The organism is Sporosarcina sp. OR05 (assembly GCF_041414805.1).
Classification (GTDB): domain Bacteria; phylum Bacillota; class Bacilli; order Bacillales_A; family Planococcaceae; genus Sporosarcina; species Sporosarcina saromensis.
In genome coordinates this window covers 1-115,343 of the sequence record NZ_JANKJL010000008.1, presented here as the reverse complement: position 1 = coordinate 115,343, position 115,343 = coordinate 1, and the positions used below count along the sequence as shown (strand labels likewise).

The 115,343-nt window shown below is 41.7% G+C and carries 119 protein-coding genes, 3 riboswitches and 2 other annotated features; of the genes, 43 read left to right on the top strand and 76 right to left on the bottom strand.

Annotated features, from left to right (window positions below):
• Window positions 1-167: 167 nt before the first annotated feature.
• From NRI27_RS12720 to NRI27_RS12710, 3 genes are read right to left on the bottom strand one after another with little or no spacing between them, the layout of a single operon-like run.
• Complete coding sequence (locus tag NRI27_RS12720) at window positions 168-1,205, bottom strand: ribonucleotide-diphosphate reductase subunit beta (RefSeq protein WP_371391022.1); 1,038 nt, start codon at window positions 1,203-1,205, stop codon at window positions 168-170.
• Window positions 1,175-1,624 (bottom strand): flavodoxin, encoded by a 450-nt coding sequence (locus tag NRI27_RS12715; protein ID WP_371391021.1) that lies wholly within the window; start codon window positions 1,622-1,624, stop codon window positions 1,175-1,177. The genes NRI27_RS12720 and NRI27_RS12715 overlap by 31 nt, the downstream gene beginning before the upstream one ends.
• Window positions 1,609-3,822, bottom strand: coding sequence for a ribonucleoside-diphosphate reductase subunit alpha (locus NRI27_RS12710; protein ID WP_371391051.1), 2,214 nt, complete (start codon window positions 3,820-3,822; stop codon window positions 1,609-1,611). The genes NRI27_RS12715 and NRI27_RS12710 overlap by 16 nt, the downstream gene beginning before the upstream one ends.
• A gap of 210 nt (window positions 3,823-4,032) precedes the next feature.
• Window positions 4,033-4,212: riboswitch (cobalamin riboswitch) on the bottom strand.
• A gap of 472 nt (window positions 4,213-4,684) precedes the next feature.
• Between NRI27_RS12710 and NRI27_RS12705 the strand changes: the two genes are divergently transcribed.
• Window positions 4,685-4,975: a hypothetical protein gene (locus NRI27_RS12705; protein WP_371391020.1), complete on the top strand. Its 291-nt coding sequence runs from the start codon at window positions 4,685-4,687 to the stop codon at window positions 4,973-4,975.
• A gap of 67 nt (window positions 4,976-5,042) precedes the next feature.
• Window positions 5,043-5,249, top strand: a binding site (T-box leader).
• 46 nt (window positions 5,250-5,295) lie between these two features.
• Window positions 5,296-6,960 (top strand): arginine--tRNA ligase, encoded by a 1,665-nt coding sequence (gene argS, locus NRI27_RS12700; RefSeq protein WP_371391019.1) that lies wholly within the window; start codon window positions 5,296-5,298, stop codon window positions 6,958-6,960.
• Window positions 6,961-7,016: 56 nt separating this feature from the next.
• Here argS and NRI27_RS12695 read toward each other — a convergent pair whose 3' ends face one another.
• The 6 genes from NRI27_RS12695 to NRI27_RS12670 form a co-directional block, all read right to left on the bottom strand.
• A complete protein-coding gene (locus NRI27_RS12695; RefSeq protein WP_371391018.1) occupies window positions 7,017-8,417 on the bottom strand; it encodes an alanine/glycine:cation symporter family protein in 1,401 nt (466 codons plus the stop codon).
• An 805-nt stretch (window positions 8,418-9,222) separates the two neighbouring features.
• Window positions 9,223-11,166, bottom strand: coding sequence for an ABC transporter permease (locus NRI27_RS12690; protein WP_371391017.1), 1,944 nt, complete (start codon window positions 11,164-11,166; stop codon window positions 9,223-9,225).
• On the bottom strand, window positions 11,144-11,920 hold the full coding sequence (locus NRI27_RS12685; RefSeq protein WP_371391016.1) for an ABC transporter ATP-binding protein: 777 nt from the start codon (window positions 11,918-11,920) through the stop codon (window positions 11,144-11,146). The genes NRI27_RS12690 and NRI27_RS12685 overlap by 23 nt, the downstream gene beginning before the upstream one ends.
• Before the next feature lie 101 nt (window positions 11,921-12,021).
• Window positions 12,022-13,050, bottom strand: coding sequence for a sensor histidine kinase (locus NRI27_RS12680; protein ID WP_371391015.1), 1,029 nt, complete (start codon window positions 13,048-13,050; stop codon window positions 12,022-12,024).
• Entirely contained in the window at window positions 13,047-13,730 is a 684-nt protein-coding gene (locus NRI27_RS12675) for a response regulator (protein WP_483316079.1), read from the bottom strand. The genes NRI27_RS12680 and NRI27_RS12675 overlap by 4 nt, the downstream gene beginning before the upstream one ends.
• 390 nt (window positions 13,731-14,120) lie before the next feature.
• Window positions 14,121-15,056, bottom strand: a complete 936-nt coding sequence (locus tag NRI27_RS12670) for a nuclease-related domain-containing protein (RefSeq protein WP_371391014.1) — start codon at window positions 15,054-15,056, stop codon at window positions 14,121-14,123.
• A gap of 398 nt (window positions 15,057-15,454) precedes the next feature.
• On the opposite strand from NRI27_RS12670, the gene NRI27_RS12665 reads away from it, so the two are divergent.
• Together NRI27_RS12665 and NRI27_RS12660 are read left to right on the top strand one after the other, a co-directional pair.
• On the top strand, window positions 15,455-16,129 hold the full coding sequence (locus NRI27_RS12665) for a response regulator transcription factor (RefSeq protein WP_371391013.1): 675 nt from the start codon (window positions 15,455-15,457) through the stop codon (window positions 16,127-16,129).
• A complete protein-coding gene (locus NRI27_RS12660) occupies window positions 16,126-17,151 on the top strand; it encodes a sensor histidine kinase (RefSeq protein ID WP_371391011.1) in 1,026 nt (341 codons plus the stop codon). Before NRI27_RS12665 ends, NRI27_RS12660 begins: the two co-directional genes overlap by 4 nt.
• Before the next feature lie 94 nt (window positions 17,152-17,245).
• Here the strand turns inward: NRI27_RS12660 and NRI27_RS12655 are convergent, their stop codons facing one another.
• The 5 genes from NRI27_RS12655 to ccsB all read right to left on the bottom strand — a co-directional run bounded on the left by NRI27_RS12655 (window position 17,246) and on the right by ccsB (window position 23,018).
• Window positions 17,246-19,201 carry an FtsX-like permease family protein gene (locus NRI27_RS12655; RefSeq protein WP_371391009.1) on the bottom strand — a complete coding sequence of 652 codons (1,956 nt, stop codon included), beginning with the start codon at window positions 19,199-19,201 and terminating at the stop codon, window positions 17,246-17,248.
• A complete protein-coding gene (locus NRI27_RS12650) occupies window positions 19,188-19,955 on the bottom strand; it encodes an ABC transporter ATP-binding protein (protein ID WP_371391008.1) in 768 nt (255 codons plus the stop codon). Before NRI27_RS12650 ends, NRI27_RS12655 begins: the two co-directional genes overlap by 14 nt.
• Before the next feature lie 379 nt (window positions 19,956-20,334).
• The gene (locus NRI27_RS12645) at window positions 20,335-21,117 is read right to left on the bottom strand and encodes a nucleotidyltransferase domain-containing protein (RefSeq protein WP_371391006.1); all 783 of its coding nucleotides are present in this window, start codon (window positions 21,115-21,117) and stop codon (window positions 20,335-20,337) included.
• Window positions 21,118-21,129: 12 nt separating this feature from the next.
• Window positions 21,130-21,657, bottom strand: coding sequence for an isochorismatase family protein (locus NRI27_RS12640; protein ID WP_371391005.1), 528 nt, complete (start codon window positions 21,655-21,657; stop codon window positions 21,130-21,132).
• Window positions 21,658-21,848: 191 nt separating this feature from the next.
• Window positions 21,849-23,018, bottom strand: a complete 1,170-nt coding sequence (gene ccsB / locus NRI27_RS12635; RefSeq protein ID WP_371391004.1) for a c-type cytochrome biogenesis protein CcsB — start codon at window positions 23,016-23,018, stop codon at window positions 21,849-21,851.
• A gap of 155 nt (window positions 23,019-23,173) precedes the next feature.
• Here ccsB and NRI27_RS12630 point away from each other — a divergent pair, with 155 nt between their 5' ends.
• The 4 genes from NRI27_RS12630 (at window position 23,174) to NRI27_RS12615 (ending at window position 26,125) form a co-directional block, all read left to right on the top strand.
• The gene (locus NRI27_RS12630) at window positions 23,174-24,472 is read left to right on the top strand and encodes a sensor histidine kinase (protein ID WP_371391003.1); all 1,299 of its coding nucleotides are present in this window, start codon (window positions 23,174-23,176) and stop codon (window positions 24,470-24,472) included.
• Window positions 24,453-25,190, top strand: a complete 738-nt coding sequence (locus tag NRI27_RS12625) for a LytR/AlgR family response regulator transcription factor (RefSeq protein ID WP_371391001.1) — start codon at window positions 24,453-24,455, stop codon at window positions 25,188-25,190. The genes NRI27_RS12630 and NRI27_RS12625 overlap by 20 nt, the downstream gene beginning before the upstream one ends.
• Window positions 25,191-25,447: 257 nt before the next feature.
• Window positions 25,448-25,648 carry a cold-shock protein gene (locus NRI27_RS12620; protein WP_317946839.1) on the top strand — a complete coding sequence of 67 codons (201 nt, stop codon included), beginning with the start codon at window positions 25,448-25,450 and terminating at the stop codon, window positions 25,646-25,648.
• A gap of 315 nt (window positions 25,649-25,963) precedes the next feature.
• Window positions 25,964-26,125, top strand: coding sequence for a hypothetical protein (locus tag NRI27_RS12615; protein WP_317946838.1), 162 nt, complete (start codon window positions 25,964-25,966; stop codon window positions 26,123-26,125).
• 88 nt (window positions 26,126-26,213) lie between these two features.
• Here the strand turns inward: NRI27_RS12615 and NRI27_RS12610 are convergent, their stop codons facing one another.
• The gene (locus NRI27_RS12610) at window positions 26,214-27,836 is read right to left on the bottom strand and encodes an S-layer homology domain-containing protein (protein ID WP_371391000.1); all 1,623 of its coding nucleotides are present in this window, start codon (window positions 27,834-27,836) and stop codon (window positions 26,214-26,216) included.
• A 179-nt stretch (window positions 27,837-28,015) separates the two neighbouring features.
• Entirely contained in the window at window positions 28,016-29,656 is a 1,641-nt protein-coding gene (locus NRI27_RS12605) for an S-layer homology domain-containing protein (RefSeq protein WP_371390999.1), read from the bottom strand.
• A 219-nt stretch (window positions 29,657-29,875) separates the two neighbouring features.
• Between NRI27_RS12605 and NRI27_RS12600 the strand changes: the two genes are divergently transcribed.
• Entirely contained in the window at window positions 29,876-31,108 is a 1,233-nt protein-coding gene (locus tag NRI27_RS12600) for an MFS transporter (RefSeq protein WP_371390998.1), read from the top strand.
• Between the two features lie 5 nt (window positions 31,109-31,113).
• Here NRI27_RS12600 and NRI27_RS12595 read toward each other — a convergent pair whose 3' ends face one another.
• From NRI27_RS12595 to NRI27_RS12580, 4 genes are all read right to left on the bottom strand, one after another.
• Window positions 31,114-32,034 carry an AraC family transcriptional regulator gene (locus NRI27_RS12595; protein ID WP_317946834.1) on the bottom strand — a complete coding sequence of 307 codons (921 nt, stop codon included), beginning with the start codon at window positions 32,032-32,034 and terminating at the stop codon, window positions 31,114-31,116.
• A 285-nt stretch (window positions 32,035-32,319) separates the two neighbouring features.
• On the bottom strand, window positions 32,320-33,438 hold the full coding sequence (locus tag NRI27_RS12590) for an ABC transporter permease (RefSeq protein WP_371390997.1): 1,119 nt from the start codon (window positions 33,436-33,438) through the stop codon (window positions 32,320-32,322).
• A complete protein-coding gene (locus NRI27_RS12585) occupies window positions 33,419-34,315 on the bottom strand; it encodes an ATP-binding cassette domain-containing protein (RefSeq protein ID WP_371390996.1) in 897 nt (298 codons plus the stop codon). Before NRI27_RS12585 ends, NRI27_RS12590 begins: the two co-directional genes overlap by 20 nt.
• Window positions 34,316-34,339: 24 nt before the next feature.
• Complete coding sequence (locus NRI27_RS12580; RefSeq protein WP_371390995.1) at window positions 34,340-35,581, bottom strand: ABC transporter permease; 1,242 nt, start codon at window positions 35,579-35,581, stop codon at window positions 34,340-34,342.
• 201 nt (window positions 35,582-35,782) lie between these two features.
• Here NRI27_RS12580 and NRI27_RS12575 point away from each other — a divergent pair, with 201 nt between their 5' ends.
• On the top strand, window positions 35,783-36,310 hold the full coding sequence (locus NRI27_RS12575; protein ID WP_371390994.1) for a hypothetical protein: 528 nt from the start codon (window positions 35,783-35,785) through the stop codon (window positions 36,308-36,310).
• 221 nt (window positions 36,311-36,531) lie between these two features.
• Here the strand turns inward: NRI27_RS12575 and NRI27_RS12570 are convergent, their stop codons facing one another.
• The 9 genes from NRI27_RS12570 to NRI27_RS12530 all read right to left on the bottom strand — a co-directional run bounded on the left by NRI27_RS12570 (window position 36,532) and on the right by NRI27_RS12530 (window position 41,576).
• Entirely contained in the window at window positions 36,532-37,293 is a 762-nt protein-coding gene (locus NRI27_RS12570) for a class I SAM-dependent methyltransferase (protein ID WP_371390993.1), read from the bottom strand.
• Window positions 37,294-37,445: 152 nt separating this feature from the next.
• A complete protein-coding gene (locus NRI27_RS12565; protein WP_371390992.1) occupies window positions 37,446-37,979 on the bottom strand; it encodes a P-loop NTPase family protein in 534 nt (177 codons plus the stop codon).
• Entirely contained in the window at window positions 37,976-38,491 is a 516-nt protein-coding gene (locus tag NRI27_RS12560) for a GrpB family protein (RefSeq protein ID WP_371391049.1), read from the bottom strand. Before NRI27_RS12560 ends, NRI27_RS12565 begins: the two co-directional genes overlap by 4 nt.
• A gap of 13 nt (window positions 38,492-38,504) precedes the next feature.
• Complete coding sequence (locus tag NRI27_RS12555) at window positions 38,505-38,975, bottom strand: peptide-methionine (S)-S-oxide reductase (RefSeq protein ID WP_371390991.1); 471 nt, start codon at window positions 38,973-38,975, stop codon at window positions 38,505-38,507.
• A gap of 189 nt (window positions 38,976-39,164) precedes the next feature.
• A complete protein-coding gene (locus tag NRI27_RS12550; RefSeq protein ID WP_371390990.1) occupies window positions 39,165-39,446 on the bottom strand; it encodes a hypothetical protein in 282 nt (93 codons plus the stop codon).
• A complete protein-coding gene (locus NRI27_RS12545) occupies window positions 39,446-39,712 on the bottom strand; it encodes a hypothetical protein (protein WP_317946897.1) in 267 nt (88 codons plus the stop codon). The genes NRI27_RS12550 and NRI27_RS12545 overlap by 1 nt, the downstream gene beginning before the upstream one ends.
• A gap of 138 nt (window positions 39,713-39,850) precedes the next feature.
• Entirely contained in the window at window positions 39,851-40,138 is a 288-nt protein-coding gene (locus NRI27_RS12540; protein ID WP_317945053.1) for an RNA polymerase alpha subunit C-terminal domain-containing protein, read from the bottom strand.
• Window positions 40,139-40,216: 78 nt separating this feature from the next.
• Window positions 40,217-41,122: a hypothetical protein gene (locus NRI27_RS12535; RefSeq protein WP_371390989.1), complete on the bottom strand. Its 906-nt coding sequence runs from the start codon at window positions 41,120-41,122 to the stop codon at window positions 40,217-40,219.
• A complete protein-coding gene (locus tag NRI27_RS12530; protein WP_371390988.1) occupies window positions 41,094-41,576 on the bottom strand; it encodes a GNAT family N-acetyltransferase in 483 nt (160 codons plus the stop codon). Before NRI27_RS12530 ends, NRI27_RS12535 begins: the two co-directional genes overlap by 29 nt.
• Window positions 41,577-41,707: 131 nt before the next feature.
• Between NRI27_RS12530 and NRI27_RS12525 the strand changes: the two genes are divergently transcribed.
• A complete protein-coding gene (locus NRI27_RS12525; protein ID WP_371390987.1) occupies window positions 41,708-42,454 on the top strand; it encodes a class I SAM-dependent methyltransferase in 747 nt (248 codons plus the stop codon).
• 154 nt (window positions 42,455-42,608) lie between these two features.
• On the opposite strand, the gene NRI27_RS12520 is transcribed toward NRI27_RS12525, so the two are convergent.
• The 3 genes from NRI27_RS12520 to NRI27_RS12510 form a co-directional block, all read right to left on the bottom strand.
• A complete protein-coding gene (locus NRI27_RS12520) occupies window positions 42,609-42,806 on the bottom strand; it encodes a YciI family protein (RefSeq protein WP_371390986.1) in 198 nt (65 codons plus the stop codon).
• Between the two features lie 415 nt (window positions 42,807-43,221).
• Entirely contained in the window at window positions 43,222-43,386 is a 165-nt protein-coding gene (locus NRI27_RS12515) for a hypothetical protein (RefSeq protein WP_371390985.1), read from the bottom strand.
• Between the two features lie 98 nt (window positions 43,387-43,484).
• A complete protein-coding gene (locus tag NRI27_RS12510) occupies window positions 43,485-44,165 on the bottom strand; it encodes a hypothetical protein (RefSeq protein ID WP_371390984.1) in 681 nt (226 codons plus the stop codon).
• Between the two features lie 190 nt (window positions 44,166-44,355).
• Between NRI27_RS12510 and NRI27_RS12505 the strand changes: the two genes are divergently transcribed.
• The 4 genes from NRI27_RS12505 (at window position 44,356) to NRI27_RS12490 (ending at window position 47,206) form a co-directional block, all read left to right on the top strand.
• Window positions 44,356-45,015 (top strand): BMQ_0737 family morphogenetic spore coat protein, encoded by a 660-nt coding sequence (locus NRI27_RS12505; protein ID WP_317945043.1) that lies wholly within the window; start codon window positions 44,356-44,358, stop codon window positions 45,013-45,015.
• 93 nt (window positions 45,016-45,108) lie between these two features.
• A complete protein-coding gene (locus NRI27_RS12500) occupies window positions 45,109-45,666 on the top strand; it encodes a hypothetical protein (protein WP_371390983.1) in 558 nt (185 codons plus the stop codon).
• Window position 45,667: 1 nt separating this feature from the next.
• On the top strand, window positions 45,668-45,967 hold the full coding sequence (locus tag NRI27_RS12495) for a hypothetical protein (protein ID WP_371390982.1): 300 nt from the start codon (window positions 45,668-45,670) through the stop codon (window positions 45,965-45,967).
• Window positions 45,968-45,979: 12 nt separating this feature from the next.
• Window positions 45,980-47,206: a hypothetical protein gene (locus tag NRI27_RS12490; RefSeq protein ID WP_371390981.1), complete on the top strand. Its 1,227-nt coding sequence runs from the start codon at window positions 45,980-45,982 to the stop codon at window positions 47,204-47,206.
• A gap of 953 nt (window positions 47,207-48,159) precedes the next feature.
• Here the strand turns inward: NRI27_RS12490 and NRI27_RS12485 are convergent.
• The 10 genes from NRI27_RS12485 to NRI27_RS12440 all read right to left on the bottom strand — a co-directional run bounded on the left by NRI27_RS12485 (window position 48,160) and on the right by NRI27_RS12440 (window position 58,280).
• Window positions 48,160-48,951, bottom strand: a complete 792-nt coding sequence (locus tag NRI27_RS12485; protein WP_371390980.1) for a dioxygenase family protein — start codon at window positions 48,949-48,951, stop codon at window positions 48,160-48,162.
• Window positions 48,952-48,955: 4 nt separating this feature from the next.
• Entirely contained in the window at window positions 48,956-50,155 is a 1,200-nt protein-coding gene (locus NRI27_RS12480) for a thiolase family protein (RefSeq protein WP_371390979.1), read from the bottom strand.
• A gap of 15 nt (window positions 50,156-50,170) precedes the next feature.
• On the bottom strand, window positions 50,171-51,286 hold the full coding sequence (locus NRI27_RS12475; RefSeq protein ID WP_371390978.1) for a muconate/chloromuconate family cycloisomerase: 1,116 nt from the start codon (window positions 51,284-51,286) through the stop codon (window positions 50,171-50,173).
• Window positions 51,283-51,924: a 3-oxoacid CoA-transferase subunit B gene (locus tag NRI27_RS12470; RefSeq protein ID WP_371390977.1), complete on the bottom strand. Its 642-nt coding sequence runs from the start codon at window positions 51,922-51,924 to the stop codon at window positions 51,283-51,285. Before NRI27_RS12470 ends, NRI27_RS12475 begins: the two co-directional genes overlap by 4 nt.
• On the bottom strand, window positions 51,887-52,594 hold the full coding sequence (locus NRI27_RS12465) for a CoA transferase subunit A (RefSeq protein WP_371390976.1): 708 nt from the start codon (window positions 52,592-52,594) through the stop codon (window positions 51,887-51,889). Before NRI27_RS12465 ends, NRI27_RS12470 begins: the two co-directional genes overlap by 38 nt.
• Window positions 52,595-52,598: 4 nt before the next feature.
• Entirely contained in the window at window positions 52,599-53,303 is a 705-nt protein-coding gene (locus tag NRI27_RS12460; RefSeq protein WP_371390975.1) for a carboxymuconolactone decarboxylase family protein, read from the bottom strand.
• A gap of 4 nt (window positions 53,304-53,307) precedes the next feature.
• Window positions 53,308-54,147: an alpha/beta hydrolase gene (locus tag NRI27_RS12455; RefSeq protein WP_371390973.1), complete on the bottom strand. Its 840-nt coding sequence runs from the start codon at window positions 54,145-54,147 to the stop codon at window positions 53,308-53,310.
• A complete protein-coding gene (locus NRI27_RS12450) occupies window positions 54,144-55,685 on the bottom strand; it encodes a 4-hydroxyphenylacetate 3-hydroxylase family protein (RefSeq protein WP_371391048.1) in 1,542 nt (513 codons plus the stop codon). The genes NRI27_RS12455 and NRI27_RS12450 overlap by 4 nt, the downstream gene beginning before the upstream one ends.
• A 173-nt stretch (window positions 55,686-55,858) precedes the next feature.
• Window positions 55,859-56,323, bottom strand: coding sequence for a flavin reductase family protein (locus tag NRI27_RS12445; protein ID WP_371390972.1), 465 nt, complete (start codon window positions 56,321-56,323; stop codon window positions 55,859-55,861).
• Between the two features lie 832 nt (window positions 56,324-57,155).
• The gene (locus tag NRI27_RS12440) at window positions 57,156-58,280 is read right to left on the bottom strand and encodes a glycerate kinase (RefSeq protein ID WP_371390971.1); all 1,125 of its coding nucleotides are present in this window, start codon (window positions 58,278-58,280) and stop codon (window positions 57,156-57,158) included.
• 140 nt (window positions 58,281-58,420) lie between these two features.
• On the opposite strand from NRI27_RS12440, the gene NRI27_RS12435 reads away from it, so the two are divergent.
• The gene (locus NRI27_RS12435; protein WP_371390970.1) at window positions 58,421-59,500 is read left to right on the top strand and encodes a CdaR family transcriptional regulator; all 1,080 of its coding nucleotides are present in this window, start codon (window positions 58,421-58,423) and stop codon (window positions 59,498-59,500) included.
• Window positions 59,501-60,057: 557 nt separating this feature from the next.
• Here the strand turns inward: NRI27_RS12435 and NRI27_RS12430 are convergent.
• From NRI27_RS12430 to NRI27_RS12415, 4 genes are all read right to left on the bottom strand, one after another.
• The gene (locus NRI27_RS12430) at window positions 60,058-60,348 is read right to left on the bottom strand and encodes a hypothetical protein (protein ID WP_371390969.1); all 291 of its coding nucleotides are present in this window, start codon (window positions 60,346-60,348) and stop codon (window positions 60,058-60,060) included.
• 59 nt (window positions 60,349-60,407) lie between these two features.
• Window positions 60,408-60,698 (bottom strand): hypothetical protein, encoded by a 291-nt coding sequence (locus NRI27_RS12425; RefSeq protein WP_371390967.1) that lies wholly within the window; start codon window positions 60,696-60,698, stop codon window positions 60,408-60,410.
• A gap of 223 nt (window positions 60,699-60,921) precedes the next feature.
• The gene (locus NRI27_RS12420) at window positions 60,922-61,212 is read right to left on the bottom strand and encodes a hypothetical protein (protein ID WP_371390966.1); all 291 of its coding nucleotides are present in this window, start codon (window positions 61,210-61,212) and stop codon (window positions 60,922-60,924) included.
• A gap of 756 nt (window positions 61,213-61,968) precedes the next feature.
• Window positions 61,969-62,205 (bottom strand): glutaredoxin family protein, encoded by a 237-nt coding sequence (locus tag NRI27_RS12415; RefSeq protein ID WP_371390965.1) that lies wholly within the window; start codon window positions 62,203-62,205, stop codon window positions 61,969-61,971.
• A gap of 90 nt (window positions 62,206-62,295) precedes the next feature.
• Here NRI27_RS12415 and NRI27_RS12410 point away from each other — a divergent pair, with 90 nt between their 5' ends.
• Window positions 62,296-63,036, top strand: a complete 741-nt coding sequence (locus NRI27_RS12410; protein WP_371390964.1) for an MBL fold metallo-hydrolase — start codon at window positions 62,296-62,298, stop codon at window positions 63,034-63,036.
• A gap of 129 nt (window positions 63,037-63,165) precedes the next feature.
• Here NRI27_RS12410 and NRI27_RS12405 read toward each other — a convergent pair whose 3' ends face one another.
• The 13 genes from NRI27_RS12405 to NRI27_RS12345 all read right to left on the bottom strand — a co-directional run bounded on the left by NRI27_RS12405 (window position 63,166) and on the right by NRI27_RS12345 (window position 76,827).
• Window positions 63,166-64,209 carry a PepSY domain-containing protein gene (locus NRI27_RS12405; RefSeq protein WP_371390963.1) on the bottom strand — a complete coding sequence of 348 codons (1,044 nt, stop codon included), beginning with the start codon at window positions 64,207-64,209 and terminating at the stop codon, window positions 63,166-63,168.
• 253 nt (window positions 64,210-64,462) lie between these two features.
• On the bottom strand, window positions 64,463-65,203 hold the full coding sequence (locus NRI27_RS12400) for a PepSY domain-containing protein (RefSeq protein WP_371390962.1): 741 nt from the start codon (window positions 65,201-65,203) through the stop codon (window positions 64,463-64,465).
• 45 nt (window positions 65,204-65,248) lie between these two features.
• Window positions 65,249-66,607 (bottom strand): sensor histidine kinase, encoded by a 1,359-nt coding sequence (locus NRI27_RS12395; protein WP_371390960.1) that lies wholly within the window; start codon window positions 66,605-66,607, stop codon window positions 65,249-65,251.
• Window positions 66,591-67,298 (bottom strand): response regulator transcription factor, encoded by a 708-nt coding sequence (locus NRI27_RS12390; RefSeq protein ID WP_371390959.1) that lies wholly within the window; start codon window positions 67,296-67,298, stop codon window positions 66,591-66,593. The genes NRI27_RS12395 and NRI27_RS12390 overlap by 17 nt, the downstream gene beginning before the upstream one ends.
• 165 nt (window positions 67,299-67,463) lie before the next feature.
• On the bottom strand, window positions 67,464-68,291 hold the full coding sequence (locus tag NRI27_RS12385; RefSeq protein ID WP_371390958.1) for an undecaprenyl-diphosphate phosphatase: 828 nt from the start codon (window positions 68,289-68,291) through the stop codon (window positions 67,464-67,466).
• 7 nt (window positions 68,292-68,298) lie between these two features.
• Window positions 68,299-68,910 (bottom strand): DedA family protein, encoded by a 612-nt coding sequence (locus tag NRI27_RS12380; RefSeq protein WP_371390957.1) that lies wholly within the window; start codon window positions 68,908-68,910, stop codon window positions 68,299-68,301.
• 539 nt (window positions 68,911-69,449) lie between these two features.
• Complete coding sequence (locus NRI27_RS12375; protein ID WP_371390956.1) at window positions 69,450-70,733, bottom strand: DUF4139 domain-containing protein; 1,284 nt, start codon at window positions 70,731-70,733, stop codon at window positions 69,450-69,452.
• Between the two features lie 106 nt (window positions 70,734-70,839).
• On the bottom strand, window positions 70,840-71,046 hold the full coding sequence (locus NRI27_RS12370; protein ID WP_371390955.1) for a hypothetical protein: 207 nt from the start codon (window positions 71,044-71,046) through the stop codon (window positions 70,840-70,842).
• A gap of 262 nt (window positions 71,047-71,308) precedes the next feature.
• Window positions 71,309-71,494 (bottom strand): hypothetical protein, encoded by a 186-nt coding sequence (locus NRI27_RS12365; protein WP_371390954.1) that lies wholly within the window; start codon window positions 71,492-71,494, stop codon window positions 71,309-71,311.
• A gap of 95 nt (window positions 71,495-71,589) precedes the next feature.
• Window positions 71,590-73,212, bottom strand: coding sequence for a long-chain fatty acid--CoA ligase (locus NRI27_RS12360; protein WP_371391047.1), 1,623 nt, complete (start codon window positions 73,210-73,212; stop codon window positions 71,590-71,592).
• 91 nt (window positions 73,213-73,303) lie between these two features.
• The gene (locus tag NRI27_RS12355; RefSeq protein WP_371390952.1) at window positions 73,304-74,455 is read right to left on the bottom strand and encodes an acyl-CoA dehydrogenase family protein; all 1,152 of its coding nucleotides are present in this window, start codon (window positions 74,453-74,455) and stop codon (window positions 73,304-73,306) included.
• A gap of 195 nt (window positions 74,456-74,650) precedes the next feature.
• Window positions 74,651-75,421, bottom strand: coding sequence for a 3-hydroxyacyl-CoA dehydrogenase (locus tag NRI27_RS12350; protein ID WP_371390951.1), 771 nt, complete (start codon window positions 75,419-75,421; stop codon window positions 74,651-74,653).
• 257 nt (window positions 75,422-75,678) lie between these two features.
• Window positions 75,679-76,827 carry a thiolase family protein gene (locus tag NRI27_RS12345; RefSeq protein ID WP_371390950.1) on the bottom strand — a complete coding sequence of 383 codons (1,149 nt, stop codon included), beginning with the start codon at window positions 76,825-76,827 and terminating at the stop codon, window positions 75,679-75,681.
• Between the two features lie 187 nt (window positions 76,828-77,014).
• Between NRI27_RS12345 and NRI27_RS12340 the strand changes: the two genes are divergently transcribed.
• From NRI27_RS12340 to NRI27_RS12320, 5 genes are all read left to right on the top strand, one after another.
• On the top strand, window positions 77,015-77,365 hold the full coding sequence (locus NRI27_RS12340) for a lmo0954 family membrane protein (protein ID WP_317944989.1): 351 nt from the start codon (window positions 77,015-77,017) through the stop codon (window positions 77,363-77,365).
• Window positions 77,366-77,378: 13 nt separating this feature from the next.
• A complete protein-coding gene (locus NRI27_RS12335) occupies window positions 77,379-78,017 on the top strand; it encodes a PspA/IM30 family protein (protein ID WP_371390949.1) in 639 nt (212 codons plus the stop codon).
• Window positions 78,018-78,236: 219 nt separating this feature from the next.
• On the top strand, window positions 78,237-78,938 hold the full coding sequence (gene liaF / locus NRI27_RS12330) for a cell wall-active antibiotics response protein LiaF (protein ID WP_371390948.1): 702 nt from the start codon (window positions 78,237-78,239) through the stop codon (window positions 78,936-78,938).
• A complete protein-coding gene (locus NRI27_RS12325) occupies window positions 78,935-79,981 on the top strand; it encodes a sensor histidine kinase (RefSeq protein ID WP_371390946.1) in 1,047 nt (348 codons plus the stop codon). Before liaF ends, NRI27_RS12325 begins: the two co-directional genes overlap by 4 nt.
• The gene (locus tag NRI27_RS12320; RefSeq protein WP_371390944.1) at window positions 79,956-80,588 is read left to right on the top strand and encodes a response regulator transcription factor; all 633 of its coding nucleotides are present in this window, start codon (window positions 79,956-79,958) and stop codon (window positions 80,586-80,588) included. Before NRI27_RS12325 ends, NRI27_RS12320 begins: the two co-directional genes overlap by 26 nt.
• Before the next feature lie 284 nt (window positions 80,589-80,872).
• Here NRI27_RS12320 and NRI27_RS12315 read toward each other — a convergent pair whose 3' ends face one another.
• The 3 genes from NRI27_RS12315 to NRI27_RS12305 all read right to left on the bottom strand — a co-directional run bounded on the left by NRI27_RS12315 (window position 80,873) and on the right by NRI27_RS12305 (window position 82,526).
• Window positions 80,873-81,322 carry a hypothetical protein gene (locus NRI27_RS12315; RefSeq protein ID WP_371390942.1) on the bottom strand — a complete coding sequence of 150 codons (450 nt, stop codon included), beginning with the start codon at window positions 81,320-81,322 and terminating at the stop codon, window positions 80,873-80,875.
• Window positions 81,323-81,406: 84 nt separating this feature from the next.
• The gene (locus NRI27_RS12310) at window positions 81,407-82,021 is read right to left on the bottom strand and encodes a zf-HC2 domain-containing protein (RefSeq protein ID WP_371390940.1); all 615 of its coding nucleotides are present in this window, start codon (window positions 82,019-82,021) and stop codon (window positions 81,407-81,409) included.
• Complete coding sequence (locus tag NRI27_RS12305; protein ID WP_371390939.1) at window positions 82,011-82,526, bottom strand: RNA polymerase sigma factor; 516 nt, start codon at window positions 82,524-82,526, stop codon at window positions 82,011-82,013. Before NRI27_RS12305 ends, NRI27_RS12310 begins: the two co-directional genes overlap by 11 nt.
• A gap of 378 nt (window positions 82,527-82,904) precedes the next feature.
• Between NRI27_RS12305 and NRI27_RS12300 the strand changes: the two genes are divergently transcribed.
• Entirely contained in the window at window positions 82,905-84,173 is a 1,269-nt protein-coding gene (locus NRI27_RS12300; protein ID WP_371390938.1) for a SpoIID/LytB domain-containing protein, read from the top strand.
• A gap of 74 nt (window positions 84,174-84,247) precedes the next feature.
• On the opposite strand, the gene NRI27_RS12295 is transcribed toward NRI27_RS12300, so the two are convergent.
• The gene (locus NRI27_RS12295; RefSeq protein ID WP_371390937.1) at window positions 84,248-84,670 is read right to left on the bottom strand and encodes a hypothetical protein; all 423 of its coding nucleotides are present in this window, start codon (window positions 84,668-84,670) and stop codon (window positions 84,248-84,250) included.
• Window positions 84,671-85,220: 550 nt separating this feature from the next.
• On the opposite strand from NRI27_RS12295, the gene NRI27_RS12290 reads away from it, so the two are divergent.
• The 4 genes from NRI27_RS12290 (at window position 85,221) to NRI27_RS12275 (ending at window position 87,334) form a co-directional block, all read left to right on the top strand.
• A complete protein-coding gene (locus NRI27_RS12290; RefSeq protein WP_371390936.1) occupies window positions 85,221-85,541 on the top strand; it encodes an alanyl-tRNA editing protein in 321 nt (106 codons plus the stop codon).
• 442 nt (window positions 85,542-85,983) lie between these two features.
• On the top strand, window positions 85,984-86,388 hold the full coding sequence (locus tag NRI27_RS12285) for a hypothetical protein (protein WP_371390934.1): 405 nt from the start codon (window positions 85,984-85,986) through the stop codon (window positions 86,386-86,388).
• Between the two features lie 155 nt (window positions 86,389-86,543).
• Entirely contained in the window at window positions 86,544-86,837 is a 294-nt protein-coding gene (locus NRI27_RS12280) for a UPF0175 family protein (RefSeq protein ID WP_371390933.1), read from the top strand.
• The gene (locus NRI27_RS12275; RefSeq protein WP_371390932.1) at window positions 86,834-87,334 is read left to right on the top strand and encodes a PIN domain-containing protein; all 501 of its coding nucleotides are present in this window, start codon (window positions 86,834-86,836) and stop codon (window positions 87,332-87,334) included. Before NRI27_RS12280 ends, NRI27_RS12275 begins: the two co-directional genes overlap by 4 nt.
• Window positions 87,335-87,666: 332 nt before the next feature.
• On the opposite strand, the gene NRI27_RS12270 is transcribed toward NRI27_RS12275, so the two are convergent.
• From NRI27_RS12270 to NRI27_RS12260, 3 genes are all read right to left on the bottom strand, one after another.
• Window positions 87,667-89,499: a mechanosensitive ion channel gene (locus NRI27_RS12270; RefSeq protein ID WP_371390931.1), complete on the bottom strand. Its 1,833-nt coding sequence runs from the start codon at window positions 89,497-89,499 to the stop codon at window positions 87,667-87,669.
• Window positions 89,500-89,636: 137 nt separating this feature from the next.
• Window positions 89,637-90,101 carry a DinB family protein gene (locus NRI27_RS12265; protein ID WP_371390930.1) on the bottom strand — a complete coding sequence of 155 codons (465 nt, stop codon included), beginning with the start codon at window positions 90,099-90,101 and terminating at the stop codon, window positions 89,637-89,639.
• Between the two features lie 127 nt (window positions 90,102-90,228).
• On the bottom strand, window positions 90,229-90,546 hold the full coding sequence (locus NRI27_RS12260) for a hypothetical protein (protein ID WP_371390929.1): 318 nt from the start codon (window positions 90,544-90,546) through the stop codon (window positions 90,229-90,231).
• 128 nt (window positions 90,547-90,674) lie between these two features.
• Between NRI27_RS12260 and NRI27_RS12255 the strand changes: the two genes are divergently transcribed.
• Entirely contained in the window at window positions 90,675-91,325 is a 651-nt protein-coding gene (locus NRI27_RS12255; protein ID WP_371390927.1) for a CPBP family intramembrane glutamic endopeptidase, read from the top strand.
• On the opposite strand, the gene NRI27_RS12250 is transcribed toward NRI27_RS12255, so the two are convergent.
• The 4 genes from NRI27_RS12250 to NRI27_RS12235 form a co-directional block, all read right to left on the bottom strand.
• Window positions 91,261-92,349 (bottom strand): potassium channel family protein, encoded by a 1,089-nt coding sequence (locus NRI27_RS12250; RefSeq protein ID WP_371390926.1) that lies wholly within the window; start codon window positions 92,347-92,349, stop codon window positions 91,261-91,263. The two genes, NRI27_RS12255 and NRI27_RS12250, sit on opposite strands and share 65 nt — an antisense overlap.
• Before the next feature lie 162 nt (window positions 92,350-92,511).
• On the bottom strand, window positions 92,512-94,719 hold the full coding sequence (locus NRI27_RS12245; protein WP_371390925.1) for a histidine kinase dimerization/phospho-acceptor domain-containing protein: 2,208 nt from the start codon (window positions 94,717-94,719) through the stop codon (window positions 92,512-92,514).
• Window positions 94,719-94,901, bottom strand: a complete 183-nt coding sequence (locus NRI27_RS12240; protein ID WP_317944968.1) for a hypothetical protein — start codon at window positions 94,899-94,901, stop codon at window positions 94,719-94,721. Before NRI27_RS12240 ends, NRI27_RS12245 begins: the two co-directional genes overlap by 1 nt.
• Window positions 94,879-95,568, bottom strand: coding sequence for a response regulator transcription factor (locus NRI27_RS12235; protein ID WP_371390924.1), 690 nt, complete (start codon window positions 95,566-95,568; stop codon window positions 94,879-94,881). The genes NRI27_RS12240 and NRI27_RS12235 overlap by 23 nt, the downstream gene beginning before the upstream one ends.
• 789 nt (window positions 95,569-96,357) lie before the next feature.
• Between NRI27_RS12235 and NRI27_RS12230 the strand changes: the two genes are divergently transcribed.
• The 6 genes from NRI27_RS12230 (at window position 96,358) to NRI27_RS12205 (ending at window position 102,587) form a co-directional block, all read left to right on the top strand.
• Window positions 96,358-97,602: an MFS transporter gene (locus NRI27_RS12230; protein ID WP_371390923.1), complete on the top strand. Its 1,245-nt coding sequence runs from the start codon at window positions 96,358-96,360 to the stop codon at window positions 97,600-97,602.
• 123 nt (window positions 97,603-97,725) lie between these two features.
• Window positions 97,726-98,217 carry a hypothetical protein gene (locus NRI27_RS12225; RefSeq protein ID WP_371390922.1) on the top strand — a complete coding sequence of 164 codons (492 nt, stop codon included), beginning with the start codon at window positions 97,726-97,728 and terminating at the stop codon, window positions 98,215-98,217.
• 97 nt (window positions 98,218-98,314) lie between these two features.
• Window positions 98,315-98,491, top strand: a complete 177-nt coding sequence (locus NRI27_RS12220; protein WP_317944960.1) for a hypothetical protein — start codon at window positions 98,315-98,317, stop codon at window positions 98,489-98,491.
• 55 nt (window positions 98,492-98,546) lie between these two features.
• Window positions 98,547-98,806 (top strand) — a binding site (T-box leader).
• A 55-nt stretch (window positions 98,807-98,861) separates the two neighbouring features.
• On the top strand, window positions 98,862-100,499 hold the full coding sequence (gene metG / locus NRI27_RS12215) for a methionine--tRNA ligase (protein ID WP_371390921.1): 1,638 nt from the start codon (window positions 98,862-98,864) through the stop codon (window positions 100,497-100,499).
• A gap of 964 nt (window positions 100,500-101,463) precedes the next feature.
• Window positions 101,464-102,357: a CPBP family intramembrane glutamic endopeptidase gene (locus tag NRI27_RS12210; RefSeq protein ID WP_371390920.1), complete on the top strand. Its 894-nt coding sequence runs from the start codon at window positions 101,464-101,466 to the stop codon at window positions 102,355-102,357.
• 23 nt (window positions 102,358-102,380) lie between these two features.
• Window positions 102,381-102,587, top strand: coding sequence for a DUF6366 family protein (locus NRI27_RS12205; protein ID WP_371390919.1), 207 nt, complete (start codon window positions 102,381-102,383; stop codon window positions 102,585-102,587).
• 64 nt (window positions 102,588-102,651) lie between these two features.
• Here the strand turns inward: NRI27_RS12205 and NRI27_RS12200 are convergent, their stop codons facing one another.
• A complete protein-coding gene (locus NRI27_RS12200) occupies window positions 102,652-103,527 on the bottom strand; it encodes a DMT family transporter (protein ID WP_371390918.1) in 876 nt (291 codons plus the stop codon).
• A 779-nt stretch (window positions 103,528-104,306) separates the two neighbouring features.
• Between NRI27_RS12200 and NRI27_RS12195 the strand changes: the two genes are divergently transcribed.
• From NRI27_RS12195 to NRI27_RS12180, 4 genes are all read left to right on the top strand, one after another.
• The gene (locus NRI27_RS12195) at window positions 104,307-105,416 is read left to right on the top strand and encodes a nitric oxide synthase oxygenase (protein WP_371390917.1); all 1,110 of its coding nucleotides are present in this window, start codon (window positions 104,307-104,309) and stop codon (window positions 105,414-105,416) included.
• 130 nt (window positions 105,417-105,546) lie between these two features.
• Window positions 105,547-105,591, top strand: a riboswitch (PreQ1 riboswitch).
• 6 nt (window positions 105,592-105,597) lie between these two features.
• Window positions 105,598-106,083, top strand: coding sequence for a QueT transporter family protein (locus NRI27_RS12190; RefSeq protein ID WP_371390916.1), 486 nt, complete (start codon window positions 105,598-105,600; stop codon window positions 106,081-106,083).
• Window positions 106,084-106,134: 51 nt separating this feature from the next.
• Window positions 106,135-106,365, top strand: coding sequence for a helix-turn-helix domain-containing protein (locus NRI27_RS12185; RefSeq protein ID WP_317944948.1), 231 nt, complete (start codon window positions 106,135-106,137; stop codon window positions 106,363-106,365).
• A gap of 239 nt (window positions 106,366-106,604) precedes the next feature.
• Window positions 106,605-108,098 (top strand): BCCT family transporter, encoded by a 1,494-nt coding sequence (locus NRI27_RS12180; RefSeq protein ID WP_371390915.1) that lies wholly within the window; start codon window positions 106,605-106,607, stop codon window positions 108,096-108,098.
• Window positions 108,099-108,163: 65 nt separating this feature from the next.
• Here the strand turns inward: NRI27_RS12180 and NRI27_RS12175 are convergent, their stop codons facing one another.
• Window positions 108,164-109,150: a homoserine dehydrogenase gene (locus NRI27_RS12175; RefSeq protein WP_371391046.1), complete on the bottom strand. Its 987-nt coding sequence runs from the start codon at window positions 109,148-109,150 to the stop codon at window positions 108,164-108,166.
• Between the two features lie 77 nt (window positions 109,151-109,227).
• The gene (locus NRI27_RS12170) at window positions 109,228-110,529 is read right to left on the bottom strand and encodes an O-acetylhomoserine aminocarboxypropyltransferase/cysteine synthase family protein (protein ID WP_371390914.1); all 1,302 of its coding nucleotides are present in this window, start codon (window positions 110,527-110,529) and stop codon (window positions 109,228-109,230) included.
• 120 nt (window positions 110,530-110,649) lie between these two features.
• Window positions 110,650-110,765, bottom strand: a riboswitch (SAM riboswitch).
• Between the two features lie 185 nt (window positions 110,766-110,950).
• On the opposite strand from NRI27_RS12170, the gene NRI27_RS12165 reads away from it, so the two are divergent.
• Together NRI27_RS12165 and NRI27_RS12160 are read left to right on the top strand one after the other, a co-directional pair.
• Window positions 110,951-111,574 carry a glycerol-3-phosphate acyltransferase gene (locus NRI27_RS12165; protein ID WP_371390913.1) on the top strand — a complete coding sequence of 208 codons (624 nt, stop codon included), beginning with the start codon at window positions 110,951-110,953 and terminating at the stop codon, window positions 111,572-111,574.
• 164 nt (window positions 111,575-111,738) lie between these two features.
• On the top strand, window positions 111,739-112,116 hold the full coding sequence (locus NRI27_RS12160; protein ID WP_371390912.1) for a hypothetical protein: 378 nt from the start codon (window positions 111,739-111,741) through the stop codon (window positions 112,114-112,116).
• 6 nt (window positions 112,117-112,122) lie between these two features.
• Here the strand turns inward: NRI27_RS12160 and NRI27_RS12155 are convergent, their stop codons facing one another.
• The 3 genes from NRI27_RS12155 to NRI27_RS12145 all read right to left on the bottom strand — a co-directional run bounded on the left by NRI27_RS12155 (window position 112,123) and on the right by NRI27_RS12145 (window position 113,732).
• Window positions 112,123-112,524, bottom strand: coding sequence for a hypothetical protein (locus NRI27_RS12155; RefSeq protein ID WP_371390911.1), 402 nt, complete (start codon window positions 112,522-112,524; stop codon window positions 112,123-112,125).
• Window positions 112,525-112,735: 211 nt separating this feature from the next.
• Window positions 112,736-112,912, bottom strand: a complete 177-nt coding sequence (locus NRI27_RS12150; RefSeq protein ID WP_371390910.1) for a hypothetical protein — start codon at window positions 112,910-112,912, stop codon at window positions 112,736-112,738.
• A 322-nt stretch (window positions 112,913-113,234) separates the two neighbouring features.
• Entirely contained in the window at window positions 113,235-113,732 is a 498-nt protein-coding gene (locus NRI27_RS12145) for a hypothetical protein (RefSeq protein ID WP_371390909.1), read from the bottom strand.
• Between the two features lie 133 nt (window positions 113,733-113,865).
• Between NRI27_RS12145 and NRI27_RS12140 the strand changes: the two genes are divergently transcribed.
• From NRI27_RS12140 to NRI27_RS12130, 3 genes are all read left to right on the top strand, one after another.
• Window positions 113,866-114,321, top strand: a complete 456-nt coding sequence (locus NRI27_RS12140) for a hypothetical protein (protein WP_371390908.1) — start codon at window positions 113,866-113,868, stop codon at window positions 114,319-114,321.
• 242 nt (window positions 114,322-114,563) lie between these two features.
• Entirely contained in the window at window positions 114,564-115,118 is a 555-nt protein-coding gene (locus NRI27_RS12135; protein WP_371390907.1) for a sigma-70 family RNA polymerase sigma factor, read from the top strand.
• Window positions 115,108-115,263: a YvrJ family protein gene (locus NRI27_RS12130; RefSeq protein ID WP_371390906.1), complete on the top strand. Its 156-nt coding sequence runs from the start codon at window positions 115,108-115,110 to the stop codon at window positions 115,261-115,263. The genes NRI27_RS12135 and NRI27_RS12130 overlap by 11 nt, the downstream gene beginning before the upstream one ends.
• The last annotated feature ends 80 nt before the right edge of the window (window positions 115,264-115,343 follow it).

Sequence of the window (115,343 nt, the reverse complement as noted above, 5' to 3'; positions counted from 1 at the left end):
TTCCTCCTAATTGTTGGTATTGATAGTTTATCATATAGATCCATTTCCTGTTAAATGAGATTCGCACTTTAAATCTTCATTAACTAGCCTCAATTCGCACACAAAAAAGAAGGACCCCTTCCCACATCGAAAAGGTGTCCTTCCCTACTAGTCATTTGTACATAACCTTACAAATCATCAAACCCGTTCAAATCGCTTGTCTTCACATACTGTCTCGATGTTTGCTCAAAGAAATCGGTTTTTGTATCGTCAAAACTATCGACATACGCGCGGATCCACTTCATCGGGTTATCCGTGTACGCTGGATAGATTTCGCTTAGACCAAGCATACGCAACATTTTGTTTGCACGGTATTTGACGTAGCCAGCCATTTCGTCCAAGTCGATCCCTTCGATTCCACCAAGCACATAGTTGCTCCAGATGATTTCCTGTTCAACGGAGTGGCGGAATTGGTCGTAAATCCATTCCGTAAATTCTTCTGTATTGTAGGCAGGATTTTCGGCAAGGGTTGCGCGGAAAATGTCACTAATTGCTTTTCCGTGCTGTAACTCGTCGCGATTAATATACGAAATCATTGTAGACGTTCCGACCATCTTCTGGTGGCGTGCAAGATTGTAGAAAAACGCAAAGCCACTATAGAAGAATAGGCCTTCCAATAGCGTCGTATAGACCATCGCCTTCAACACGGTTTCGATTGTCGGATTCTCTGCAAATTCGTTGTAAATGTCGACAATCCGTTCGTTTCGCTTCATCAGTACTTCATCGCTACGTCCCATTTCAAATGAAGCCATCTGCTTGTCCAATGTCGTGACGGATGATAACACGTAAGCATAACTGTGGTTGTGCTCACTTTCCTGATCGGCAATTGTTGCCATGATCGATTTTACCGAAGGATCAGTTGCAAAGTCTGCAATTTTCATCGCAATGACCGTTTGCGGTCCGTCAAGTGTCGCCAGCAAACCGATAATTTTCAAAAATGCTTCCTGCTCGGCTTTCGATAAGTTGCCGAACTGCTTAACATCTTGTGTCATATCGACTTCATTCGCCGTCCAAAATAGTGAACGGATTTTTTGTCGTAATGTATAGAAATGTGGATGTGCAAGGTCATTCCAATTCAGGATGCCGCTCGCTTTTCCACCAAAAATCGCTGTTGATTTATTTGGATTCGCTGGATTCAGCACTTTAACGCGTGTGAGTGTTTCCATTGTTGTAAAACTCCTTTCGCCCAGTCAATGACGGTTTGTTCTTGCGCGCCACGTGGACTTTGTTCAATTTTCAGGGGAGCCATGCGTGACGCGTAAAACTTCGCGAGCTTCACTGCAGCATTGCAAAACAGGTCGTCTCCGCCAAACTGCGTATCACCCGTTCCAAATACGTATACATTGTCCGGCTTATATCCGACGTCCAAGACAAAATCTTTCACTTCGTCCGGCGTCGCCCCTTTATCCCATGTGAATGAACCGACGATCATCGCATCGAATTGGCGGGGATCTGGTACAGGCCCTAAACCAATCCGATGCACAGTCACATCCATTCCTTCACGCAGCAACGTTTCCTCTACTAGTTCCGCCACTTCTTGCGTATTGCCGCTCCACGAAGCATACGCAATTAGGAATGACACCATTCGCACTCCTCAATGTCGGAAGCCGTCGAACGTGTATAATAGGTCGTTTTCATGCCGGACTTCCAAGCTTGCATATGCAAATCGAGCAAGACGGACGCACGGATGTTGTTCGGCACATACACGTTAAACGAAATGGATTGGTCGACATGACGTTGTCGAGCCGCATTCTGCTTAATCGACCAACGTTGGTCCACAATATACGCGGAGCGGCGGTACACATCGTACGTGTTGTGGTCCAAATCTGGTGCAATGACCGGTAACTTGTAATCCTTTTTCTCCTCGTGATAAAACGGCTTGAAAATCGGGTCGATGGAAGCTGTTGAACCTGCGATGACCGAAGTTGAGCTATTCGGCGCAACCGCCATCAGATAGCCGTTTCGAATCCCGTTTGCTGCGACATTCGCACGTAGCTCCTGCCATTCTTCCGATTGGTAATCGCGTCTCTCGAAATAAGAACCAGTGTGCCAATCAGAGCCTTCAAACAATGGATAAGCCCCTTTTTCACTCGCCAATTCCATTGAAGCTTTAATCGTCAAGAAGGCGATTTTTTCATAGAGTTCATCCGCGTACGCCACTGCTTCATCGGATTCCCATTGAATATTTTTCAATGCTAACAAATGGTGCCAACCGAATGTTCCAAGTCCGATTCCACGGTAACGGGAATTCGTCCGTTGCGCTTGGACAACCGGGATTTTATTCAAATCAATGACATTATCAAGCATGCGCACTTGTATCGTGATCAATCTTTCCAAAACGTCAGCCGGTACAGCACGTCCAAGGTTAACTGAAGACAAGTTACAAACAACGAAATCGCCTGGCTTTGAACGTGTGACGACAATATCATCTTCAAGCGTTACGGACTCAAATTGCGTCGCACTCATGTTTTGCATGATTTCTGAACAGAGGTTACTTGAGTACACCATACCTTCATGTTTGTTCGGGTTCGCCCGGTTTACTTCATCACGATAAAACATGAATGGCGTCCCTGTTTCCAATTGGCTTCGCATGATGCGTTTCATAATTTCAATCGCAGGAACTGTCTCTTTCGTCAATGAAGGATGGTTTACACATTCCTCATATTTTTCACGGAAACTGCCTTGCCCTTTTGACTCATCATAGAAATCTTCGAGCGAATACCCCATCACTGTACGGACTTCGTGCGGGTCGAATAAATGCCACTCGGCACGCGCTTCGACTTGCTCCATGAAAATATCCGGCATACAAACGCCTGTAAAAATATCATGCGCACGCAGACGGTCATCCCCGTTGTTCAGTTTCAGGTCAAGGAATGTGAAAATGTCTTTATGCCACACGTCAAGATACACTGCGATCGCACCTTGGCGTTGGCCAAGCTGATCGACACTAACTGCAGTATTGTTCAGTTGTTTAATCCACGGAAGCACACCACTGGATGCTCCTTTGAACCCACGGATGGAGGACCCACGTGAACGGACTTTCCCCATATATACACCGATTCCACCGCCATATTTCGACAAATTGGCAATGTCCGTGTTGCTGTCATAAATACCTTGTAAGGAATCATCAACCGTGTCGATGAAACAGCTTGATAGCTGACCATGCGGCTTTCCGGCATTCGACAAAGTAGGTGTTGCAACGGTCATGTACAAATTGCTCATCGCCCAGTACGCTTCAGCAATTTTCCCTAGACGATTGTCCGTTTCGTTTTGCATTAACGTCATGGCAATAATCATCCAACGTTCTTGTGGCAACTCGACCGGTTGTTTATCAAAATTCACTGCCGCATAGCGATCCATCAGTGTCTTTAGCCCGATATATGTAAATAGCTTGTCCCGCTCCGGTTCAAGGAAACGACCGAGCTCATTCAACTCATCATGTGAATATTTTTCTGTCAGTACAGGTGTGTACAAACCTTGTTGCACCAGTTTTTCGACATTTTTCGCGAAATCTGTATACACTTCGACACCACGCGCTTGTGTTTGGCGTGCATACACATCATCTAAATAAATGCGTGCCGCGACGAATGTCCAATAAGAAGACGCCTCATCAATATTGCTCAAGCACTCCAGAATCATCGCTTTCGCCCATTCCGAACGGCTCGCTTCCGGATGACGCTCGTTCCAACGTTCGCTCGCTAGCAGTAATGGTTGTAATTTCTCCGTTCCGAATTCGGCTTGCAGCTTGTCCAGCAGATCAGCTCCGCTTGTCTGTTCACGCATGATTGTCAAAATAATCCCGCTCCTTCTATACTAGTTACCGGCGTTGCCGGGAATTAAAGAATTTAAGTGTTAATTAAAAATAAAAAAAGCCATGAGTCAACCTTCCCAAGGAGTCATCGCTTTGTTGTAAGTTGTAGAAACAAATCGGAACAATGCTTACATATAAGCATTACACGGATTCACTTCCACTTCTCAACCCCCGAAGAAAGTGTCGCTCGACGATGAATGGCAGGTCTACTGGCTGACGTTTCATCCTTCCGTCTCCCCTTCCCGCAACGTGCTTGTCACAGTGGTCATGAGGCGGTCGTCTACGTTCACAGTTGCGGGGACAGCTCCGACTAGCGGATTCCCTATTAAACCGAACTTGGTACCATTTCATCGCAAATACTATATATAGTGTTCTTTTCTCTTTAACTACCCTAACATGTTGTGTTCTAATCGTAAATAGCTAAAAAGTTATAATTGAATTTCAAACTTTCAAAAGGGCAGTAGGATTTTAGGGAAGATGATTAATAGAAACAGAAATTGTAAATGAGGAATAGTCGTAACGAATCGATTCATAAGGGGAACGTATATTTTTTGTTGAATTTTGTAGAAGTTACTTTTGAAGCAAAGAACATGTATGAAAATAATAAGGTGGATTTGACCTATTTTTTTGGTGGAGATTTGGGAGTTTTATTATGGGTAAATGGTCGGCTCGGAAATTGTCGAGCGGCGAGGGGATTAAAGGAGATTGTGCTTAATAATAGGGAGTTTTCCCGTTCTCACCGGTTCATGAGCAGTTACCACCGATTCGGACGGGTGTTGGGAAGAAGAAGGAAAGGAATGCAATAACCTCCAACCTCATGATCCAGAAGAGTTAGTGAAAGGCTATCCTGCGATGATTGTTCAGCAAGAGGATGAACTTGTAATCATGAAGCTAAACTCGAGTTTTAACACCCCCGATGCAAAATGGTATATAGATGAACTGGAGATTATCCAACATTTTAAAGGCGAAGAAACAACAGTTGAAACCCTAGATGAGAACAATGGCAGCCACACTTTCAAAGGCCCTCAGGAACCGGGGAGATACTATTTTTCCGCCATCCTTCGATGGAATGGAGAGATTAAGGGAGAAGCAATCTTCGCATTTTCTTTTTTCGTAAAGGAATAATTTTCATTTGAATCCATCTACTCGCAGTGCCTATTGACATTACACTTCCATTTTGGTACATTCAGATACAATATCGATGATGAAGAGAGTAACGGTCTTTTATTTCTGTAGCGAGCTGGGGGGGGTGGGAGCCTGGTGAGGGGAGATCGTGAAGCGCACTTCGAAGATGCTTTTCTGAGTTCAGTAGGAGAAGCCGGTGTCTCGCCGTTAGGAGAAAGTGGCCTGGATTGCAGGCAATTTGAGTGGTACCGCGGAACAAGCTTTCGTCTCAATCGTTTGAGATGGAGGCTTTTTATTATGCCTAAAAAGGAGTTTAGGAAATGAAAAATGTGATTTTGGAAATTTTACAGTCTGTCAGTCCGATCCCGTTGGAAGAGCATGCGTTGGAGCGTCCTGCTTATGCACATCTAGGTGACTTCGCGTTGCCTTGCTTCCCATTTGCAAAGGTCCTTCGAAAATCACCTGCAATGATTGCAGAAGAAATCGCTGCTTCTATACAGCACCCTTCCATTCGCAAAGTAGAAGCCGTCAATGGGTATGTAAATATATTTTTGGACCGAAATGGTGTTTCAAACGACATTTTGCATACGATTGTCACGCAAGGTTCCACTTTCGGGTCTTCGAATGAAGGCAATGACGGCGTCGTAACAATCGATCTTTCTTCACCAAATATCGCGAAGCCTTTTTCCATGGGGCATTTACGGTCTACGGTCATTGGGAATTCCATTGCTTTATTGCTGGAGAAAAGCGGGTTTAAACCTGTAAAGATCAACTATATCGGTGACTGGGGTACCCAATTTGGAAAGTTGCTAACGGCTTATCGGAAATGGGGCAATGAGCAAGACGTCCGCCAAGCACCTATTGAAACATTGTTGAAGCTGTACATCCGGTTCCATGAAGAAGCGGAGCAGGACGCTTCTTTGAATGACGAAGGCCGTGCTGCTTTTAAAGCATTGGAAGACGGCGATGCCGATGCGCTTGCGTTATGGAAATGGTTCAAAACGGAATCGCTGAAGGAATTTCAACGTATTTACGACTTGCTAGGTGTGGAGTTCGATTCGTATAACGGAGAAGCGTACTACAATGATAAAATGCTGCCTGTCGTAGAAGAACTCGAAGAAAAGGGTTTATTAGTTGAATCTGACGGTGCGCAAGTTGTCGACCTCGGCGAGACGATGCCGCCTTGTTTAATCAAAAAATCAGACGGGGCTACGTTGTACGCGACACGCGACTTGGCCGCAGCAATCGATCGTAACAACACGTATGATTTCGTCAAATCCATATACGTTGTGGGGAATGAACAAAGTTTGCATTTCACTCAAGTGAAGCACGTGCTCAGTAAGATGGGCTATGCATGGGGAGAAGAGATGCACCACGTACCGTTCGGGCTTATTTTACAAGGTGGAAAGAAAATGTCCACGCGTAAAGGAAAAATTGTTTTGCTAGAACAAGTACTGACAGAAGCGATTGAGCTGGCTCAACGGACGATTGAAGAGAAAAATCCGACACTTGCCAATCAATCCGAAGTGGCAGAAGCTGTCGGGGTCGGGGCAATTTTATTCAGCGACTTGAAACAACACCGCAAACACGATATCGAATTCAACTTGGAGTCGATGTTGCAAGTCGAAGGTGAAACCGGACCGTATATTCAATATACGAATGCCCGCGCGCACTCCGTTTTGCGAAAAGCAGGTATGGTTGATTCATTCGAAGTGACTGAAGTGAATGACTACGAATGGGAAACGATTAAGTTGCTTGAGCAATTCCCGCAAGTCGTCAAGCGTGCAACGGACGAATTAGATCCCTCCATTATTGCAAAATATGCCGTCGATCTCGCACAAGCATTCAATTCGTTCTACGGAAATGTAAAAGTGCTCTCCGATACAGCCCAACTTCCTTATCGTACTGCACTCATCCATAGTGTGACCATTGTGCTGACGGAAGCAATGCGACTGTTAGGCATGCAAGCACCTCAAGAAATGTAAAAAGGAAAAACCGATCGTCCCGTCTTTGGTAGAGGGAGCGATCGGTTTTATTTGCGTCACAGTTCGTGTTTATCTTCCCAACAGTCCGCGCCTTTTAACCCAGGCACTGAACTTGCTTTAAATACGGGATCCTTTCCTTGATTGCGTTGCGTAGAAAAATCATCCAACACTTTAAAAGCGACTTTCCCAAGCAACAGAATGACAACTAAGTTTAAAATCGCCATTATGCCCATGAATAAATCCGCCATACTCCAAACGATATCCACTTTCGCCAATGCACCAAACATGACCATGCCGAGAACCGCTACTCGGTACACTACCATCCACGACTTATGCGCATTGATGAATTCAATATTCGTTTCACCATAGTAATAGTTTCCAATAATGGAGCTAAATGCAAAGAACATAATAGCGATCGCTATGAAGTATGGTGCCCAAGATCCGACGTGCACTTCCATAGAAGCTTGCGTCAAAATGATGCCACTTTCTTCACCTTTATCGTAAAGACCTGCAAGAATAATAATGAAGGCAGTCGCAGAACAAACAATGATCGTATCAAAGAACACGCCTAAACTTTGCACAAGTCCCTGCTTCGCCGGGTGTGAAACGTTTGCAGTTGCCGCTGCGTTCGGCACACTACCCATCCCTGCTTCATTGGAAAATAAACCACGACGGACACCTTGCATTAACGCTGCTCCGACACCGCCACCTGCCATTTCCTTAATCCCGAATGCATGCTCAAAAATCAATGCAATCATTGCAGGAATTTCACTAAAATTCATTAGTACAACAAAGAGTGCAATTAAAATATAAAACGTCGCCATAACCGGTACGATCGATTGTGTCACTTTCACAATCCGCTTAACGCCACCAAAAATAATGACAGCCGTCAACAGAACGAGCGCTAATCCAACAGCCCAAAAAGGAAGATTAAACACATCATGAAACGACTGACTAATCGTATTCGACTGCACAGCGTTAAAGATGAATCCAAAACAAAGCGTCAATAAGATAGCAAAAACAATACCTAACTTGCGGAAACCTAACGCCTTTTCCATATAATAGGCAGGACCCCCACGGAATGTGTCGCCATCCTTCACTTTATACACTTGCGCAAGCGTACTCTCTACAAACGCAGTCGCCATACCAATCAACGCTATGACCCACATCCAAAATACAGCGCCAGGACCACCAATTCCGATTGCCAACGCAACCCCCGTCACGTTTCCGGTTCCTACCCGAGACGCCGCACTAATCGTGAATGCCTGGAACGCAGATACGCCATCATCGCTCCCCTTCTTCTCCACGATGAGCCGGAACATTTCCCGGAACAGACGAAATTGCACAAACTTCGTTCGGAACGTAAAATACAAACCGCCCGCTAATAAAAGCCCGATCAATATGTACGTCCACAAAAAATCATTGGCCGGTCCAACTAGCCATTCCAACACTTTCATCGTCATCACTCCTTAAGCAATAAATTTATCACATCTCCTTCGTCTTTACCCTATCTACATAAAAAATACCTTTTTTCAAATAAAAGCCTAAAACGCCGAGTCACACGGACACGACGTTTTGAGATGATTTCTATATATTGTGCGGGAACGAAGGAGTTGTCGTTATTGCGGGATGGAGTTAACAGATAGTTTCCTTTTACGATAGGTTGCATGGTTGTAGCTGTATTCCTCCGTTATCACCGGTTCGGAGGTGGTTATCACCGGTTCTCGAGTCGTTATCACCGATTCGGAGCACTTTATCACCTGTTCTCGAGCAGTTATCACCGATTCTCGTCACTTTATCACCGATTCGCACTTTTCCAGTCAGTTTCTCTCTAAGTAATACAGCATGGTGAAGGCATATTCCCGTTACCACCGATTCGCTGGTGATTACCACCGTTTCTCAGCAAGTTACCACCGATTCAAGCGACTTTACCACCGATTTGAGCCATGTTACCACCGATTCTAGACACTTTACCACCGATTCGCGTGCTTTCAGGGAATTTCCTACAAATCTCGTTGGGCTCAATCGGCTTTTTCCCGTTATCACCGGTTTGGCGACCGTTATCACCGATTTGAGCCTCGTTATCACCGATTCAGAGCACTTTATCACCGATTCAGAGTACTTTATCACCGATTCTCTTGTTTTCAGGAAATTTCCTACAATCCTCTTTTCGCCCATCTAGTTTTCCGGTTACATGGATTCCAGCCACTCTCCCCTATCGTTGCAAGAAACCTTATCACCGCCCACAAATCATTCCACCCCTCAAAAAGCTGCTTTCACTGTTTTACGGTAATACCCTACTGTCAAGAAGCAGAACATGATGTAAATGAGTGCGTAAATACTCATTGCAATCGACGCGGGCACAGTAATATCGGACATGAACATGAAAGATGCTGCCTTAATCGCAAAGATAGAGTGTAGCAGTCCAATCAGTAACGGTACTCCGAAGACAAATAGTTGTTTGCGAATAATGCCACCCATAATGTCTTGTACCGTGAAGCCTAACTGGCGCAACGTCGCATAACTTCTCTTCTCCTGGTCGGCTTCTGTCATTTGTTTGAAATACAGGATGCTACCTGTCGAAACGAGGAAAACGAGACCTAGAAAACCCGCAATGAAGATCAGCAACCCCGAAGTTTGCATCGTTGAGACATATTGTGAATAATAATCAAATGTCATACGGTCTTCGGCATCTAAAAGCTCATGATAAATAGCAGAAGCTTCAGCTTGCTGATCTTTATCCAAAATCGCAATCGCATTAAAGTTGCTAATTCTGTGTTCCTCTTCTTCATTGATAAACCGGTCTTTTATTTCATGATAAAATGCATCATCCACGACAAGTTGTGTACCGGCAAAAGGTAGATTGATGACATTTCCTTCTCGCACCTTTGTAACAGTTACGTCCAGCTCATTTTGTTCTGTCCTCAATTGCACAGTAAAAGGGACGTCCTCCGTTTTCATCATCCAATAGACAGACGCATCATAGAAATAAGCTGTTTGCGCATCAGGGGAGTCAACATCGATACCGGCTTGCTGGAGTTGTTTTACACTGATAATGTTTGCATATAAGTTTTCTCCTAACCACTTGGTCGACGAAGTTTCCTCAAGGAATTTCCCATCCAAATTCAAAGCTTCAATCGGCGTATACTGATACGAAATCCCTTGCCGATCAAGTTCATCCGTAAATTGCTTCTCTACCGCCTCATCCTGCTCTCCATAGCCTCCAAACATGAAATCATGTGGATAAACAGAACGAGTCTCCTTCTCTGTCGAATAATAAAGCGAGTACGCCCCCGCCAACATGGCTAACGTCATAGCCGACAACACGGTAATAATTGTGAGTGAATTTGCATTTCCTTTCATACGATGCATGAGCGGTGCAATGGACAGACTTCCTTTTAAGCCTAAATGCCCTTGTTTACGTCTCCGTACTTGATAAAACAACCAGCTGATTGTCACTCTGAATAACAGATAGGTGCCTGAAATCGTTGTCGCTAACACAACAAGCATATTAATAAGCAGAAAAGCATTGATCATACGCCCCGACAGCCAATAGCCAAATCCGATTAAGACCATTCCCAAAAGGGCAAGAAATGCCGAACGGAAAGCTTTCGGCTTTTTCGGATGTTCGCCTTGCTTTTCCGCATTAAAAAGGCCAAGCAATGTTGTACGACGCACTGCGATAAGCATTTGTATGGAAGTTAGGATGATGATTGCAATGAACACAATAACCGTCTGCAAAACTGCCGTGTTCGAAAACGTCAGCTCAATAAATCCATCAAACCCAACTAATTTCATGAGCAACAATAAAAACACACGTGACACAAGGATTCCAGCACCGATTCCAATTGCCAACGCCCCTGCACTAAGCAGCGTATTTTCCAAAATTAACAGTCGTGCAACTGCACCTTTTGTTAGCCCAATCAACTGGTAAAGACCGATTTCTCGGCTTCTTCTTTTTAGAAAAATTGAATTCGCATAAACGACGAAAATCCCTGCTATAAACAGCAACAGAATACCTGCAGCCTTAAACGCAGTTCCCATTTTTCCACCCGATTGTTCAACAACCGCCGGATCATGCTGTAACGTAGCAAATACAAAATACAACACAACACTAAAAATGAGCGCAAAAAAATACAAATAGTAGTGCTTGATATTCTTTCTCATACTGCGGACGACGAGATCAAAAAGCGTCAACGCTGTCACCCCCGAGCACACCTTGCACTTTCAGGATTTCCTGGAAGAACGCTTGTCTCGTTTTATCACCGCGGTATAATTCCGAATAAATGTTTCCATCTTTCAGGAAAACAACTCGGCTGCAGTAGCTCGACGCAACAGGATCATGGGTCACCATCATAATTGTGACACCACGTTGTTTATTCACATCTTCCAATGTTCCAAGCAGTGACGAAGCTGATTTCGAATCCAGCGCTCCTGTCGGTTCATCTGCAAAAACCATCGATGGCTTATTGATAAGCGCGCGTGCTGCAGACGTCCTCTGCTTCTGACCACCTGAAATTTCGTGTGGGTATTTATTCGCCAACTCTTTAATACCTAACAAATCCGCAATGGTATTGAACTGATCCTCGGCCACGCGCTTTTTCATCTTTCCGAGCGATACGGGCAATAAAATATTCTCTTTCACAGTCAATGTATCGAGCAAATTGTAATCTTGGAATATGAATCCTAGCTGATCACGTCTGAACGCGGATAGCTCACGATCTTTCATTTTCGAAATATCCGAATCCCCAATGAGAATTGATCCTTCCGTCGTACGGTCAATTGTCGCAAGAACATTCAACAGTGTCGTCTTCCCGGCACCTGACGCCCCCATGATGCCGACAAATTCACCTTCCATTACACGTAAGTCGATACCTTTCAAGACGTGTTGCACATTCCCCCGTGACCCGAATGACTTCCGAACATTTTGTGCATGCAATACCGTTTTATATGGTTCCATTCCGTTTACCTCCCTGTTTGCTATACCTTAATCTTACGTATCGTTTGGCATACAGTCGTTTGATTCACATGACAAACAGGTCGGTCAACGTTACATTGTTGTCACTTTCGTGTAGCATCAAATTCATTTTCCATCGGGAACGTCATATGCACCGTCGTCCCTTTGCCGACTTCAGACTTGATGGTCAGAAGTATACCGATTTTCATAGCCACTTGTTGTGCTAAATAAAGGCCAAGTCCAGTCGCAGCATTATGCAATCTGCCCGTGTTTCCCGTAAATCCTTTGTCAAACACCCTCGGCAAATCGTGTGCAGGAATACCTGGCCCTTCATCCGAAATGCACAATACCCGATGACCACTCGGTTTTTGATTCGTAGTAATTGAAATTGTGCCACCAGCTGGACTGTATTTTATCGCATTAGTCAGCAACTGGCGAATGATAAAACGGCACCATTTACTATCCGTAACAACCGCCAGCTCCTTTTCATCCAGCTCAATCCCAATATTCTTTTCCAGACACCATGGCGTCAAATCACGTAATTCCGCTGTCACCAATCGAACAATCTCGGTAAGCGTAAGTACATAATCTGTTTCAAGCGAAGGCATCCGTGACATGTACAATTGTCTGTCAATGAGCAAATGCACCCGAAGCCATTCCGCTTCAATTTTTCGCATCGGTGGAAACTCACGATTTGCATCAATTGTCATCTTCATCGCAGTTAACGGCGCTTTCACTTCATGCACCCATGCCGCCGTGTAATCACTTTCGATGAGGTTTGCTGTTTTGATTTCAGATAGATTATTCAGCTGGTCTGTTGCAATTTGTCCAAGAAATTCATTCGTTAGTTGATCGCGGTTAAACACTGGTTCCGGCAACGCTTCCTGCCAATGCACATCATTTTCAGCTGCAATATGTATCAATTCCTTCATGTAAGACGTCTCTTTTTTGTAACGCCAGACGAGAAAAATAACGAAAACCATAACCAGCAAGCCATTTAAATAAATCAGAGAACTCATCTCCATCGACAGCCCTTTATCCATCCAGATGAGCACATCCGTAAAGATAAGCGCACCGCCGAACAGCAAAATCCAGCTTTTCATATCGCCTACATACGCTAAAAATTCCTTCACAACGTCACCGCCATATAACCCATTCCTTTTTTTGTGACAATCGCGTCACCGAGTCCGACTTCTGCGAGTTTCTGCCGCAACCGTGTAACATTCACAGTTAACGTATTATCGTTCACAAATCGCTCATCGTCCCACAACCTCCGAATTAATTCATCCCGCGAAACAATCTCGTCTTTATATTGAACAAGCACAGTCAATATGAAAAATTCGTTCTTCGTCAATTCCAAATCGATGCCGTCTTTCCGAATGACGCCCCGCTTCATGTCAATAACAGCACCATTCCACTCCAATACATCAACCGACTCCTCCGCATACGCATACGTCCGACGAAGCGTCGCCTGAATTTTCGCCAGCAACACATCCGTATGAAACGGTTTCTGGATATAATCATCCGCCCCCATATTCATCGCCATCACCATATCCATCGGATGATCACGCGACGACAAAAAGATGATTGGCACTTTTGAAACCGCCCGAATCTCCCGGCACCAATGGAACCCATCATACGCCGGAAGCTGAATATCCATAATGACAAGATGCGGTTTCGCCTCAATAAAAGCCTCCATCACCTGATGAAAATTCTCAGGTCCCACCACACGAAACGACCATTGCGCCAACCGCTCTTGCAATGAGGTGAAAATTGCCTCATCATCCTCCACAATGAAAATCGTCATATCCATCCTTCGCACACCCTCTCTTACTTGCATTATAAAGATGTTTAAGGGAAAATTCGCTCTGAAAGGTGGAGTGTTAAATAAATTTTACCCCAAAATAACCTTTAACCGGCCACTTCAAGTAGATTCTCCTCTTTATAGAGCTACATATATAAGGAATTTTCACTTACCACCGGTTCGCCGGCGTTTACCACCGTTTCGTTGGCGATTACCACCGTTTCTCAGCACTTTACCACCGGTTTGGTCCACGTTACCACCGATTCAAACGACTTTACCACCGTTTCCCCATTTCCCTGCATATATCCTTCCATTTCAAATTAGTAAAATGAGAAAACTGTGCAAGACTCTATCATTTCCAATGAAAAAGCACACATTGCTGTGCGCTTTTTCTCACTATTATAATTGATAAGGATTTTTATACACTCTGTCCCTATACGTACCTTTCGTCTGTAACTCCATCGATACCAAAAGGCGATGTGCAGTTTGCTGTCGATCTACATGAAGAAATGTCCTGCAATCTTTATTCCTCATCTCTCCACCAAACAATAGGAACCAATCACGGATTGCTTGCTCATGCGCTTTTCGACTGGTTTTCCCACAAGACAGACAACGCCAGCCTCCCGAGTATTTCTCCATCCCAAAACCCCCACACCCAGGACAAATCACACCCGTACGAATGTCTTGTTTGGAAATAGCATATGTACTACAAATTGGTGCAGGAATAAATGGACGATGACACTTCTTCAAGCTATTCAGTAGACCCCTAAATGCTTGATCATCCAACATGCGAGAACCTCTCGGGAGTTTGCGAATGAATGTCGGGACTGCATGTGGAAATAAAATTGGAACTTCCGTGTCAAACACGTCAATTCGCTGTTTTGCATACGCGAGGACGACGGCGCCATACACAGGAACTGACAACCCTCTGCTAGTTAACCAATCTTCAAACAGCTCACAATTGCTCTCCAGCTGGGCAATGGGACTTTTAAATCCACTCACTTGGCCAGAATCAGACTTGCGAATCAACTGCGGCGGATTAGCTGTTACCATTAATTCACCTGCAATATTTTTCACTTCGAATAAGACTGCATACCATGGGGTAACCAACAACGTATCCACTTGAAAAAGTGTGCTCGATACAAGCGATACATCATGAAAAACACCATACTCCATTGAAAAAGCATACCGTTCAAAAACCTTATCCAACTCCTGTTCACCACCAAATCCAGCTTGAACAGCGGCGTACTTCGCCTTTAAAATAGGCATCATTTCATGATATTCCGGCAATCGCCTGATAGCAGCATCCAATGCTTCCAACAACTGAGGCGCCATTCGCTCTTTAATAATAAATGCACTTCATCTCCATTCCTATACTCTTCTACTTACCAATCTACTTCATAAAGAACATTCAGTCAATTAAATCTATATTATTGATACACTAACATGAACTTGTTGAAGCATTAATTATTCTCCTATCTATTTTCGCGGGATCATCGGTACATCTCGTAGCACAGCGACAATAACATAAACTGTTCACCAGGACGGCTCCCAACAATCAGTTAACTCGATTGCACAACCACGGAAGAGTATCTTGCTAGCACATTCCTCGCTTTTACATACGGTAAAACCCGTTCCACCCCGACCCTTCCTTACATTTTTGTCACTACGCTATTTCACATAAAAGCTTGTGGTACAATTTAGATAACTTCTATATTTAGGACGTGAAATCGATGTTCACTATTTTAATTGTTGAAGATGAAAAGAAAATCAGTGAATTGGTCGCAGCGGAGTTACGAAAATGGGGCTATATCGCGCAAACAGTAGAAGATTTTCAAAAAGTAGAAGAGTCCTTTCAATCTACTAATCCCCACCTCGTCATTATGGATATTAACCTGCCCTACTATAATGGCTTTCATTGGTGTGAACGGATTCGTCGTCACTCAAACATTCCGATTCTCTTTCTCTCATCTCGTACAGAAATGATGGATATGATGATGGCGTTAAACATGGGTGGCGATGATTTTATCCAAAAACCGTTTTCGATGGAGATGCTCCTTACGAAAATCCACACACTCCTGAGAAGATCCTACACCTATCATCAGGTGGAAACGCACGTCCTTACGCACCGAGATCTGACGCTCCATGTGAAGAAAGCAGTTGTTACGATTAATCATCAAGATATTGAGCTAACAAAGAACGAATTTAAAATTCTTTGCATTCTGCTTGAACATAAAAACCAAATTGTTCAAAGGGATGAGCTGATGACTGCCTTATGGGAAGATGAGAATTTCATTGATGACAATACATTAACGGTCAACATGAATCGACTGCGGAGAAAATTAAGCGAAAATGGGATCGATGATTACATTCAAACGAAAAAAGGTCAGGGGTATATGCTTGTATGAATGTTTCCTTTCGGCAGTATTTGACCTTCCAAAAGCGAGTAATAGCTTTGTACGTACTGATCATGGCATTCGTTACGATTATGCTCTATGTAGAACCGACAATGTCCGTACATATTTCCAATGTTCTCTATATCCATGCTGTTTGTCTAGGCTTCTTGACTGCTTACTTAGCAATCGACTATTTTATCACCAAAAAGCATTTCACAAAAATGACTGCTCATTGGAATGAAGGAATTTTTATCCCGGAAGGTGTCGGAGAACCTCATACATACGAGCAGCACTTATATATGCAATGGTTTCAAACAGTCAATGAAGAGCATCAACAAAAAATGCTTGCCATTATGCAAGAGAAAAAAGAATCGTTGGAGTTCATGACTTCGTGGTTTCATGAGATTAAAACACCGATTGCAGTCTGTAAACTCATTCTTGAACAAGCACCTAGTAACGTTGACACACTCAGCATTCAAGAGGAAATTTCACGTATCGAACGGAACGTGGAACAAGCCCTCTACTTTACGCGAACGGATCATTTTTCCCAGGATTATCACATCGTACAAACAGAATTGGACAAAATCGTTCGCACAGTCGTTAAAAAACACGCTAAACAATTTATTCAACGAAAGATCAAAGCAGCTATTCAATTGGACTCTACACAAGTGGAAACCGATTCAAAATGGTTAGGGTATTTACTGTCGGAAATCATCGCCAATGCATTAAAATACAGTGCTGATGAAGGAACAATTTCCATTCATTCAGAAGAAGATCAAAAAGAAGTTCGATTGACTATCATCGACAATGGAATTGGCATATCAAAATCCGATATCCCTCGTGTTTTCGATTTAGGTTTCACTGGTACGAACGGAAGGATTTATCACAAATCTACGGGGATGGGTCTGTACCTAGCGAATAAGCTAGCACATAAACTCGGACATCAGCTATCCATTTCATCTCAAGAACATCAATACACGAAAATTACCATCCACTTCCCAAAACGACTGGATTACTATTCAATCGTTACGTAGGACAAAACTTTGTTTAAATAAAAACCGTATGACACCAAGTTTCAACCTTGATGTCATGCGGTTTTTCATTACATTTAACTTAATATATAGGTTCCTACGAATTTACAAGTTTATTCGCTGTCCATAAAGTTAATTTGTAATAGACGCCATAAAGCAAAGAGTAAACAATTATGCAAGATACAACAGGTGTAATAAAGTTTATCGCCATTACATTCGCTAAAGCGCCAAGGATGACCGAACTATGTCCAATACCGATGACAAGCGGCAGCAAAAATAGGATGAACGTTTGTCTCGCAATTAGTTTTTTCACTTTCCTCTTACTTAAGCCAAGCTTCCGTAAAGCTTGATACCTTTGACGATCCTCCACAATTTCAGTCAGCATTTTAAAGTAAATAATACTTCCAGTCGCTGTTAAAAAGACGAGTCCTAAAAATCCAAAGACGAAGATGAGTAATCCATAAATGGATTGTGCAAGCTCATAGTTTTCCGAATAACTATAAAATCCCATTTTTAAATCAAATCCATGTCGATTCCCTTCTTCATAAGTAGCTCTCAACCTTTCCGTTAACGGGGCTGACTGTTCTTGATTTTTAACCTTTACGACTCGAGTCATCGTTAAGTTATATTCCTCTCTCATCTGTTGAAATACTTCATCGTTCACGATCAGGACAGATGGTAGAACATCGTAGTTAAACATAGATTCGATTTTATTCCCTACTACCTGTAATGGACTATATTCTTCATTCATACCTAGGGACAATGTTCGACCGACATTTTCATCTTCTTTTTGAGAACCAATAAAATTCCGTCCGAGCATGACTACATCGCCACTATCAAGAGTGGGTACAGGTTGACGGTCTAATTGGTCGGCAAGGTGATTATAGGTCGCAGCTGATAGGACAGTAAACTGCTGGTCATAGTAATAATAGCCCCCTGGAATGTTGTCCAGGTCATCTACTTGTCCTGGCACCATTACATACTCGAATGTCTCATCAAAAAGGACAGGGTATTCCTTACTTTCCATAAGAATAGCATTCATTTTCTCGTTAATGGATTCGTCTGTGACTTCAAACTGATAACTGAACGGAATGTGATCCTTCAATGTCTGCATCGTGTTATAGTACATCGTAACGGCAAATCCAAATGCGACAATCGTGATACCATTCAATACGGATATGACTGTAAGTATAATCGCATTCGTTTTAAGTCTACTTTTCAGCTGGGTAAATGTAATTAAGTTCTTCCATTTGTAATATGCACCCTTCTTATTTTGTAGGATATGAACAAATAGCCCACTACCAGAATGAAACAATAAATAAGAACCCGTTACGATCAAAATGATAACCCCAAAGAAATTACGTCCAAAATGAGTATCCCAACTTTTCAAATCGTAGGCATGTAATAGACTCCAATAACTAAAACCTAGCAATACAAACGCCATCACGGCAACGAATATAGATGGTTTTATTACTGTCTGGACTTTATTTTTCGCTTGAAACAGGTCAATAAGTTGAAAGCGATGAACGATCCGATTTACCTGGAACGAAGCTAATAGCATAATAAGCATAAACACAAAAACAGTTTGCACGATAGGTGCTACATTAACTGTGAAATGCACAACTGTATGAATCCCCATGATTTTGAGAAGAATCATACTGAAAAACACGGAGAATACTTGCCCCAAGCCAATACCTACCCCTAATGAAAGAAGGCTCATCAACAAATTCTCATAAAATAGCATTCGACCGATTTCTGATTTTGTTCCCCCTACTAATGCGTAAAGACCGATTTCTTGCTTTCGATTTCGAATAAAAAATGTATTTGAGTACCATACAAAAATCGCAATAAAGACTAGCAACAAAATAGAAGCTCCCGTCAAAACAGGCCCCAACTTATCTTCTCTGCCAAATGCATCTGCAACTTGCTCATTATGTTGTAAGGAGACAAAAGTAAAATAGATTAAAACACTAAACGTGAGTGAAGCGATATAAATGAAATACCTTCCGAAATTATGCTTCAGGTTTTTCAAGACCACATCATACAAATTCATGGTTACCGCCCCCCATAGAGGAAAGTGTCGTCACCAATTGGTTAAAAAACTGTTTTCGATCCTTATCCCCTTTCACCAATTCCGTAAATAAACTGCCATCCTTTATGAAAATGACGCGGTCACAATAACTGGCTGCAAACGCATCATGTGTCACCATAAGAATTGTTGTTTGAAAATCACGGTTCAATACGTTAAAAGCATTTAGCAGATCCATTGATGATTTTGAATCCAAGGCACCGGTCGGTTCATCCGCTAAAACTAATGAAGGATTATGAATAATTGCTCTTGCCGCGGCGGTTCGTTGCTTTTGACCACCTGATGTTTGATAAGGGTATTTATCCAAAATGGATTGAATGCCTAGAACTGTAGCGACTTCTGTAACTCTACTGTCTATCATTGCAACCGCTTGATTTGCAAAGGCGAGTGGCAATAAGATATTCTCTCGAATCGTCAAAGAATCTAGTAAATTGTAATCTTGAAAGATGAACCCTAAATTTGTTCTTCTAAATTCTGATAGTGGTTCATCACGTAATCCCGTAATATCTTTTCCGTTAATTTGAATGCTACCAAGTGTCGGTTTGTCAATTGTAGCTAAAATATTGAGTAACGTTGTTTTCCCTGCTCCAGAAGGACCCATGATGCCGACAAATTCACCTCTATGTATTGTTAGGTCCACTTCGTTTAATACCGTAAAAAGATTCGTTTTCGTTCCATACACTTTTTGAATGCCTCGAGCTATTAGTACACTATCCATTTGTCATTCCTCCAGACCTCTCTTGCTCTACTATAGCAAGCATATATGGAGATGAAATACTCTTCCATTGATTCAACGAACAAATCAACTCGGAGTCTTACATTTTCGTCACTATGCATACCAACCAATTTAGTTTTACAAGCCAAATTGCTAATGATTCTTTTAATCGTCTGCCTCCCCGAAAAGCATCTTCTCCATAAGCAGTTAAGCGTCTATAAATGAAAAAATGAGTAAGCCTATGTTAATGGCTTACTCAACAAGTACTAAGCAAACCGCAAATACTCCCATACATTCCCAAAAGGATCGTGAAAACTAATATACTTTCCTGGCGGGCAATCTTCTGGTTCCTCGATAATCATTTCCACATCGTGATCTTAAATTAGTATGGATACTCACTACCATGCAGTTCAATCATTCTTCGTAAAAAAAGCATTGTTTGATGTTCTTCAGCAAACCGCTTTTGCATCCACTCCACTTCACGATCCAGCAACGTGCTAATCCGCTCTACCGCCTGCGCGTGCCTCTGTGGTGTGATGAACTCCATAATGCCCTTCAATTCCGTACCAACCTCTTCCGGCAATGACTGTTCAATTGTCTTCAATCCTAACTTTGCTCGTTCCGGGGCATATCGGTACAATAAAACTCTCCCTAGATGATGGATGACATTTGTTAGCATTTTAACTGACCACATATCATTTCCTCGTGCAGCAGATTTTTTATATTGGAATAAAAACCAAGCCACATCCATGACATCATCTTCATATTCATTTTCCGTAAGTGTCAGTCCTTGTGTATTTACAAATTCATCCAGTATACGGTGTGGATCGTAAAGCACGGTGAAATAGTCTCCGCCAACAAACGTTTCTTTTGTGACCGTGAATAAATCAATGTGCAACAAATTGTCAAATACAGCGATGATTTGAGGTGCGACAATGAAAATATCATCCCATAAAATCGTCTCTCGATACGCATGCACATGCTCTAATCGATTGGCAAGAAATTGTTTCGCATCCTTTTCGTTCACCACACAGTAAAGATCGACATCTGAATGGGCATCATGCTCGCCCCTTCCCATCGAACCTTTCAAAAAAACCGCTTGCACGAGTGGATCTCTTTTCAAACTCTCACTAATTTTCTCGACAGCCAATTCCTGCGGTAGCATGGCGCCCACTCCTTACTTGTAAACTTCTATATACTCCTCATAATCCAACACTTCAATAACATTCGACCAATGCAGCACCGTGCCGACAAAATCCTTTATATCCAAACCAGCCATACCATATGATTCAGCAGTATTGGTTGTACCCGTACCATCTTCGATAAATGTCACTTTGTAGCCTCGATCAAAAGCAGCAATTGCTGTAAACTGACAGCAAAACTCCGTATTGAAGCCAATAATGAATACATGGTCTACATCTAACTTTTCTAACCGACTCGATAAGTCCGTTTTGAAAAAGGCGCTTGGTGTCTGCTTCTCAACGATACACTCTGCATATTCCTTTAACGAAGCGTGCAATTCAGAACCTGACGAACCTTTATAGAGAGAACTTTCTTCCTCGTCATCCAAATGTCGGATAAAAACTACTGGCTTTCCTCTCCTCTTAAAATCTTCAATGACGTCTTTCATAACGGTTAATTCTTTTTGAAAATCTGCAAATTCCACAATCCCATTCTGTACGTCAATGACTAGCAAAGCTTCCATCAGCAACCCGTCCCCTTTACATTCAATTACGATAAGAATAACTTCTGCATAGTACACACTTTCTCCTTTAATTAATTTGAATAAATTGAGGAGTTCGAAAAACATTCTTTTCCTATGTAGAAAAAATTGTTGCGTCTTTATTCAGTGCGTGGAAAAAGACATCCCCTCATTCCAAAGGAGATGTCTTCTCTTCATGCATATGAATGCAAACCAGCAATCACAAGGTTTACAAATACTTGGTTAAATACAATTAGGCCAAACCCGATTATGCCCATCCACGCCGTCCGTCTTCCTTCCCATCCTTTCGAAGTCCGTAGATGGAGAAAGGCAGCGTAAAACAGCCAAGTGATTAAAGCCCATACTTCCTTGGGATCCCACCCCCAAAAACGCCCCCATGCTTGATGTGCCCAAATCATCGCAAACAGCAAACCGCCTAACGAGAACAATGGAAAACCTACAACTACTGCACGACAAGTCATCTCATCCATGACTGTTGGATTCACTTTCGTCGTCAGCGGCTTTACGATTTGAATGATTTTCTTCTTTGTTATAAGTCGAATAAGACTATAAATACCTGTCCCTACAATGAATGCCCAGAGAATCGAATTCAGTTTTTTCGCATCAATGGCATTTGTTATTTCGAATCCTTCGATTGCCTTTTGATCATTTATTAGTACCGCCCCGTCATTTACAACAATGGCCGGCATTTTATAAACCGCTTCTTCCAAAACTCGTTCTCGATTCTCAAACTGTAGAACTTTTTCATCCAATGTCATTGAAAACGTCATTGAAGCAATAATAAAACCGACAACAACAACGAGGCAATACATCACAAATTCCAATCCTTTTGTATGCTTCGTTCTTTCATCTACATTGAGTACTTTGAGTAAGTAAATAATCCCTGTCACAAATGCAACGGAGAGAATCGCACTTGAAACCGCAACAGTAATTACGTGAATGGACAACCAATTACTTTGAAGCGCGGGAATTAAAGGAGATGCTTCCCTTGTAAATACTGCGCCGAATCCCATAATGATAAGTGAAACTGGAATAGCAAAAAGCAAGAAAATTATTGGTTTATACAAATGATACATGATGAGTGCACTTCCAATCAGCATGATGCCAAAGAAGGTCATGAACTCATACAAATTACTAACAGGTGCATGTCCGATTGCTATCCATCTAAGTACGAAGTAGAGAAGTTGCAATAAAAAGGACAAGTACATCAGACTAACACCTATTCGGCTACCCCACACATTTTTAGATTTCAATGCGATTCCAACTGGTATAATAGAAATTACTAATAGGATAAATGCAATAAACAGCGATTGATTACTTAATTCCAATAGTTCTTCTTTCACGTAACAAGCCTCCTCCAACTCCTAAACCATGTAATGTTATGATCATCCTTCATTATAATCATGATAGAATTGGTTAAGGCTGTTTTATCTTCAACGTCTTAAAAACACTCCTGACCGTATAGAGGAGCGGCTACTTTGTGAATCGGAGGAGACATATGACGACCTCTTTCATTGCTTTCAGTCTATTTAACTTTCTCATCATTTATGGATCGCTTTTTTATGTAATGTCCATGAAAATCACACTACAACGGGTGATTTGGTGTTTATTCGTCAATTCGTTTGTAACGATATTGGCGATCTATTTTCAACATGCGCTCTGGATTCCAATGGTTGCAAGTATCTTGTTCAGCATGGGGTTATTTTATATATTCACAAGAACCAAACTGGTGTTTCTTCATCTATTCGTCATTTATATTATTTGCATCTTAGCAGAATCTACGACGCTATTCTTTGTCAATAAACTCTCTTTACCACCTATCATTCACGGGATACTTATCGTTGTTCTTATTGCATTTGTTATGGTGTTTTATAAAAAATACTTATTTCAATACAAGGCTCAATTAAGCCTTTCAAGTCAATCTCAACTATTATTATTGCTTATCACAAGCATCACTTTTTTCGTTTTCTACACACTTATTTTTATTCCAATGGAACAAGGAGATATCCAGATTTCCTCGGTTAACTTAGTCGCCTTATTTGTTTATTTTTTCATAATGGTCGGCTTGACTACGATTCTATTACGTACCATTAGTAAGGAGAACCGACTAAACCAACAAATGATTGAGCAGCAGCAATTTAAACAATATATGCAAGCATTAGAACAAGTGAACCGTGAGATGCAAACATTCCGACATGACTACGCAAATATTCTATTAACATTACGAGGATACATAGAGCAAGAAGATTTGGCTGGCCTGCAAAAATATTTTAACGAACAAATTAGTAGAGAAGAGCAACGTTCGTTGTTTAAGAACAAAATGTTTAGCCAGCTTGAGAACCTTAAAATGATTGAGTTAAAGGGGTTGATTGCTACTAAGCTACTCATTGCGGATGAATCACATATTCCCATGACGATCGAAATTCCAGACACGATTCAAGACATCGCAATGAATCGTATACATTTGTCGCGTATTATCGGTATTCTTTTAGACAATGCCATTGAGGCTAGCACCTCTTTGAAAAATCCTAAGATTCATCTGGCTTTCATTACTATGCCAAACAAAGTCGTCATGATCATCGAGAATCGAACAACGTTGGATACAATAAACAGTAAAAAATTGTTTGAGGAAAAGACTTCAACAAAGGGCGAAAATCGTGGATTTGGTCTATTCAACGTTAGAAAAATATTGTCCAATTACGCGAATGTCACATTAAACACACGCATTGAAAATCATATGTTTATTCATGAAATGACGATTGACGGGAGGAATTTTGGTGAAGGTTCTACTTTGTGAAGATGACACGCATCAAAGACAGCTTTTACATCAAGCCATTACAAACTATGCGCTATTTCATGAACCAAGTATTGAAATTGTCCTGTCTGCCAACCAACCAGATGAAGTGTTAACCTATTTGGAGAAACATCAAGCTGATTGCTACTTTCTAGATATCGAGCTGAATCACCGACTCAACGGGATGGATATCGCTGTTGAAATTAGAAAAAAAGACCCGCTAGCGACGATTATTTTCATTACGTCACATGCCGATCAATTAAAAATGACATTCACTTACAAACTAGCCGCACTGGATTTCATCGTGAAAGATACGCCCAGTCAAATCAGTTCGCAAGTTGTTGACGTGCTGCAAGTTGCATTCCAAAAGTATAAACAGCTCGGTGAATTTGATCAATCATCAATGGTGCAAATTAAAATTGGCGAACGTATTAAGAACATAAAGCTTCAAGATATTTATTTCATTGAAACGTCTTCAAGTCCACATAAGCTTGAATTGCATGAGAGAAATGGATACTACGAATTTTACGGTAAACTGATAGACTTTGAACAGCTAGGAGAGTCTTTCTTTCGATGCCATAAAAGTTTTTTAATAAATCTTCAGCATGTAGTAGAACTACATACGAAAGAACGCACAGTTACGATGGCAAATGGTGCAGTTTGCTCAATTTCCTTCCGTCTGTTTCGAGAATTGCAGCGAAGACTGTCGTTATGCCAATAAAATTTTTAGTCTTTTTACATATTTAGACCAAGAGTTTTCTATGAAAATAGAAGAAACGAATTTAGATAAGTCTCTATACTACGAAGAAATCAAATAATATTCATACGATTAGCTTTTTCTTCAACTATGTGTTATTCTTAAGAAGAATTATTTTTGTTCTTTTATCGAATGGATATTAGGATTTTGCTTTTCGTCTAAAGTATTTGAGCAAGAATAGTAACACATCGTGTGGAAATCCACACTAGGAGGTAATATTAATGGAACAAGGTACAGTTAAGTGGTTCAACGCAGAAAAAGGTTTTGGATTCATCGAGCGTGAAGGTGGAGAGGATGTATTCGTACATTTCTCAGCAATTCAAAGCGAAGGTTTCAAATCTTTAGACGAAGGTCAAAGTGTAACATTTGAAATCGAACAAGGACAACGCGGCCTACAAGCTTCAAACGTTCAAAAAGCTTAATTACGGCTAAAAAAAAGACCCTCGTGTAGGGTCTTTTTTTATGTTCTTGAATATTTAAAAGTATGTCTCTCGACTCCTTGCGTACTTAGTACCAAAGCTTCTAAAGTGATTCCTAGGTATTTTACCAAGAAATTTTTCGCGAACACCACTTCATGTAATTTCCAGTCACTCTATCAACATTGACAAATCGCAAATGTAAAGCGATATCTTTCTCACTACTCTATACTCGAGTTCATCTTTGCTCTAAATAAACTTCGATGTGTACATCAATTAAAAAAATCCTCCCATACTACAGTGCAAAAGGAGGTTTTTTCAATGAAGAACATTCAGCGCAAAAACGCGAATAGTAATGTCGTCAATGCCAATGGGAAAGAAGAAATATCGATGGAGCTTGCAGAGCTCGGGAATTTACATCCGAAGCAAGAACCCATGACGCCGAACCAGCGCGAGAAATCCGAGCGCGAAAAGCCGAAATAAACGCAGCGTCCTACGCTCGTTCAAAGTTTCGTTATTCAATTTTGATTAAAACCGGTGCATGATGACTAGCATCTGCACCGGTCCTCTATTAACGGGCTGCTTCCACCCGATATAAAAACAATGCCATTTCACCACGCGTAATCGGTTCGCCGGTCCCAAATCGGGTAGGCGATTTCCCTTGCGTCACATTATTTTTCAATAAAGCATTTACCGCTTCTTCATAATGTGGCGCTACATCTATAAAAGGATGCTCCACACCTTCTGCTGATAGTCCATATGCCCGTTTTAGGAGCAACGCCATTTCACCACGTGTCATTGTATCATCCGCACCAAAATGGGTTGCTGATTTTCCGTTTGCAATGTTTGCAACCTTTAACGCATTCACCGCTCCCCATGCTCTTTTCGGTACATCCAAATAGGTTGTAGTTGTTGAATCTGATTGATCCAACTCCAATATTTTCGCAAGCCAAATCGCTGCATCCACGCGTTTAATGTTGTCGTATACGCCAAATTCAGTTTTTGTAATGCCATTTGTCACTTCTTTGTCTGCCAAGAAGGTGACCGCCGGCATATACCTGCCTGTTACATCTTTAAAATCCACTTCCGCTTTGAAGGACATCGTGTACACGCCACTTTGCCAAGAAACTTGTGCAAAAGGAACGAAATAATAGACGCCTTTCGGGAGTGCAATTCTTTGAGTGGAAGCTTCAGGGTGTCCGATACTGCCACTACCTCTATGTGAAGCATAATTGATACTTATACCATCCGTTAATTGGTAACCACTAAATTCTGATGAGAAATTGATCGTTACATACCCATCAAATTTCATATCTATCTTATAGTAGTCATAGCGATCTGTATAACTTAAAAAGCCGGTGTACATTTTCGGATCCATTATCGAGATGGGCATTGCGGTAAACTTGTTATTATTCAGTTCAATTTCTTCATTATTTGCAGGCATAAACGAAACAAGCATTTCATAAATGCCTTGATTGGAACCATATCCCATTATATGAATGTAGTACGTGCCCGCCTCAAAGTCTTGATGCGTTTTCCATGTAACTGGTGTTCCTTCATAATATCCTAATGAATCCCGAGAAATCATGTCTCCCTTTGCATCGTAGAATTCAACAGTTCCGCTACGCATTTGGGAAACGATATCCAGTTTCAGCCGACCTGCTTCCTCTACCTCCACTTTATAGTAGTCATGATGATCGTTTGCGCTAATAAACCCACGGATCCGCTTTCCATTCACTTGAATTGACATCGCTTCGGTAAACGTTTGATTGGGTTCCGTTTCCGTATTGTGTACTGGATTAAATGCTACTGATAGATCATATTTCCCAAAACTTATTTTGTTATTGTCTTTAACAAATACAGTATACACAACTGGTTCAATATTTACTTCCTTTTGTAAAATTTTCGGATTTCCAGGACTACCGCCATTTACCCATTCGTATTCGCCCACAAGTTCATTATTGGAATCTCTAAATTCCAATAGGGCTGAAGAAAAGTATACCGTGAAATTAATTGTGAGTGTTCCTGCCTCCTCAGCAGTTACAGTGTATGCTTGACTTGAAGAATGTTCGGTAATTTCACCAGTGACAGTTGTATTATACGGAAGAACCGTATCGGCTTTTACTGTCTTAGGTAGTGGAAATACAAATAAAAATAGTGATAGGACAAGTACTAAGATGCTAGCCTTCTTCATGGTGTTTCACCTCTTTCTTTTCCTAAACATTACTGCTTTCAACTCATTAAGAATCCGATTCGTATTGAATACATGCTACGAGCGGAATGATTGATGGCATTCATTTTACACATTAAGTCCTGAATAGAATAAATGAAAAACCGGTGCTGAATCCATCTGATCCGCACCAGCATTTCCTCTTATTTCGTTTCGTCTGCCCGGTGTAAAAATATCGCCATTTCTCCACGAGTGATCGCTATATTGGTACCGAACTGATTGGCTGATTTCCCTTGCGTAATGTTGTGTTTCAAAAGCGCTTTGACCGCATCTTCATACCGTGGCGAAACATCGATAAATGGCAGATGCACACCGTCACCGGATAATTGATACGCTCGTTGGATCATTAACGCCATCTCACCACGTGTCATCGTATCATTCGCTCCGAAATGAGTTTTCGACTTGCCGTTTGCAATATCCGCTTGTTTTAGAGCATTTACCGCTCCCCAAGCCCTTTTAGGCACGTCTAAATACGGTGTACTCGCTGAGTTTGAAGTATCCAACTCTAACATCTTTGCAAGCCAAATCGCTGCATCTACCCGTTTAATCTTTTCATTCACTCCGAAATAAAAGGGCGTTATTCCATTGGTAACGTCTTTATCCACCAAATAATTAACTGCTGTAGTATACCTGCCCATTACATCCCTAAACATATGCTTTTCTTTACTTTCAGGTTCAGCTGAAAATGCAAGCGTATAAATGCCGCCTTGCCAAATCGCACCCTTCATCGGCACGACATAATACGTTCCTTTTTTGAGCTGCTGTTTTCTAGTCGACGTTTCGGGAATCCCTACCGCACCGCTACTCACATATGAATCGTACGGTACATCTTTTTCATCGATTAAATGATAGGCACTAAACTCTGAAGAAAATTCAACCGTCAAATATCCATCATACGGCATCTCGATTTTGTAATAGTCCTTTGTATCGGTATAACTCAAAAACCCCTTATGTGTCTTTAAGTCGTTTAACTGAACTGGGGTTGCAGTCGCTATTGAATTATTCGGTTCAACCTCATCCGTAATAGCAGGTGAGAAAGAAACGAGCATTTCATAGATTCCTTGATACGTATCATTGCCGGTTACACTGATATAGTACGTACCTGCATCAAAATCAATATGGGATTTCCACAGCAATGGTAATCCATTATAGAAACCTAAACTTTCCCACGTAACAGTTTCTCCATTTGCATCATATATCCGAACCGTACCATTCATCATTTGGGAATCAATTTCGAGGAATAAACGACCCTGCTCGACCAATTCGATTTTGTAATAGTCTTCCGTATCATTCGCGCTAATGAATCCTCTAATTTTTTTGTCATTCACTTGAATCGCCATGGCTTCATCAATCGATTGATTCGGTTCAATTTCCGTGTTGTTCGCTGGATTCAATGTAACTTTCAAGTCATAGTTACCATAACTTGTCCTATTATAATCTTTCACAATTACAGTATACACACCAGGTTCAAGATTGACTTTTTTATTAAGATTTGTTGGATTTTCTGGACGTCCATGAAAAACCCCTTCAAAATTACCGATTCGTTCATTTTTGGCATCTCGTATTTCAAGAAATGCAGCCGAAAAATAGACGTTCACATCTATCGATAAAATGCCTGCTTCCTGAACAGTTACTGTATAAGCATCCATTGGTTCTTGTTCAGTAATGGATCCTGAAACAACTGTATTCAGTGGCAGTGATGTATCGGCTTTCGCAAATGTTGGAAGAGCGATCACAGACAAAAACAGTAAAAGAGTAGGTACGATGATGTTAATTTTCTTCAAGATGTTTCCTCTTTCGTATAAAATTTTCTTTCCTTTTTATAGTACAGCACACTTCGTACATTCGGCAATACAAATTCCAAAAATTAACAAGTTACCTAGTTAGCATTATTTACTAATCTCCGAGCAAATAAACTAATTGTTCCTCACACTAAAAAATCGCAAATTTGGACAAGTTCATTGGATACCTCTTCTCTATAATCATATCGAGGAGGAAAAAATATGAATGTATTTAATAAGAAAGATCCATACGCTGTTTACTTGTTCACTTGTTTTTCATCACAACTATTTTTCACGTATATCTTTACTGTCAATTTGTTATACCATGTACAAGTTGTAAAGCTCGATCCACTGCAACTCGTTTTAGTCGGGACGGTTTTGGAGCTGACGGTTTTCCTATTTGAAATTCCAACTGGTGTACTGGCAGACGTGAAAAGTCGAAAACTCTCTCTCATCATTGGCTACTTCTTGATTGGATTCGGATTCATCATTGAAGGGCTGTTCCCTCTGTTTGCGGCAGTTATCTTCTCGCAAATTGCATGGGGGATTGGCTATACGTTTACAAGCGGCGCCCAGCAAGCTTGGATCGCAGACGAAATTGGGGAAGAAAAAGCATCGCTAGCATTTATGAGGGGAGCAAAATTCGGGCAGCTTGGCCAGATTATCGCCATTCCGCTTAGCATATTGACAGGCTATCTCATGATAAACTTACCGATTGTCATTGGTGGAATTTGCATGCTTGGACTAGCGATGTACTCACTGTTCTTTATAAAAGAAGACAACTTCAAACCTCTACGACCAGGCGAACGGATTTCTACGTGGAAAAGCATGAAGGGAAATATGCAGAAGATCGTTGTTTATTCCAAAGCAAGTTTTGTCATGAGAATGTTGCTCTTAATCGCTTTGTTCATCGGATTGTATAGCGAAGGATTCGACCGCTTATGGATGTCACATTTCATCGACGTTTCCGCTTTAGCTTCATTATCAAACGAACAATTAGTCATTTTCATGGGCGGACTTCAATTCATTGTTGTCTTACTTTCTTTCACTGCACTTCACTTTATAAACCGCAGTGCGATTCACCTGAATTTACGACCTATTTACCATACCCTTTTCGTTGGAAGCACGCTCATTGTCGCTTCCCTCATCGGCTTTGCATTCTCGACATTTGTTGTGAGTTTACTCATCTTTTACGTCATCGTTCAAGTAACGAGACAAGTAATGTATCCGTTAGAGGATATTTGGCTGAATAAAATCATCCCTGACTCATCCACACGTGCCACTTTCTTTTCCGTGAAAGGCCAAGTCAATGCCATTGGTCAAATTGGCGGTGGACCGATTATCGGATTGATTGCATCACGATTCGCTGTGAAAACTGCCATCGTAGCAAGTGCTTGTTTTGTTATGCCTGTGTTGTACTTCTATACAGTTGTGTTAAAAAAAGACAAAGCGTGAACCACTCACACTTTGTCTTTTTCCTTAATTGGCACATATATTTCCATCGTAATTTTCTCATAAAGCCAGTCGTGGCAACGTTCATCGTAATATTCAAAGTCATAACCTTGCTCGTCCACTTCGTAAGACGATTGCGGCAGCCAATCTTCCAATATGAATTTCCACGTGCCTTTAATGGCAGGGACAAAACGATCCACATCTACTGGAGGAATATTAAATACCGCATACGTCGCTGGTTGTATATGCAACTTTTTCAGACCTTTAGGAAGCTTGGCATCATCATGATCACAGTCAACGGCAAATAAATAAGTGAACGTATTGTCCGTTTCTCTCGCATTCAGGTTCACGCAATACTCTCCATGTTTCTTCGGAGCTAATTGTTCATACAACATCGTTTCAATCGCCTCTTCTGGCGCGATGCGCTGATCCCAAAATGCTGGAGCATCCCTCGTATAAAACACGTTATCCAATCGACTTTTATACGTTTTTCCTGCAATCGTAAAACCCGTTTTCTGAACGATTTTCGGTTGCATGACAATGCCTCCGACTTCTTTTTGACGGAAATTCATTAAATCTAGCTTAGGGGGAAATGACGTCGGACAATGCAGTCGGTATAAGTTCGGAGGACTCCCAAAAACTCGTTTAAACGCTTTCGTAAAACCGGAGTGGGTTTCGAATCCATATTCAAGCGCAATATCAATCACTTTTTTTCCGTTTACCAACTCGAATAACGCATGCTGTAGTTTTCGCTTAACGACATAATCCATTACGGTATAACCGATATGCTCGTGGAAAACGCGGTAAAAATGAAAAGGAGAATACCCACTTATTTTCGCCAACTCGTCAGGTTTAATTTCTTCCTTTATACGTTCTTCAATTGTATCGATGACCTTTTGTAGTAAATGTATTTGTTGGATAGAAAACACCTGCCTTGTGCATCTATTTGTTGCTCAGTGTCAATTATACGCGTTTAACGCCTCCAGGTCAGCGGCAAATCAGCCCTTTTCCCCATTTCTACTACCACTTGTTAGAGCAGCTTCGCTCGACAGAAGCGCTTTGCGATTAGCTACTTACTATAAGAAAGGCACTCTAATCTTTTTAATCACTGATAATTGACCACTCTCCAAACTCGAAACAATAAAAAACAACCGTCCCATTTTTAAGAGAACGGTTGCTAAATTGGTCATGTAATCGACGGAACAGGTTAAGCTTTACACAATCTTACTCGTATGAATCTTCCTCGATGCAAGTATATATAGAACCACTGCAACGCCAAGCGTAACTGGAATCGCTTGGTACCATAGGTGATCATTTTGCAACAGAATCATATTGCTCGGCAGCAAGTTTGCAAATGGATTGAACCAGGAAAACGGCCCCCATGTCACAAAAGTAGAAACAAAATAGCCTGCTGCCAATGTTAAGAGGAGGACGGCCAATGTTGCAAGCGTTTGCTTAAACAACAGGCTGTACAACAAATACAAAGCAATGACCATGATGATCGCGACGGAAACGATAAGAAGACCCTTTGTCATATAGCTGGAAATTGTCGTAAATTCGATAGCATTGTTTTTTTCAAGTAACACAGGATAATTGAAGCTTCCTTTTTCACCGAAAACGAATCCAATCAATAATGCCGACGAGAGAACGACACCCAACATGACGATGTATAATAATACGGCACTCCAAAATTTACTCATGATAATCTTCGTTTTCTTTAGTGGTTGTGTAAACAGTTGATTGATCGAGTGATTCTCATACTCGCCGGATAAAGATTCACCAATGATGAGTATTAGTAAAATGAACGCCCCGAAATGGATAAACAAGTCTACAATTTGCTTCATGAAATTCGGTAACGCCATACTATAAACAGCATGTTCAGGAGGGATGCCTTCCTTCAACAACTTCTCATTCATCGCTATACTTTCACGAATTTCTTTATCGGATAGAGGAAAATCCCCGCCCTCTTTTTTATAGGCAAGTGTATTTGCGTAAATCTCATTTTGCAACGTCAATTTACTTTCCCAGTCTTTAGACGAAGCGATGCCGATCAATTCGTATAATTGGTCCCTAATTTCAGAATTCATCTTTTGCAGTTTCAATTGTTCTTCATTTTCAGGGTCATTTTCCAAGGCGATTCGATGAGCTCTTGCATTTGCCTGACTCGCCTTTGACTGACTATCAATTCGCTTATTTTCTTCTTTCACAATATACGACTGAAAAGTGACATTGCGGACAAACAGCAATGCGATACCAATGACAAGAAGTGACATGATATAGAGGAATCTTTTGCTAAAGAAGATTTTTTTGAATTCAAATAGCAACAGTTTCATCTGTCTTCTCCTTCGCAAACAATTCTTGGTACCGTTTTTCCGCACCAATTTTCTTCGTCTCGATGGAAGTAATCGTAATTTCATTTCGGTTCATCAAATCCAGAAACTCTTGCAAAATCACTTCTGTTTCTAAAAAGACAATGATCCCCTCATGCATTGTGAACTGGACGCCAGCCTGCTTCAGCGCTACAACTGCTTTTTCCGGATGGTCGACAGCCACATAATATTGATTGGCCGAGAAATCTTGAAGGGATTCCTTCAATAGCGCCCCATCTTTCATGAAATAAATGATATTCGTCAATCGGTCGATCTCGTCAAGATTATGCGAGGATAGAATGATTGTTGTTCCTTCTTCATATAATTCCAACAGGATATTTCGCATATTAATGGCACTTGTTGGATCTAGCCCGTTTAATGGTTCATCCAGCAACAATAATTTAGGTTCATTAATAATCGACATGGCGAGGAGTAAATGTTGCTTCATACCAAGTGAATAATTCCTCACTCTTTTTTTCATATAGCTTGTCATGCCAACCCGATCAGTCACTTTTTTAATGTTGGACAATGGAATTTTCTGCACGTTGCAAATGAATTTCAAGTGGTCGTAACCGGTCAAATCCCCATATAAGATTCGGTTATCCTGCAAATAAGACACTTCATAAAAGATGGATGCATCCGTATTTTTCTTCCCTACCAACTCAACACTTCCCTCGTTAAATGGAAGCAAATTCGTCATACAGTTCATTAATGTCGTTTTCCCCGCACCATTCGGACCGACAAGCGCAATAATTTGAGGAGTATCAATCGTAATATCGATCCCTTTTAAAACCGGTTGTTTTTTATAGTGTTTTTTCAAATTGGAAACGTTAACAATCATCATGCCATCCCCCTAATCTTTTACTTATCTCTGACTCTTATATTGAAAGAGTGAGAGCATATAAGTCGCTACTAATAGAACCCCACTACAAATAGCTAGAACCATCATCCCAGTCGTATAAGTAAAGTTAAAATTCTTCAATGTTGCTGCGAACTCCATCGTGACAATGTCCGTCGTCGAAAAATAATGGAAAGGTATATAGTGCGCAAAACTTGATAAAATGGACTGCTCTGCTAATTGCACACCTAACAAAATCGTAAGTATTGTCAGTCCAAGCGCGAGTATCATACGTTTTGCCAGGATTGAATAAAGGAACAATAAAGAATAACAGAACAACAGCACCATGAAAAACAGGAGGGCTGACTTCAAGATGAAAGTTCCCATATTGATAAATTCAAATGCATAATCCTCGCCATACACAAGCACCGGATAATCCCAGTCCCCCAAACGGTCAAAGATCGCACCTAGTACGACCGATATCGCCCCTATACCTACTAGAAATACAAAACTTACAAGTAGAATCGCTATGAATTTGCCGACCAAAATGCCGTGCCTGTTAATAGGTTGTGTACGCAAAAGATGAATAGATCCATTTTTGGCTAACCCTTCTTTTGTGACGACATCCCCAAACAGGAGTAAGAAGAACACAACCCCTCCTAAACTAAAAAGAAGGCCGGCGACATGTTTTGCATAATAAATACCTGTCGAAGAATATTGATTGCTATATTTTCCGACGATTTGTCTCAGAAATTCATCATCTCCAACACCCGCCATCGGATAATACAAGTCATAAGCCGTTTTCCATGACACGTCCCACAACCAAAATACCGGTTCAATCTCTTTTTCAATCAACCAATTGTATTGTGCTCGTCTCGTCTCCATTGTAAAAAGTGTTGGGAAAGAAGATGTATAATATTGCCTACTTACAATATTGCTATCAAGATCGGGCGGTAAAAGTTCAATTTGATAATTCATTACAGCAGGCCAATCATGTTTTTTATAAGCCTCCACTTCATGTCTATGCTTTTCATAGACATTGTTGAAAATCTCATATTCAGTTGTCCCTTCTTCTGTCTCCGCTAGTTGTTTTTCCATTGAAGTTAACGTACCTTCAAGGTTAGAGACTACCTCATCCAGACGGGTCGTATTTATGTAAACGAATATATAATAAGCTATGAGAAATAGTAATAAAATGAACGAAAACATCCTGAAATACTTTGTCTTAAAAATTTTACTCACTTCAAATTGAACCAACCTAAACCACATAGAATCCCCCCTTCAGTTGTTCCTTAATCATATTACTAGTAGATCGAACAAAGAACAGATTGCACCTCCTTTTCAACGTCTTACTACACATAGTTCGACATTTAAAGTGGATACTCCTTCCATTTCCTGGATAATTTTATTGTTTGTTCGTTCTTTTGTGATAATAATAAATTAATATTCTAATTGAATGGAGTTGATGTTGTGAGACGTATAGTCTTTATTTCTTTTTTAGTAATGTTTCTATTATTAGTGTCCGCCTGTTCAGATAAGAAAACCGAGGAAGTTTCACCGCAAGGAGTAGAATTGCAAGGGGAAAATGACTATCCAAAAAAAATCCCTCACTTTGGAGTAACGTCTAGCAGTATAGCCGCCAATGTCATATTAGATAGGTTATGTTGGGAAAAGCCAAATGAAAAATGTGACATTAAACATGTCGAAGACTTTGACGGTCTTTTTTTAGGAAAAACTACTATGAGTGTAAACCCAAGAGAAGAGATATTTTTTTCCCATTCCTCCCCTTCTGATGTCCCAAAAGAGCTATGGGGGCTTGATAACATTCAAATTGACCTAGTACAAAATTTTAAAGGAGGGAAGTCCCAAATCGAGCACGATGGAAAATCGTTCACTGCACCAGAAGAACCCGGGAGATATTATTATTCCGCAAAGATCACTTGGATCAACGACATTAAAGGTGAAGCAAGTTACGCCTTTCAAGTTATTGTAAAATAAAGACGACATAGGGATTTCCCATACTCCGTTATCACCACCTAAATACTATTTTCTATTTAATTCTTCAAAAACAGCAAAACAACCGTCCTACACAAAGAACGGTTGTTCAATTTTCTATGCAGTTGAGTAAACTGTCGCTTCTCTATTAACAGTAAGCATCTATTTGCTAGGCTACATGTATTTTATTCTCAAGAAATGAATTTTTATATGAAATCAACGACTTACATTTGCCGTTTCACTACATACACCATTGAAACACTTCTTGCATGTAGCGCATTTTCATCCCAATCTCCATACACTTGTACAATTTCAAATCCGTTTTCCTGTAACAATCTGTTCATTTCTTGCGGGTATGAATACCGCAGCAAAATTCCATCTTGCGACTCGGCAATTAACGTACCGTCCCGATAAACTTTCCGATTGGTTTGACAGTCGAGTATTTGTGTCAGGTGGTCATACTTATCACGGGAACTCTCGATCACTTGATTGCCATCTTTATCGACAAATTTCTCTTCATACTCATCAACTACCGACAACTCTTGCAAAATTGGATTGCGGGTGTCAAATATAAAAAAACCATCCTCTATAAGATGTTTTCGAACTGATTGCAATAAAGCATTCTGTGCTTCATTCGTAAGAAAATGTTGAAAGGAATTTCCGGTCATGAATGCTAGTGAAGCTTTTACAGGAATGTCCAACTGTGTACAGTCCTGTTGAACAAACTCAATGGACAGGTCTAGTTCTTCCGCCTTTTGTCTTGCTCTCTTCAACATCCCTTCATGCAGGTCAACACCAATTATGCGAAAACCTTTTTGTGCCATCGGAATCGTTAACCTTCCTGTGCCACAAGCCAATTCGACGATTGGTTCATCTTGCTTCGCCCATTTTAAAATCGTATGTAAATCCTTTTGATATCCTTCATAAAGATAATCATACATTTCAGGGTCAGCGTATTTCTCCAAGTTTTCATTTTGATTGATCATAGCTGTATGCCACCTTTTTCATATACTAAATTCCACAGCATCTTCATCTTCAATTCGGATGTGAAAGCATCCTGTTTTTGTACCGACAATCTGTCCGTCCTATTTAATAAAACCTGTTTCCAATTTCACGTTTGTTAACCAGAAGGATTGCGTCATTTTTCCAGCTCCTTCCCCTGATGTATAGTATTCTTCCATTCCAACAAACTTTCATTTTTATGTGGATCGTTTACTACCGTTATCAATTTATGTACGTAGGGTTGAAGGATTTCATTCATTTCATTGCGCCGTCCCTCAAAGTACTTTGTCCATTTATACATGTTGCGCAGCATTTGCACATTCGGTTCATACGCACATGCTTCCATTCCCAGCACTTGCCTTATATGTCTGCTCAAAATCCGCATTTTCCGTTTCCATAACGGGGGATCCAACCAAATGACAACATCCGCCATATCTAAGAGGATGTGATAGGAAGGGCGGTACACCCCTTCCGCAATCCAGCTTCCTGCAGCATCCATTTCCTGAATCACCTTAAGTTGTTCATCTAGTGATCGTTTCACCCGCACATCGTCCACAGTATGGTAAACGACAGAATCCAGTTCAATAAAAGGCAAACTTGTTTGTTTCGATAGTTCTTTGGCGTATGTCGTTTTCCCGCTTGCAACAATCCCCATGATAAAGATTTTCATAGCTGTCGGTACCACCTAACGGCTTGTCTCTCAATCTCTGACGCAAATTCTGCCTTTCCGTCTATATACGCATCAATATCGTCTGGGAATTGATTGGCTAACCTCTCTTTTAGGTCTCCATACTGCTTAGCTATGTTTGGATGAACACGCAAGTAGTCTCGAAATGCCAAGTGTCTTTCAATGTCGCGAGAGCCTTGTTCGTAAATATGTACATGATGCGTGCGCTCATTTCCGCCTTTTTGAAAGTAGCGGCGTCCGGGAATCCCATTTTCACCCTTTGCTTCATAGCCAATACGGTCCATTTCGTCTGTATACTTATCGATCAATGAAATATCCTTCACAACAGGCATGATGTCGATAATCGGTTTTGCAACTAATCCGCATACAGATGTACTTCCGATGTGGTGGATGTTGATTACTTCAGCGCCGAAAATGGCTTGTAATCGTTTGGATTCGGTCTCAAAATCCGACTTCCATTTCACTGAGTAAGGTGTTACTTCAACTATCCGTATGTCGATTCACCCCTTACTTATATTTAGTTAATAATTCATCAGGAATATGACAATAATCATTCGGACACCTTGTTAACCGATCTTGATGTTCTTCTGCACTTCTCACATAGTTTGTAAGAGGCAATACTTCAACAACAATACGGTTCCAATCCTCTCTTCCGACAATAAATTTCTTCGCCTCTTTTAAGTGTTCAGGATTTTCACTATATACTCCTGTTCTGTATTTCTCGCCTACATCTTGTCCTTGTTTATTCAAACTGTATGGATCAATAATCTCAAAAAAATAATTCATTAAGTCGCTAATCGTTACAATTGTTGGATCGAATCCTGTTTTTACACATTCGGCGTACCCATCATATTCTCCGTCAAGTGTGTGACTTGTTCCGTTAGCTCTTCCGGCTTCAGTAAATGTAACGCCCGGTAATGTTTTGATAAATGCTTGTACGCCCCATAAACATCCCCCTGCGAAATAGACAATTTCCATATCGACTCTCCTTTTTGTTTAATAAATACTATTTCTCTGAGTAGGGTTTTACTTCAACTTTTCGTATGTTGTTTCGCCCCTCGTCTTATAGATTGGCTTTGGGAATTTTTTTCAAAAAAGGAGGAACGTTTGCATAAAACCGTTTCATAATAAAAAAGCCCCTATACAAAGGGCTGCTGGAATTGGTGACTATGCTTCACCTGGAAATAATATACCAAGAATTATTATATTATTTTGATCCTTTTCATAATAAATCTTGAATTTCCTAATAACGATTCGAGATAAACCCTTATAGAAACCAAACTCCTCTGTGTATGTTTTTAAAATAAATTCATCTCTTAAGGATTCCTCAATAGCTAAAATCAGTGTAAATATGAATTCCAGAGTCTCCTCTGGCGTGAAATGTTCACTCCTAAACTGCATCAGCTTTTCTCTAACAGCAGGAAACCAGATTATATTTTTACTACCCACTATTCGAAATCCTTTGCAGAAAGTGAATTTAATAGTTGTGAAGTTGACATACCTTTTCCTGTTTTATATTCATTTTTACTTTCTTCAATCATTTGTTTAAGCTGAGGGTTATTTTCAACATCAGTTTTGATTGAAACTTCATCCTCTTCCTGTAGGACAAGGGTGAACTTTCCCTTCCCTGGAAGAGAAAATTGTAAAACTGAATTATCACGATTCATATTTGCTATGTGCTTCATAAGCTCTTCTGATGATTCAATATATCCCATAAAATCACCACCGCCTTTAATTTTCTATATTATAACATAATTCATGTTCCTATATTCTAGAGTTTCACTTTAGCCGTTAAAGTGAGGAGAACTTGTGCCCAATTGGATAGCAACAGTTCATAGTAGCACGATAAGTTATTATTTAAAGGATAACCCTTCTTCCTCTAATGAACTTCTCATAGTAGGCAAGGAAGCTGGTCCAATCCCATGAAGTTTCAGGATTTCCTTTTCCGTGTACTTCGAAAGTTCTTGCAAAGTGTCAATTCCTTCGTGAATCAGTGCATTTCTTGCGGGCGAACTGAGTTTCGAAAGGAAGCCACTTGCAGGTTTATTTTCCTTATTACAAGTAGGGCAACTTGTGCATTCACTACTTTTGTAAAACGTATGTCCTTTTTCACAAACTTTTACTATTTTTTCTGCTGTCAATATAATACCTCCAAATTTTTCTCATACTAGCACCCATCCGCAGAATCACAACTACTGTAAACTATTATCTCTTCCATCCTAGATTTTACGTTTCCAATAATCCCATGCGTTCAAGTACTCCTCCAAATCATGTGGATGCACCTTTTTACAAATCCCTATCCGTGTGTATAACTGAAAGACGACTTCTTCAATCAGGCGTGATGTTGGTATTTGTACATTCTCTAGCAACGAAAACGAGGATAGCAAGGTTTCCATCGATAAATTATCCGGAGACGAGCAAAATGCATAGGTGAAGTCATACAGGACAGGACCAACCATCGGCGACGGATCGATAACCCCAACGAGATTATGATGATGAAAGACAAAATTGTGAACACCTGTATCCCCGTGAAGATAATATTTCTCCTCTTTGGATTCATCCACAGCTAGTCTCTCTACAATGCCTTTCATTCTCACATAATCCTCATTCGGCAATAAATACCCAATGTTCTCATGCGCATATTCTAAGCTTTTCATGTTGAAATCAAACCATTGTTGACGAGGTTCTCCCCCTAATCTACCCCAAGCTGATGATGCATCTACTTTTTCGTAATGATTAAATAAACCTTGAACCAATCGCTTCATCCATACAGACTTCAATCCACGGTTGACGTGTGTATGTCCTTCTATGTAGTCATAGAGAAAAAAATGCTTTTCTGGATCGACATAGAACACTTTTGGGAATAGGTCGATATGGGCATACGTGGTAAAAAAACGTTCAACCATTTCGATTCCATTCGGATGATCATATTTTAGCGTATAAAGTGGAGTATTATTTTCCGAAATGACATATACCTGTCCATCCGTTGTTCCGCTACGTAACTCATTGATGTTGTAGGTTCTATTTGGAATGATGCCCATGTCTATAAACGCCCTTACATGTTGGTTAACTGCGAAAGACCTTTCATTCCACAAATCACTTTTGCATTTTGCAATGTCCGTCATTATGGCCCACTTCCTTAAATCCATTGTCTATATAAAATGTCCTTAACTTCGGATGATTTGAAACGCAATCGAGACGGATTGTTTTGTCGAGGTTTTCTTCAATCCATTTTAATAATTCTTGACCAATCTCTTTTCCCATATAAGCTGGCCGTACCGCTAACCGGTGTAGATATAGGACATCCTCATGATCTTCGCTCCCCCAAATATGCTGATCCCATTCACTTTGTGTTGCATAGAGCGTAAACGTAGCAATCAAATCACCATCTAACCAGACCGCATATGTCGCTCCATCTAAGATAGCTTGTCGAATTTCTTCATCTTCTCCACCTGCTAATAAAAACCCCCACTGGTTAACTTCTTTAATTTTTAGCCAAGCTGCCACTTCTTTTAATAATTGAGTAATGGGTGCAACATCGTCCTCTGTTGCTCTTTGAATTTGATAGTTTCCCTTCAACATACTTCCCCCTTATCTCCTTACTACTTCTCTTTAAAAAAGATATAATCCTCTTTTTCGAACAAAATAAAAGGAGATTCTAGTAGAAACATCGAATATATATTCCCATAAGAGAATGGGAGGAATTTAATATGAGCATTGATGCATTAGCAAAAAACAAAAAAAGTTGGGATGAGGTTGCCCCGCGATTTTTCGGTCGAAATCCACTTCCGGAGTATGGACCACTTGCTCCGCGGGAAGATGAATTGAACTTGCTTGGGGATGTGGCAGATGCGAAGGTGTTGGATATTGGTTGCGGAAGCGGCCATTCCTTACAGTATATGGACAAAAGAGGTGCAGCAGAGCTATGGGGGGTAGACCTGTCAAAGACACAAATTGAAACGGCAAAGGGTCTGCTAGCAGACAGTAACGCACCTGTTCATTTATTCGAATCGCCGATGGAGCAAAATCCTGGTTTACATGAAGAGTATTTTGATATCGTCTATTCCATATATGCACTAGGATGGACAACTGATTTAGACAAAACACTTGCGAACGTAGCAAAGTATTTGAAAAAAGGCGGACTCTTCATCTTCAGTTGGGAACATCCATTACACAGCCGTGCGAGTTTTGAAAATGGAGCCCTTCATTTCAATAAATCCTATCACGAGGAAGGCCCTTATGATCATGAAGCGTGGCATGCGCCTGCAATCATGCAACAGTACAAAGTAAGTACATATTTGAATACATTAATAAGCCATGGATTCTGTATAGAGAGAGTAATTGAAGAAGTATCCTTGACGGAGGAAGATCGAGAAAGACATGCGAATCGATGGTATTCTTTCGAGAAGGCAATGATGCTGCCGACGACGTTAATTGTTAAAAGCAGGAAGATGTAAATATTATTTATAGAAGGATGTTTTAGTTTCAACATGTTACTATAAAGGCAAAAGTTCGCTTTTAATTAACCGAACTCTCGCCTTTATGGTTACTTCTTTCTTATTCATTGTCAAATAAATGATTCTCTGAACTGTGCCATCTTCGTTTCGTAAATCACTTATTAAAAATACCTTCCAATGGCTCCCAAGGAAAAATGGTCGCTTCAAATTTCTCTTCAATCACCGCTGGGTCATTAGAAGCAAAACGTTTTGCGTCTTCCAAACTTTCAACCTCAAGAATAATTAGCCCACCTGTGTGATCCATGAACGGCCCTCCTGCCACCAGAATCCCTTCAGCTAACGCTTCTTTCACATATTCTCGATGAGGTACGAGCCCTTGTTCCCAATGCGGTAGACCATCCTTCCATGCCTTTCCAGTTGTGAAATGAATAACAAATTTTATAATAATCTCCTCCTACTCCACCTATTTACTTCTACATGACTTTCAACAATACCTCTCTCTTTCGAAGTATTTAAAAGCTCCAATCCATCCCAACAGACAAAACCACATAATACCAAGCATCGTGCAACTTGGTTTCATGTGGTTTTTCATATTATTTAATGTGTTTCTTGTACAGCGTAAATCAAGAAAGCACCTCTGTTCATTAACAGCAAAGGGGCTGTTAACAGTTGGTTCTAAGGTAGTATCCGTTAAGTGGTTTCTTTTCTATCCTCTTGTCAGGGTGAGTATTTAACGAAGATGGAATGAGAAATATGATGCTTTCCACTTATGGTTGTACGCGGATATCCCGGATTTCCACAGCACGGAACGGACCAATGACTGTCCCTCTGTTTGGGGTTGAACAAGTTTCCCTATCCGCCTGTACACGTCCACAACCTCGGTTGCGACCACATCCGCTATCCACGTGATCTTTTTTACCACAGCAAGCCATGTTAACACCCCCTTCGTTCTTATCGTATTCAAGAAAATGATGAACGGACGGGCAAGTCATTATCGGTTTTTCGTCTACCATGCATCACCCATTTCTCATCACTTTCTTTTAAACACGTTCCATAATGGCGAGTTTGTGTTTCTCTCTTCCTGCTCAATGGTTACTTCCGGAACAACTTTTGCGGAGGGTGTGGATGAAGGTGCATCTTGGACAGGTGTTGCAGTTTTTCGTACGACTTCCTGTGTAGCTCCTTCATGATTTCGCCATCTATCTATTTGTCGTTTTTCTTCATGTTCTTCACCATCTTGTGTATGTGTCGCTTTAATGGATGCAGCCGTAACATGTGTAGGAGGTGGATAGTTGTAGCGATTATGCAGTTGCTTTTGAGCCATTTCCATTGGCAGTTGATTGGCCATATGATGAAGTTGGCGGAATGATGGGACAGATGATTTCGATGCCGCTATGTGATCAACGTTTATATCCCCAGAAGAACTGCTTTCTTCAAGGTCCGCTACTTGCGTAGTCAACTCTTTAACGGTCTCTTCTATAGTAGTCACTTGTTTCGATAGGAAACGAAGTCCTTCTTCCAGCATTTTCGCCATTTCCTCCAATTGACCGTTCTGGGCTTCCACGCTTTTTTCGACTTTCCCCATCCTTCTCTTTAGATGAATGTCGGTTGTCGAACTATCCTTCTTTAATGAAGCAAGTGCCTGGCGATACCGCTCAATCTTTTTATTCAATTGTTCAATTTCTTCGTCTCGACGATCTTGTTTATCCATGAGTTCCCCTCTTTCAATTCCTTCTTGTCATTCCTATCTTATTACTGTGCGGATTATCCTGTGATTCCTGTCATATTTAATCCAACATGAAAGAATTCCAACTCGACCTTTTCTTTTGCCTAAGCAACTGTCGTCAAGGTACATATGATACGAATGCAAGGCTATTTAAAATACGGAGGTGACAATATAAATGAAAGAGAAAGTTCGTCCTGACCAGGAATTGATTTGTATTAATGTCGACAAGGTGTATGACTGGGTATTAAAAGAAAATACTTTTGATTTCACACCTCAAAGCCCATTGACATTCCCATCTGTTCCAGCAGGTGCTGATTTCCAAAATGCCACTTACACGTGTGAAGTACGTCCAGTACCACAAGCTGAAAATCCGGTTGTCATTTTAGATCGTGTAAATCGTGAATTCATCATTGATGGAAAACGTGTTTGCTTGCAACAGCTGACTATCCGTAAGAGATTCAGACTTGTCGTTGTCATGACATTGCCGAACGGTGAAGTATACCGCAGCACACCAATCGACGTAGCACGGTCTGAGCAAGTAATCCTTTGTGCTCCAGAAGACACAGAAGTGACAGTTACGTATACAGACTTGGATTGCTTCGTTAGCTCAACAGGTACCGTCACAAGAGGTGGTGCAGGCGCTCCAGAAACAAGAAACCTGTTCTATTTCTCCAACCTTGTCGTAACAATCAGAACGTGCCAAAGCATTCAGTCTACATTCCCAGTAACAGTGGAGTTTTTAGCAGACTTCTGCCACCCGCGTGCTGAGTTGGCAATCGGCTCATGCCCACTGCCATCTAGACCGCCACAATGCCACTCAATCTTCCCTGAATAATGACCGTCATAAGTGTACAAGTAGGCACATAGGATAAAGAGAGGGATTTTGCCCTCTCTTTATTTCTTGTATTGATGAATAGGAGGCTGAGAAATGCAATCCGATGACGTACGAAAAAAGTTAAAAACCCTTCAAGACGTTACAGAATCGTATGTAGCGACACTAAAAGAACTTCTACACAACCAAACGAATCGACCACAGTGTATCAGCTATTTTACATATGCTTTGCAGCTTTCCCACGATACGGAGCTGGAAAGTTTTTGTCTTGGATCTCTTCACATACACAATATTGGCAATCAACCTCTGACAAACCCTACCCTCCACCTTCACTTGTCTGATAAAGCGCCGTTCACACTTAACGGAAAATTTGTAAGCAACGTAACAGCCCTTTCTTCCCAATTAACGAATGGATGGGAACGGATAAATGACCGATCCGAAAAATCTGCGTTTCATTTAAAACCTATCGGCAAAACGTCGATTGAGCCTGGGGAAACACTGTCCTTCACAAATTTCCAACTGACATGGTCCCCTTCTGCATTTTATGCAGGCAGCGTAACCGCCACGTTATTTAGTGACCAACAACCAGACGGGGTAGATGCCCTTAATTCGATCAACATTAATGGTTCGATGACAACTGGAAAGGAGCAATGACGTGGACGCCCATTCTTTACAACAAGCATTTCACGACATGATTACTAACTTAACAAAAGATGTGTTGCACAATAAGTCAGAAGAGAAAGCGTCTACCAGCTATATGTATTTAGACGCTAAAACGATTAACCTCCTACTCCTCTATCTTCTGATGAATAAAGAGCTGCAACTGACGCGGTTGACGAATCGGAATCCCTCGTCGACTCTTGATAAGGAACTGATTGACGAACTCGACAACATGATTGTGAAGAACAAAAAGGCTTTTGAAGAGTTGCTCAATGAGATGAAAACAAATTTATAAGGAAGGTGCGCCATGAAGGATCTCGTCAATGAAGATCCCGTCCAATTAAAACAGACAATCATTTACTTACGTGCAGAATTGAATAAGTACCAGACGAAAGATGCCAAGGCAACGTCTGCATTCATTCACACCCTCCAAACTGAAAACAACCGACTGAAAGAGGAGCATCGACAACTGCTACATTCGTCAAAAAAACTTTCAAAACGCATGTCCCTCTATGAAAAAAGGATTGCCTCTTTACAAACGCAAAACAAGAAATTGCTTGGTCAATTGTCCGCTATGGAGAAGGCGTTTCAAGAAGGAATGTTGGCAGCCGTAGAACGAAATTACGGATTGGCGGAAGTGGTCAATGCGCTTCAACAGGTCGCTGAAAAAGTTGAAAATGATGACCTGTCTGAAGTGGTTCAACAGTTACAAGTAGTGATAGAGAAGATGGGGGTGGAAAAGAATGTTTCTATTCAGCTGATGGAAGCGTTACAAGTAACAATAGATAGAATTGCAGCTAGCAGTGGTGATCGTGTCGAGGTTGCTACGGAGAAAGTGCTTGAACAATTGCAAGGGATTGTTGGGAAAATGGAGACGTTAGAAAAGGGCAAGGATGTATGTACAAATGTACGTGATGAGATGCAGATAATTGGAGAGAGAGTTTTAGCTGTCAGTGGTGATCGTGTTGAGGTTGCTACGGGGAAAGTACTTGAACAGTTGCAAGGGATTGTTGGGAAAATGGAAACGTTGGAGAAAGGCGATATGGATAGGCTTAGTAAAACTTCAACGGCGCTGCTTCAAAAACTAGAGTCAATCGTTGAACGTATGGAGATTTATCAACAAAACGGCGGGGAAAAACTGGAGATGGTTACTGCCCAACTACTAGAGAAGCAGCAGGTTGTCATTGAACAATTGGAAGGTTATAGAGTTGATGGAAAACTTAGCAGAGAACTTTCATCTCAAGCCCATGAAAAGTTGAAACAAATCATCGATACACTGACAATTTTGCAAGGTGAAGGAAAGCAGAAAGAAGCCCTACTTGCATTGCTTGCGGATAAAAAGCAGCAAGTCCAAGCGTTGAACGTAGAATTAGATGAACAAAAAACGTTACAGCAAACTCAACGAGAACTCATTCAAGTGTTAGAAACCTACGTTGAGCGACTCGCCCTCGAACCCGAAGAACTGCACACCGACTCCATTTTGCAACAAATCATTGCTCTGACCGAGGCATATGCCAATAAACATCAAGATTAACGGTAAAGATAGCGCACGCGGCCGCTATCTCTCTTTTTTTGTGAATGAATGGTGGAAACTCGTTGCTTGCGAGGAGTTTATCACCGCTCATTGGCTAGTTATCACCGCTTGTGAGTAGTTTATCACCGCTTGTGAACGCTTTATCACCGCTTCAGATGAGTTTATCACCGCTCGCAAGCACTTTATCACCGCTTAAACTACTTTTATCACCGCTCGCCCAGTTTCTTACAAATATACACCTATAAATTGAGCAGATTGAGCGGGTTACAACCAAATAATTATGATGAGATTGCGTTATCACCGATTCTAGGCTGGTTATCACCGATTCGGAGGAGTTTATCACCGATTCTAAGCACTTTATCACCGATTAGAAGGGGGTTATCACCGATTCGAGAGACTTTATCACCGTCTCGCCAAGTTCACCCGGCCAATGAAATGAATTTGCAGCGGACAATGGATCCTACTATGGAGAGGGCAGCTTTTTTAAACTATTCGATCGAGTTATCACGCTGAAGCATGCTGCTAGTTGGTCGTAAATGTGATTTATCACCGCTTGTGTACACTTTATCACCGCTTCAGATGAGTTTATCACCGCTCGCAAGCACTTTATCACCGCTTAAACTACTTTTATCACCGCTCGCCCAGTTTCTTACAACTACACACCTGTAAATTGAGCAGATTCCGCGGGTTACAACCAAATAATTATGATGAGATTGCGTTACCACCGATTCTAGGCTGGTTATCACCGTTTCGGAGCACGTTACCACCGATTCCAGGCAGTTTACCACCGGTTCGACCTACTTTACCACCGATTCTAACCACTTTACCACCGTCTCACCAAGTTAACCCTGCCTGTGAAACAACCGACCGCTCGCACACAAACGCCCGCACCCGCACCCCCATCAAAAAAAGCGACACACACAGGTCCCCCCGTATGCATCGCTACAAAACCATCAACTATAGACAGGCTGATCTTGAAGTCGTAACTTGAAATCTAGATGGGCGGTGTAGTAATCCGTGGCCAACCCTTTTTCTGCACCGTCGTGTTTTTCCAATTTTGTTATGAGTGTTCCGCGTACGCCATTTGCGACGTCATTGTCCAAGTATTGATTGCCTTCGAAGAAGACTTGGGAGATGAGGTTGTCGCCGTTTTGCGGTTTGAAAAGCAAGTGTAGATGCGCTGGTCTAAATGGATGGGAGTCGATCCAGTTCAGGAATTTTCCTGTTGGTCCACCTGTTGGAATGGAATAGTCACCAGGGACGATTGTTTGTACTTCGAATTTGCCGTTTTCGTCGGTAAATAAAACGGCACGTAAGTTGTCGGCAGGAATGCCTTCTGCAAAGCCTGAGTATTCGCCGTTTGCATCGGCTTGCCAAATGTCGACTTTCGTATTGGCGAGCGGATTCCCCTCTACATCCGTAACGGTACCTGAAAAGATGAACACATCGCCCTTTTCGTCTTCTCGCATTGGCATCGCGCCTTTATTTGGGATTTCTTTTGCATTCTCCAAGTAGAACGGCCCTAGAATTGTCGGCTCAGTTCCTTCTACGTTTTTGTACATTTCTTGAAGAGCATGTGTCTCAAAGAACACGTCCATGAATAATGGGATTTCTCCTGCTTTCCCTAATTCGTCCAACCAATTGACAAGTGCGTGGTAATCGTTATGATCGAGCTCATGCTCACGAATTAACTCCTTAAACTTCACGACCATTCCATTGTACACATCAACTACTTTTTGATTCATACCTTCATCCTTTCCAATTTGGATTTTCGATTATCGTTGAAATGCCCATTCCACCTGCGATGCATAACGTGACGAGACCATACCGCTTTCCCGTCCGTTCTAATTCATGCACCAACTTTGTCAGTAATATCGCACCCGTTGCGCCAATCGGATGCCCGAGTGCAATCGCCCCTCCGTTTGGGTTCACTTTATCGAGATCTAGACGTAACTCCTTTATTACTGCCAATGCTTGAGCGGAGAATGCTTCATTTAATTCCACAAGATCAAGGTCTTGAATTGTCAATCCCGCTAAAGCAAGGGCTTTTATCGTAGAATGAACGGGTCCGATGCCCATTCGATCTGGTGACACTCCAGAACTAGCTTGCGCGATGATTCTCGCTTTTGGCCGCATGCCTAAACGAGCTGCCTCTTCTTCTGATGCAAGTAATAACGCTGCTGCACCGTCATTGCGCCCGCTGGAATTCCCTGCAGTAACCGTGCCACCTTCCTTAAAAACAGGCTTGAGGCGACCTAACTTCTCCAAGCTCGTCACTCGCGGATATTCGTCTGTTTCAAAACGGATATGTCCTTTTTTCCCCTTCACTTCAACTGGCACAATTTGCTGTTGAAATATGCCTACCTGAATCGCTTTCCTAGCATTCTCCTGACTCCTTAATGCAAACTCATCCTGTTCTGAGCGCGAAATTCCATAGGTTTCCGCCAAATATTCTGCCGTCATGCCCATCGTCAAATTGCCGTATTCCTCAATTGGCTGGGACCCGGGTTGACTTTCGGTGTTCGGATCGAGTAACAGGCCATTTCCAGCGCGGTATCCATATCGAGCATTCCGCAAGTAGTACGGGGCGGTGGACATGGATTCCATCCCTCCAGCAACAACAAGCCGTCCTTCTTCACTTCTAATTTGTTGAGCGGCTGAATGAATGGCTTGGCTGCCCGACCCGCATTGACGTTGGATCGTATAGCCAGGAATTGTGACGGGTAGCCCAGCTCGTAACGACGCGACCCGCGCAGCGTTGGAAGCATCTGCGCTTTGCTTCGCCTGCCCCATAATGACTTCATCTACAGCATCTCCGGATATTCCAACTCGATCAATTACTTCCCTTATTACCGTCGCGCCGAGATGATCGACAGGCACATTAACTAGTGACCCTCCAAGTGTTCCAATAGGTGTTCGAACCGCTTCCAATATGACAACAGTTGTCAATGAACCACCTCCCTGTCACAAATCCCTTGCATAATGAAAGATTTTCTCCTTGTCCATTTCCATTCCGAATCCTGGACCCGAGGGCACGACGATTTGGAAATTGTCATATACAATTGCATTTGCCGTAATTGTATCTGTAAACAATAGAGGGCCAAACAGTTCTGTTCCGTATTTCATTTCAGGTATCGTCGAATACAGTTGTGCAGCAATCGCCGTTCCAAGAGAAGACTCAATCATCGTTCCCCCGTATAAGCCGATGCCCGCCGCTTCTGCAATGGCAGCAACTTTTTTTGTCGCTGTAAGGCCGCCCGCTTTTGCAGGTTTGATTGCAAACACATTCCCTGCACGCTTTTTTGCCACTTGAAAAGCTTCTCCTATTGAACTAAGCGATTCATCTGCCATGATTGGTACTTTGAATTTTGATGTCAGACGGGCCATTCCTTCTTTATTCCAGCTAATCAATGGTTGTTCAATCAAGTCCACACCACCGTCTTGCAGTGCCTCAATGCAATACAAAGCCGTCACTTCATCCCAAGCTTGATTGACATCGACTCGAATGCTCGCAGCTTCACCAACCGCCTCTTTGATGGCAAGTACGTGCGCAACATTCCGTTTTGGGTCACCGACACCGATTTTCAGCTTGAAAATATTATGCCGTTTTGCATTCAAACTTTCTTGCGCTTCTTCGATGTCCCGTCTTGTATCCCCACTTGCAAGTGTCCAAGCGATTGGCAATGAAGTATGAAGTTGGCCACCGAATAATTTGTAAGCAGGAATACCTCTCGATCTTGCCGCTAAATCGACAACCGCAGCCTCGACCGCCGCTTTTGCGAACCGATTGCCGACAACATGTTGGTTGACGGTATACGCAATTGCATCAAAGTGAGCTGGATTTTTACCGATTACATGCGGCGCTATATACTTTTCTATATTGACTTTGATTGCTTCTGGTGTCTCTTCAAAGTAAGACGCGCCACCGATAGTCGCCACTTCTCCCCAGCCTTCGAGGTCGCCTTCCCCTTTGACACATACAAGAATAATCGTTTGCATGACGATTGTATGCATCGCAAGCTGGTGGGGACGGATTGTCGGAAGATCGACGATGTACACTTCGAGCGATTGAATGTTCAAGCCAAACAGCTCCCTTCAATGAAGGAGGCATCTGTTTTCATCTTCACATCATCAAGGGTGGCACCAGGCATGAGTTCCGTTAGAACGAGTTGACGATCTACCACTTTAAAAACCGCCAACTCCGTAATGATCATGTCAACGCTTCGGGTGGAAGTAATCGGAAATGTGCATGCTTTCATTAGCTTACTGGCACCATCTTTCGTCGTATGGGTTGTCGTTACAATCACTTTCTTTGCACCGACTAATAAATCCATTGCGCCCCCAACACCAATAATGTTTTTACCAGGGATTGCCCAATTCGCAATTCTCCCCTTTTCATCGACTTGAAGAGCACCAAGAATCGCACAATCGACGTGCCCCCCTCGAATCATTCCAAACGATGCCGCACTATCGAAAAACGCAGCACCTACGCGCTCCCCAACCGGCAGTTTACCTGCATTCACAAGGTTCGGATCGATTTCAGCCGCTTCCGTCACACCGAGCAAACCATTTTCCGTGTGAAAATGTATTTGACCGTCTTCAACATACTTTGCGACGAATGTCGGTATGCCGATGCCTAAGTTCACAACTGAGCTATCTTTTAATTCACCAGCAGCACGCTTAGCAATCAATTCTTGAGCATTCTCGATCGACGACACCTTCCTTCGTCAATAATTTCTGTGCAACAAGTAGTCGATCCACGAATAAATGAGGGGTCACAATCTCTTCAGCAGACAACTCACCTGGCGCAACAATTTCATCCACTTCAGCAATGACCAAATTAGCAGCCGTCGCCATAATCGGGTTAAAATTACGTGCTGTCTTGTAGTAGATGAGATTTCCTAGTGTATCCGCTTTATGTGCACGAATGAGCGCCACATCTGCACGGATTGCTGGTTCAAAAAGATAGCGCTCACCGTCAATTTCTCGTTCCTCTTTCCCATCAGCAAGCTGTGTACCGACACCCGTTTTCGTATAAAAACCGCCAATACCAGCACCTCCAGCACGCATCGCTTCCGCTAACGTTCCTTGCGGCAACAATTGCAAGTGAATTTCCCCGCGTTGATACGCCTCTCCGACTTCACGATTGCTCGTAAAATAGGAACCTATCGCCTTGCGAATCTTCTGCTGGCGCAGTAAAGCACCTAACCCTTCACCTGCTTCTCCTAGGTTATTGCTGATGACTGTTAAGTCCGATACATCTTTTCTCGTCAGCCCATCAATTAATGTCAACGGTGCACCAATGAGGCCAAACCCGCCAACCATAATCGTCTGGCCGCTCTCCACACCAGACAAAACCGATTCTACAGAATCAAAGCGCATCGCCATCACATCACCCTCCAACGGTCAACCAATCACTCGTCTCAAACCATGCAGGAATTCCAGCGGTCAATAAACAGATCAAACCAACTTCTACTAATTCATCTTCCGTCGCGCCAAGTGCTCGAGCGCGTTCAAACCACTCTGCAGATTCAAACCCTTGTAGCTCCGCGCAATAAATCCCAACCATCAGCATCGCTTTCATTTTCGAACCGACAATTCCACTTTCTAACAGAAGCTCCTTACGTCGGTCGCCAACCATTCCTAACACATCTCTTATATAAGATGTATCTTCGTCCTTGCTAATGGATAGCAAGTAGCTGAGCAGTTCATCCATTGATGCATAATCAGACAAGTGTTCATTCCGTGTCCCTTGTAAAGAGAGCGCATACCTGATCGCTTGAATGCCTGTTTGAACCGATTTCGATCCTCCGTACACATAAGGAACTAACAAAAATTCAGCAAGTTCAAGAACAGTTGCACCACCATCGACTGCCCCTTTAGTGTGATACACCATACTTCGTTCGTAGCATCTTGCTGCATTGATGCCCACAAGCAAAAGGTCTTTATCTTTTGTCGATAATGCACCGTCCTGCATGATTGTGCTTCGCAAATTCGTGTAGTGGTCAAGTGCCTCAGGACGGTAATTATGCATTTTCCTTACCCATTCAGGTACAACACCATACACTTCCTTGAAGTAATTCAACCCATCACTCATTTACCTACACCTCCTTCAAAAACGTTTGAATGGTTTCGATAATCGCAGCCTGTTTGGTAAACATCATCGTATAGTGATTGCAATCCGATGTGTATGTTACGAGTTTTGGTGTAGCTTGTATCGTCTCTTCAAAATCCTGTCTTTCGAAAAAAGGTGGGAATGGACCGATGTTTCCAGTTGCCTGAACGAGCAACGTACTACAGTTCACTGCCGACAGCACTTCCTTTGGGTTGAATGAATAAAAACTATCAAAGTCCTCTTGAATGCATTGACCAAAAGACTTATGCACCCACAAATTGTCGACTTCATGTATGTCATATTCCACGATTTCTTGCACAGCATCCGTCCACTCAATACCTAATTGGCCGTATATATGTCGGACCTCTTCTACATATGCTTGCTTCGTTTCATACGTTTTCTGTAATCGACCAAGTGAAGGCTTTACAATTGCCTGTTGTCGTTCAGACATGCGAGCAGCCCCGTCCAGGAGAATAAGTCCTTTCACAGTCTCCAATTCGCTCGCAACAATCGCAGAAATGAAGGCCCCCATCGAGTGCCCTAGCAAAATTGGATTTTGAATAGCTAAGTGTTCAATCAAGTCCTTCACATCCTGCGCATGCGTAAAGATAGAGGGGACGTCACCCATCCCCGCACTATTTCCCCTTCCTCTCAAATCGATGGAAATGAAACGATACTCTCCTTGCAATGCCTCGGCATAATGATGAAAGTTTTTGTGCGTACCGGTTAAGCCATGAAGGGCAAGGATCGTCCCCTTTTCACCTGGATAATCCGCAACTTGAAAGTGTTTGCCTGCTCGTTCAATTGTGTATAATTGGCACGTCATTTTTTGAAATAACTCACATCATCGGGATTGATCCACGTGTCGTTCGTCCACCCGTTAATGTCGTAGTCGTTCATACATTCTTCAGCGAACTTCTCGAACTGATCCGCTTGCCCGCTCATATTCGCGACGACCAAGTTTTCAAGTCGGATATTTTCGTGGTTTCCTGAATAATTCCGCTCGTATAATTCGTGCCTGCCGCCATATTCCGTACCGATAACATCCCACAGCAACTTAATGAGTTTGATTTTCTCTTCCGCATTAACCCCATAAGAGCCTCTATATAATTTATCTAACAGTGGACGTAGTTCAGGATTTTGGAAATCCTTTGCACTAGACGGTTGAGCAATTAAACTTCCTGCAACGACATTCTCAATAATCTCCTTCACGCGCGGCCACCCTTCGGACATGAACATCCGGTAGGCCAAACCATAATTCAAATTCGGAAGCTTTGAACCGTTTCTTCCTTCATCTGGATTGAGCGCCATTGCGTCACTTAATGCCCAGAACATATTCTTCCAAGCAAGCACTTCTCCGACATTCACTTGTACACCACGGAATTGGTCAGACCCGTTCATCTTCACCGCTTTCAGCAATAAACCGGAAACAAAATCGAGTTTAACTGCAAGACGTGTCACGCCATGGAAGGTGAAACGATTCAAGAATCCACTTTCTGCGAAGAAATTGTTCACTTTCTCCACATCTTTATAAATAATGATGTTCTCCCACGGAATGAGCGCATTATCAAAAATGAGGACAGAGTCGTTTTCATCAAATCGACTGCTCAATGGATAGTCAAACGGGCTACCCATTACAGCGGCATTCATTTCATAAGAAGCCCTACTCACAAGCTTCACACCAGGCGTGTCCATTGCAGCGACGAAAACGAGCGCGAACTCTTCTTTTTGAATAGGTGCTGCACCATAGTGCGCGACAAAATTATAATTCGTCAATGCAGAACCCGTCGCCACCATTTTCGCTCCGCTAACGATGACCCCCTGATCCGTCTCCCCAACAGCTCGGACAAAAATATCCGAAACCGCCTCTAATGGCTTATGCCGATCGACTGGTGGATTAATGATGGCATGATTGAAAAACCAGTTCCGTTCCTGCGCTTCCTTATACCAACGACGTGCATTATCCGCATACTTTCCGTAGTACTCCGGATCCGCCCCAAGCGTTGCAAGGAATGCCGCTTTATAATCCGGCGACCTACCCATTTGCCCATACGTCATGCGTGCCCATTGTGCAATGGCATCACGCGAAGCTAACAAATCTTCTGCACTCTTGTCCACACGGAAATATTTCTGTGTAAAGCCCCCGTTCCCCGTATCCGTCTCAACTGTCAAAACCTCTTTTGTCTTTTCATCATGGAGGGCATCATACAACCGAGCGATTGACCTCGCTGCATTGCGAAATGCCGGATGCGTCGTCACATCCTTCACCTTCTCACCATGCAACCAAATCTCCCGCCCATCTTTCAAACTTTCCAAGTACTCTTTCCCCGTTAACGGCAATAACGTTTTTTGTTCTTGTTGAATTTTCAACCAATCATCCTCCTTGTCCCATTACAACCATTCGTATGCTTGTCTAAGGGGAAACATGCGGGGGAGAAAATAAAAAAGACTAGCTTCTCGGCAATGGATCGTACCGAAAACTAGTCTTGTGATATGAAACTAACCACTAGAATAATCATATCGAATCTACTTCTTAGTTATAGAGGTTCAATTGTAGCAAACTTCCCTCCAAAATATCCTAGAGGCGCGCCATCTTCATATTCAAACCTCTTCACTTTCCCGACAAATAACACATGATCGCCACCATCGTACTCTGCCCACGGTTCACATTCGATATATGCAAGTGAGTCTTTGATACGGGTATCATCCCATTCAAATGGCGGTACATCTAAAGGGCGACCCGCAAAATGCATTGCCGTGTCTTGTTGGGATTCTCTGAGAATGTTGATTGTAAACGCATTGTTTTGTAGATATGGCAATGCCCGCGTCCGCCGATCTACAGAAACAAGCACTAATGGCGGTTGCAACGACACCGATGTGAATGAATTCACCGTGAACCCATGCTTCCCCTCTCCATGTTCACACGTCACAACCGTCACACCTGTCGCAAATCTCCCAAAACAATTCCGCAGCTCCCGCACATCCGTCGTTACTTCATTCATCGTATCCTCTCCATTCAAGTAGGTTCTGGACAACTCTTCCTTACCTTATGCAATGAAAATAGGTGAGTATGCTGATGTGGAGTGTTTATTATGCTGGGGCATTCTACTATTAGGTCGGCCAATTCGGTTATCACCGCTCATTGGCTATTTATCACCGCTCGTGAGGAGTTTATCACCGCTTGTGACGACTTTATAACCGCTTAAACTGCTTTTATCACCATTCATCCAGTTATTTACAGATTTTCACCCCTAAATCGAACAGATTCGACGGAATACAACCAGCCAATCGAGGTGGAAATGTGTTATCACCGATTCGGAGGGGGTTATCACCGATTCTAAGTACTTTATCACCGATTCGAGAGACTTTATCACCGTCTCACCAAGTTCACTCTATATATGAAACAAATTCCCAGCGGACAACAGCTTCTACTATGGAGGGAAGGCTTTAATAATTAGTTTTGATCCGTTAATCACTCTGCCGTATGCGACTAAGTTGAATGCAAACGTGGTTATCACCGCTCGTGGGAAGTTTATCACCGCTTAACGATCGTTTATCACCGCTTAAACTACTTTTATCACCACTCAACCAGTTATTTACAGATATTCACCACTAAATCGAACAGATTCGACGGAATACAACCAGCCAATCGAGGTAGGATTGCGTTACCACCGATTCTAGACGGTTTACCACCGTTTCGGAGCACTTTACCACCGATTCCAGGCAGTTTACCACCGTTTCGACCTACTTTACCACCGATTCAAGCGACTTTACCACCGTCTCACCAAGTTAACTCATATTTGAAATATATATTAATTCTATAGGGGCCTCATACTAAGAATAACTCTCCATCACTTTTCTAGTCTTTTCTTTCAAGCAATCAAACGCATTCGCCACTGCTTCTTCAACTGTAAGACCATCATCCATAATTGCATGTACTTCTGTAAACAAAGGGATCAACAATTGTCGGCTTTCTTCATCCACCGCACCAGAGATTAGAATGACCGGCTTCCCTTTCTGTTGTGCCGCTTTTGCAATTCCGAAAGGCGTTTTGCCCGATAAGGTCTGCCTATCTGTTTTTCCTTCGCCTGTAATAACTAAATCAGCATCCTCTACAGCTTCATGAAAACCGATTGCATCCAACACGACGTCAATGCCTTGCTTCATCTCACCGTTGAAAAATGCTTGGAATACGCCTCCAGCTCCCCCGGCAGCTCCAGCCCCTTCTTTGCAATGAAGCGCGATACCCCTTTCCCTTTCAATCACATCTGCAAAAAGAGACAAATTTCGATCAAGTTCTTCCACAACTGAAGAAGTTGCTCCTTTTTGCGGCCCGAACACGTAAGAGGCACCATTCTGACCAACAAAAGGATTTTTAACGTCACTCGCAATTAAAAACGCACTATCTCTAATCCGACCATCCCAATCTGTATCATCAATAGAATATAAATCCTTGAGTGCACCTCCCCCTTTCGTCAAGTCACGACCATATTCATCCAATAAACGCATACCTAATGCTTGAAGAATTCCTGCGCCCCCATCATTTGTTGCACTTCCTCCAAGGCCGATAATGAATTTCCGGTATCCACTATCAATCGCATGTGCAATCAATTCTCCCGTTCCATATGAAGAAGCTCTCAATGGATCCTTTTCATCATCAACCAACCGCGTAAGACCCGAAGCTTCGGCGATTTCAATGACACATGTTTCTTTATCCCCAAGAATCCCATAAGTCGCTACAATTGGTCTCCCGAGTGGATCTTCAACGGTTACAGATGTGTATGTACCATTCGTCGCGTCAACTAAGCTCCTCATCGTCCCTTCTCCGCCATCTGCAGCAGGCAAAAGTATTGTTTGGCTCGTCGGTACCGCTTCTTGCACACCAATCGCCATCGCCCGAGCGGCTTCGATTGCCGTTAAACTTCCTTTGAATGAATCAGGTGCCAAAATCACCTTCATCCTTAGCACCTCCTACTTGCACTTCAATGCGAATAAAGCGCTTGCATTTAATTATATGTTCTGAAATTAAAAATACATTATACTTGCTGTATAAGTTACATTTGATTTTCAGCAAGAATTTTATACAAGGGGTTGTGGATTTGATTACAAAAAAGCTTGCGGAGGAAATTGTCCAGCAAACAATGGTTCGTTTGAATCGGAACTTGAATGTGATGGATACGAATGGCATGATTTTGGCATCGGGGGAAGCGGAGCGTATTGACCGTATTCATGAAGGCGCAGCATATGTCGCAAAAACGAAGGTACCACTATGGATCACAGACGACAACATGAAAGATTGGCATGGCACGAAGCCTGGCGTTAACATGCCCGTTTATTACAAAGAGCAACTAGTTGGTGTCATTGGCATTACAGGAACGCACGATGAATTAAAGGATGTTGCAACACTTGTTCAATTAACAACAGAAATGATGATTCATCAATCGTTCATTACATCTGAAGTGGAATGGAAGCGGAAAATGAAAGAGCTGATCTTTGAAGAATTAATCGAAATCGGTCCACTATCAACAATCGTTGTCGATCGATTATCCGCATTGAATTTTAAGATGACCGGTCCTTTTCTGACGATTTTGGTCCAAACAAAGGACCTCCAACAATTTCCACTACGATTGACGGAAAGTATAGAGGAATTATTTGAAAGAAAAACTGCCTTACTAGGTCACTCACAATTTAATCAATTATTTATCGTACTGTCCGATGTAAAATCAAGCGTTTTAGAACGTAAAATCATGAAGATCCATCAGTTATTGCATACAGATCATTCCGTCGAAATCGGTGTCGGCCTATACGTAGAAGATTTAAAAGATATTAAGCACTCCTATGAAACAGCTAAACTTGCACTGACTTATGGCAATGCCCATGAATCAATCCATTATTACGATGCTATTGAACTAATCGCCTTACTAAAAACCGTATCTGCACCGATGAAGGAACGATTAAGCAAGCGCGTCTTGGCGGGGTTAAACGACCAATTAATTGATACACTAGAAGCATTTTTCGAAAATGACATGGTTATCGGATCAACTGCTGATGCGCTCACCATCCATCGGCACACATTGACATACAGATTAAGGAAAGTCAAAGAGCTGACAACTCTTGACCCAGTCCGATTTCAAGACGCTCTACTTTTTTATATTGCAATTATCTTGAGGAAGGCATGACAGTTCCATGGTAAATTTGATAAGCATTAACTGTTTTATCGGCAACATCTAAACATGTTCATCGCCTATCCATTGCCGTTGTTCCACCAACTTAGGAGGACTCACTGTTTGGCTACCAAAAAGAAAAAGAGCAATGCACCCAACAAACGGTACATTGCTTTTCATATGATCAACTATTTGGAACAGTATTCAAGAAAAGTGTAGTCATTAATTAAAATATCCCGTCATCCATCGGAATGCGAAAAGGGCTGCGACAACAATGGTAGAGCGGCCGAAACTTTTAGAAGATATTTGTTCCTCTTTCCTACCCTTTGCAACTACGTGACCAATGGCCAATATAAGCACCGGTACCCCCGTAATTAAAATAATCGGTTTATATATAGCTTCTAATAGAGGGGAAGTGACCTCTCTGTGATCGAAAAAAAAGATTAAAACCGTCGTAGCTATTGAGATGGTAGCTAGTATACCTATGAGCCATTTTGCAGTTGAGTAATTCAATATAGATACCCCTCATTCTCAAGAAAAGATAGATGGATTGGGCTTATTGTAAAACTTCTTTAATTAAAATATCCCGTCAACCAACGGAATGCGAAAAGGGCTGCGATTACGACGGCAGAACGACCGAGGGTTTTGTTCGATATTTTATCTTCCTTTTTCCCCCGCGCAATCAGAAGACCGATGATCAACAGAAGCGCCGGTAGCCATGTTAGAAAGACAAGTGGTACAAATACATCGACGAAAAGGGAAGGCAAAATCCCCTTTTCATCCATGAAAAAGTAGGTTGCAATAATCAATAAACCGATTGTAAATAATATTCCTATGAGCCATTTTGCAGTTGAGTAATTCAATATAGATACCCCTCATTTTCAAGAAAAGATAGATGGATTGGGCTTATTGTAAAACTTCTTTAATTAAAATACCCCGTCAACCAACGGAATACGAAAAGTGCAGCGATTACGACGGCAGAACGACTGAGGGTTTTGTTCGATATTTTATCTTCCTTTTTCCCCCGCGCAATCAGGAGTCCTATGATCAAAAGAAGCACTGGAAACAATGAAATGAAAACAATCGGTTTAAATAAAGTCTCAAAAAGCGGAGGTACGCTCCCGTTTTGATCCAATATATACAACAAAGCAATTGTTCCAAAACCAATCGTAGATAATATGCCTATCAGCCATTTTGCGGTTGAGTTGTTCATTTTTGATACCTCTCATACTCATATATCCAGGATGGATTTGTTTTACTGTGAATGATTCTACCACTTTTCGATTTTAGTCAATCCTTTATACCCTCTCTAGCCTGAACGTCGGAATCATTTACTTTATCGGTAATAGATTAAGATTCCTGGCCAGAATTCCTATTTTTAGTTGCCCCTAAAACATTCACGCCCTTTCGGATTAACCCGGCATAAATTTCAAAATCTATCTCATAAACGTTACGAATGTCCTAAAAGCAATTAAGCAAATTAGAATGACAAATGCATTTAGGAAGTTGTGTCTAGTGATCTTTTCTTCATTTTTAGAAGTAGCCAAAATACTTGCCAGTAACAAAAATACTGTAGGAAATAACGTAACCATCATAAGCGGCTTGATGATTAGAGCTAAAAATGGAATCATCATGTCTTTTTCATCCAGATAAAAATAAGTTGTTATTGAAACAGTAGCAACAACTCCTAATATAATCGCCAACCCTCTTGCTGTTGAAAACTTCACCTAAATCTCACCTACACAATCTTTTAAAGTAAACCGAGGAAGGTTAGGGATCTACAATGGAAGATTTCCCTGCTAAAAAAATGCCCAATGATATAGTGAACGGCATTATTGAAAGTTCCCTCTGTCGGCCTTGGATTTCCTTCATCTTTTCGCCAGCACCTCAAGCAATAGTATCTTCTGTTAAGACGCTAGTTTTCCAGGTTAATTTATAATACTCGTTTGTATGTATATGATTACCATTGTGCTTTTTCGTTGTCAAAGAAATGTATAAGTATATTTCCTATCATGCAGGAGAATAGGCATTAGGTATAAAGCCTACAAAATGCAACTTGCTATTTTTCCACTACTCAAACTTTTATATAAAGCTCTTAATTGATATAGATATAAGAATTTATTCTCAGAAAATGTAACAGCAATTCACGCAATTAAGGTCTTTTGATTCATTTTTAAACGAATCAACGTAAATATCTTGAACTAACACTGTTAGATCTCTAATTGTGTACATGCTATTTGATTAGTATATAAATTAATCCACACAAAATTCTTCATAAAAAAATCCCCCATCGACAACTAACGAGTCGATGCGGGGAGAGCTAATTCATCCATTCCATTATCACGAGAAATACACCTGTCAGAAACAGTGCGACATGACCAATACAAATCTTAGGGAAGAGTCTTTTATTGATCTCTTCTTCCATTGCCACGGGAGTTTCCACAGAACAAGATTTGCAAAAGCGTGAGGGCTTTTTCAATTGCTTACCCTTGTAAAGCATCTTGCACGGCTGCAGGATCGAAGCCCAAAATCCATTTTCCATTTAGTTCAGTTTGCGGAACACCCATTTGTCCTGTTGTTTCCACAAGTTTTTGGGCAGCCTGTTGGTCATGCTGTACGTTCACTTCACGATATTGAATGTTTTGTTCATCTAAATAATCTTTCATCATTGTGCAATACGGGCACGTTGATGTAGTGTAAACTGTAGCGATAGTTGCCATTTTGACATCTCCCTTTTGTTTAGGTTCTACCTGTATTTTATACCCCGTACGGTATAAAAGCAAGCACATTGTTTATGGAGGTTTTTACACATGAAAGTTATTCCGATTGGTATTTGGGGCGGTTTTCCGAAAGCAAATGGGGCCACTTCATCCTTTTTACTTGAGCATGATGGGTTTCATTGTCTTGTGGACTGCGGGAGCGGCGTTCTAGCCTCGTTGCAAAATCATCTCCCATTGGAAGCATTGGATGCTGTTGTCATCAGTCATTATCACGCAGATCATATTGCAGATATCGGCAGTTTGCAGTATAGTCGCCTCATTAATTTTTATCTCGGTCAACCTTCTTCGGTGTTGCCTATTTACGGTCATGACAAGGATCGTGAGCATTTTGAAAAGCTTTCTTATAAAGAACGAACGGTTGGAGTTGCTATTCAAGAAACGGATATCGTGCAAATCGGACCATTTGAAGTGTCATTTTGTGAGACGACTCATCCGGTCTACTGCTTAGCAATGAAGTTCCAAGTAGCTGGACGATCCGTTACGTTCACGGCAGATACTGAATGGCGGGACGAGTTAGTTGCGTTTGCGAAAGGAACGGATTTATTAGTAAGCGAAGCGAATTTGTACGAAGAGCACCTCGGGAAAGCGCCTGGACATATGGCCGGCAGTGAAGCGGGTAAACTCGCAAAATTGGCTGAGGTGAAACAATTAGTGTTGACACATTTGCCCTTACACGGCGAACCCAGAGACGTTTTACAGGCTGCAAAAGTAGTGTTTGAGGGACCAGCTGAACTTGCCGAAGTCGGTAAAACTTACGAATTAAATGCATAAAGACGTTTCTCCTGTCTCATTAAAACAAGCGGACAGTATGGCAGCTGTCCGCTTGTTTGCTTCACAGTCAGTATGGCGTCTGACCGTGTCTATAATAAAGTGTTTTTATGTTTAAGTTGTTACATTGTATTACTCTTCATCTTTTTCAAATGAAAGAATTGCACCTGTGTATGCATCGATTTTCAATTCATACTCGATGTCTCCATCTTCCATTTCAACTTCGTACACGTTGCCGTCTAATTCAAATTCCGTGACAACACCCGTTGCTTTTTGTTTAGCGATTGCAAGCACTTGCTCCTTTGTAAGCTTTGTCCTTTTGGCCACCGGTTGACTTTGTTCAGCCTTCACTTCTTGCTTTACAGGTGTAGTTTGAACGACTTGTAAAGAATGATTCGTTACGTTTTGTTTAGTAGCTTCAACTTTAGGAACAGTGTCATTTTTCGCTGTACGGTAACGATCCTTTTCGAAGTTGAGCACTTCTCCAGTCGCTGCATCTAGATCGATTTCATACTCAAACTCATCGTCTTTTATTTCAATTTCATAGACTTTACGATTGTCGTCTGAATCGAGCTCGATTTTTTCAACAGTACCGTTCGCCTTCTTTTTTGCAATGGTGAGCGCTTCTTCTTTCGTCAACAACTTTTCGGGCTGAGCGTGCTCATCGTCATTATCAAGAGCCTCTTTGTCGAACTTGATGACTTCACTAGTAATCGCATCTACTTTTACTTCGTATTCAAATTTTTCATCTTCCAATTCAATATCATAATAGTGGAGATTATCGTCTTTATCTAACTCGATGTCCTTTACAATAGCATTTACCATACCTTTTGCAATGGCTACTGCTTGCTCTTCCGTAATCATCTTGTCAGTCCATTTTGTGTCAGTAGACTTCTCAACAATGACTACTTCTCGTGACAACGCATTTACATGTAATTCATATTCGACGCCTTTCGCAACAGCGTCCACTTCGTACACATAGCGTGCACCTTCTTGTTCCAGTTCAATTTCTGTAACAATTCCACCTACTTTTTTCTCAGCTAGCTCTTTCGCTTCCTTCAATGAAATCAATTGATCCTTTGAAGCAACACTTGCAGGTACAGAATCACTTGCCATCGCAACCCCACCGATGGCGATTACCCCAGCCATCGCCGGAATCAACATCCATTTGTTCATCCATTATCTCCTCCTTATCCTTGTTATCTTCATCTTATCCAACGAACATGAGAGGAGATTGAGAGGATTATTAGAAGTTCATGAGAATCATACTAGTAACTGCTCCTTCATTGTTGTAGGCGTTTTTGTACAAATATGAAAGGCCCAGATTAATAAATAAAAATCGCGAGCAACCAAATGTAAAGAACCTTGGTTGCACGCGATTTCAATTTTCACTTCATTCATACATCCGACATACTTATGTGCGGATCCATTATTCATCCCACGAAACAGTCATCACTGCACCTGTAATAGCATGTATTTGATAGGTTACTTCATCTAAATCATCATCCGTATCAATGTCAATCTGCACTAAATAATAGCCGCCATTTTCCGTTTCTTTGTAATCGACGTCATCGACTTCACCGACCATGCCGGCAGGTAATTGAGTCATACCAATGTTGGCGGCTTGCTGCTCTGAGATTAACACTGGCTTTTTTGGAGGTGTAGTCGGTTTGTTTGACGGTTTTGATTCAGTTGTCGTTTTACCTGTATTAGTTTTCGAAGACGTTGTGTCATTCGTATCAGATTTGTTTTTATCAGATGTTACAGGCGGTTTCTCTGTCACCTGTTCTTTTTCAGGTAACGGGTCTTCAGTCTTTTCTGACATACCCCCTGTAACCGCGTCTTTTTCTTTATCATCCTGCTCTGCTTTAGTAACATCTGTATTTACGGACTCTTTCGTTTGAATAAGGGAAAGCACTTTACCCGTTCCCGCGTCCACTTCAACTGCATATTCTGCGCTTCCCTTAATGACATTTGCCGTGTAAACGGAACCTTGTAATTGTAGATCTTCAATCTCGCCTTGATAAATCAGCGTCAACTGTTTTTGAATTTCATTTTCTGATAACGTATTCGCTTTTGTCAGCTTTCCAGCTGTATAAAGCTGTCCACCAACGATAATGACAACCGTTAAAATAATCGGTATGAACCAAGGTTTTTTCCATATTCTCATGCAAAAAGCCTCCTTTTTATCATCTTACCGAAGGAACATTAAAATTCACTGAGAATCCTCTCTCTTATTTGGAATGAACACACGTATACACGTCCCCATACCCACTACACTTTCTATGGACAAATTCGCTCCTAAACCGTCGGCAATCTCTTTCGCTATGGAAAGGCCTAATCCTGTTCCACCTGTTTTACGGCTCCTATCCGAATCGACCCGATAAAAACGATCGAACAAATGCGGTATATCTTCTTTAGGTATTCCTTTTCCATAATCCTTCACAGTCACTTCTACACCGTTCGACTGGTCATTGATAGATGCAACAATTTCCCCATCGCTATATTTCCTTGCATTATCAAGCAATATGAACAACAGCTGTTTCACATACTTTCCATCTGTCTCCACGTAATATTGTTCATCCGCCTCAATTTGAATGTCTCTTCCATACGCTTGTCGCAGAGGTTTGACAACATCTTCTACCAATTGGTTCACATTCGTATCCACAAATTCAAATGCCTGCGCTTCATTACTTTTCGCTAAGTCAAGCATTTGTGTGATCATTTCTTTCATACGTCCCGTTTCTGAAAGAATGGCAGCTAATGCCTCGTCCACTACTTCGCGGTTTTCAAGCCCGCGTCTTATTAACAGGCTTGCATAGCTTTCGATCACCGTCAAAGGTGTTTTCAGTTCATGCGAAGCATTGGATACGAATTGTTCTTGCTTGTTATAGTTCTGTTCCAATTCTTCCATCATTTCATTGTACGTCCGTTCCATCTGCGCCAGTTCATCTTTTCCGTCCACGTTCTCATTAATCTTTTCAAACTTGCCCGATTGCCGATTACTTGTCATCGTCTGGATAAGTTTTTCAATCGGCTGAGTCACAATTTTTCCTAACGTCACACTCGATAACACGATTAAAATCATGGCAAACGCCGTAACGCCAATTAATACGAACTTTAGCACGCGCAGATTTTCTTCAACATCCGTTAACAACTGTGTAATTTCTAGTGTCACCACTTCACCCGTCGGCCAGATTATGGGCATCGTGATGGATAATGCTTCAATTCCTTTAAAATCTCGAATGACAAAAGGATCATCAGCATTCGTACGGTCACCAATCTTTCCAAGCCCCTCTACTGATTGAACAATGGTAATTGCTTTATTTGCACTGTCCGTTATCGTTACCGCACTATTTGCCGGGATGGTAGCCCGTATAACGATTACCGCATCCTCTTCTGTTGCCGTTTGACTTAATGCCGTGGTTAAATTATTCGACCGACTTAACAATTGGTGGTATTCCGTGTTATGTGACATTCTTTCAAACAGAAAATAAATAAGAACATTCGCCAACACCAGGATAATAAACATCAACAACGTCGAGAAGACATGGATTTTATTTTTCAGCTTCATGGATCGGTTCCTTTAATGCATAGCCGACGCCTCGCACCGTTTGAATGAGCGAAGGACCGTCTTGCATGTCTATTTTCTTGCGGACATACCGTATGTATACATCGACAACATTTGTATCACCGAAATAATCATAGCCCCAAACTGCATCTAATAATTGTTCACGCGAAAGAACCTGATTTGGATGACGCAGGAGATGAAGCAAGAGATCGTATTCCCTTGGCGTCAGCTCAATCAATTCGCCGTTCCGCTTCACTTCGCGTGATTGTTCATGTATAGACAAGCCCGCAAACTCATGGAAAAATTCATCTTTTACAACCGCTTTTTTCTGTGATGAACGAATTGCAGATCGGATTCGTGCAAGTAACTCATCAATTTCAAAAGGCTTTGTTACATAATCATTTGCCCCTAAGTCAAGACCCGTCACTTTATCTTTTACATCACTTTTTGCGGTCAATAAAATAACAGGCGTCTCTCCTTCCGTCGCCCGAATCCTTTTTAACACATCCAGTCCGTTCAACCCCGGTAACATTAAATCCAAAAGCACAAGGTCCCATTCCTGTTCCCGAAATTTAATAAGACCATCCGTCCCAGTATGAGCAGTGCCGACTGCATACCCTTCAAACTCCAGCTCCAATTGAAGAACACGTGCAATACTTTCTTCGTCCTCGATCACTAATATTTGCTCTTTCAAGTCGATCACCTGCTACTTTTTTATTTTATTCTATCAGAAAATTTAGGGTGGAGAAAATAAATAAGGTAATGGAGGTAGAGGAGTCTTGTCGCGTCTGGCATTCATTCACAAAAAAACCGCGGAAAGCCCAATGACCTCACGCGGTAAGATAGTTTTATATATTCCTTACAAAAACACGATTGCTGCCAAGATGACCGCCAGAATTATACGGTAAATGGCAAACGGTACGAGTTTAATTTTTGAAATTAATTTCAAGAAGAAACGAATTGAAATGAGCGAGAAAATAAACGCACTTAGGAATCCAACAATGTAAAACGAAATGTGATCCATCGACATGTATTCCCAGTTTTTCATTACCGAAACAAGACTTGCTCCCATCATAATCGGTACAGCCATGATGAACGTGAAGTCGGCAGCCGTTCTATGGTTCATGCCGAATAATACACCGCCTGAAATCGTAGCGCCTGACCGAGAAAAACCTGGCCATAATGATAGACATTGGACAAGCCCAACAGTAAATGCTTGACGATACGAAATCTGATCCAACGACTGCACTCTCGGCTTTTTCGGCCCAAATTTATCTGCTACTATCATGAGAATTGCACCGGCAACAAGTGCGACAATAACCGTTTCAACACCAAATAAATAATCGTCAATCAAATCTTTAAATGCAAATCCAAGAATGACCGCCGGTAACATCCCAACAATAACATGCAACAAGTTAAATCGCTTGTTCATCTTCTGACCGTCGATTTTATACAGTCCGACTAAACTGAACAGTCGTTTCCAAAACACGACGACAACCGCCAAAATCGATCCTAACTGAATAACGATTTTAAAGGTGATCGCAGGGTATTTGCCAAGAAACTCCTCCGTCTTCAGCCACATATCATCTACAATAATGAGGTGACCTGTCGAAGAAACCGGTGCAAATTCCGTCATACCTTCTACAAAACCAAGTAATAACGCCTTCAATAATTCAAATAACTCCATAAGTCCACTAAGCCCTCTTTCTACGGAAGCGGATGTACCCGATACAAACCGCAAAGCCGCTAATTGCTAACACGATATAAACGATTGACGAATAGATATCCATATACCGGAGTATCGATTCCCAATTTTCACCGACCGTAAACCCTATTGTAACAAGAATCGCATTCCAAATGAAGCTACCAATCGCTGTCAGGAGAATAAATAATGGAAAATTCATATGCGCCATACCTGCTGGAACTGAAATTAGACTGCGCACAAGTGGAATGAGCCGGCAAAAAAAGACCGTCCATGGGCCGTATTTTTCGAACCATCCTTCCGCCCTTCTCAAGTCTTTTTTGGAAATGCGCAACCAGTGCCCTTTTCTTTCAATCAACCGCTCAAGTCGCTCAACATCCACAACTAGTCCAATACTGTATAACACCATCGCACCCACTACAGAGCCAATCGTCGCTGCAACAATAACACCCATTCGCGTCATTGATGAAACTGTCGTGACAAAGCCCCCGAACGTCAAGATTACTTCAGATGGAATTGGGGGAAATAAATTTTCAAGCAAAAGTAAAAAACAGACGCCAAAATAGCCATGCTCGCTAATAAACTCAATTATCCATTTCTCCATAAAACGCTCCCTTTGGTTTATGGATCAGTACATACAAGGCCCCTACAACAGGACGTTCCAATTGCGTGGATGGTTTCCGATAATCCATGATGGATTGTACGTGGACAAAGAGTAAAATATGCTTCAGCATTTATGTGCATAAGTTGGGCAAAATGGACTTATGCACGTTTTTTTGTGGATAACAAAGTGGATATGTTTATAATTTCAGAAAATGCGCTGTTTTTGGGCATATTTTATCCACATGTTGATAAATTCGCGGGAGATGAAGTTGTTCATTAAGTTGTGAATAACGAACCGACTTTACCGAAGAAAATACGAAATACCATGCGTTTCTTACGAAAAGGATGTTCTTCATTCTGGGGATAAAATAGAGGATGCAATTGAAAATCACAGCGGCTATCGACAAAAGTGAAATTCGTGTAGCAAAAAATAAAACTGCGTGAACCCAAAGTTTGTGCAACTTGGATTTACGCAGTTTTTCCGGAGGTATGCCCCAGAGCTGTTTTCGCTTCTTCTATGTTCTAACAACCAATAAATTATTAGAAGCCAATCGTTCTTCTCGCAGATCGGTCGTGGCGGATTGTGAATTTGACGGTTTCCTCTTCATCGACCGGAACGTGTATCGGCAGTAGAATTTTGTCTCGCTTTTTCTCCCAGTCGTGTGTCGATTCATCGACCGTCCAAAGATGTCCTGGCACTTGCTGGCGAATAATGGCTTCAACCGGAACACCTTTCGTATTGCAAATTGAGTATTCATATTCGGTATACTCATAGCCACCTTCTTTGTACTTCCCTGATTTTTTACTCGTCACTTTAATATCGCAAGCTTCGCCGGACTTTAAGCGCACTTTTTCATCGACTTCAGTATGCTTAATGCGATATTCTCCAATAAATTCTGCACTGCCATCTTTCGGATTTGTTCTGTACATTTTAAAAATACCAGCCGGTAACGGAAAACCTAATCCGTTCTCCACTGTATTATCAAATTCAATGTAAATATCCGGATTGGCCGTTTGTTCATTTATCTCATATATGATTTGCGCCTTTGAATTCATTGATGACAGCAGGCGCAGTTGCTTGCGTTGCTTGTCCTCCAAATCAATCGGCCGAGGAAATGTGTACGTGTGGAAATCCGAAAAGGCATCTGTTGCAGCTTCTTTCTTCTGCGACAATTCTTTGCTTTTCTCCACATTTTCATTCCCGGCTTTACTCAGCTTTCCTGAAATCAAACGCAATGTCGCATCCTCATAATTCACACCCGAGTAATTTTTCATCGTCAGCCAACCAGATAAATCGAAGCGGTCTCCATGCATCGAAATGACATAATCAGCTTTCCACGACACGCCATCCGTTAAATAAGACACACATACTTCATCCTTCATTTGCTGACCAACTTGCCAAACAAGCGTTGGCTCTACATGAAAACCACTTTCTGTCTGAGGAAAACGGATTTCTCCCCTCGGATTCATGACAAGTTCTCCCGTCTCAACATCTTGCAATACAACTGGACCATTCGCACGCAATAGCTTGTAACGCTTTCCTTCTTTCGAAAGTGCATCTTTCATCAACACTTCTTGCCCTAAATATTTCTCATAAAGCTTCAACTCATCCATTAAATCATACTCATAGACGAACTCCGAAACGTCCATTCCTTCGATAATGACCGAATTCGGCTCCAGCTTTCTCGCAACTTCGAGAAACTCGACCCACTCACTTCCATCGAGCTCCGGTACTGAACGCGTATCTTTCACCAACGCAAATCCGTCATTGTATACCGTCAGTGAACAGGCTGTAGCTTGTGACTTCGTAATTCGTGTCGGCATGTTAAACCTCCTCATCGTTTACCGGCTATCACTAAACTTTCCATTTTACATCCGTATATACGCTATTCCCTGTTCTTTCAAAATTAATGCAACATGACGGTGATTTCTATGGATTACAACCTGAGATGCCGCACTCCATGATCAGTCCTTCTATTGCTAGTAAGCCACCGAATTCAAGTACCCACCGATTCGAGTGACTTTTACCACCGACTTCGATCTGTTTACCACCGAATTGAGCGACTTTACCACCGGTTCTCGACCTGTTACCACCGATTCGAACCACTTTACCACCGATTCGCCACTTTCTAACCAATTTGCCATCGTTTCAAAATCGCTCAATCGGGCACTTTCCCGTTATCACCGGTTCTACGGAGTTTATCACCGGTTCTGGGCTAGTTATCACCGGTTCTCGGAGGGTTATCACCGGTTCTCTCGACGTTATCACCGATTCGCACCACTTTATCACCGATTCGCAGGTTTCTAACCAATTTACCATCGTTTCAAAGTCGCTCAATCGGGCACTTTCCCGTTATCACCGGTTCTACGGAGTTTATCACCGATTCGCAGGTTTCCAACTATTTCACCCGCACTTTAGCTTCCCACAAACCTATAAATTTACCGTTATCACCGCTTAGATGGCGTTTATCACCGCTTGCGTCCCATTTATCACCGCTTACATCGACGTTATCACCGCTTGCCGACTGTTTATCACCACTCACCCAGTTAATGGAATCCCCCGCCTCAACTCTCTCATCCCCCAACACATTTCACCTTCACAATTCACCATCCCACATTCCATCCACAAAAAAACCACCCGCGACACATCTCCCACGCGAGTGGTTTAAAACTTCTCTACTCACACTTTCAATTCATGCCCTTTCAACTGATCGCGCAATGCTTTTTTCAAAAACTTGCCGACGGATGTTTTTGGGATTTCAGTCAAGAACACGACATCGTCTGGTACCCACCATTTGGCGAACTGCCCTTCTAAATAGGACAACAACCGTTCCTTCATCACATCATCAGCCGTCTTGCCATCTTTCAAGACGACACAAGCTAGCGGGCGTTCTTGCCATTTCTCGTGTGGAACGGCGATGACCGCAGCTTCGAAGACATCTTCATGTGTCATTAGGGCATTTTCCAAGTCAACAGATGAAATCCATTCGCCGCCACTCTTGATCAAATCTTTTGTCCGATCCATCAACTTCAAATAGCCAAATTCGGTCATGACGGCAATGTCACCGGTGTATAGCCAACCATCCTTAAATGCTTCCGCTGTTCGTTCGTCTTTATAATACTCACTTGCAATCCACGGTCCACGCACGGTTAATTCGCCCATCGTCTTGCCATCCCACGGGACTTCTCCATCTTCATTTACAATACGGACTTCAAGGCCTGGCATGATGAGCCCTTGTAACGTACGAATATCGACGCGTTCATCCATTGACAGTTCTTCCATACCCGATGTATACACGGAAAGACTGACAAGTGGTGAGGTTTCTGTCATGCCGTATCCGACGTAGAATGGCACTCCAAGCTTTTCCTCGAACGCCCGAATCAGCCCTTTTGGAGAGGCTGAACCTCCACAGACAATTGCACGCACTGATGATAAATTTCGCGGTTGCTGCTCCTGTACTTTTAACACCGCTAGCCAAATGGTCGGCACGCCTGCTGTCATTGTGACATTCTCTTGTTCAATCAAATCCAGCAGCAGCGCAGGGTTAAGCCCTGGACCCGGAAGCACTTGAGTCGCTCCAAAAAATACAGACGCAAACGGGATGCCCCATGCGTTGACGTGGAACATCGGAACAACTGGCATGACGACATCTCGTTCGCACAAGCCCATCGCATCAGCAAGTCCGAGCGCATAACTATGCAACACAATGCCGCGGTGCGTGTAAACAACACCTTTTGGATTGCCCGTCGTAGCAGATGTATAACACATGCCCGCTGGCGTATTTTCATCTAAATCTTCAGGATAGACAAAGTCATCGGATGCCCCGTCAAGCAATGCTTCATATGAATGAACATTGGCAAGCGACGTTTCAGGAATCTCTCTGCTATCCCCCATGATGACATAATGCTTCACCGTCTTCAGCAACGGTGCAAGCTTTTCAAAATGCGGGAACAGATTATCATCGACTAATAGAATTTCATCTTCTGCATGATTAATAACATACGCAATATGCTCCGGTGACAAGCGAATATTCACCATATGCAGGATTGCGCCTGTACTTGGCACGCCGAAATACGCCTCCAAATGGCGGTGATGATTCCAACCGAATGTACCGACTTTCGTTCCGTGCTTCATCCCCAGTTTTGTTAGCGCATCGGACAATTTCCGCGTCCGCTTTGCAAATTCACGGTACGTAATCCGGTGAATTGTATCCTCTCCTGTACGTGAAATGATTATCTTATTCGGAAAAAACTGTTCAGCTCTTTTAATGAAAGAAGATAGTAGTAGCGGTGTTTGCATCATAACGAACATTCCCCTTTTCCCACATGTATTTTTCCCTACTTGTACAACCATTCGCTTTGCATCCTATGACACACATGCGGCTCATATGCCGTCAACCTAACCCCATATTTTTCGCGATAATCAACTTCATAATTTCATTCGTTCCTGCATAGATCGACGCAACGGGAATATCCCTGTACCTCCGAGCAATCTTGTACTCTTCCATGTAGCCATAGCCGCCATGGAGTTGCATGCATTCGGCAGAAATTTCCCGCGCCGTCTCCGTAATCCAATATTTTGCCATGGACACTTTCGTGACGATTTCTTTCCCGGCTAGATGGTCCTCGATGAGCGATTCTAGAAAAGCCTTGCCAAGCTCAACTTTTGTAGCGATTTCTGCGAGCTTAAACTGCGTGTTTTGGAATGAACCAATGGACTTCCCGAACGCCTCGCGTGATTTCACATAATCGAGCGTCATTGCAAGCATATCTTCCGAAGCGGTTTGTGCGGATAATGCAACGACGAGCCGCTCCTGCTGCAGTTTTTCCATGAGATAGCTGAAACCTTTGCCTTCTTCACCAAGTAAATTCCGAGCAGGCACCCGGCAGTCTTCGAAATAGAGTTCCGCTGTATCTTGCGCATGCATGCCGACCTTGTCCAACTGCCTTCCTTTCGTAAAACCAGGTGTCCCTTCTTCCACCAGCAGCAAACTAATGCCTCGATGCTTCGGCTGCGCTGCTGGATCCGTCTTTACGACAACGAGAAACAGGTTGCCATTCACTCCGTTTGTAATGAACGTCTTCTGTCCATTGACGACATAAAAATCCCCATCTTTTATCGCCGTCGTCTGGATACTCGCTAGATCCGACCCTGTTCCTGGCTCCGTCATCGCAACGCCTGTAATGACATCCGCCGTTATACAACCGGGCAGCCACCGTTGTTTCTGCGCTTCATTCCCGAATGATTCGATATACGGAACAACGATGTCATTGTGCAAGCCGACACCCGTCAAGCCTGCGCCAACACGTTCCATCTCCTCCCCGATGATGACGCCGTAGCTAAAATCGAGTCCTAATCCCCCATACGCTTCCTCCACTTGTGGACAAAGAAAGCCCATCTCACCAAGTTGTTTCCAAAATGATACGGGTATCACTTTGTCTTTCTCCCATTGCTCATAGTGAGGAACAGCCTTCTTCGCTAGAAATTTCCGAAGCGTTTCGCGAAATAAAACATGTTCATCCGTTTCAAACCGGTAACGCGCCATACAACTCCCCCTTTCACTTGCAACGTATAAATTGCTTATACCTCCCGCTAACAACAACCGGCACTTCGCTAGCCCCTTCATACAATTTTCAAGACGAGCCACTCTAACCAGTCTCTATCCGCCTTAACAGGCAACTTGCTATTTCAATACATACTTCATGCACAATCGATACCTTACGCTGTCCAAACCACTCATCTATTTCGCCTGCATCCGTATCGCACCATCCAACCGGATTACTTCGCCATTTAATAGCGGATTCGTTACGATGCTTTCAACGAGTTTTGCATATTCATCCGGCCGTCCTAGCCGTTTCGGAAATAATGTCATGTCCACAAGTGCTTGTTGAGCGGGTTCAGGAAGCCCGGCGAACAAAGGCGTTTCAACGAGGCCAGGTGCGATTGTCATGACGCGTATGCCGTATGGTGCAAACTCCCTTGCAATCGGAAGTGTCATGCCAACTACGCCACCTTTTGATGCACTATATGCCGCTTGCCCGATTTGCCCTTCAAATGCCGCGACGGAAGCGGTGTTTATAATGACGCCACGTTCGCCTTCTTCATTGGGCTCATTGTCCATCATGGCAGCTGCCGCGACACGGAGAACATTGAACGTGCCGATCAGATTGACTTGGATGAGCTGTTCGAAGCGTTCAAGTGCCATCGGGCGACCTTTTGACACGACTTTCCCAGGAGTCGCTATTCCTGCGCAATTGACGAGCACATTCACTTTCCCGAATGTCGCTACGACTGCGGCTACATTTCGTTCCACCTCTTCCGCACTCACTACATCTGTTCTTTTGAATAAAACCCGGTCTTCCCCTAACGCATCAACTAACGCCTGTCCACGATCCTCGTTCCGATCGAAAATGGCCACTTTACCACCGGCAGCGACAAGCCGCCTTGTCGTCGCTTCCCCTAAACCGGATGCGCCTCCTGTGACAATTGCAACCGTTTCATGTACCTCCATCTCTTCAGCCCCTTTAGACAATCCTTATCGATATGAGCAATCAACCATTATCGTTCAACTAACGACTGGTAATCGCCTGACCTAAACGTAACAAGTTCTCATGTATTGCATGCATGGACTTTCCCGCTATCATACAACGTTGATCTTTTTACGTTCATTTTCAGATGAACGAACGCAGTGCCGACTAAACGGCGCATGTTACATTACGCACATTATTCTTAGCACCTTGCAGTCAACCATCCCGTCATATTCAAACCTTATAACCGCTCAATAATCGTAGCATTCGCCATGCCCATTCCTTCACAAATCGCTAACAATCCGTAGCGACCACCTGTCCGTCTCAGTTCATTCACTAACGATACGAGCAATTTCGTTCCAGTCGCACCAAGTGGATGACCTAATGCGATAGCGCCCCCGTTCGGGTTCAACTTGTCGGGATTTGCCCCAACTTCCTTCAACCAGGCAAGTGGTACGGGGGCAAAGGCTTCGTTCACTTCGTACACATCCATGTCGTCGATTGTCAGACCAGCTTTCAGTAAGACTTTTCGTGTCGCTTCAATCGGACCGGTGAGCATAAGGGTCGGATCTGAACCGACAACTGAACGTGAGACGATGCGAGTGAGTGGACGTATCCCCAATTCATCTGCACGCTCTTTTGACATGAGCAATACGGCAGAAGCACCGTCACTCATTTGACTGGCATTCCCCGCTGTAATGACGCCTTTTTCATCGAACACCGTTTTGAGTCCAGCAAGCACGTCGAGTGTGGAATCCGGACGCGGGCCTTCATCCGTTGAAATTGTTTCGACGGCACCATCGCCGCGATTCACAACAACTGGCACGATTTCGTCTTGGAACTTGCCTTGTTCAATCGCACGTATTGCTTTTTGATGGCTTTCATAGGCAAACCGATCGAGCGCTTCCCTTGTCAGTCCCCATTTTTCGGCAATGCGCTCAGCAGATAGGCCTTGGTTAATGATTTCATATTTGGCGGTCAGTTGAGGGCTCAGTTTTGCGTCACCCATGTTGGAAAACATCGGCACTCTCGTCATGCTTTCGACGCCACCTGCAATGACGATGTCCATGTCTCCTGCTGCGATTGCTTGGGCAGCAAAGTGGACCGCTTGTTGGCTCGAGCCACATTGACGGTCGATTGTGACACCGGGTACGTGGATTGGGAAGCCTGCAATCAATGCCGCTGTCCGTGCAATATTGCCGCCTTGTTCACCTGCTTGTGTGACGCAACCTAAAATGACATCTTCTACGTCTGCTTTGTCGATGCCCGCTCGATTGATAAGCTCTTCGAGGACGATTGCTGCTAGCTCGTCCGGCCGATAGTCTGAAAATGCCCCTTTGCGTCGACCGACTGCCGTTCTGACACCTTCGACAATGACAACTTCCTTCATGTCCGCACCCCATTCTCTGAATTAATTGATAGTTCATATAGTACTAGCTTACATGAAAGCGCTACCAAATTCTAGTTGTATTTACTCGAATTCAGTCTCAAGTCTTAGTGCAATATCCGCTTTCCGCCTGTTTGGACGAGATGAAATCCGTTATATGATAGGTGTACAACGAAAGGAGGAACAACAAATGAAAAAATTTGGTCTTGCGATACTTGGCATTGTGGCAGCTATCGTTGTTCTTGCGAATTTAGGATCGATTGTTGCATTAGCCATTTCTGCTATCGTCGCTTTTGCGGGATTCCATTATTACCGGAAGAGTGATTCGACATTGCTCAAGTTGTTTTGGGCGATCGTATTGCTGATCGGTTTGTTGACGGCAATTTCCAACATTCCGGCGTTCATCGGTATCATCGCGATTCTTGGTGTGTATTACGTGTGGCGCAAATGGAACGACGTGAAAAACGAAGATGTAATCCCTACACATTCCAATGACCCGTTCGTCAATTTCGAACGTCAATGGGATGAACTGACAAAATAAGGAGGAATAGACGATGAATTCATTATGGAACCGATTCGTATACACTGTGCAAGCCGATTTGCACACGATGCTGGATAAAAAGGAAAAGAAAAATCCGATTGCCATGTTGAATCAATATATAGTAGAAGCGGAAAAACAAACACAATCCGTCGGCAAATTGTTGGAGCGGCAAGGGAAGTTAAAGCTTGCACTAGAAAAGGAGTACGCAGAAGCTGCAGCAATGGTCGATAAACGCCGCAATCAGTTACAGTTGGCAGAGACGACTGGCGAGGAAGACTTAATCGCATTCGCACAAGCTGAAATTCATGCTTACGAAACACGTGCTGCAGATTTGGCAAAGAGCGTGACTGAGTCTGCAAATGAATTGATGGCACTCGAACGAAAATTTGAGGAAATGAAACATAAAGTGAAAGATATGAAAGTCCGGCAGTTGCAATTGATGGGCAAAGAAAATGTGACACGTGCCCATCGCCGCATGGATAAATTTATATCGCCTGAACAAGCAGATGCGCATGTTTCTAACGTGGAAGAGATGAAACAATACATCGAAAACCTTGATCGTAACATTTCACGCGACTACGAAACGTCTTCCATGGAGCGCCGACTGGAATCATTGGAGAAAAATTCCGCAAAAACTGCGGAAATTGTGTAAGATAGTAGTAGTTGATGTGAAACCTGCTTTTGAGCGATTGTTCACATGCCAAGACGAAATAAACGGGAAGGTGCTTGCCTTCCCTCTTCAATTTCAGTTGGACTGGAGGGCGTTACTTTAAATGCCTTCCTTTCCATTTTGTTAAAACGTTGCGCTTTATGGTCCACGCAAAGAATAGGATGAGACGTGGAATCTGACAGGAAGAAGGAGGCATTCAGCATGAGAAAATTAGACACGAGCAAGATGACGTTTTGGATAATCGCCTTTCTTCTGTTGATATTTGTGGAGTCTGCATTTTTATCTAACGGCAATATCATCTTCCTCCTTCTTGGTGCCGGATTTACGTATTTTGGTTTTAAAAAACGGACGAAGTGGATGACGTTTGTAGGGTTCTTTTTCATCGTGATGGCGTTGCTTACTTTATGGAGCTTGCGCATGCTGTTGTTGGCATTATTTGTGTATATTTTATATCACCTGTGGAAAGGTGTACCAGCTGAGGAAATTATGCGACCAGTGAAATCCGTCCCGCAAGCAACTCCCAACGGCATTTGGAAAAACAAGTGGTTTTCTGTTCAATCTTCCCCGTTTTCATCATATGAATGGGAAGATATCCAAATCCAAGGCTTCTTTGGAGATATCCATGTCGATGTAACGGACACTGTTTTGCCTAAAGGGACGTCTTTCATTTCTGTTCGACAAGGGTTTGGTCGAATAAAGATTGATGTACCTTATGAAATACCAGTCCGTATTCATTACACGACGTTGTTTGGTGAGGCAAGAATTCTTGATATTAGCCCGAAACGAATGATCAATGAAACGCTTTATACGAAAGATGGTTATGAAGGTGTCACTGGCGAGCGTGCAGAACTCATCATTTCGTTGGCGACATGGATGGGTGATATTGAGGTGACGCGCAAATGAAAAATCTCGTTGGCCGTAGTTTCTCTTTATCATTGTTGTTTTTGGCAATTACCGCGATTTATTTTTATGCACTCATCGATGTGCCAATCGAGGAAAGCTGGGTGCTCTTTTATGACATCCAGTATGCCAATGTCCCTTTAGGTGCTTGGATCCTCATTACGTGCATTTCATTAGGGACTGGAATTGCGTTTTGGATGGGCGGCATTAGCCGTTCCAAAGATAAAGTGTTTGTGCAGAAACTGACAGGGTTAATTCAAAATGAAGAGCTTGTAAAAACGAAGCGATTTTCACCGAAGATTGAGCGACGACTTGTGGATGTCTCGAATATTTTGGCGACGCAGCGGAAAAGTTTGCAGCGCATTACGGATGAACGCGCAGAAGCACAAGACAAAATGATTCAGGAGCGCATCGTTCAAGAACGGCAAAGATTGGCACGTGAATTGCATGACTCCGTGTCCCAACAACTGTTTGCAGCTTCGATGTTGCTGTCTGCAATAACGGAAAGCAACGAGGATGATGCTGCATTGCAAAAACCGTTGTTGCAAGTGGAACGGATGGTACAACAAGCTCAATTGGAAATGCGCGCGTTGTTGCTACATTTACGGCCAGCCGCGTTAAACGATAAATCATTGGCACAAGGTCTGGAAGAATTGTTAGTGGAATTAAAAGAGAAAGTAATGTTCGATATTCGTTTCCGTTTGGAAGAGGTGTCGCTATCTAAAGGAGCAGAAGATCATTTATTCCGCATCGCACAGGAAACGTTGTCGAATACTTTACGGCACGCACAAGCAACCGAAGTAGACATTCTCTTTGTCGAAAGAGATGGTCTATGTATTTTTCGCGTTCAAGATAATGGTGTCGGCTTTAAAGATACAGACGGTAAGGGCGGATCTTATGGGTTGCAAAACGTGAAGGAGCGTGCAATCGAGATTGGCGGCACATGTAAAATCGTGTCCGTCCCTTCGCAAGGTACGATTGTTGAAGTGAAGTTGCCGACAAAAAAAGGGGATGAGTTGGATGATTCGAGTTCTTTTAGTGGATGATCATGAAATGGTACGGATCGGGGTGTCCGCCTATTTACAGACGCAACCCGATATGGAAGTCGTCGGGGAGGCTGTCAACGGTATAGAAGCTGTGGAAAAAGCGCTCGCATTACGACCGGACATCATTTTAATGGATATGGTCATGCCTGAAATGAATGGAGCGGAGGCAACAGCTGCCATTATTAAACAATGGCCAGAAGCGAAAATCGTTATTGTCACGAGCTTTTTGGATGACGATAAAGTATACCCTGCCCTCGAAGCGGGTGCAATCAGCTACATTCTTAAGACATCCAATGCAAAAAGAATTGCAAATGCCATCCGCGATACACTGAAAGGGCAAACGGTTCTAGAACCAGAAGTGACGACAAAAATGATGCAAAAAATGCGAACGGGCACAGCTCACAAACTACATGATGAATTGACCGAACGCGAACTCGAAATCCTTCTGTTGTTGGCTAAAGGGAAAACGAATCAGGAAATTGCCGATGAGCTGTTCATTGCGCTGAAGACAGTGAAAACGCATGTGAGTAATTTGTTGGCGAAGCTCGAGGTGCAGGATCGGACGCAGGCTGTCATTTATGCGTTTAAGAATGATTTGGTGGAATGATGGATTGCTGAGGAGGAGTTTCGATACAGTATGCGGCGTTTTCGATGGGTATGCGGCGTTTGAGGCGCTTATGCCGCGTTTGAGGGAAATATGAGCTGTATTCGGCAATTTTGCCGCGTTCGGGCGAAGTATACCCTAACTTACCTATTGTGGGTGTCAAAGTATAAAACGAGAGTGACAGGGCAACACGTTAACAGATAAAGTTTGAATAAAAGCTTAAGTATATAAATAGAAAAAAACCACGCAATGCGTGGATTTTATTACTATAACTTTGTAGTTAAACATTAATCAACAGCAATATTGTAAGTTCCAGTTACTTCGGCACTGGCCTGTATAGTGTAGGTTCCAGAGAATGCTGGTATTGGACCTAATTTGACAGAAGTTCCTGGATCAACATAGCCACTCTTAGCAATTATGTTTCCTTTACCATCCACGATTCTAAACACAACCGTACCAGGATTACCAGCCCTATTAGTTATAGTAGGTGAGTCAGTGAAAATATTATTAGATCCGATAACGTTCGAATATACGTTCCTTGTTAAGTAAACATTACCTGACCAATCAATCATTGCTGAAATCTCGTCATTTTCAGTTAGATCGCTTTCATTTACATTAATGTGATCAGTCTTAGCTGCATTTGCTTGAGGTGTGTTGCCAACTGCTAATGCTAGTGCAAGGGCAGTTGTAGAAGAGAGTATAATCTTACTAATTTTTATAAAAAGCACTCCAATCAATATTTTAGTTTAATAAAAACAATTCCAAATTTAACATTACTAATCTTTCTAAAAATTGTCAACATTAATTTTTGTCCTTTTTAGTTATGTTGCATTTATTAAGTATATCCCATCACTTTTAGGTTTAAATTCAAAAAAATAATCCACATTGTTTTTTAATTTTTTCAGTTTTACACTCGAACCAGGTAATATTTTCAACTCTTCTATTACAATATTGCCGTTTTTATCCTTTACTCGTAGTAATATTTCATTTTTACTATTTGCGTGATTAGTAATTTCCTTTCTCCAAAAAAAACTATCGTACTTCAAAGATTTTTGACCTTTAAAATGTAAGCTTTCCCATTCTTCCTTGTTATCCTCAGAATCTACAACTACATTTGCACTTTCCATAGGAAAAAAAATTTGATTCACTACTCCTACATCCTGAATTAAGAGTGCACCGATAACAGTTAATATAAAGGTCAATACGGTGGTTGTTATGACTTGAATACGGCGCTTTTTATTTACTTTTTTAAAGGGTTTAATTGCATTTTTAACTTGCTCTGGTATTGGTTCGACATAATCAGTTTGCATCATAGTTAATTGGGTCTTACATTCATCACAATTGTGTAAATGTTCTTCAACAATTTCAACAGTATCATCACTACAAATACCATCAACGTATGATGGTAATAAATCTTTAACAACATTACATTTCATAATGATCCCTCCGTATCATTTCTGCTAAACTAGTTTTGGCACGGTAATAAGTAACCCTGGCCCAGTTTTCACTTTTATTAAATATCTTTCCTATCTCTCTAAAGCTAAGGTTAATTGATGTTCTTAGTAAAAAAATATCACGATATGGCTCTTTTAAAAGATGTATTTTTTTGTGGATTGAAATAAGTGTATGTCGGTTAATAACTTCGACCTCTGGATCATCAACATTTGAGGGGATATCCAATCCCATTTGCATTATATTTTCAACGCTCAAATGTCTGTTTTTTTTCTCCTTTTTTAAATGGTTGTAATATGTATGTTTAGCAATCTGACATAACCAAACAGACAACTTACATTCACCGTTATATCGATGAATAGACTTTACTGCTTGGTAAAAGGTCTCTTGAGTTAGTTCTTCAGCTAAATCTACATTCGATGTTAAAAGAATCAGGTAAGCCTTAACTTCGTTTGCATAACACTTGTACATCTCACTTAAATCCTCCACATTCTCCCTCCCCTCTTTTTCCATATACTTATATATAGCTTTAAAACCGAATTCGTTACAAGAATCCTGAAATATTTTTCACATTCAATATAGTACTTTCTGAAAAAGCATTATTATCTACTGGAATGAACCATATATCTCAATAAATTTCCCATTGGTAACTATTTTAAGTGACAGCGAGGGGAACCCCCCTTCTTTTTTTTTGTTGTTTTTGGGTATAACCTTAGTGAACCAGCTACACTGAATGAAGTATATAGTTCCTATAGTGGAGGTCTGAGGAGGAAACTTAAAATTAATTTTTTCTAAATATTCGAGAAGGTTTATCGGGACAAATGTCTAACTATATACTTATCAAATAATTTTAATGGAGGGAAAAAAATGAAAAAAACTTTTATCGCTTTTTTCAGTTTTGTATTTATTTTATTTTCTGGATTAAACGGAACAGGTTATGCTCAATATGAACAAACATCACAACCTTCTGATACAATCAAAAGGCTTGTGGAATTGGAAAACGACCAAAAATGGGAGAGCATCTCCGAATTATGGTCAAATGAAATGAAAGATATTATGGAGGGATTTTTAAGTAATGGCGAAAATATGAAGCAGCACAAAGGTTTATTCAATATTCAGAAAGCATCTTTAGTAACGCAAAAACAGATACCCGAAGAATATAAAGAGTTATTTCCGGATATGAGTGAATCTTCCCTTTTATATTATATCGCCATAGATTACGAAGTTTATAAAGAAGATGTTTTCCATATGAATGGGATTAATTACTTTTTGGTGGAATTAGTTAAGGAAGGTAACGATTGGAAAATTAAACAACTCCAAAATGCACCCGTTGATATATTGAAAAGTTATAACCTAGGATTTAATACAACTGATGAGGATAAGATGATAGAGATAATCTCAAAACGCCATAAAGGAGATTATTTAAATAGAAGCAATAAGCTTCTTGAAGTTAATAGATTATCAGAAGCTGAATTAATGAAGTTACGAGGTGAAAAACCTTTAACGGAAGAAGAAGTAGCTGAAAAAATTGGATTGAATAGCACAAAATCCTCTTCTGATTCATACGCTTCAATAACTGCTGCGAGTGATCATGATATACCACAAAACATCTCAGTATACATGACATCACCTATCAACAAAACTGCACACGGTTGCAGTAGTGACTGTGTTAGAGCTGTATACTTTAAAACTACCTATATAAATAATGTACTTCCAAATGAATGGGGAATAAATTGGCATGAAAATTCACTAAAGACAGGTGCAATGGCAGTGAAAATGTACGGATGGTATGGAGTATATTATCCTTTGGCATCAGCAGTAGGTGCTCATGTATATGATAATATAAATAGTCAAGTATATAAAAGTGGATCTGCCACTGCAAAAACAACTAAAGCTGTAGAAGATGTAAGCGGTGTAGGAATGCATAGAAAAGACAATAAAGCTCTTTTCTTAACCGAATTTGCTGCTGGCATTGAAAATTCACCAGGCACACAATCATCAGGAAAGATTTCTCAATGGGGATCTAAATATTGGGCTGATAAAGGCGAATTACCATATTGGATATTAGGATACTATTATAACGGTTCCAGCAAAGTTGGAGGATCAGGAAAAACATTTGAATACTTCACTTATTAAAAAGTAAAGGAAGATTCTTCTACTGGGCTATCGACTTTGTCGATGGCCCGTTTTATTATTATTTCATTACCTTTTTATTCACATCTAATTATATTAAATAAAATATCTGTAGCCCTTTGTCCTTTTTGACCTACTGCATCAATCAAAAAATGATAAAGAATACTCTCATCGTTTTTAAATTTATGTTTAAGTGTAAATATGTCATCCTTGCCCTTACTTCTTCCAATTAAAACTTTCTGAGTAGTTGTCTCCGTTCCTGTAGGAACAAGATAAAAATAAATTTCTAGAGTATTTTTAGCATGCACTTCGACATTAATTTCATTGTCGCCACTCGGAATACATAGCCAACCATTTTCCACCACATATGGAGCTGTTTTATACTCAATTATTTCTGGCGTTAAGACATTAGATTGAACATACATTTTTTTACTAATGCCCCAAGAAACACTAATTAAAAGCAAAACTATTATTAATACTCCCTTATATAACCTTTTCATATCTAACCTCCATTTTTAACATACTTTTACACTGACATAGTCTGTTTGACCATTGCGTTAAAAAGTAATATTAGGTCACAGAAATGCCCCTTCTAATAGTATGATTTCTTTCACACCAATAGATAACAAAATGAAATTCCGAATTGCTCATCCTACGATATTTTTCGAAAAGATTGGAGCGACATATTAACCACTCTTGAAAAGGTGGTTTTTTATATTTGGACGAAGGTTTGTTTTGTTCAATTTGAGTATGAGCCGTTCCGACAAAATATGCGCCGTTTGAGCGAAGTATGCCGCGTTCTATAAGAAATAAGTTGTTCAATTAGTGAACGCGGGGCTTGCTTTGTCACAAAACTGACTGAATCGCGCCTAATGGGTTTTGACCAATTAAGCACTTGTTCTAAGTTGTAATCATTGATTCGTCATAGGCTATAAATGACTAAACGAAGAGCTGCTCAAAAATAGTCTATTCGCCTCGATTTTTATTTCTAAAAAATGTTAAAATTGAATTAGATCAATAAAAATCATAAAACAGGAGGCTTAGGTTATCGTGAGAAGCTGGGTTTTATCCCTTTGTATCTTTGTAACACCCACTTTGTTATTGATAGGTTGCAGTGATCCTGAACAAGAGACAAGTGAAATCGATTTATCGAGCGAAACAGATATGGATGAAATTGAAGCCCAAGCAAATGATTTCTTGAAAGAGGACAAAGAGATTTCAACTTTTACAATTGATCGTATTGAATATAGTCATGAGAATCAAGACTTAGATAAAGTATACATTCTCACTTATTCTATGAAACCTTCCAATCCTGTCCAGAAAATTTCATCCTGGCAGGCAGTGGGGTTATGGGAGATGACGGATGGGTAAAGGAGCGCGTGTATTACATTGTTGCTAAAGACAACGGTGAGCTTCTGTTTAGCATGAGTCCTTTGTAAAGTTAGAACCCAACAAAGTTTGGCTAATTCGATTTTCCATGATACCTTACCCTCCACTGACCTCTAGCCGCGTTTTCGAAAAGAATGCGGCGTTTTCGACGTTTATGCGGTGTTTGAGGGAAATATGAGCTGTATTCGGCAATTTTGCCGCGTTCGGGCGAAGTATGAGCCGTTCCGACAAAATATGCGCCGTTTGAGCGAAGTATGCCGCGTTCTATAAGAAATAAGTTGTTCAATTAGTGAACGCGGGGTTTGCTTTGTCACAAAACTGACTGAATCGCGCCTAATGGGTTTTGACCAATTAAGCACTTGTTCTTAGTTGATTCCACGAAGCATTCCAATTCTTATCATTGTAGATTGGAGGAAATGAAATTGTGAAAAAATTTATATTTATGTCGCTTGTTCTAAGCGTTTTCTTTATTGTAAGCGGATGCAATAATAAAAACTCTGTTCCAAATATTAAAGCAGATTACTTTGATATAGGTTTTGGGGAGAGTTTGTACTTCGGGCATAATAAAGTAGATAAAGAAACTGTTCAGTCACTCGTGAAGGCTTATAACCAAATAGAATATAGCGGTCAAACAAACCAAGAAATAAATTATGAAAAGGCGATAACGATAACATTTATCTATAATGATCAAATTTCTGCTACTTTGGTGATAGATGATAAGGGGCTGTTTCATATAAAGGACAGTGCTGAAAATTATCTAATAGATCCAAACACTGACATTTATCAACAAGCATTAGATATATTTTATGAGGTGAAAAATCAATCGTAAGCATATGTGATAAAAGGGGTATTCCCTTTGATTTTATGAAGTATATTAGCTTCAGCTAACTTAGTGCTCCTCATAAAATTCATATATATGTGCTGTAGTGTTAAAATAGAAAAAGAATCAGTATTAACATTAACAGGGAGAAAGGATTGAAGGAAATGGCTATGGAATATTTTCAAGTGAATTTACCGAAGACCTTTTTACCATTTATCAATCATGCTTCTGGGGATAGTCTCGATGCAAAAGTAAAATTATCTTTAGCTATAGGTATGTTTATCGAAAAACAAGTAACCTTGGCACGAGCAGCTGAGTTAGCGGAGCAACCTCTTGCCGATTTTATTGAGTTACTAAAATCCAAGAGCATTCCTTGGATGGAATACACTGACGAGCATTTAGAAGATGACCTTCAATCAGTACGAGAGGTTTTATTATCAGAAGATGATTCAATATGAAAAAGATTATAATAAATTCCACTCCGATCATTAGCTTATCGATTATTGGTAAACTCTCCTTACTTCATGAACTTTTTGAAGAAGTGTATGTACCAGAGGCAGTTTATCAAGAAATTGTAAATGGTAAATCTAAAAAGAAATATGGCAGAAAAGAATTACAAAAATCTGTAGAAGAGGGCAATATTAAACTCCTACAGATAAAAAACAAGCAGCTTGTTAATACATTATATGGAAAACTACACGAGGGTGAATTAGAAGTCATTATAGGCGCAAAAGAGCTTGGATTACTTAACGTCTTACTTGACGAGCGTGCTGCAAGGTCTTTATCAAAAACCTTGTTACTTCGACCTATAGGAACTGTAGGCATTCTGCTGCTCGCTAAAGAGAAGGGTAAAATTGAAAACGTAAAACCATTTTTAGATCAGTTTATAGCTAATGGGATTTACCTATCGAAAAGCCTTTACAATCAAGTACTAAACGAAACGGAAGAAAAGTAGAAATAATTCCATGAATTAGCTGATGTTTGCGGTGTAGTACCACTGTTCAGACCGAAGACCAGATTTCTTCTTGCTTGGAGTAAAAGCTGGTAACTCCAGTAGCAACTTAAAGAGTAGAAAACCTCTAAACAAACCGCCTCGGAGTAAGGAGGCTGAATTGATGCCCGTTGGACGCATCTAATTGGAATTGAAAGCAACGACTTCTTACTACGATCCTGTTAATTTACTAGCCTTTTCTCTTCTTGAATTCATCACATACAGTCATAAAACCGCCTAGCTATCTCTAATCTCGATAGCTAGGCGGTTTTCATTGCATCTTTACTTCATATTAATTATTGTCTAAATGGACCGTTTGGGTCTTCCCCACGGTTCGGATCGTATGGATATTCTTCGCCAGCGTTCGGCGCGTTGTATCCTTCTTCGTTCGTTTGGTTAAACTTTGTCGGATCAGGATTTTTTAGGGTGTTTGTCATATCAGAATCAGCCGGATCCGATAATGGCAATTCATCGGAAGGGAGATGTCCCGTACGTGGTTCGTAATCCTTTCCTGTTGGATAGTCAGTCGGCGGCATATGGTTTGTACGCGTTGTTCGACGCATCGCTTGCTGCGCTTGACTTGCAGATTGCTTTGCTTCACGCTTCATATCTTGTTTTTCTTGCTCCCACTTCTCCTTGGAAACATCTGCATTTTGGAGACTGCTTTCCATTTTCGACAAGTAGCGTGATGCATGATCACGTCCACCTAAGCCAAATGCGAGACCGAAAGCGAGCGCCACTCCCCCTAAGATGAGGATAAATGCCGCATTGATAATCGCGGGTGCAATGCCTAATTGGCTGAGTGCCATGAAAAACGCAAACGCCAAGATTGCGTATTTTGCTACATAGCGCAACACGTGTGGTTGGCCGGATTGCGTCGTCATAATACTGCCGACAAATTTTTCTGCAAGATTTGCGAGCCAGAAGCCGACTCCCAAAATGACGATTGCTGCAACGACCATTGGCAAGTAAGCAAAAATTCCTGTCGCCAACGTTACCATGAAGTCAAAGTCAAGAATTTGAAGCGCTTCGACAACGAACAGCAAAATAACAACGATTTGGACAATCGTTCCGATAATTTGCGAGAAAGATGGCATTGAAGCGGAGACGCTAGAACGCACACCCATCTTTCCAAAAATCGAGTTGATGCCTAAATTGTTCAATAGTGAAATGACGACACCTTTCACCCACTTCGCCAAATAAATACCGACGAGGACAAGTACTACTGCTACCGCAATTTTCGGCAACATCGTCATAATGTCGTTCAACATGGCAATTGCAGGACCGGAAATTCCCTCAAGGTCCAACACTTCAAGTGCTGAAATCGTCACAGGCAACATAATCAGTACAAAAACAATCGTTCCGATTACGCCCGAAATACTTGTTGTCGTCCCCGTAGACGTCAGCTTGAACTTATGTGCAAATCGGTCAATGCCAACCGTTTCAAGTAATTTTGTAACGATGGTACGAATGATTTTCGCGACGACCCAACCGATTGCGAAAATTAGTGCTGCACCTACTAGCTTTGGAATGAAGTGCATGAAGCTTTCTAGCATTCCTTCAAACGGGCCGCTAATTCCGCTTAAGCCAAGTGCATGTAAGACAGCTGGAACGAAAAGTAGCAATATGACATAAAACGCTATATTTGCTGCGGTTTCCACCCATTTCGACTTATCGATTTCATCGGGTGAAGCACCAACCTTTGCAACGTACTTGTTCAATTTCATCTTGTGACCGACTGCCAAAATTACTTTTTTCACAACAAGTGCAAGCACCCAAGCTAACAAGAGAATCAAAGCAGCTTTCAAGATGCTAAGAACCGCACCACCAATGCCTGAGTACATCGTCATGAACGGCTCAGCAATCATGGATGCATTCATGATGTTAAAGAATAATAGGAATGCCAATAGTAAAATTCCGAAGAAAAACACCTTACTAATGATCTTTTCAACATTCCATTTATCGTCTTTCACATCGAGTCTTTCATTCACCCTCGACTTCTTCAACCGCTTATACACCGCATTCTCCACTGCTTTTGCAATAAAAAAGCCGATGAGTAGCACAATTAATCCAATAATTAGTTCCGGAAGCCAACTTACCATATTGGCAAAATACAAGTCTCTGAACATTCCATGTCCTCCATTCGTTTTAGTAGTCTACTTAGGACTATTCCTAAAATCGTGGAAGTCTAAACCTATTCATTTAGTAAGTATGGAAAAAGTCGAACAACCACCCAATTCATTTCCAAATCAGATGGCTGTTCGACTTATTTTGCAGTTAGTTTAATAAGTGCATGAATGATACCTGTATGAACACCTTCGTGCCATGCGACAAATTCCACAACGTCTTCTACCGTGTTCATTTCTAGTAACTCGCCAATTTTCATTGGCGATTCGAGCACATCTTGTAGTTTTTCGTCGAGTATATGCGCCAACCGCTCCGTTTGTTCAGAAAGCGCGGCAATGAGTGCTTCCGTTCCTGGTACATCGCCTTCCCACTTCGCCGGGCTTGACCCTGGAGCAAACAAAGGAATCCATTCTTCATGTTCAATTTCATAGTCTGGGACTGCTTTCTTCACCAATGTTTCCATCGTCATGAAAATATGTCCGACATGCCAACGAATCGTATTGTTGAATCCTTCAGGTTGGACATCCCAAGCTTCCTCTTGCGCCTGTTGCAACCATCCAAGCGTATAAACCCTTGCGAATTTCATTTGTTTTAATAAACTCATCCCCAACTCCCCCTTTCATTTAACTTTAATGCTATGTACAGATTGTTTCAATCGTTAAAACAATCATTTTTCGCATCGATTGTCTCCACAAAAAAACAGCCTCATCGATGGGCTGTTTACAAGTATCCTACTTTTCTTTTTTATGTTCATTCCATTGTTCATGTGTTTTTTCGTTGAATGAATGACTCATTTCATTAGAATCGCTCATTTGTGGACGTGCTTTAGGCTTTACAGTTTCACTGGCTGGTGGTTTGTTTTCGCTGTAGGCTGACGGTTCATGTTTGCCGGTTTCGTCTTGAGCGTTTTTGCGAAAGTCACGTGTCCAGTTGGAATCGGACGGGTCCGCTAAAGGTAGCTCATGCGTCGGCACCATTCCTTTTCCGGGTTGCAACACTTTTGGTTCGAGATCTTTCTTATTTGGATATTTTCCATCTTTTATTGTCATATTGGAATCCACCCTTTCTACCTTACCCTAAGTAATTGTCTTTTCCCTCTTTCACCGCAGCTAAACCTATTTTCTTTACTGGAACACATTTATCAGTATTTTCGTCCTCTTTACAAGGAGGTGGTGAAATGAGGAAAACATTCGGTTCCCTTTTCCCAATCGTTAGCATCGTCGTCTTGTTATGGATCGAACAAGGGCTTGAAGTATCATATGTCTGGAAAACAGCTGCAAAAGCACTCCTGTTCCTCATAATCCCACTCATACTATTCCGAGCGACTCGCTTTCCTTTTTTACGCTTTCGGAATACGGATAGACGGAGTATCGGCATCGCTGTCGGTTTAGGTGTCGTTGTCATGTTCGCAATTATCGGTACGTTTCTCGTCTTGCAGACATATATCGACTTGGATGCACTTATTGCAGATCTCACGTTATCAGGGATTACAGTTACAGTGTTCCCATTCATCGCGGTCTATATTCTCTTTGGCAATTCCATAATGGAAGAGTTTTTCTTTCGTGGCATCTTGCCCGATCTTTTCGGTCGTTCGCGGCTGCGTTTCATACTTCCTCCACTCTTTTTCGCGATTTATCACATAGCGATCTTTTTGCCTTGGTTCAGTTTACCGATTTTACTATTAGCAGTTGGCGGACTGTGGGTTGGTGGTGTCATTTTTCAACTTGTTAATGAGCGAAGCGGGACGATTCTTCCGTCATGGATCATTCATCTGTTTGCGGACTTTGGGATTTTGCTGATTGGTGTGTACGCTCTTTATTTTTATTAACTGAAAAGCGTTCGATCTGCTCTTGGTTACCGATGACAATAAGGGTATCGCCTGCTTGCAGTTTCTCATCCAGATCGGGATTGCTGATCAGTTCTTTTTTTCGTAAAATCGCGACGAGGGTGATGCCATAATGCTTACGCAGTCCCGCATCCTCGATTGTGGAGCCGACAATTGGTGATTTCCCTTCTAAGTCGATTTCACCCACCATGAAATCCTTTTCTTCGGATTTGATTAAGTCTTTAATGTAGTCCGCCCCTGTCGGTTTTGTGACGGACATGGCAAGTTCGCGCCCTCCAATGATGGATGGATTAATGACACTTGTCGCGCCTGCCTTTTTAAGGATTTCTTCCGAGTCGGCCCGCTCTGCCCGAGCAGCAATCGTCAGTTCTTCATTCAATCCTTTGGACGTCAAGGTGATAAACACGTTATCTGCGTCACTTGATAAGGCTGTAATAAGCGCTCGCGCGTGTTCCACTCTCGCTTTAAGCAACGTATGCTTGTCCGTTGGATCGCCAACCAAGCGCAATGTTTCCGGTTCAAGCGTTTCTTGCAACTCTGCATCATTATCGTGAATAATGACGATTTGAATGTCCTCATCATCTTCTTTCAGCTGTTTATATACTTGTTGGGCAACTCGTCCAAACCCACAAATAATAATGTGGTCATTTAAATTCGCAATTTGTTTTTTCATTTTCCTCAACCACACTTTCTCCGTTAACTGTTTTTCGACAAAATAGGACGCACCCATCCCTAATCCATATGTAACAATCCCAGCTCCTGCGGGTACGAGCAATAGTGCAAACCAACGCCCTTCGTAAGTAGTCGGGTACATGTCACCGTATCCAATTGTCATAATGGAAATGACCGTCATCCAAAGTGCATTGAAAAACGATAATTCTTCATAAAACATAAAGCCGATTGTTGCTGTCGCAAGCAATACTATTGTCGTAAATAGTAAAATCATCAACCTTCTATATCGAATATCAATTCGTAACCAACGTTTATACAAACCCATCAACTCCATACTAGCATACTCTTCTTTCCTGTATTCCTTCTGTAGGGTGGGCATAAACCATTTGTCTCGTAGTGTGTACGGTCTTCTTAGGGTGTGTGTAATTTAATTTGTAAAGGTTAAGCAAAAAAATCCGCATGCATGCCAAATTTCCAGGCAATGCACGCGGTTTGTTTATTTCATAGGTACGGTTACGGTCACTTTGAACAGATCGCCGTCCAGTTCAATTTTCATGTTTCCCCCGTGCATATCGACGATCGATTGCGCGATGGCGAGGCCGAGGCCAGAGCCATCAGTATGACGTGATGTGTCGGCACGTTTGAAGCGTTCGAACAGTTCGTCGACGTTTTCGCCTAATTCATATTTCGTAATGTTTTTTACGACAAATTCCGCAACGTCCACTCTTTTTCGAAGCGTGACATACACACGAGTTCCCGGCAATGAGTATTTAATAGCGTTCACGATGAGATTATCGAGTACACGCCACCATCTTTGCCCATCTACATTTGCCATAAGCATGTCATCTGGAATATCTGTCCTAAAATCAAGTCCGGATTGAGCGATATCGTCGGCATGTTCTGCGAGTGCTTGTTGCAATAACTGCGTCAAATCGACACGTTGTTTATGCAACTCCAAATTCCCACTCGCCATTTTGGACACTTCAAATAAATCTTCAATGAGCGTTTTTAACCGTTGCGACTTTTTATCCAAAATATCGACATAGTTTGCACGCTCTTCTGGTGTAATCGATTCATCTTTTAACAGATCGGTATACGTAATAATTGATGTGAGCGGCGTTCGTAAATCATGGCTGACATTTGTAATTAATTCCGTTTTCAGCCGCTCGCTTTTCGCCTGTTCAGTCATCGAGCTCCGTACCCCTTCACGAAGATTGTTTAAATTCTTCGCGTGTTCTGCAAGCGGAGATTTCCCTTCGATTTTAATTTCTTCATTCAACCGACCTGCCGCCATCGCTTCGGTTGCGACTAAAATTTTGTTCAAGTACGCAACTCTTCTTACGAAAATGAAACTTACAGGCAGACCAAGGAAGAGGACGCAGAAACTATAAAGGACAAAAAATACTGGATCAAAGAAAATGCTCAAGAAGCCGACGCCTGCAAGGAAAAAGCCGATGAGCAAGATGAATGTTTGAACGCCAATCGATTTCTTCAAGAACATCGTTTGCAAAGCTTGTAAGAAGCGGATAAAATACATATCCTTTAAGTCGGCTTCTACAGCCCCTTTTTGTTTCCAACGCTCCAGCCCATGAACCAGTTGGAATGCAAGTAAGATCGTTGGGAGCACGCCGAATACAAGGAAGGTTACGGTCCAGCTGCCTAGTCTGCCTAATCGGGGGTATTGAAAAAGATTAAAGAGGCCAGAGGAAGCACTGTCAATATAGAAAAATAGTAGCAATGCTGTCCCTAGCAAACCAATCACTTTAAGATCAATTTTTAAACTTGCATATCTAGCTTCAAAAGCAGTTCCTGTAACCCATTCTTTTTGAAATCTTAAAATAGTGATAAGTGCTATAAGCGCAAGGATGCTTATCAGCCAAAACACATAAAGGCTGAATTTACCTCGTGTAAAATCTTTATACTGGGCATGTAACGAACCACCGCTTTCAACAACTGTCTTTGGCAAAATGACTACCCCTTCAAAAGATTGGACAGGTTTGGCCATTGAAGCCATATTATCTGTACTTACTGCATAACTGCCGTAAGAGGAATACGTTGTCCATTCTGAATCTGGCAGCTGTCCGGGCAAAGAGTTCGCTTTAAAATACCCCTTCGATGCGTTAAATTGTTTTTTATAAATTGCTTGGACAGATACATCCCCTGACGAAAATGTCTCGCCTGTTTCTATGTTTGTTAATTCATATGCAATTGGCAATGAATACGTATCATTTCGCATCTCATGTAAATATTGTTCAAGTGATTGCTCCTTTTCTTTTCGAATTTTCGCTTCGACATGCGCGTTATCTTTAAAGTTGAGCTTAATATCTTCGAGTTTACTATCTCTCTCTTCAATTAATGCTTCGACCACGACTTCATTGGAGGCGCTTTGTGCTTCATCAATTCTGTCTTTGTATTGACCGTGTATATTTTCAACTTGGTCAGATAGGGACCCATATCGGGTACGATGCTCCTCTATTTCACTCTCTGATACTGTAATTCGTTTTTTCGCTTCTTCTATATCCATAACATTTAGTTTAGTCGGACCGATTTTGGAATAAAATTCTCTCATTCCATAACTGACATCGTCAGACTCAGCAAAGTTATGTCCAATTATGTTCGTGCCATGTCTATTTAATGAAAGCATTGAAACAAGAACAATTACGACGAGTGCTGCCCATACAACAAGTGGCAATCTATTTTTCATCAGGCAGTGCCCCCTTTAATGATGCGTGCAAAATACGATACGATTTCTGTGGATCGTTCCCATCCGTCTGCTGCGATGTTTAATAGATGAGGAAAACAATAACCGATACTAATTGTAGCGATACCGATTGCAAAGATGGACATGACGAGTGGCAAACGGCTACTTCTCGATTTTGTACCCAATGCCCCACACCACCTTTACATACCTTGGATTTTTCGGATCTGCTTCGATTTTCTCGCGTATCTTCCGTATATGAACAGCGACAATATTCTCGGCGTTGTACGCTTCTTCATTCCAGACGCGTTCGTATATTTCATTAATTGAAAACACACGCCCCGCATTTTTCATAAGCAATTCTGTAATTTTGTATTCAATCGGCGTCAGTTTTACTGGGGTTCCATCGACCGATAACTCCTTCGCATCTTCATCGAGGACAAGCCCATCAATCTCAATCTTTTTCTGGCCATCATACGTACCTAATTGGACATACCGACGGAGCTGTGATTTAACGCGCGCCATTAATTCCAGCGGATGAAAAGGCTTTGTCACATAATCATCCGCACCAACGGACAAACCATGGATTTTATCGGAGTCCTCCGCCTTCGCACTCAGCATAATAATCGGAATATTTTGCGCTTCCCTGATTTTGAACGTCGCCGTAATCCCATCCATATTCGGCATCATAATGTCGAGGATAAGTAGATGAACGTCATTCGTTTGGAGCAAATCAAGTGCTTCTCTCCCATCCGCCGCCTTCAGCACAGCATATCCTTCATTTTTCAAATAAATTTCAATCCCATCGCGGATCTCTTTATCATCATCCGCCACAAGCACATTGAATTTCGCCATCATCCGCACCTCACTTCACTCTATGCTACCCATTGTATTAGTTAAATCTTAACATTCCTCAAGGGGAATTATGAAGAAATTCTTAAGATGAGTGGTGATGTAGTGGATGAGTGAGCTTTGTCGAAATGTTTGTCTGTTTATCGCCTAATATATGGGTGAGTGGTGATAAATTGCTGATGAGCGGTGATAAAGTCACTACAAGCGGTGTTAAACTATTTCATGAAGATACTAGAGTGAAATAACGGATTAGAAACACTCAAATTGTAGGGAATCGGTGGTAAAGTGTTCAGAATCGGTGGTAAACGGCCGAGTATCGGTGGTAACGAGGCTAGAAACGGTGGTAAACGCGGGAGAATCGGTGGTAAGGTGCTGTAAATCGGTGGTAAACTTTTTGTTTCTTTAAAGTAGAGGCTTTTTCCTGGAAACAATCCATGAACCCCCCTTGAATTGTAGGCAAACGGTGATAAATTCATGGGAATCGGTGATAACTCATCGAGTATCGGTGATAAACTCGGGAGAATCGGTGATAACGCAGCTAGAATCGGTGATAAACTTTTCCGCCAGTTAAATAGGGGCAGAGTCTGAGGGCACGTCATTAAAATCACTCAGAATGAAGGGAATCTGCGGATTATGTCCCAAATCCGCAGACAACTCAACAAGTTACGGTGCTACATTTACTCACAGGAATATAACTTGCACCCCTCACGAAATGTTCACACTTTTTCGTTTTCACTCCCTCTTATTGATTTTACAAAATAGTATAATAGTAGTAGTTTGGGGGAGATGGTTATGGAGCACTCTACAAAGAATTGGTCGGGTTGGCGGTTTCCTGTACTGTTGCTTAGCGCAATGGGATTGTCGACGGTGGGGGATTTTATTTATTTAGTGGCGATTAACTTGCTTGTTTTTCAAATGACGAATTCTGCAACGGCGGTTGCTGGGTTGTGGATTGTCGGTCCAGCAGCGGCTATTTTTACACGATTTTGGGCCGGCAGTGTCATTGATCGGTCAAACAAACGAAGACTGATGATATGGACAGATATTATTCGAGGAATTTTGGTAGCACTTGTTCCGTTCATGAGCTCCGTGTGGGGCGTTTACGTTTTGCTTTGGTTTATTAGCATGGCGAAATCCTTTTTTGCTCCTGCTTCGCTCACGTATACAACGACACTCGTTCCCGAGGAAAAGCGCAAGCGGTTTAATGCATTTTATTCGTTGACGACATCTGGTGCATTCATTATTGGTCCCGCGATCGCAGGCGTTTTATTCCTCATCGGCTCTGTGCATTTTGCGATTTGGATGAATGCGGCGTCCTTCTTCATTTCAGCTCTTATTTTATTATGGTTACCGAACGTGGATGCAAAACAGACAGCTGGGCTGAATCCGTTATCCATTCAAGCGATTGTGCAAGACTTGAAAGCGGTTGTTGTTTTGGGCAAGTCGAGACTGTTGGTAATGGTTGTTCTCGGTGTGTACCTCGTTTTCACGCTCATGACGTTTGCGATGGATGCACAAGAGGTTGTTTTTACACAGCAAGTTGTTGGATTAAGTGAAATTGACTACAGCTTACTTATTAGTATTACCGGCATTGGTGCCTTGGGAGGTGCAGGAGCGGTTGCTTTGTTTGCCAATAAATTATCGATACGCATCCTGTTCGGCGGTGGTTTGTTCATGGTGTCAATCGGGTATTTGCTGTATGCTTTCAGCCAATCTTTTCTAATGATTGCTACTGGATTTATTCTCCTTGGATTTTTCAATGCATTCGCCAACACTGGCTATACGACTTGGTACCAATACCAGATTCCAATTGAATATATGGGCCGTGTGACAAGTTTATACGGTGTCGTCTTAAGCCTTTTTCAAATTTTATTTGTCCTAGGAATGGGTTTGGTCGCGGATCTCATGTCCCTTCGCGTGACGATCATTGCACTAGCATTGTTAAGTTTGGTGAGTGTATGGGCTTTGATTTTTCTAATGGTGCAGCAAAATACAAAACAGGTGTTTACAGATGTCGATCAAACAAAGTTAACGTAAAAATCAATCAAAATAATATGAAAATACACTAAAATAACATAGAGAAAACGAGCTCCTAATGGTATGCTAATAATATACTGGTAGAATCTTCAAATACTGTATATACGGGAGAGATGCATTCCAATGAAAAAATGGTTGTTGCTGTTCGCTACACTATTCTTGGTAGGCTGTGCAGAGGATGAAAAAGAGTTGCCTAAAGAAGCGGAAGTCGATAAGGCAATTAGTTTAAAACCTGTAATTGATGTAAGCATTAATAATTTCGGAGCATGGGCATACTACGACAAGTATTGTTGGGAAGATGCTGAAAAGCAATGTGCTCTCGAACCGACATTACCTTCCGAATTTTTGGAGCGTGAACATGTGAATCATGTTGAACCTGGCGAGACTATTTCTTTCCGCTTCTCGATTCCTTTGGATGATTGGGATTTCCCACAACCGGATTCATTCATCGCTTATATCCAAGATGGTGAGGAAATGAAACCAATCGAAGTGAATGAGAATACTGTCCAAGCACCTGAAACTCCCGGAAAGCATTACATGTCTGTTAAAGCGATATGGGACGGCGAGGTAAAAGGTGAAGCCATTTACACATTTTCACTGTATATAAAAGAGTAATTCCAACGCTAATCAATTCACATTATTAGGATGCCACATTTTCGAATAATCCATTCTAAAATGAACATGCTTTCCCTATAACGGGAGGTGATTGCAGATGGCGAAAGAAAAGAAAAAGAAGATGAAAAAAGGCAATACGTTGGACCGTGAAGAGTTTGGCTATGGTTTTGACATCAGCCCTGATGATTTTGAAGTGATTGGCAAGAACAATCAAGCGAATAAACAGAAGGATACTGAAAAGGATACAGAGAAACACCGTCCACCAACCAATTGATTTTGTCTATTGATTTATTAAAATAAAGTGATTATAATCAAAACAACAACATCTTACAAAGGCTGTGAAAGGGAAAAGTAGGAAGAGGATGTCGCATAGAGAGCTTCTGATGGTGGAAATGAAGCGGACAAATCTTTCGAACATGATCCTTGAGCTTCGCACTGAACACTCTACGGATTAGTAGGCTGCGACGAGAATTGGCGCTTGTTATCTACGTCAAAGTATAACGCTTTTTTAGCGCGTACTTTTGGAGGTAATCAGTGTGAGCTGGTTATAATGTAAGGTGGTACCACGGGCAAAAACCCCGTCCTTATCGATTGTGATCGATAGGGGCGGGGTTTTTTTGTACTTAAAATGAGGAGGAGTTATAATGGCAATTTTTATAGGCGGAGCGTGGCCATATGCGAATGGCTCGTTACATCTCGGACATATCGCAGCGTTGTTACCTGGAGATATTTTAGCGAGATACTATCGGTTAAAAGGGGAGAAAGTGCTGTATGTTTCCGGGAGTGATTGTAACGGTACACCCATTTCGATTCGCGCCAATGCGGAAAATGTATCAGTGAAGGAGATTGCTGACCGTTTCCACACAGAGTTTGTAGTTTCATTTGCGAAGCTCGGCTTTACATACGATATTTACACAAGAACAGATGGAACATTCCACCATCAAATTGTTCGTCACGTATTTTTGAAATTAGTCGATCGGGGGTTAATTTTCAAAAAGGAGACGGAACAAACCTATTGTGAATTTGACGAAAGGTTTCTACCCGATCGCTTTGTTAGAGGGCTTTGTCCGCATTGTGGTCTTAAAGCAAGGGGCGACCAATGTGACCATTGTGGTTCGCTTTTGGATCCATCCGAACTAAGAAACCGTACATGCGCCCTGTGCGGGAATGAACCGACGACGAAGTTAACGGAACACTTTTATTTCAAATTAAGTGATTTTCAACAGCAATTGGAAACGTATGTAGCGAATGCGAAAGTTGAAGACCGCTGGCGAGATAATGCCATTAACCAGTCTGAACGGTATTTGCAGGAAGGGTTACATGACCGTGCGGCTTCAAGGGATTTAGCAAACGGCGTTAACATCCCCGTTCTCGGTTATGAAGGAAAGAAAGTGTATGTATGGATCGAAGCCGTCACGGGCTATTATTCTGCGAGCCGGGAATGGGCAGCGTTGAACCGAACGGATTTAGAGGAGTATTGGAATGAAGACATGGTTTCCTATTATGTGCACGGCAAGGACAATATCCCTTTCCATACGATCATCTGGCCCGCCATCCTTATGGGAATCGACCAGCAACACGCATTGCCGACCCATGTCATTTCCAATGAATATTTGACGCTAGAGAAGCGGAAATTGTCGACGAGCGAAAATTGGGCGGTATGGGTGCCTGACATTCTTGAGCGCTATCATCCTGATTCATTGCGCTACTTTTTGACGGCGAACGCCCCGGAAAACCGTGACGCTGATTTCTCATGGCGGGAGTTCATTTACAGTCACAACGCAGAACTATTAGGAGCGTATGGCAACTTTGTTAATCGATCGTTGAAATTCATTGAGAACTCATTTGCAAGTGTTGTACCGCAAGCCGAAATTGATGTGGCCATGAAGGAAATGATATGTGATCTTTATCCGAAGGTCGGGGAAAAGATTGAAAAGGGGCATTTTAAAGAAGCAATTGAAATAATTTTTGATGGAGTTCGGAAAGCGAATAAATATTTTGATGATGAAAAGCCATGGGTTCAAATTAAGGAAGTTGAAGATGCTTGTCAACAGACGATGGCAACTTGTGTTTACTTAATTGCCAACTTCGCGCAGCTTCTCTCCCCTTTCCTTCCTTTTTCAAGCGAAGATGTGGGCGCGCTATTAAAATTGCAAAAGTTCGAGTGGCAAGAAGTGACTGTTGGTAGTCGTGTATTGCCGCCAGTAAAACCGTTATTTGAACGGATTGACGTCGGACGGATCGATGAAGAATTGGCACGACTGCATAACGGAAAAATTTGATGAAGACTAGCCTCTACTTTTTGAAGTGGAGGTTTTTTTGGGGACTTGTGTAAGTGGATGAATGTGACTGGGGTTCATTTGTACGAATAGTTGGGTTGTGAACGTATGTAAATTCCTTTATTTGGATGAGTGGTGATAAACAGCAGTTGAGCGGTGATAAATTGCCGGTGAGCGGTGATAACACATCGACAAGCGGTGATAAACTCACAACGAGCGGTGATAACTAGTTTTGGCCTGCTAACAGGATGAGATTGCTGAGAATTATCTTCTGGAAGTTGTGAATCGGTGATAAACTCCTCCGAATCGGTGATAAACTGGCTTAAACCGGTGATAACACTCTCCGATTCGGTGATAAACTGGCTCAAACCGGTGATAACGCTCTCTGATTCGGTGATAAATCAAAAACAACAAACTCGGCGCTCCCCCTTTTGGTATGAAAAGGGAGTGGAATGGAGAATCGGTGGTAAGGGTCGTTGAATCGGTGGTAAACTGCCCTGATTCGGTGGTAAAGTCCTTCGAATCGGTGGTAACCTCCTCTGAATCGGTGGTAAAGCCCTCCGAATCGGTGGTAAATCGGTAAATGCCGCAATGGTGCGACTTCATTCCCATGAATAGATGGTTTACACGCGTCTTGAAGTTCCTTTATCTAGATAATCAGTGCTGAACTGGCTCGTTTAAGGATAGCGCCCTCATGAATCGAGGGTCTTTGGGTCAAACGCTGCATTCTTCATTCTAAAGCAACGATCTCACCAAAATAGTTCGTAACCATCTCCTATTCCTCTCCCTCCATAATAACTAATGCAATTTTTGCATATCTTTGAGACAATAAGCGTATATAGGAAAAGGTTGGAAGAGTAGTTGCATAAGCATTACGTTTTTATAGAAAAATTGCGATGAGTAATTACTCGCTTTACAACGCGATTAATCCGCTAACTATAAAATTTTTTACAGGGGGAACATACAATTGTTTAAAAACGATGCAAATCAAGTACGTGCCGGTTGGATACTTTTACTTGCTGCTGTGAGTATGTTTGTTGGACAACAGCTTTTCGCTTTGCCAGGTGTATTTGTCTTACTTTTTACTGATTCATCTTCAATGATGACGGGTTCAGAAGCTGATCTCCTCGCTTCCTTTGACGACTATCCTTGGATTTTCCTTCTTACGCAAGGAGGCGGTACGATTGGCGGCATGCTCGTCACGGTTTTATTATGGAAGTTTTTAAATAAAGGCACTTTACACACACTCGGATTCAGAAGGCCGCTTAAAGACTTAGGTTTCGGCTTGTTGTTAGGAGCCATTTCGATTGTCCTTATTTTTATCATCCTTTCCGCTACTGGGGATGTCACGCTTTTGAATCCTTTTTCCCAACCGGAGTTTTCCGTCTATACCTTGACGTTTCTTCTATTATTCATTCTCGTTGGTTTCTTTGAAGAAATGTTTTTTAGAGGCTATGTGATGAGGACGATGGCTGATCGTGGGAATCCTAAATGGCTGATCTATATCGTTTCAGCTGTTATCTTCAGCTTGGCGCATGGCATGAACCCGAATGTAAGCCTAATAGGGTTACTGAACATTGCATTGGTCGGCGTGTTATTTGCTTATATGTTCGATGTGACGAAAAGTTTGTGGTTACCGATCGGCTATCATATTACATGGAATTATGTGCAAGGAAACGTCTTCGGATTTCCTGTGAGCGGAACGACTCCCCATGGAATCTATTCCATTTCGGTGGAAGGTGGCAATGAATTATTGACAGGAGGAGCGTTTGGTTTAGAAGGCGGCATGTTGGCAACTTTGCTCATTGTGTTAGGTTTTTTAGCGACACGTGTGTATGTAAAAATGAGAGGCGATGCATGACGTATGAACAGGAGGGCTACTAGGTGGATGAAGAGAAGAATCCTGCCGAACAGCGCGAACGCTTGCGACAAAACGAGTTGAAGAACAGTCCCATGAATGCTTTAGGTGACGGGATGCGACAAGGTAATCTTGCTGATCTTGTAGGTGGTGTCAGTTGGAAAACGACCGGCGTACTAATTCTTGTTATAATTGTCGTGCTTGTCTTGGGAGTAGTTTTTGACTGGTATTAATTCTTAATAAACCGCAAACAGCCGATGTTGGAAAAACGGTTGCTTGCGGTTTTTACTGTCTTTATTACCCAACATTCTTTTTCTGCCGACCGCTTAGCGTCAAGACGAGAATTCCCCCTAATAACAAGGCGATTCCTGACCAAGAGACGACCGACAGTTTTTCGCCTACTACAACTACACTAAGAATGGCAGCAGTTAGTGGCTCGGCTAATGACAGTGTAACGGCTGATGAGGAAGGAATGTTTCGCAAACCGATTGAAAAAAGAATATACGCAATGGTCGTCGTAGCAATGCCGAGATAGAGCATCGTTGAAATGCCCGGCACTGTCAATAACCCTTCTGTTTCAAACATAAATAAAAACGGCAACAACATCATGGCGCTCGCTGAGAAAATGACTGCCACAGATGTTATGGCCGCTACTTTTTCCACTACTTGTTTGTTAAACAATGAATAGCATGCGAATAGTAAACCCGCACAAAGCGATAACGTCACGCCTACTGGATGGACGGCCATTCCTTCTTTATTTAAAAAGAGTAAAATACAACCGACAATTGCCATTGCTGTAGCGGTCAACCATACCCGCGTAGGACGCCTTTTGTGAATAAACCATTCGATAAGTCCTGAAAACATCGGCGCACTCCCAATCGCGACAACCGTTCCAATCGCAACGCCCGTTAACCGAATGGACGTAAAAAAGCAGTATTGGAAAATCGCCATCGCCAACGCAGCTGAAAGTGTCGCTTTCCATGGCCAATTGCGAAATTCAATCTTGCGCAAGAGTAGCATTACGATCAGCAGCGTAAACCCACCTACAGCGAGCCTCGACGCACCGACCGCTAATGGGTGAACCGTTTGTGGCATGAATGTCTGAGCTGTACCAGTCGTCCCCCATAGCATCGCGCCAAGCAGGACTGTTATGTAAGCAATGCGTTGCGACAAAGAAATCCCTCCCCTGTTAATTTGAATATAGCATGTTTTCGGCGGAAATGAACCTGTTTTCCATATAATTCATGTCGTTCTTTACGTATTGCAGCTGAGACGATCAAGCAGTCGCTGTTATCCATTGAATACGTCGAGTTATCGATCGAGTTCACAATTTATTCGATTGAATACGGGAAGTTATCGATCAAGTTCACAAAGTTATCGCCATTTCATGACCTTTTTACTAGCACACGCCTGCCCATAAACCTTACTAATGGCAAAGGCATTTTGTGCGCATCATTCAAACGCTCCGCAACTCATCTACTCCCGCGGAAACGACACCTGTAAATACTATTTTCTTGTCGCGCTACATGCACTTGACCAACTAAAGGTTTTTCCGCGCAGCGGATGCTTCTAATCATTTGAGTTCACAATTTATTCGGTTGGATACGAGAAGTTATCGATCAAGTTCACAAAGTTATCGCCAAAAAGGGACCTTTCACCTAGCAAAAGAAGGTCTAGCAACAATAAATTCTTTCAACACCCCCATTACATTCAACGTTATTGATAACTTAACTGCCAAGCTATGTTTCGATGGGAATTTTACGCGTATGCCTAGGCAACCTACATTATCTATACATATTCACATACAATGTATCTGCATTTAATTCCCCCCATTAAACTCCCCAAAGTCCTTCACCTGTTCAACACCATAAATCGTTCATGAATTGTTTACATTGTTGCTGAATGATCCCCTGCTTCCTTATGGTAAGCTGTATGAAAGGAGTTGCAGCACAATGGAACAAACTTCAACAGCTCGTACATTACTAATAGAAGCAACGCAGTTTATTACACAATGTTATGCTGAACTGGGGAAATCAGATGAAGATCGACTCGATCGTTTAGCGGAAATTAAACATGAAATCGATGTAACGGGGACCTATACGCACAAACCGTTTGAATTGGAACACGGTGCGAAAATGGCTTGGCGCAATAGTAATCGCTGCATCGGACGGTTGCTTTGGCACACATTACACATTGTTGATGCGCGTGATGTGGTTTCAGCAGAAGATGCATTTGAAAAACTAGTCGACCACATTGCATATGCAACAAATGATGGGCAAATCCGCTCCACTATTACCGTTTTCCCTCCACGCAAAAATGGGAAAGATCCACTTCGGATTTGGAACCATCAACTGCTTCGGTACGCCGGCTATAAAGATGGAGCGGAACTTATTGGCGATTCAGCGTCCCTTGAACTGACTGAGGTATGTGAAAATCTCGGGTGGCATGGGGAAAAAACACCATTCGATTTACTCCCTCTTGTCATTCAAGCAGACGGAGAAAAAGCGCAATGGTTTTCCATTCCTGAGGAAATTGTAAAAGAAGTACCGATTATCCATCCTGAAATCGAAGGGTTTGCGGCGCTAAATTTGAAATGGTATGCGGTTCCGATCATCTCAAACATGCGGTTAGAAATTGGGGGCATTGATTACCCAATGGCACCGTTTAACGGTTGGTATATGGGAACAGAGATCGGGGCAAGAAATTTGGCGGATGCTGACCGCTACAATATGTTGCCACGTATCGCCGACTTAATGGGACTAGATACGAAGTTAAACCGTTCACTATGGATTGACAAAGCTTTGGTGGAGTTAAATATAGCCGTATTGCACTCTTACCAACAAGCTGGTGTGACGATCATCGACCACCATACAGCTGCAAAGCAATTTAAGCGCTTTGAAGAAAACGAACGAAAAAGTGGACGGGCCGTTACCGGAAACTGGGCATGGCTCATTCCCCCTTTGTCACCGGCCGCCACCCATATTTACCATCAACCTTATTCTAATGAAAAGCAATCACCTAATTATTTTTATCAGCCGGATCCGTTTGGGAGCTACTACTAAATCTCTTCAATAAATAAAAGCTCTCAAAATCGGTCATTCCATACCGATTCACACTGTTTACCACACGTCCATCCATCTATCGCCTGTTGTTTGGACGGGTATAATATGCTACACTGGCATGTAGGCTTTATGCCTCGTGGTTCGTAACCATCCCACGATAAAAAACTAAGGAGAAATGAATATGAAGGTTAAAACGCTTGCAACAAGTGGCATTATCGCTGCATTGTATGTAGCTGTCACGTTTTTGATAGCCCCTTTCGGCTTCACAAACATCCAGTTCCGTTTGTCAGAGATGTTCAACCATCTCGTCGTTTTCAATAAAAAATACATCATTGGGATTGTACTCGGTGTGTTTGTCGCGAACTTATTGTTTTCTGAACTTGGACCAATTGATTTGGTATTCGGTGTCGGACAATCTGTTATCGCGCTATCGATTACAATCTTTTCAGCGAAGTTCATCAGTGGACTTTATAAAAGGATGTTATTTAACACATTGGTGTTCACAGTAACGATGTTCCTCATCGCCTGGGAATTAAACATTGTGTTAGAACTTCCATTTTTACTTACATGGCTTTTCGTTGCAGTTGGGGAATTTGTCGTCATGATGGTCGGCATTCCAGTAATGATTGCGTTAAATAAACGAATCAATCTCGAAAAGTTGATTTGAAGAAGAGGCGGATTTCCGTCTCTTTTTTTATGAAAGAAAGGAGCACTCTCCATGTATATGACAATTGAAGAAACGGCAGATTACTTAGGCATGCCCGTCAGCCAAGTGCAGAAGTATGTTTTGGAAGGGCGTATCAAGGGTATTCACAATGGCAATGAATTTTTAGTGAACCAAGCGCAATTTGAATTGTATTTTAAACAGCTAGAAACAGTCAAACGCCAAATCGCGGAGTATTTAAGTGAACAAATCCCTCCAGACCGAGATATTAAAGACGAAGATTAACGCGAAAAACCCTAGTACCATCGACTCAATTTTTTCATCATTTCCTTCACCTACCCTTCTTGAATAATTACTACCAATTCCGTGTATAACTATTGATGCTATGTTGTTTCATTCGCATGATAAAAAAATAAAATAAAACAATTCCATATATATTCATACACGGAACGCTTTTGCTTTCCTTCAATAGGATTGGTATAGTTTATAGTCGTTTATAAAAACGCAATTGCATAGGGGGAAACATGAGAAAAATCTCAAATGTATTTTACATCACAATCGGTCTTATTATTTTGGCCGTCGGTTACGGGGTGCTTGCATCTGAAAGCTTTGAAACCGTTACTTCAACAATTAAGAACTTTGTAGCCGCTTCATTCGGCTGGTATTACATGATGATTATGTCTGTATTATTGGCACTTAGTCTCTTTTTGATTTTTAGTCCGTTCGGAAAAATCCGTTTGGGCAAAAACACAGATCGTCCTGAATTTTCAACCGTGACGTGGATTGCTATGCTATTTTCTGCCGGGATGGGGATTGGCCTCGTATTTTACGGAGCTGCAGAACCTTTATCACACTATGCAATCAATCCAGCGACGAAGGAACCGAACACGGATGCAGCATTCAAGGAAGCATTGCGTGAATCGTTCTTTCACTGGGGCTTACACGTATGGGCCATGTACGGTATTGTCGCATTGGCACTTGCCTATTTCCAATTTCGAAAAGGCGAACCGGGGTTAGTTTCAGCAACATTGAAGCCGATATTCGGTAAAAAGATGGAAGGCTCTTGGGGTACACTTGTGGATGTACTTGCCGTTTTTGCAACTGCTTTTGGCGTTGCGACAACGCTCGGCTTCGGTGCTGTTCAAATTAACGCAGGACTGAACTATTTGTTTGGATTCGAAATGGGGATCACTTCGCAATTCATCATTATTGCAGTCGTCACTGTATTATTCATCATGTCGGCTTGGACTGGAATTAGTAAAGGAATTAAATACTTGTCCAACACAAATCTTGTTCTAGCAATTGCATTGCTTGTATTTGTGGTCGTTTTAGGACCGACACTACTCATTTTCAACATGTTTACGGATTCCGTCGGTGGTTACTTGACCGATCTCGTGCAAATGAGTTTTCGAACCGCTCCTTTGAATGAAGGCAATCGTGAATGGCTGGATATGTGGACAATTTTCTATTGGGCATGGTGGATTTCGTGGGCTCCATTCGTCAGTATGTTCATCGCCCGGGTATCAAAAGGACGTACAATCCGTGAATTCATGATTGGTGTATTATTGGCTCCGACTTTATTATGTATGATTTGGTTCTCTTCTTTTGGTACGACAGCCATTACTGCACAAAAAGAAGGGATAGCAGACTTATCAAAGTCGTCCATTGAACTTGTTGTATTTGATATGTTTGGTACGATGCCATGGTCCTTCTTCATTTCGTTAATTGCCATCTTGCTCATTGCTTCCTTTTTCGTTACGTCCGCTGACTCAGCGACATTCGTATTAGGTATGCAATCGACATATGGCTCTTTGACACCACCGAATAGTGTAAAAATCATTTGGGGCGTCATCCAATCTTCCATTGCATTGATTTTGCTCTCTGTCAATGGATTGACCGCGTTGCAAAACACAATCATTATTGCAGCGTTGCCATTCTCTTTCATTATCTTGCTAATGGTTGTATCGCTCATTAAAGATATGAATGCAGAATTGAAGCTTTCTAAAACAAAGAAATAATAGCAAAACCGCGTGGAGCCAAGGCCTAAGCCTCTTGCTTTCACGCGGTTTTTTTCACTTTATCGTTAGCTTAGAACAGGAACTGGCTTTAGCTGACGTATTATATGCACAAGATCTGCGACCATGGCGCTGCCGGTAGGATACATCCCTGCTCCTGGACCAATTAACGTCAACTTCCCTAAATAATCCGTTTCGACGATAATCGCATTATCGACGCCATCAATTGCATAAAAAGGATGTTCAGCGTCTAATAGGACTGGACCTACTTTACCTGACAACTTCCCCTCATCGTCAATTCGGATGTCCGCTACGTGACGATAGCGAAGTTCAGCTTTTGAAGCTTCCAACACATCGTCGGTTTGGATATGATCAATCCCAACGACTGACACTTCTTCCCATTCAGGCTGTTCATCAAACGCTAATGAGCTGACAACCATTAATTTATAAAACGCATCAAATCCACTTATATCATCTGTCGGATCTGCTTCAGCAAACCCCTTTTTTTGAGCATGATGAAGGGCTTCTTCAAAAGTAACTCCTTCATCTCGCATCGCAGTCAAGATAAAATTAGATGTCCCATTTAAAATGCCCTGCACCCGATGGACACGATCCCCCGCCAACAGATTTTCGATTGTCCGGATAATTGGAATACCACCAGCCGTTGTCGCTTCGAAACCGACTTGTACGTCTCTGAATTCTGCGTGTTTCAATAAAGCTGGGCCATGTTTGGCAAACATCTTTTTATTAGCCGTAATGATATGGATTCCCTTTTCAATCGCCTGCGACAAATACGTGTACGCCGGCTCTTCATCCACAATTGCCTCAAAAATGATATCGATTTCTGGATCGTTCAAGATGTCGTCAATCGAATATGTTACGAGGACACTCGGAGCGACCGCCCTGTTCTTTGTAACGTCTCTTACTAAAATAGAAGCAATTTCAATCGTATAGCCTGTATGTTGTTTCAATTGCTGCCTTTTTTCGTTTACGATCTTATAAACGCCTTCTCCGACAGTTCCGAAGCCGATTATAGCGGCTTTTATTGACGGTATGCCGCCACCTCCCTATAATCTTTCGCTGCTGTAGCCTCTTTTCCTTGTCATGTACTAAAGAAAAGGAGACCTCCCCCTTATCGCTGCGTCACAGGTACCGCTTTTGCAATTGCCTGTTCAAGATCAGCAATAATGTCTTCAGGTGATTCAAGACCAACCGATAGGCGAATCAACTCTTCAGGCACACCTGAATTTTTCAAGTCCTCTGCAGAGAGTTGCTGATGCGTCGTAGAAGCCGGATGGATAATGAGAGACTTTGCATCACCCACATTCGCCACATGAGACCAAAGGGTAATGTTGTCAATCACTTTACGACCTGCTTCACGCCCGCCTTTGATGCCGAAAACAATAATTGAGCCGAAGAATCCATTCTTCAAGTATTTCTTCGCATTCTCATGTGTCGGATGGTTTTCAAGGCCTGCATATGTCACCCATTCAACAGACGGATGAGCCTGTAAGAACGCGGCAACTTTTTGCGCATTTTCGTTATGACGCGGAATTCTTAAGTGCAAAGTTTCTAGACCTTGCAGGAAGTTGAATGCACTATCCGCATCTAAGCAAGGGCCGAAATCACGTAACAATTGCACACGAAGCTTTGTCGCAAACGCTGCAGTTGCTGCATCAATACCATAACGTAGACCATTGTAAGTACCATCTGGTTCTGTGAAACCTGGGAACTTGCCTCGTGTCCAGTCGAATTTCCCTGCATCTACGACGACACCACCAATTGTTGTACCATGTCCTCCAATCCATTTTGTCGCAGAATGAATGACTACGTCTGCACCAAATTCGATTGGATTTGATCCGTATGGGGATGCAAATGTGTTATCAATGAGGAACGGTATTTCGTTTTCATGGGCAATGTTAGCGACCGCTTCAATGTCGAGCACCTGTAGGCTCGGATTTCCAATTGTTTCAGCAAAAATGGCTTTCGTTTTATCCGAAATGGCCGCGCGGAAGTTCTCAGGATCCGCAGCGTCAACAAATTTCACAGTAATTCCGTAACGAGGGAGTGTCACGGCGAATAAATTATACGTACCACCATATAAATTGCTTGCTGCAACAATTTCATCTCCTGCACCTGCAATATTTAAAATGGAAAATGCAATAGCTGCCATTCCTGAAGAGAGCGCAACTGCAGCAGTGCCTCCTTCGAGTAACGCGACGCGTTCTTCAAAAACAGAGACCGTCGGATTTGTAATGCGCGTGTAAATATTGCCTGCTTCTTGCAAGCCAAAAAGGTTTTGGGCGTGTTCAGTATCGCGGAAAACAAAAGCGGTTGTACGGTGAATCGGCACTGCGCGTGAACCTGTGTGAGGATCCGGCTTTTGGCCACCGTGTAAAAGAAGAGTTTCAGGTTGAAGTGAGTTGTTCGTCATTGTCATTACCTCCAAAAGTTTTTTTAAGATGAATGAGTTCGATGCGGAGGCGATGGGGTTTTAGGAATAAAAAAATAACCCCTTTCGCTAAGAAGAGGGTTACGCTTACGCTTATTCCTCCCCTTATCTTTCAGTCCGTTCGCACGAATCTGTAGGAAGTAGCACCTTTGCAAGTTCATCACTTGCCGGTTGCCGGGCATCGCAGGGCCTAGTCCCTCCGCCGCTCTTGATAAGAGTATGGGTATTCAGTTTTTCATCTTGTGCTACAGTATAGGCTTCTTTTTTTTCAATGTCAAGTAGTTTTATAGAATTTTTCTGAACCTTGTATTTACACTGAGTGTTATGATAGGGGTATGTTATTTTACTAACAACGACTTACCTTTCTAGTGTGTACGTCTATTTTTAATTTGGAGGAATTCCTATGACAATATGGATTATCGGCATCATTCTATTTGGTTACTTGGTTGGCTGCCTACATGGATCGACGGTAGCGCAATGGTTTTCTGGGGTTAATCTAAAAGAATCCGGTGTGAAAAATGCAGGTGCATCGAATGCTACAATCGTATTAGGCAAACGGTTTGGCGCACTTGTCGCAATTATTGATATCGGCAAAGGAATTTTTGCAATCCTTGCCGTGCGCTTTATTGCCGAGCGTGTAGGTTTTTCAGTTGAGTCATTAACTGCCCTATTATTTTTGGTAAGTGTGGCAGTCGTTTTCGGCCACAATTTTCCGTTTCATATGAAATTCAATGGCGGGAAAGGGACTGCTACCATTATCGGAGTGTTATTTGCTCTTGACTGGCGCTTCGGTCTTGCAGGACTTCTTTTATTTATAATCTTTGCATTGCTCACAGACATTCTTGTGTTTGGCGTCCTGATGCTGTACGGAACATTTCTCGCTGCTGCCATCTGGATGGTCGGTGTTTGGCCAATTGTAATCGCTATTGCCCTTTTCGTGATGGCTATTTGGAAGCACGGAGAAAACATTCAACGGATACGTAATGGAACCGAACCAAGGATTCGTGCGGTTTTCAAGAAGAAGTGAGCAATCCTTAAATATAAAAACCCGTATGAAGACAAGTATCACGAACTTGTTTTCATACGGGTTTATATTATTTTTTAATAAAATCAAACGAGAAATTCCAGTGAGTTCATCGTTTAAGATATTCTTTTAACTCTTTTTCGATGTCTTAAGCGAGTACTGCACCAGTGGCTATTGGTATGAAGATCAATGAGCAAGTCGTTCCTTATGGGGCAGGTGAATGGGATACTCTTCTTGATGGCTCTCTTTACGTTTCAACAACTGGTACTAGTACACCAACAGTTACTTCAGGAGGCGGGGATCTTCGGGTTTGTATAGGCGGTGTTGACGCAGGTAATACAATAAACTTCTCAGTTGTAAAAGCGTCTACGAAGCAAATAATTGTCCATTTATTTGATGTAAACACTGGTTCTACAGAATCTGAATATAAGTGTTTGCCTAAATTTGATGTAAGACCTTATGTTGATAGTAATGGAAAGTTTGATTTATATGTTACAGCAAAAGGGAGATACAGTGACGTAATTCGTATAGTGATAGAGGATTGAGAAAGGTTAATTGTCTCCTGAAATTTGTACATCAACGGTAAATGGATTAAAATTATTGTTCTTGGAAGCAATATTTACAATGTCTTGGATGTCTTTTATGACTTTTTCATCTATTTGATTTATGTTTTTCAAATAAACAGCGATAATTTGTTTATCGGGAGAATCTACTAAAAAACCAAGCGAGCTGGTAGGGTCATAGCCTTTTTCGCTTATAGCTTGTAAAACCTCAGAAGCAAAGCCTGTGTTCTGCAGTTTGTCTGAAAATTCATTAGCGTAGACTTGCTTAAGTTCATTTTGGGAAGACTGGACAGCTAAAGGAGATTCACTTTTTACAAAAAACGTGATTAATATTACTCCTATTATTCCTAAAACGAGCATTGATGATTTGACCAAAAGGGGTTTTGTCATGAGATGCCTCCTTGAAAGTGATGGTAAATAATATGCTAAACCAAAAGAAAAAAACCATTTTTTTAAAAAATGGGGTTTTTCTCCGTTAAGCGTCCCTACTAAGAAGGGGGGCAACGCAAGTCGTACTTTTTATCGTAGGAGCCTTTTTTGAGGATGGTTCATTCTGTTAGTTTTGCAAGTTAAATAGAGTAATCAACTGTAGAAGATAAATTCAGACTCTTTTCAGATATACCTCAGCCAAATCAATTCGACCGCTGCCATGGCCAAGATAATTCTGGATCTGGTCCATCGCTGCTGAAACTTCTCGATACAACGGACGTTCCTCCTGCGTTACGAGGTGGTCTTTACGATAACCCGCTTCTCGGTTTTCGACCATCCGTTGAATCATTGCCCGTCCTTCCCGCGGATCAGCTCCCGTACCTGTACCTCATATTTCTTTGTATGGCACTCTTCTATAAGTGCCTTTATGTCTATGTACTTTACTCCTGCCAAACGATCAGACGCAAAGGGGCTAAGACCCTCTCGGCTCACGCCGTTCACCCCAGCCTGCGCCTCCCCTTTGAAACAAAAAAAGAAGTAGCAAATGCCACTTCTTTGGAATTCAATCAACACCTAACATCAAATCCTCGTAGGTCAATTTAAAACCAAAGTGGAGAGTTCTTAAAAAAATAAAAGCGAGCAAAATCTGCTCGCTTTTTCTTTGTTAATATTTAGTCATAATACTCCCATTGTCCATTTGGGAATTGACCAGCAATGAGAAGGTAATCTACCCGAGGTTCATTCCGATCGATGTCATCAAAGTAGTTACCATTAAAATAGTCTGTTCCGTGGAAGCTAAGAGTTGTATATTTTACTTTAATTGCATAAAGACCTCGTCGTTGAATATTACTTCTAATTCGGTCGATGACATAATAGCCACCTCTTAACCCATTTATCGTATCCTGTTTTAAAGTATTGTGCATGTTAACAATCTCGGTAGCAATAGCTACTGCTAATCCATAAAGAGTTCCATACTTAGCGATTTTTGGTATTGTGAAGATTGTAGTAACGAGACCATATTGTGCCAGACCAGAATTTAAAAAAGTTTCAATAGAACTAGCGTTTTGCATGTTCCTATCAATAGCATCTGCCACAAGGTTATTTAAAACTCGCAAAGCATGTAATTGAGCATCTGTGTATGTCGCTGTAATGATTTTTAAATTCGACATAATTATTTCCTCCCTTTTAATTTTAAAATGTTCTTCAGAAGCGCTTCTAGTATATAAAGGGGAGTTCGCGATTTAAAAAACAACCTCTTACGCAAAAAATATTTTATAATGTTAGAAAGGGGAGGGAAAATCATTGAAGAATAAAAGGTATATAATAATTTTATTTACAGCGATTGTACTACTGAGTGCTATTTTTGGGGTTAAATACATTAATAATTTACCTAAAGAAACAACATGGGGAGAAATGCTAACTAAAATATTTAGTAAAAATAATTCAACAGTTATAGGATTAACAATAACAGAGGAAACCCCTGATTCTTACACTGATGTCAAAATAACTGACGAACAAACCATAAAAGATATTTTAGAAGGTCCTGCGAAGACAAAATTAAAAGAGGCAGATGTACATCTGGGACCCGACGCTAGAAAATACCTTGTAATCTTTCGTACAGATACAGGAGGAGATAGCGTTTACATGAATTTGAGTGAAAATCTCATTCATTTTCATGGTAGTGGAATTTCGTATGAAACTGATGATGACAGTGTTTTTGGAGTTATACACGAGGCGTTCATAACAAATAACAATTAAAACAAAGAAGCAGCTAATTCAGTTGCTTTTTTTATATAAAAAATCCAATTCTTTTTTTACAAGTCTTTTTAAAAAAAATAAAATTGATAGAATTTTAATGAGGGGTTGTTTTTTCCTGTCTAAAAACCCCTTTATTAATAAAGAGGTATTTTGGGTATTTGGTGAATTTTCATCGAATATTCATTTTTTTACCCTAATACACGAACATAAGTTTGCTTTCTTGCTGAAAAAGGGGGATGTAGATGGAGAATGTTGCTATTGCTAAAGAAAACAAATTGATAGAAAGCTTTCTATCAGAAAAAGAACATGAAGGTATACACAAAGACTATATAAATGAACCTTCTAAAGAAAATAAGGATAAGTTAGAAAAAGCTTTTAAACAATACTACAAAATTGTAAGAGCTATCTCGTATTTTGAAAAAGTTATTCGTTTTGAATCGAAACACATTGACCGAAGATTACGAACTCATAATCAACGATACCAACTAATCTTGGACAAGCAGGTAGATGTTGATAACGAAAGCAATGTAATTGATTTATTGGTAAGTAAAAACAACGAGAACAACATTCACGAAGAAACAAACTCCACACATCTAGAAGACCACATCCACGATTATAGAATTTTAAATTCCCTAAAAAATTTAACAGAACGGCAAAAACAAATATTGTACTTATCTTTTGTTCAAGACCTAATGGATAAAGAAATTTCTAAGGAATTGAACATAAGTCCACAAGCTGTTTCGAAGTCGAAAAATAAAGCATTAAGCAAGGTGAGGAGGTATCTAGATGTGGGATGACTTAACTTTCGTTCAATTAATAGGCAATTTCGGCTTTCCTATTGTTATTACAATATATTTGTTACATCGCTTCGAAAGACGCTTAGAAGCCCTAGAAAAAGCCATAGGCGAGCTTTCTAAAAACATATCGACTATAAAGAAGTGATTATTAGCAGCGAGGTGAGACTACTATGCAATACACCGACAAAGATATAGAATTCATCATCAACAAATTGGAACCGAAAT

What these genes read in the sequence shown, in the direction of transcription:
- NRI27_RS12720 (WP_371391022.1), bottom strand. Translation starts at nt 1,205, where the DNA reads ATGGAAACACTCACACGCGTTAAAGTGCTGAATCCAGCGAATCCAAAT.
- NRI27_RS12715 (WP_371391021.1), bottom strand. Translation starts at nt 1,624, where the DNA reads ATGGTGTCATTCCTAATTGCGTATGCTTCGTGGAGCGGCAATACGCAA.
- NRI27_RS12710 (WP_371391051.1), bottom strand. Translation starts at nt 3,822, where the DNA reads ATGCGTGAACAGACAAGCGGAGCTGATCTGCTGGACAAGCTGCAAGCC.
- argS (WP_371391019.1), top strand. Translation starts at nt 5,296, where the DNA reads ATGAAAAATGTGATTTTGGAAATTTTACAGTCTGTCAGTCCGATCCCG.
- NRI27_RS12695 (WP_371391018.1), bottom strand. Translation starts at nt 8,417, where the DNA reads ATGAAAGTGTTGGAATGGCTAGTTGGACCGGCCAATGATTTTTTGTGG.
- NRI27_RS12685 (WP_371391016.1), bottom strand. Translation starts at nt 11,920, where the DNA reads ATGGAACCATATAAAACGGTATTGCATGCACAAAATGTTCGGAAGTCA.
- NRI27_RS12675 (WP_483316079.1), bottom strand. Translation starts at nt 13,730, where the DNA reads ATGGATATGACGATTTTCATTGTGGAGGATGATGAGGCAATTTTCACC.
- NRI27_RS12670 (WP_371391014.1), bottom strand. Translation starts at nt 15,056, where the DNA reads ATGGCGCCTCAGTTGTTGGAAGCATTGGATGCTGCTATCAGGCGATTG.
- NRI27_RS12665 (WP_371391013.1), top strand. Translation starts at nt 15,455, where the DNA reads ATGTTCACTATTTTAATTGTTGAAGATGAAAAGAAAATCAGTGAATTG.
- NRI27_RS12660 (WP_371391011.1), top strand. Translation starts at nt 16,126, where the DNA reads ATGAATGTTTCCTTTCGGCAGTATTTGACCTTCCAAAAGCGAGTAATA.
- NRI27_RS12655 (WP_371391009.1), bottom strand. Translation starts at nt 19,201, where the DNA reads ATGAATTTGTATGATGTGGTCTTGAAAAACCTGAAGCATAATTTCGGA.
- NRI27_RS12650 (WP_371391008.1), bottom strand. Translation starts at nt 19,955, where the DNA reads ATGGATAGTGTACTAATAGCTCGAGGCATTCAAAAAGTGTATGGAACG.
- NRI27_RS12645 (WP_371391006.1), bottom strand. Translation starts at nt 21,117, where the DNA reads ATGCTACCGCAGGAATTGGCTGTCGAGAAAATTAGTGAGAGTTTGAAA.
- NRI27_RS12640 (WP_371391005.1), bottom strand. Translation starts at nt 21,657, where the DNA reads ATGGAAGCTTTGCTAGTCATTGACGTACAGAATGGGATTGTGGAATTT.
- NRI27_RS12630 (WP_371391003.1), top strand. Translation starts at nt 23,174, where the DNA reads ATGACGACCTCTTTCATTGCTTTCAGTCTATTTAACTTTCTCATCATT.
- NRI27_RS12620 (WP_317946839.1), top strand. Translation starts at nt 25,448, where the DNA reads ATGGAACAAGGTACAGTTAAGTGGTTCAACGCAGAAAAAGGTTTTGGA.
- NRI27_RS12615 (WP_317946838.1), top strand. Translation starts at nt 25,964, where the DNA reads ATGAAGAACATTCAGCGCAAAAACGCGAATAGTAATGTCGTCAATGCC.
- NRI27_RS12610 (WP_371391000.1), bottom strand. Translation starts at nt 27,836, where the DNA reads ATGAAGAAGGCTAGCATCTTAGTACTTGTCCTATCACTATTTTTATTT.
- NRI27_RS12600 (WP_371390998.1), top strand. Translation starts at nt 29,876, where the DNA reads ATGAATGTATTTAATAAGAAAGATCCATACGCTGTTTACTTGTTCACT.
- NRI27_RS12590 (WP_371390997.1), bottom strand. Translation starts at nt 33,438, where the DNA reads ATGAAACTGTTGCTATTTGAATTCAAAAAAATCTTCTTTAGCAAAAGA.
- NRI27_RS12585 (WP_371390996.1), bottom strand. Translation starts at nt 34,315, where the DNA reads ATGATTGTTAACGTTTCCAATTTGAAAAAACACTATAAAAAACAACCG.
- NRI27_RS12580 (WP_371390995.1), bottom strand. Translation starts at nt 35,581, where the DNA reads ATGTGGTTTAGGTTGGTTCAATTTGAAGTGAGTAAAATTTTTAAGACA.
- NRI27_RS12570 (WP_371390993.1), bottom strand. Translation starts at nt 37,293, where the DNA reads ATGATCAATCAAAATGAAAACTTGGAGAAATACGCTGACCCTGAAATG.
- NRI27_RS12565 (WP_371390992.1), bottom strand. Translation starts at nt 37,979, where the DNA reads ATGAAAATCTTTATCATGGGGATTGTTGCAAGCGGGAAAACGACATAC.
- NRI27_RS12555 (WP_371390991.1), bottom strand. Translation starts at nt 38,975, where the DNA reads ATGGAAATTGTCTATTTCGCAGGGGGATGTTTATGGGGCGTACAAGCA.
- NRI27_RS12545 (WP_317946897.1), bottom strand. Translation starts at nt 39,712, where the DNA reads ATGGGATATATTGAATCATCAGAAGAGCTTATGAAGCACATAGCAAAT.
- NRI27_RS12535 (WP_371390989.1), bottom strand. Translation starts at nt 41,122, where the DNA reads ATGACGGACATTGCAAAATGCAAAAGTGATTTGTGGAATGAAAGGTCT.
- NRI27_RS12525 (WP_371390987.1), top strand. Translation starts at nt 41,708, where the DNA reads ATGAGCATTGATGCATTAGCAAAAAACAAAAAAAGTTGGGATGAGGTT.
- NRI27_RS12515 (WP_371390985.1), bottom strand. Translation starts at nt 43,386, where the DNA reads ATGGCTTGCTGTGGTAAAAAAGATCACGTGGATAGCGGATGTGGTCGC.
- NRI27_RS12510 (WP_371390984.1), bottom strand. Translation starts at nt 44,165, where the DNA reads ATGGATAAACAAGATCGTCGAGACGAAGAAATTGAACAATTGAATAAA.
- NRI27_RS12505 (WP_317945043.1), top strand. Translation starts at nt 44,356, where the DNA reads ATGAAAGAGAAAGTTCGTCCTGACCAGGAATTGATTTGTATTAATGTC.
- NRI27_RS12500 (WP_371390983.1), top strand. Translation starts at nt 45,109, where the DNA reads ATGCAATCCGATGACGTACGAAAAAAGTTAAAAACCCTTCAAGACGTT.
- NRI27_RS12490 (WP_371390981.1), top strand. Translation starts at nt 45,980, where the DNA reads ATGAAGGATCTCGTCAATGAAGATCCCGTCCAATTAAAACAGACAATC.
- NRI27_RS12485 (WP_371390980.1), bottom strand. Translation starts at nt 48,951, where the DNA reads ATGAATCAAAAAGTAGTTGATGTGTACAATGGAATGGTCGTGAAGTTT.
- NRI27_RS12465 (WP_371390976.1), bottom strand. Translation starts at nt 52,594, where the DNA reads ATGGCGATGCGCTTTGATTCTGTAGAATCGGTTTTGTCTGGTGTGGAG.
- NRI27_RS12460 (WP_371390975.1), bottom strand. Translation starts at nt 53,303, where the DNA reads ATGAGTGATGGGTTGAATTACTTCAAGGAAGTGTATGGTGTTGTACCT.
- NRI27_RS12455 (WP_371390973.1), bottom strand. Translation starts at nt 54,147, where the DNA reads ATGACGTGCCAATTATACACAATTGAACGAGCAGGCAAACACTTTCAA.
- NRI27_RS12445 (WP_371390972.1), bottom strand. Translation starts at nt 56,323, where the DNA reads ATGAATGAAGTAACGACGGATGTGCGGGAGCTGCGGAATTGTTTTGGG.
- NRI27_RS12440 (WP_371390971.1), bottom strand. Translation starts at nt 58,280, where the DNA reads ATGAAGGTGATTTTGGCACCTGATTCATTCAAAGGAAGTTTAACGGCA.
- NRI27_RS12425 (WP_371390967.1), bottom strand. Translation starts at nt 60,698, where the DNA reads ATGAACAACTCAACCGCAAAATGGCTGATAGGCATATTATCTACGATT.
- NRI27_RS12415 (WP_371390965.1), bottom strand. Translation starts at nt 62,205, where the DNA reads ATGGCAACTATCGCTACAGTTTACACTACATCAACGTGCCCGTATTGC.
- NRI27_RS12410 (WP_371390964.1), top strand. Translation starts at nt 62,296, where the DNA reads ATGAAAGTTATTCCGATTGGTATTTGGGGCGGTTTTCCGAAAGCAAAT.
- NRI27_RS12405 (WP_371390963.1), bottom strand. Translation starts at nt 64,209, where the DNA reads ATGAACAAATGGATGTTGATTCCGGCGATGGCTGGGGTAATCGCCATC.
- NRI27_RS12400 (WP_371390962.1), bottom strand. Translation starts at nt 65,203, where the DNA reads ATGAGAATATGGAAAAAACCTTGGTTCATACCGATTATTTTAACGGTT.
- NRI27_RS12395 (WP_371390960.1), bottom strand. Translation starts at nt 66,607, where the DNA reads ATGAAGCTGAAAAATAAAATCCATGTCTTCTCGACGTTGTTGATGTTT.
- NRI27_RS12385 (WP_371390958.1), bottom strand. Translation starts at nt 68,291, where the DNA reads ATGGAGTTATTTGAATTATTGAAGGCGTTATTACTTGGTTTTGTAGAA.
- NRI27_RS12380 (WP_371390957.1), bottom strand. Translation starts at nt 68,910, where the DNA reads ATGGAGAAATGGATAATTGAGTTTATTAGCGAGCATGGCTATTTTGGC.
- NRI27_RS12375 (WP_371390956.1), bottom strand. Translation starts at nt 70,733, where the DNA reads ATGCCGACACGAATTACGAAGTCACAAGCTACAGCCTGTTCACTGACG.
- NRI27_RS12360 (WP_371391047.1), bottom strand. Translation starts at nt 73,212, where the DNA reads ATGATGCAAACACCGCTACTACTATCTTCTTTCATTAAAAGAGCTGAA.
- NRI27_RS12355 (WP_371390952.1), bottom strand. Translation starts at nt 74,455, where the DNA reads ATGGCGCGTTACCGGTTTGAAACGGATGAACATGTTTTATTTCGCGAA.
- NRI27_RS12350 (WP_371390951.1), bottom strand. Translation starts at nt 75,421, where the DNA reads ATGGAGGTACATGAAACGGTTGCAATTGTCACAGGAGGCGCATCCGGT.
- NRI27_RS12345 (WP_371390950.1), bottom strand. Translation starts at nt 76,827, where the DNA reads ATGAAGGAAGTTGTCATTGTCGAAGGTGTCAGAACGGCAGTCGGTCGA.
- NRI27_RS12340 (WP_317944989.1), top strand. Translation starts at nt 77,015, where the DNA reads ATGAAAAAATTTGGTCTTGCGATACTTGGCATTGTGGCAGCTATCGTT.
- NRI27_RS12335 (WP_371390949.1), top strand. Translation starts at nt 77,379, where the DNA reads ATGAATTCATTATGGAACCGATTCGTATACACTGTGCAAGCCGATTTG.
- liaF (WP_371390948.1), top strand. Translation starts at nt 78,237, where the DNA reads ATGAGAAAATTAGACACGAGCAAGATGACGTTTTGGATAATCGCCTTT.
- NRI27_RS12325 (WP_371390946.1), top strand. Translation starts at nt 78,935, where the DNA reads ATGAAAAATCTCGTTGGCCGTAGTTTCTCTTTATCATTGTTGTTTTTG.
- NRI27_RS12320 (WP_371390944.1), top strand. Translation starts at nt 79,956, where the DNA reads ATGATTCGAGTTCTTTTAGTGGATGATCATGAAATGGTACGGATCGGG.
- NRI27_RS12310 (WP_371390940.1), bottom strand. Translation starts at nt 82,021, where the DNA reads ATGAAATGTAATGTTGTTAAAGATTTATTACCATCATACGTTGATGGT.
- NRI27_RS12300 (WP_371390938.1), top strand. Translation starts at nt 82,905, where the DNA reads ATGAAAAAAACTTTTATCGCTTTTTTCAGTTTTGTATTTATTTTATTT.
- NRI27_RS12295 (WP_371390937.1), bottom strand. Translation starts at nt 84,670, where the DNA reads ATGAAAAGGTTATATAAGGGAGTATTAATAATAGTTTTGCTTTTAATT.
- NRI27_RS12280 (WP_371390933.1), top strand. Translation starts at nt 86,544, where the DNA reads ATGGCTATGGAATATTTTCAAGTGAATTTACCGAAGACCTTTTTACCA.
- NRI27_RS12275 (WP_371390932.1), top strand. Translation starts at nt 86,834, where the DNA reads ATGAAAAAGATTATAATAAATTCCACTCCGATCATTAGCTTATCGATT.
- NRI27_RS12270 (WP_371390931.1), bottom strand. Translation starts at nt 89,499, where the DNA reads ATGTTCAGAGACTTGTATTTTGCCAATATGGTAAGTTGGCTTCCGGAA.
- NRI27_RS12265 (WP_371390930.1), bottom strand. Translation starts at nt 90,101, where the DNA reads ATGAGTTTATTAAAACAAATGAAATTCGCAAGGGTTTATACGCTTGGA.
- NRI27_RS12260 (WP_371390929.1), bottom strand. Translation starts at nt 90,546, where the DNA reads ATGACAATAAAAGATGGAAAATATCCAAATAAGAAAGATCTCGAACCA.
- NRI27_RS12255 (WP_371390927.1), top strand. Translation starts at nt 90,675, where the DNA reads ATGAGGAAAACATTCGGTTCCCTTTTCCCAATCGTTAGCATCGTCGTC.
- NRI27_RS12250 (WP_371390926.1), bottom strand. Translation starts at nt 92,349, where the DNA reads ATGGAGTTGATGGGTTTGTATAAACGTTGGTTACGAATTGATATTCGA.
- NRI27_RS12245 (WP_371390925.1), bottom strand. Translation starts at nt 94,719, where the DNA reads ATGAAAAATAGATTGCCACTTGTTGTATGGGCAGCACTCGTCGTAATT.
- NRI27_RS12235 (WP_371390924.1), bottom strand. Translation starts at nt 95,568, where the DNA reads ATGGCGAAATTCAATGTGCTTGTGGCGGATGATGATAAAGAGATCCGC.
- NRI27_RS12230 (WP_371390923.1), top strand. Translation starts at nt 96,358, where the DNA reads ATGGAGCACTCTACAAAGAATTGGTCGGGTTGGCGGTTTCCTGTACTG.
- NRI27_RS12225 (WP_371390922.1), top strand. Translation starts at nt 97,726, where the DNA reads ATGAAAAAATGGTTGTTGCTGTTCGCTACACTATTCTTGGTAGGCTGT.
- NRI27_RS12220 (WP_317944960.1), top strand. Translation starts at nt 98,315, where the DNA reads ATGGCGAAAGAAAAGAAAAAGAAGATGAAAAAAGGCAATACGTTGGAC.
- metG (WP_371390921.1), top strand. Translation starts at nt 98,862, where the DNA reads ATGGCAATTTTTATAGGCGGAGCGTGGCCATATGCGAATGGCTCGTTA.
- NRI27_RS12195 (WP_371390917.1), top strand. Translation starts at nt 104,307, where the DNA reads ATGGAACAAACTTCAACAGCTCGTACATTACTAATAGAAGCAACGCAG.
- NRI27_RS12190 (WP_371390916.1), top strand. Translation starts at nt 105,598, where the DNA reads ATGAAGGTTAAAACGCTTGCAACAAGTGGCATTATCGCTGCATTGTAT.
- NRI27_RS12185 (WP_317944948.1), top strand. Translation starts at nt 106,135, where the DNA reads ATGTATATGACAATTGAAGAAACGGCAGATTACTTAGGCATGCCCGTC.
- NRI27_RS12180 (WP_371390915.1), top strand. Translation starts at nt 106,605, where the DNA reads ATGAGAAAAATCTCAAATGTATTTTACATCACAATCGGTCTTATTATT.
- NRI27_RS12170 (WP_371390914.1), bottom strand. Translation starts at nt 110,529, where the DNA reads ATGACGAACAACTCACTTCAACCTGAAACTCTTCTTTTACACGGTGGC.
- NRI27_RS12165 (WP_371390913.1), top strand. Translation starts at nt 110,951, where the DNA reads ATGACAATATGGATTATCGGCATCATTCTATTTGGTTACTTGGTTGGC.
- NRI27_RS12155 (WP_371390911.1), bottom strand. Translation starts at nt 112,524, where the DNA reads ATGACAAAACCCCTTTTGGTCAAATCATCAATGCTCGTTTTAGGAATA.
- NRI27_RS12150 (WP_371390910.1), bottom strand. Translation starts at nt 112,912, where the DNA reads ATGATTCAACGGATGGTCGAAAACCGAGAAGCGGGTTATCGTAAAGAC.
- NRI27_RS12145 (WP_371390909.1), bottom strand. Translation starts at nt 113,732, where the DNA reads ATGTCGAATTTAAAAATCATTACAGCGACATACACAGATGCTCAATTA.
- NRI27_RS12135 (WP_371390907.1), top strand. Translation starts at nt 114,564, where the DNA reads ATGGAGAATGTTGCTATTGCTAAAGAAAACAAATTGATAGAAAGCTTT.
- NRI27_RS12130 (WP_371390906.1), top strand. Translation starts at nt 115,108, where the DNA reads ATGTGGGATGACTTAACTTTCGTTCAATTAATAGGCAATTTCGGCTTT.